The following is a 115,343-nucleotide window of genomic DNA, read 5'->3' on the forward strand; positions in this document are numbered from 1 at the left end:
TGCTGCCCGACCAGGGCGCCGGCCAGCGCCGCGCCAATACCACCGGCGGCACCGGTGACCACGCAGACGGCCGAATCCAGGCCCAGCCATTGAGAGGGGATCTTGTTGTTGTGCATGCTGCTCTCCAGAGTGTCGCTTCATCTGGGCCACAGCCTAGGGCCGGCAGGCACACCGGCAGAATGGACAAAACCTGCAACCAGCCCCACATTCCCGACAATTTTCGCCCTGCCGCCTGAAGCCTGCAGGCAGCTGTGGCACAGTAGCCAGGTACCGAACAGAACAATTACAACAACATGAACAAGATCCCCAACTACGCCCTGTACGGTGAAACCGCACAACCGGTGTGGCACGAAGCCCTGCATGTGGAGCAGATCTCCCAACGGTCTGGCGCACACAACTGGGAAATTGCCGCGCACCGTCATGAAGGCTTGCTGCAGCTGCTGTACCTGCAAAGCGGCGGCGGTGAAGTGCTGTTCGACAGTGACCGGCTCCAGGTGCAGGCCCCCTGCGTGGTGTATGTGCCGGCGCAAGTGGTGCATGGATTCCATTGGGCCGGCCAGGTCGAGGGCCACGTGATCACCGCCGCCCAGCACCCGCTGGAAAGTATCGCCCAGGTGCTGGCACCCAACCTGCTGGTGCAGGTGCGCAAACCACAGGTGATCGCCCTGCCGTCGTGGGCAGCCGACGAAGACCCGTTGCTGCCGCTGTGCATGGCCTTGCGCGAGGAGTACCACAACCGCGCCCGTGAGCATGTGGCCAGCAGCATGGCGCTGTTGCTGACGCTGCTGATCCAGGTGCTGCGCCATGAACCGCACCTGCCCCACGGTGGGCAGCGCCCAGTGTCAAGGCGCAGTCAGCAGCTGACCGCATTGCGTGAATTGGTGGACATGCATTACCGCGCGCACTGGCCACTTGAGGACTACGCCGCCGAGCTGGGCATGACCCTGGCTACGCTTGGGCGGTTGTGCCAGGAGCACCTGGGCATGACGCCCATGAACGTGATCAATGCCCGGCTGGTGCTGGAGGCCAAGCGCATGCTTGGGCATTCGAGCCTGAGTGTGAAAGAGATCGCCCATGAGCTGGGGTTTGCCGATGTGGGGTATTTCAGCCGGTTCTTTCGCAAGCATGCGGGGATGAGCCCTAGCGGGTTTCGCGAGGGCCAGTAACATCTGCCGGCTTTTGCTGTGGCCTGCACTGGCCTCTTCGCAGCACAAGGCTGCTCCTACACGTATCGCGTGCTCATGTAGGAGCAGCCTTGTGCTGCGAAGAGGCCGGCACAGGTCAGCACTAGACCGCCAAGGCCCGCTGCACCTCGCCTACCGTGGCCGCCAGGCATATTCATTACTCGCTCTCCTACATGAGCACGCGATACCTGTAGGAGCAGCCTTGTGCTGCGAAAAGGCCGGCGCAGGTCAGCACTCGACCGCCAAGGCCCGCTGCACATCGTCTACCGTGGTCGCCAGGCTGCTCAGGTGCAAATTCATTACTCGCTCCACCGGCGCCTGATCCAGCGGCCAGTGCAAGGCAATGCTCCCGGCCAGGCGCCCTTCGGCATGTACCGGCAGCGCAATGGCGCGGATCAGGAATGGCAAGCGCACCGGGTACTCCCAGTACCCTTCGGTTCGCTGGCCAAAGCCCTTGTGCGCGTCTTCTTCGATGTTGCGCAGCACCGTGTCATCGCGCAGCCGCTCATGGGCCGCCAGGCGTTGCACTTCATCCACCGCCAGTTCACCCAGGCAGGCCCGCCCCATCGCCGAGTGAAACAGGCTGGCATGGTGCCCGACGATCTGGCAGGTATGCGGGTACCGCTTGCGCAATACCTGAGGGATGGCGCTTTCCATCACCTCCAGCCGCTCGCCGTCGAAACACGACAGGTCCACCACCAGCCCGGTGCGCTCGCTCAGGTCCAGCAGCATTGGTGCAGCACTTTCCACCAGGCGCCGCTTGAAGCGCATCTGCCGGTCACCGAACAGCCGCCGCGCGCACAGGCGATAACGCCGGTCGCTGAGGCCACGGTAGACCCAGCCCTGCTCCTGCAAGGTGGCCAGCATGCGCGAGGCCGTGGCCTTGGGCAGGCCGGTAAGGTAATGCAGTTCTTCCAGGCCCAGCGCCTGGTGCTCGCCCAGCAGGTCGACAATGGCCAGTGCGCGCTCCACCGAACGCACGCCGCCACTGTCTGCCGTAATGCCCATGGGTATGACCTCCCTGTAGCTGGATGGTCAGCATAGCCAGCAAGAACCGCGCCTGCCCAGTGCTTTCATCAGGCCTGCAGGCACGGTGGCGGGCGCCGCTCAACCCACCGGGTCAGCTGTTCATGGGCGTATGCCAGTTGCAACACCGCATGATCGGCCTGGGCCGGGCCTATGATTTGCAGGCCCATGGGCAAACCGTCGCTGTTGAAGCCGACCGGCACGCTGATGCTCGGCAAGCCGGCCAGGGTCGGCCCGATCACCACCTCCATCCAGCGATGGTAGGTGTCCATCGCCCGGCCCCCGACGGCCGTCGGCCACGCCAGTTTTGCATCGAAAGGGAACACCTGGGCAGACGGCAACAGCAGGTAGTCGTAACGTTCAAACAGGTTGGCCAAGGCGCGGTACCATTCGCTGCGGTCCAGCGAGGCCTGGTACAGCGAAGCTGCGCTCAGTTGCAAGGCGCCCTCTACCTCCCACTGTGCTTCGGGCTTGAGCAAGGCGCGCCTGGCTGGGTCGGCATAGGCCGCGCCAAGGTTGCCGTGCACCAGGAAGTGGCGGTGGGTGAGCCAGCATTGCCACAAACGCGCCGGGTCGAATGCCGGTTGGCAAGCCTCGACCCGGCAGCCCAGTTCGGCGAAATCGGCCAACGCTGCTTCACACAGGCCCAACACCCCGTCATCCATCGGCAGGTAGCCGTTGTAGTCACCCAGCCAGCCAACCCGCACACCCCGAAAATCGCGCTGCAGCCCTGCGGCGAAATCGCGGCGGCCCTCGCTCAGCGATAGCGGCGCCCGCGCGTCAACGCCTGCCTGGGTCGACAACAGCCGCGCCACATCCACCACGCTGCGCCCCATCGGCCCTTCGGTAGCCAGCTGCTGCACGAACAGTTCGGGCGCAGGACCATGTGGCACACGGCCCTGCGACGGGCGCAGGCCGAACACATTGTTGAACGCCGCCGGGTTGCGCAGCGAGCCCATCATGTCGCTGCCGTCAGCCACCGGCAGCAGGCGCATGGCCAGCGCCGCTGCCGCCCCGCCACTGCTGCCGCCGGCTACCCGATGCGGGTCGTAGGCATTGGTGGTGGTACCGAACAGGGTGTTATAGGTTTGCGAGCCGAGGCCGAACTCCGGCACGTTGCTTTTGCCAACGATCAGCGCCCCGCTCGCCCGCACCCGCGCCACGCTGATGGCGTCATGCTCGGGTACCTGTTCGGCGAACAACGGCGAGCCCAGGGTGGTGCGCAACCCGGCAGTGGCAGCCAGGTCCTTGATCGCCTGTGGCATGCCGTGCATCCAGCCGCGGGAATGGCCCCGCTTCAGCTCACGGTCACGCTCATCGGCTGCGGCCAGCACCGCCTCGGCCGGGCGCAGCGACACCAGTGCGTTGACCTGCGGGTTGCAGCGTTCGATATGCGCCAGGTAGGCCTGCATCACTTCCCGGCACGATACCTGCCGGGCATGGATGGCCTGGGACAAAGCTTGGGCATCGAGGGCAACGATGGGGTCGATGGCTAACGGCTTCACGGTTTTACTCCAAGGTTGAATGCGGCAGGCTTACCCGCCCGGGGTGCTTCTTTCAGGCAATAGGTACCCAGCAGCGTCAGCAGGCAGGCGAACAGCACGTAGAACGACGGTGCCACCGGGGTAGCGAGCACCTTGGTAAGCCAGGTGACGATCAACGGGGCAAAGCCGCCGAACACCATCACCGCTACGTTATAGGCCACCGAGACGCCGGTGGAGCGCACCTCGACCGGGAACTGCTCGGCCAGGGCGGTCGGGGCCGGGCCAAAGAAACCGCCGATGGCCGTGCACAGCAGTAGTTGCATCACCAGCAGGCGCTCCAGCGAAGGCGCAGCGGCCACCCACACATACAGTGGGTAGACCATCACGAAAAAGGCCAGGGTGAAAGCCATCAGCACCGGGCGCCGCCCCACCCGGTCAGACAACGCCCCTGCCAGAGGAATGACCACGGTCATCAGCCCCACGGCCAGCATCTGCACCAGCAGCACCTGGTCCAGCGTCAGCCCGAGGCTCTTGTGGGCGAAGGTCGGCATGTTCACCAGCACCACGTAGAACGACACCGTCGCGCCACAGGCCAGCCCCATCGACACCAGCAGGCTGCGCCGATGTTCACGCAATACCTGCCACAGGGTGGGCGACTGGCCCTTGGCCTGGCGGCGCGCCTCGACGAACTCCTCGGGCTCTTCCATGTGCTTGCGTATCCACAACCCGACCGGGCCGATCAGCAGGCCCAGCACAAACGGGATGCGCCAGCCCCAGCTGTCCAGTGCCTCAGGCGAGCACAGGTGGGTAACCAGTGCCACCATCGCCGCCCCGGAAAAAACCGCCAGGCACTGCCCTACCAATTGCCACGAGCCATACAGGCCCTTGCGGTGTGCAGGCGCGCTCTCCACCAGAAACGCCGTAGCGCTGGCGTACTCGCCACCGGTGGCAAACCCTTGCAGCATGCGCGCCACCACGATCAGCAGCGGCGCGGCCATGCCGATGGCCAGGTAGTCGGGGGCAAAGGCGATCATGGCGATCGACACGGTCATCAGGCGGATGATCATCTGCATCGCCGCCTTGCGGCCCTTGCGATCGGAGTACATGCCCAGCAACACGCCACCCACCGGGCGCATGAAAAACCCTACCCCAAAAGTGGCCAGGGCCATCAGCAGCGAAGCGTACTCGTCGTCGGACGGGAAAAACTGCCGGGCGATGATGCTGGCCAGAAAGCCGTACACGATAAAGTCGTACCACTCCAGGGCGTTGCCGATAACGGCGGCGACCACCTGCCGGGTACGCGACACGCCGGTGCTCGAAGTCTGCATAGGGAACACTCCACACAAGGATTGGGTGATCGCCCAGGCGCGGTCGCGCCCGGGTTCCAGCGGCAGTCGTCAAAAAGGAAAGGTCAGGCGGGCGCGAGCCAGCGCTCTGCCAGCGCGCCCCAGTAGGCGGCACCGGTCAGCAGGATGTCGTCGTTGAAGTCGTAGGCCGGGTTATGCACCATCGGCCGCGATACACCATTGCCGATGAACAGGTAGGCGCCCGGGCAGCGCTGCAGCATCCAGGCGAAGTCCTCGCTGCCCATCAGCTTGCGGGTGTTGCCATCCACCGCCTCGGCACCCAGCAACTCCACCCCCACCTGCGTGGCGAAGGCGTTTTCTGCGGCATGGTTGACCAGCACCGGGTAGGCCGGGCGGTGCTCGATGCTGGCACGGCAACCAAAGCTTTCGGCCTGGCTGACGATGATCGCGCGCACCCGCTCCAGGGTCTGCGCCCGCACCTCGGCGTTCAATGCGCGCAGGCTAAGCCGTAGCAGCGCCTGTTGCGGAATCACGTTGGCCGCTTCGCCGGCCTGCAACGCGCCGACGGTGACCACCGCAGCCTCCTGCGCATCGATGTTGCGCGCCACCACGGTTTGCAGCGCCATCACCACACTGGCCGCTGCCACCAGCGGGTCTACGGTCAGGTGCGGCATCGAGCCATGGCCGCCCATCCCGTCGAGGGTCACCGTGAGCAGGTCTTGCGAGGCCATCATCGGCCCCTCGCGAAAACCAAGATGCCCGGCCGGCAGCCCGGGCATGTTGTGCATGCCGAACAGCGCATCGCAGGGGAAGCGTTCCAGCAGGCCGTCGGCCAGCATCGCCTCGGCACCGCCCTGGCCCTCCTCGGCCGGCTGGAAGATCAGCGTCAGCGTGCCGTCGAACTGCCGGGTTGCCGCCAGGTAGCGCGCAGCACCCAGCAGCATGGTGGTGTGCCCGTCATGGCCGCAGGCGTGCATGCAACCTTGGTGCTGGCTGCTGTAGGCCGCGCCCGTTGCTTCGTGGATGGGCAGCGCGTCCATGTCGGCGCGCAGGCCCAGGCGGCGTGGGCTACTGCCATTGCGCAGCACGCCGACCACACCGGTCTTGCCGATGCCGGTGTGTACTTCATAGCCCCACGCCTCGAGCAGCCGGGCGACAAGCGCCGAGGTGCGGCTCTCTTCAAAACCCAGTTCCGGGTGGGCGTGGATATCGTGACGGATTGCGTGCAGGTCGCTGGCCACGTCGTTAAGCCAGGCCAGGATGTGCTGATGTCGGGACATGTAACGTCTCCTCGCGCGGGTGGTTTCCCGTTCTTGTTGTTCGCCTTGAGGTCACGACGGGTAAGGCAGGTCGTGCTTGGCTCACAGATAAGCGCGAGGAGAGATGAAGCACAATCGAATCTGGTTTCACACCGTGGAACCGAAAGCATCGAGGCGACCTGGCACCGTTTGCCAGACTGTTCATCCCCTGCCGGCAGGCAGGCGAACCAATAATACTTTTTCTGGCAACGGCTCGAGGATGGCCGACTCCTGGCCGCGTATTCGGTTCCACCCCGTAGCTTCCTTGATGGACTCAATTGCCAACTTACCGAAGGGCAGTCTATTCAACCTGGCTTGAAGATAGGTCGACCTCATGTCGGTCAACAGCTGCCTGATTTTACCCACACCCGCAAAGGACGCAGCCCCTATCCCGGCCCCAGCGACCAGTTCAGCCCCTATTGACTCAAAGGACGCTGAAAGAGCGAGCGCTGCCCCGGGTGCCTTGATCACGGTACCGGCCAACCCACCAATAAATATCATCGCATTGTTGGTTCGGCTCGCGTCATCAAACTCCTTCGGTATTGGCCGCCCTTCAGCCTTGGCAATCGAACGTTTGACTATTGCTTTGGATGCCTTGTTCAGCGACGAGAGCATCCCCACCGTTCCCCTTACGAGTCCGGTGGCCTGCCCGACTGCACGTGTGGGCGAATGGCCATCGCGGTCGACATGGTTGATGGGATCACCCGTGCAATAGGCGTATGCATTGAGGCCTCCCCGACCAAACGGGCTGAATGCATCGGGGCTGAGAAAGCGCATTTGCACGGTGCGATAGCCACGTTTGCCATTACCCAGCAGATAACAGTGCGGCGCTTGCGCAACAGCCTCGCCGGCAAAGGCCAACAGAGGCCTGCCCCGAACCGCGTGGTAACCATAGGGCGTGTATGCCCGCAGCAGGGCATCATTGCCTGTGTGTACTGGGGCTTGTTGGTGAGTTTGCATGGCTTCAATTTCCTGTTAGTGGTGATCGGCCATTCACACTAACCCCATCAACATGCCACAAATAACTCTCAGACATGATGGCCGGAAACATTACCCACGGACGATCGATACTTCCCTATGTATTCGGCTGTTGGATGACGATTTCCATCAAGTTCCGCGCTTTTGCACAAGCCTAATAGATCAATCCAGGCCAACGTATCGAAGGTTAGCAGGATGTAATGGCCACTCTCGGGGCAGACCAGGTACAACTGCTCGTGCGCGTATTAGATGCGACCGACAACATGCACCACAAGAAAAATATTGGCTCTACTTATGTCGCGACAGAGCAACTAGCCCATGAGCTAGTAAAGATCAAACCCTTAGCATCCTAACACCTAAACAGGAGTTTTAAATCATAAACGATACATAACCGCGCATCAAAAATCAGATCCGGACACTAAAATTCTGACACATAACCAATCCAGGCTCCTCAGGTCTACGCCGAGCTTATCATTCACCCTCATATAAACCAGCATATTTCAAGCCATTATAATTTGACTTTAAAGATTTGGAAACAACCGTACCACCATCGGAGTACCAAAAAATTGCATTAGCCTTAGAGATACCAAGCCTCAAGCACTCTGCCTTTAAATCCTCAATATAACGGGCGTCAACCGCAGACTCAATCAAGATTTCATCTAAACTCACCTCCTCCGCTTTTCTTGGTATAATTCCTATGAAGTCCTCGTCATACCATCTCACACCAATATCTCTGCAAAACCCACAAACCTTGTATGCGGGATCATCCAAATCCACAGAATAGTCCAACTCAAAATACTTTAGATAGTCATCCTCCGAAGAGAAATTTGTACCTACCCAAACATGAATTTTTTCATACCGCTCAACATCATAATAATCCATTTAGCATACTCCTGGCTTCATGTATTTGCTGCAATATGAATCGATCGCGCTAAGCGCTCTAGCTTTGCTTTGATTGCTATGCAAATCTTTAATTAAACTATAATGGAACAGCCTTCTAGCTCTACTACCATGGTACGGACCGTCCGGCACAGGATTATTCCACCACATGTACTTGGACTTGTAGGTCGCATCGATGATGGTGAGCGGCAGGCCGTCATCGCTGTTCAGGCTAGCACGGCTGCATAGCGCACATAGCCGCCGTCGCTGCCTTGGGTGCTAAACCGCTGAACATAGCCGTTAATGTGGCGGAAAGAGCCGTTGGATAACTCGATTTCTACCGTGGCCTGGCTGCCAATCAGTGACTTGAGCTTTATATCGCTCTGTTGGCTGAGCAAGGCCAGATCGCATTCATAGAGTTTGGAAAGCTCTTCAGTGCCGGAAAAGTGCTCAAGCAAAAACTCATCGTTGGCTGTTTGTGTCAGGATATTCAGCTTGAACAATCGCCTGTTTTGCGGCGCGAGCATGGAAAGAACGTCAGTTAGCATAATTTACTCCCTGTAACGGTGAACATCAGCGCGCCCGTACGGCGAAAAGCCTGCCCAACCACGAGGCAGCACGCATGCTCTGAATAGTTTCTATATCCATGAATGTGTATTGACGGTTTTCCTTCGCTTCGCGCACTTTCAGGTCTCTGAGTGCACTGATCTTGTCACGATTGTAAAACACCATGAACACGGACATTAGCGCAAAGAAGTAGATCAACCCGGTGGCCGGCACGTCATGGCTTTTCATCAGCGGATAGATCACGCTGCTCAAGCCCGCCGCCAAACCCGCCTGCCACCACTGAACTTTCTGAGGCGGCTCGATGGATTCCACGCGCTGCCCTTTAAAATGGAGAATATCACTTTTACGGCGCCAGTAATAAGCCATTGCATAGGCCAACAACACCAGCACGACGGGCGCGAGCCCTAACATCAAAGAAGTCGCCGCTCCCAACTTCATTTTTTTGTAGGTAACACCCAGTGTCAGCAGCGATGCGAACATTGGTGCAACTGACATATTGAAGAACATGCGCAAATTCGCGAAACTTACAAAGTGCTCACTGCGGTAAGCACAGTTGATGCACCACAGCGTCATAACGATAATGATCAGGATCGCCGGCACCGCCATGAATGGCGGCGCCACTCCGGTCATCATCAGGGCCAATATCACTACCAGCAGCCACACCGACCAGATTTTTTTAAAAAAACGTTCTGTGGTAAACATTTAATCCTTCCCCTTCAAGAAATTACCCAGGGTAGTGCCCATCCCCGAAAAATCGTCACTCATGACAAACTGAACTGCCAAACCCGCACCCAAAGACAAGGCAATCACGACGACAGCCGGCCCTGTCAGCCCGCCGACCAATACACCGACACCAAAGGCCAATGCATTGGTCGGCTGGGTGTAAGCTGACTTCTGGAAGAACTCCGAGATGCATTTTGCCTCCGTCGCATCTAGGTAAGCCTGGGGGCCGAACGCCAATGCGCCGCCTAATTTGGCCCCGTAAGTACTTTGCCTACGCCACGGCTGCTGTACCCGGCCGAGTCAATATGGGCACCGTTGATCTCAGCCTGCTTGGCCACCCGCCGCCCAAGGCCGTCGTACCGGTACTCGCCTCGGCTTTCCAGCTTGCCATCGACCACCGTCTCCGCCCGCACCAGCCGGTTCTCGCAGTCATAGCTAAAGCTCTGCAGCTTGCTGTGCTCCGAGCGCTTCTCGATCAGGTTGCCCCACGGATCGTAGCGGTACTCCTGATCCCTACAAGCTCTCCAAGCCTTATATAGAACGTCCAACAAGGAGTCTCTTTCGGCTGTTTCAATTGGCAGTGCCAACGCATTGATATCAAGCATACACCTCCTAAACAGCGGAAGTACCAAGGTGCACGCGAGTGCCGCCGGTGGCGCTGATGTCGGTCAGCGTGCCGTCGGGCGTGCGGGTGAAGTGCAGGAAGTGGCCGAGGGCGTTTTCGATGCGTTGTAGCGGCACTTCGGTGTTGGTGTCCGGCACTTCTCTAGATTGTCGAGGGTTTGCAGGAGGTAATGAGCCACCTTGGATACAGGCCCGCACAATCACCTATACACGTTTAGCGAACGTGACTTTTAACAATGACAAAAATAATTATATTAACTAAGGCAGCTTCATTCCAGTCGCTCGACAGTATCGGCTAACGGAAAAATAGTTGAAGCTGGCACCCCAACTACTTTCAATAGCTTTTTAATATTTATTCTTCAACAATGTCACATAAAAACAAAAACCGAAGCCAGACTAAAAACGCCTCAAAAAATCAATCGTAAATACCATCTTGCTGAGATTTTTCGATAAATATATCCTGCAGGTCACCCTGAATATCTGCACCATCTAATTGTACAACAAAATCGCCCTCAAGATCATCCGGAAAATGGACACCATCCAACGTCCCAAGCACTACAGAAGCGCTGTCTGCGATAACAATTTTAAAAAAGTTAATGATATCATGTTTTTGAGTATCATCTAGCGATGCTAGAGCATTACGCGCACGAGCATATGAGTCCTTATCTCCGTTGACGGGTTTAGTAAGAGAATTTTTATATTGAGGGAAGTTTTTCTCAAACAATTCGGAATAAATAGCATCAACAAATTTATTATCACCCATAAATCTCTCCCTTTACTTCCGCATTTCTGGATACATAGATTTATTCAGAGCGATTAGCTCCTGTAGCTTTTCATTCGGCACTTCGGGGTAAACACGCCTAAGTTCTCTAATGTCGCGCGCAACCACATCACGAGCGCTAGTAAAAGGGAGTCCTGTCCTGGGATTTATACTACTTCTAGACACAATTCCTACACCTTCTTTAGAAACTGTATGTCCTACTCGGGGTACCAGCATAGCAGGCCCTGTAGCATGATCGTAGCCCTCAACAAGTCTTTCATCAAATTTTTCTGCCCAACATTATGTGAGTCTAGGCCTAGATTCTTCCCTTTAACTGCATTTTTGTTTGCCTGATGGGTACTAACATCCCACTTATCACACGCTAGCCCTAATGAGTCTATCCAGGACTGAGTGTTTTTCGCATACTGATAAAGATTATCACCACCAAACAAACCAACAGGATCTTGTGTTACAAATCTCCCCAATTCCGGATCATAATAACGAAAAGTGTTGTAATGCAGCGCAGTCTCGCGGTCGAAGTACTGCCCCTGGAATCTTAGATTTTGCTCTATTCCATTGACCGTTAGCTGCTCTATCCCCCCCCAAGAACGATACGTCGCCTGCCAAACGATCTGCCCGTCACTGTCCGTCAGCTCCAACGGCGTCCCAATCTGATCCGTATGGAAGTAATAAAGCTTCTGCCCTTCCCCTTCCACCTGATCAACCCGCGCCAACGGCGCATAGCTTCCCGGCTCGTACAGGTACAGAATGTTTTGCCCAGGCGTCTCCTCACGCAGCATCCTCAGCCCCTGCCAGAGGAAGCGCTTCTGTTCGAGTTCGCCGTTGATTTCCGCCGGCTTGGCCACCCGCCGCCCAAGGCTGTCGTACCGATACTCACCTTGGCTTTCGAGCTTGCCGTTAACCAACGTCTCGGCCCGCACCAGCCGGTTCTCGCAGTCATAACTAAAGCTCTGCAGCTTGCTGTGCCCAGAGCGTTTCTCGATCAGGTTGCCCCACGGGTCTTAGCGGTATTCTTGGTCCCGCCACTGTTTGATCCGGTTGTCCTTGACCTTGGCAAACTGCTGCGCGTTGAGATCCAAGCGGTTAGCTGCCGCGTCGTAGCGGAATTCTTCGCTACCGACAAGCGAGCCGGTATCTCGGCTGCGCAATTGGCCATTGGCTTCGTATTCGTACTTGATCTCGCCACGCAGCTTGTCGAGGGTGCGCACCAGTTCACCGGCCGGGTCGTACTGGTAACGCCGATGAATCGGGTTGTAGGCGTGCTCGACCAGCAGCGACGTATTCACACCGGCGTTGTGCACTTGCGAGAGCTTGTCGGCCGGCAAGGTCGACGCAAACTGCCATGCCTTGCGCCCCATGGCGTCATAACCGAAGCAACTGGTGAGCTTGCCCTGCGTGCGGTACACCTCTCGGTGCAGGTCGTCTCGCTCGATGTCGCTGATCACCAGCCCGTCCAGGTTCAACTGGTGCAGGTGGCCGCTGCCGTAGTACAGGTGATTGACCTTGCGCCCATCCGGCAGGGTCAGTGTGGTCAGGTTGCTGAGTGGGTCGTACTCATAGCCCAAGGTGCCAGCGGGTGTGATCTCTTTCGTCAGCCGGCCCAACAGATCATAGGTGTACTCAAGCTTTTCTTCCGTGATCCCAAGCTGCTTGCCGATCCCGGTCGGTTGCCGCTCGATGCTCAGCAACCGGTCACCGTCGTCATAGGTGAATCGCTGTTGTGCGTCGCTATTCAGTTTGTCGATCAGGCGACCAATGGCATCACGCTCGAACAGCGTATGGCGCTCTGGCCGTTCGGCATTTTCGCCATAGCCAATCTCATCCAGTCGGGTGAGATGGCCACCGACGTTGTAGCTGAAGCGCCGGGTCAGGTTATCCACCCGCACTTCTTCGCTCAGCCGGTCCGACACGTCGTAGGCAAAGCTGTACGTGGCGTTGTTTTCGTTGACCAGTGCGGTCAGGCGAATGGCCTTGTCGTACTCGTAGCGAACCCGCTGGCCCTTGGCATCCTGGCGGCTGCTCGGCAGGCCGCGGGCCGTGCGCATCAGGCGGGTGGTTTGGCCCTTTCCGTCGGTGTGGCTGAGTACCTGGCCGTAGACGTTGTAGGTAAAGGTTTCGGTGGTGCCGTCCGGGTGGCTGATGCGCTGCACTTCGCCATCGGGCTTGCGTTCCAGCGTGGTGGTCTGGTTGAGCGCGTCCGTTACCGCGACCAGGTTCACACGGAAACCCAACAGCTAGACCCTATAAACGTAAATCTTTGAGTCTTTATTGCGAAAATATAGCCCTATGACATTTTCACCTTCTCGCTCTACGAATATCTCTGTACCAGGAACACTATTACTGGCATATGTAATCATTGACACTACCCGCCCTGCTTCACACCTATACTCATAACACCAGTACTCACCATCTTCATCCAGGCGACATGATATATTTGGAACCCCCCCTTCAAATATAACCCCAGATGCCCTAATCGCCTCTCCGTCATCGTCAAAACGTACTGAATAAGTCGACTGCCCCTCCAGCTGATATATTTCAGTCTCTATTACTGTAGAGCTCACACCATATATATCCGACCTGTGAAACCCACCTTGCTTCGAGAAATAAAACTTAAAGCAATTTTTTTTATTCTTTGGCTCCGAACTCAAAATGGGAGACGGAGTCACCCCAGACAGTTCCAACCCATAAGGCAATATAGAAAAACTTGGACCTTTGGACCATTTTATTTCTTCACTTGCGATGCACTGCATACCTACGCTTTCAGAAAAATCAGCATCAAGCTTAGATTTTAGAAGTTTAAGCAAATTCTTAAATTTATCGGGAACCACAGTTACCTCCTAACAGCGAAAGTTTTACCACTATTTAATTGTTCCTTCAACTCAGCAAGCCCACTCAGAAACTCTTTCTTCGTTGTTCTACCAACCAATGAATCATACACATGTTGCTTGTAGGCATTCCCAGGTATGCCGGCACCCTTGTGTGGCGTTGCCAGCGTACCGGGAACTCGAGCGGATTCTGTATTAGGCAACCAAATGCCATTTTTCTTGTTATTTATATCGATTCCCAGTTCTTTCATTTGCTTTCTCAAGGCTATCATTCTGACGTCCTTTGAATTGGACATAATGATGTGATGCGCATCATACTGCCCTCCACCTACTGGTTTACTCCCGAGGCTATCTGCAAGTTTTTTCGCATCGGACCGACAGGACAGACCAAGTGGATCCAACCATAGAGTCGGATTTAGAGCATACTCATAGAGATTCATTCCACCGTCGATACTCAACGGATCTTGTGTTACGAAACGGCCAACATTAGGATCATAGAATCTGAAAGTATTGTAGTGCAGACCTGATTCGTCATCAAAGTATTGCCCTTGGAAGCGTAGATTCTGCTCAATCTTACTAACAGGCAGTTGCTCTACCGCCCCCCACGAGCGATACGTTGCCTGCCAAACAATCTCACCCTCGCTATCCGTCAGCTCCAACGGCGTCCCAATCTGATCCGTATGGAAGTAATAGACCTTCTGCTCTTCCCCTTCAGCCTGATCAACCCGCGCCAACGGCGCATAGCTTCCCGGCTCGTACAGGTACAGAGTGTTCTGCCCAGGCGTCTCCTCACGCAGCATCCTCAGCCCCTGCCAGAGGAAGCGCTTCTGTTCGAGTTCGCCGTTGATTTCCGCCTGCTTGGCCACCCGCCGCCCAAGGCTGTCGTACCGGTACTCGCCTCGGCTTTCCAGCTTGCCGTTAACCAACGTCTCCGCCCGCACCAGCCGGTTCTCGCAGTCATAACTAAAGCTCTGCAGCTTGCTGTGCCCCGAGCGCTTCTCGATCAGGTTGCCCCACGGATCGTAGCGGTACTCCTGGTCCCGCCACTGTTTGATCCGGTTGTCCTTGACCTTGTCGAATTGCCGCGCATTGAAGTCCAGACGGTTCGCCGCCGCGTCGTAGCGGAACTCCTCGCTGCCGATCAGCGAGCCGGTATCGCGACTGCGCAACTGGCCGTTGGCTTCATATTCGTACTTGATCTCGCCACGCAGCTTGTCGAGGGTGCGCACCAGTTCACCGGCCGGGTCGTACTGGTAACGGCGGTGGATCGGATTGCACGCATGCTCCACCAGCAGCGACGTATTCACGCCAGTGTTATGCACCTGCGAGAGCTTGTCAGCCGACAAGGTTGACGCAAACTGCCAGGCCTTGCGCCCCATGGCGTCATAACCGAAGCAGCTGGTGAGCTTGCCCTGCGTGCGGTACACCTCGCGGTGCAGGTCGTCTCGCTCCATGTCGCTGATCACCAGCCCGTCCAGGTTCAACTGGTGCAGGTGGCCGCTGCCGTAATACAGGTGATTGACCTTGCGCCCATCCGGCAGGGTCAGCGTGATCAGGTTGCTGAGTGGGTCGTACTCATAGCCAAGCGTTCCGGCGGGGGTGATTTCCTTCGTCAACCGGCCGAGCAGATCGTAGGTGTATTCAAGCTTTTCTTCCGTGATCCCAAGCTGCTTGCCGATCCCGGTCGGTTGCCGCGCGATGCTCAACAGCCGGTCGCCGTCGTCGTACGCGAATGTCTGGCTCGCATCACGGTTGATCTTGGCAACCAAACGGCCAATGGCATCACGCTCGAACAGCGTATGGCGCTCTGGCCGCTCGGCATTTTCGCCATAGCCAATCTCATCCAGTCGCGTGAGATGGCCACCGACGTTGTAGCTGAAACGCCGGGTCAGGTTATCCACCCGCACTTCTTCGCTCAGCCGGTCCGACACGTCGTAGGCAAAGCTGTACGTGGCATTGTTTTCGTTGACCAGTGCGGTCAGGTGAATGGCCTTGTCGTACTCGTAGCGAACCCGCTGGCCCTTGGCATCCTGGCGGCTGCTCGGCAGGCCGCGGGCCGTGCGCATCAGGCGGGTGGTCTGGCCCTTGCCGTCGGTGTGGCTGAGTACCTGGCCGTAGACGTTGTAGGTGAAGGTTTCGGTGGTGCCGTCCGGGTGGCTGATGCGCTGCACTTCGCCATCGGGCTTGCGTTCCAGCGTGGTGGTCTGGTTCAGCGCGTCCGTTACCGCGACCAGGTGCTGGCGTTCGTCATAGCGGTAGTACGTGCTCTTGCCCGAGCAGTCCTGATAACGCTCGACCTGGGCCAGGGTGTTCCACCACAGGTACTTGGACTTGTAGGTCGCATCGAGGAAAGAGTAGGGCAGGTTGTGTTTCCTGTAACAGCAATCGGGGCATGTCGAGTGAATACAGATCTGGCAGGTGGAGAATTGTGAAGATAACTCGCAAAAATTTGCCCCTCTCGCATCGACTGAAACATACGCTTCAGCCGTGAATAGCCAGTTTTTAAAGAACAACTATCAAGTGCATTAGCGGCTGAATACGTAACCAGCACACTTCAAAACATCCGCTACAAAAGCATTACAGGAGTCCGTCGAGCAGCGGAATATCGTAGGCCTTGTCCTTTACAATTTTCTTTGAGGTCATCGCTTCTTTTATTTTAACATCATTCCCAGCCACGCCCCCCAACTTAGCAGCACAATGTATCAATACAGCAGGATAAGAATATTCATCTGGAGACATAACAACATCACTTATAGTCCTATCAGTTGGCACGATAGCAGCTAGCATTTTGGGAACATAAAACTCCTCCAGAACAATCCGAATATGACTACAAACCTCATCCGCCAGAGCAGGAGGGGGTGTTTTTATAGCCCCATCCCCCCCGCCACTAAACCGCTTACTGTGCTCACCTGACGAAATGAAAGAAAAACAGCCATCATTAAATAAATTACTTTTGTAAGGAGGGCTGAATTTTGACGCACACTCAAAAAGCTCCCCCCCAGAAACTATCCCGGCAAGCACATAAGAATCTACGCGCGCGAGGTGGTCCAAGAAAAGTTCAGCCACATTTTTTTTATTATACTTAAATTTTAATTTATTCTTTACGGCCATCACGCCATCAAACCTTGAGGCAACGACCTTTAGCTCTTTAAGCAAAGCAGCTTCAAAATACAACCGATTCTCTGAACCCATAGTTCACCCATATTTAAGGACGTTAAATATCGCATCATGCACGGCTCCTTTACCACCAAGCAATTTGCCGCGCGCACTTTTAGTATCAACTTTCAGCTTAGCCGCAGTACCGTTGGATGGCTTAATAGTCCCACCCCCAAGGTGTTGCGTAGTATTTGCAGGATTGTTCATGTCAAATACACCTGCGGCTTTTTGGTTTTTAGTAAGCGAACCTGCGCCATGCTTTACTTCGAACACATGCAAATTCCCCTGAGCATCTCTAGCAACGAAATCCGCTCTAACCCTACTTCCATTAACCTTCATGGTAACTTCTTCGGCAACGATCTTAAAGCCGTTACGCTCTAAGTCGTGCATCGCCTTTGATCGTCCCTTCTCACCACTTGCGGCGCTTTTGCACAAGCCTAATGGATCAATCCAGGTCAACGCATTTGGTGCATACTCATAAAGATTATACCCGCCTTGAAGGCTTATCGGATCCTGCGTAATAAATCGCCCTGTCTCAGGATCATAATATCTGAATAGACTATAATGCAGCCCTGTTTCGCGATCAAAGTATTGCCCTTGGAAGCGTAGATTCTGCTCAACCTTACTAACAAGCAGTTGCTCTACCGCCCCCCACGAGCGATACGTCGCCTGCCAAACAATCTTGCCCTCGCTGTCCGTCAGCTCCAACGGCGTCCCAATCTGATCCGTATGGAAGTAGTAAACCTTCTGCTCCTCCCCTTCCACCTGATCGACCCGCGCTAACGGCGCATAGCTACCCGGCTCGTACAGGTACAAGATGCTCTGCCCAGGCGTCTCCTCACGCAGCATCCTCAGCCCCTGCCAGAGGAAGCGCTTCTGTTCGACCTCACCGTTGATCTCAGCCCGCTTGGCCACCCGCCGCCCAAGGCTGTCGTACCGGTACTCGCCTCGGCTTTCCAGCTTGCCATTGACCAACGTCTCCGCCCGCACCAGCCGGTTCTCGCAGTCATAGCTAAAGCTCTGCAGCTTGCTGTGCCCCGAGCGCTTCTCGATCAGGTTGCCCCACGGATCGTAGCGGTACTCCTGGTCCCGCCACTGTTTGATCCGGTTGTCCTTGACCTTGTCGAATTGCCGCGCATTGAAGTCCAGACGGTTCGCCGCCGCGTCGTAGCGGAACTCCTCGCTGCCGATCAGCGAGCCGGTATCGCGACTGCGCAACTGGCCGTTGGCTTCATATTCGTACTTGATCTCGCCACGCAGCTTGTCGAGGGTGCGCACCAGTTCACCGGCTGGGTCGTACTGGTAACGCCGGTGGATCGGGTTGTAGGCGTGCTCCACCAGCAACGAGGTATTCACGCCGGTGTTATGCACTTGCGAGAGCTTGTCAGCCGACAAGGTTGACGCAAACTGCCACGCCTTGCGCCCCATGGCGTCATAACCGAAGCAACTGGTGAGCTTGCCCTGCGTGCGGTACACCTCGCGGTGCAGGTCATCGCGCTCCATGTCACTGATCACCAGCCCGTCCAGGTTCAACTGGTGCAGGTGGCCGCTGCCGTAATACAGGTGATTGACCTTGCGCCCATCCGGCAGGGTAAGCGTGGTCAGGTTGCTGAGCGGGTCGTACTCGTAGCCGAGCGTGCCGTCAGGGCTGATTTCTTTGGTCAGCCGACCGAGCAGATCGTAGGCGTACTCAAGCTTTTCTTCCGTGATCCCAAGCTGCTTGCCGATCCCGGTCGGTTGCCGCGCGATGCTCAGCAACCGGTCACCGTCGTCATAGGTGAATCGCTGTTGTGCGTCGCTATTCAGTTTGGCGATCAGGCGACCAATGGCATCACGCTCGAACAGCGTATGACGCTCTGGCCGTTCGGCATTCTCGCCATAGCCAATCTCCTCCAGTCGCGTGAGATGGCCACCGACGTTGTAGCTGAAACGCCGGGTCAGGTTATCCACCCGTACTTCTTCGCTAAGCCGGTCCGACACGTCGTAGGCAAAGCTGTACGTGGCGTTGTTTTCGTTGACCAGTGCGGTCAGGCGAATGGCCTTGTCGTACTCGTAGCGAACCCGCTGGCCCTTGGCATCCTGGCGGCTGCCCGGCAGACCGCGGGCGGTGCGCATCAGGCGGGTGGTCTGGCCCTTGCCGTCGGTGTGGCTGAGCACCTGGCCGTAGACGTTGTAGGTAAAGGTTTCGGTGGTGCCGTCCGGGTGGCTGATGCGCTGCACTTCGCCGTCGGGCTTGCGTTCCAGCGTGGTGGTCTGGTTCAGCGCGTCCGTTACCGCGACCAGGTGCTGGCGTTCGTCATAGCGGTAGTACGTGCTCTTGCCCGAGCAGTCCTGATAACGCTCGACCTGGGCCAGGGTGTTCCACCACAGGTACTTGGACTTGTAGGTCGCATCGATGATGGTGTGCGGCAGGCCGTCATCGCTGTTCAGGTACTCGGTCATCTGGCCGAGGGCATCGATTTCGGCGAGCAGGTTGCCCTTGTCGTCGTAGCGCGCCTGCCAGGTGCTGCCATCCGGGTAGCTGACTTTGGTCACCAGCGAGGTCAGGTGGTGGTACTCGTACTGGATCTTGCGCCCCAGTGGATCGGTTTCTTCCAGCAGGCGGGCGTATTCATCGTACTTGAAGGCGAGCCGGTTACCGTCTGGCAGGCCCAGGCCGACCATGTTGCCGTGCTCGTCCAGCTCGATGGCGTAACGTTCGCCACCGTAGTCGCGGCTGGCGACCACGCGGTGGTCGGCGTTGTACTGCACTTGCAGCTCACGGCCGAGCACGTCGGTGGCCCAGCTGGTGCGGCTGTCGAGGTCGTAGCGGAAGTGGTAATGCTCGCCGTCACTGGTCCAGTGTTCGACCACGCGCGGCTTGTCGCCCAGGGTTTGCCAACGGTAGTGGCAGCCCAGGCCCAGGGCGTTGCTGTGGGTCACCATCAGGCCGTCGGCGTAACTGAAGCTGCGCACGGTGTCGCCGTTGCGGTTGATCACCGCGCTCAGTTGGCCGTGTTCGTCGTAGCGGTACTGGGTGAGCGTTTCCACCGCCTCATTGTTGACCACGCGCTTGATGTCGGTCAGGCGACCCAGCGGGTTGTCGTAGTGCAGGTGCACGCGGGTGCCGCCGGTGGCGCTGATGTCGGTCAGCGTGCCGTCGGGCGTGCGGGTGAAGTGCAGGAAGTGGCCGAGGGCGTTCTCGATGCGTTGCAGCGGCACTTCGGTATTGGTGTCGGGCACTTCGCCGAAGTAGAAGAACAGGTTGTCGAGGGTCTGCAGGATGTAGTGGCCACCCTCGGTGCACACCAGGTACACCTGCTCATGCGGGTTGTAGATCCGTTCGCCCGGTTGCAGGGTCACGAACGGGACTTCGCGGCCTTGGTTGTCGGTGAGGTAGATGAATGCACCCTCGCGGCGCAGGCTCTGCTCCCAGGGCAGCACCCAGCCGCGGCCGAGTACGCTGTCGACCGACAGGTCGCTGGCGTAGAAGCGCGACCACTCGATCGGCATCAAGCCCGGCAGGCTGAAGTCGATTTCATCGGGGATCAGCTTGCGGCCCGTGGTGAGGTCGACCGGGTTGCCGACCAGGCCGCCGATCGCCTTGCGGGCCACGGGTTCGACCACGTAGCGGCTGGCCACTTCACCGGCGACGAAGCCGGCAGTGAACTTCAGCGCGCAAGGCATGATGGCTTTCATGCCGGCTTGGGTACCGGCCTTGATCAGCTGGGCAATACCGCCTGCGGCACCGGCGATGGCCATCAGCACATCCACGGTGGTGCGCAGCCACTCCGGGACTTCATCGTCCACGGGCAGGTAGCGGTGGGTGCCGCCGCCGATGATGACGTTGTCCGAACCACCGGAAATGGTCGCGCCGCAGGTCAGCTTGTCGCCCTTGCGCGCAGCGGCCACGCTGTTGATGAATACATTGGTCGAGCCTTCGGCAATTTGCACCGGCCCCGGGTGTTTGTCGCAGGCGCCAATGCTTTTTTCAACACGCGCAGCCTTGCGGCTGTTGATGAAGACGTTGGGTGAGGCAGTGGTTATCGTCCCTGAAGGGGACGAGAACATACTGCCTATCGCCTCTCCGGCAGCGGTCAGCAAGCTGCCTCCAATACCAGCTGCGAGGCCGGCCAGCAACGCCACGCCGAACCCGCAGGTGAACGTGGCGATGGCCACCGTGGCAACCAGTGCGATACCCAGGGCGGCGCCAATCAGGAAGCCCCCCAACGCGCTGGTGTGCGATATCTCGTCGCCGAACCTGGCCGCTTCGAACATGAGGGGTTACTCCTGTTCGCCGGGCTCGGAACGGCTTACGGGCGTGCGCGGAATGAAGCTCGCCAGCAGGTTGTCCCAGTCCTGGTTCTGTTGGGCACTGAAATCTGCCTGTGCCGTGGTGGAGAAGATCAGCGCACGGCCAGGGCTGATGATGAAGGCCGCCTGGCGCTGGTAAAGCGGGCGGCCTTGGTTCATGTAATAGGCGTCGATCTGAATACCGGCAATGGGTGCGGTAGCAGAAAGCGCGACGGCCTTGTTGCCCAAACGGGTGTAGCCACGCAGCTTGGAGGTCAGCATCTTGACCTGGCGATCGACATAGGCCTGCAGTGCTTCGTCTGGCAGCAAGGTGTCACGCGAGATGGTGATGCTCAACGGCGCGGGAACACTGGCACCCAAGACGAACATGTTGACCGTGCGGTCCTCGAACCCTGCTGGCAGCGCTATGCCGCCTTCCTGCAACTCGTAATCCATGCGATGAAAATTCCTGATAACAAAAAATGGGGGTCAGCTCAGCGCGAAGCCATCGAGCATGCGGTCAAACTCGGCCAGCCACTGGCTCAGGCCCGGCTTGCTGGGGTCGATTACGCATGAGATATCCAGCCATTGCAGTGACTCGCTGCCGGCGATGGGCACCAGCGCGCCGACCAAGCGACCATGGCGGGGCTCGTGGCCGGCATTGAAGTGAAAATCCACCACTTTGGCGGGGTTACCGGCCAGGTGGCAGTCACGTTTGCGAATCACGCGCAGTTGCGGGCTCATTTCGCGCAAGGCCTCGATTGCACGCTCGAAGAGTTGCTCCAGCGGCTGCCTGGCGCGTACATCACGGCGGCGGATGCTGAGGCTGACTGGCTCGCCTTCATGCTCGAGGGTGGTCTGGATATCGCGGAAACGAAAGCCGACTGGAAATTGCAGGTTGAAACCCGCAAAGGTGAAACCGCTGGCCACATCCTGCAGCACTGCCGGCAAGGGTTCCGGTGTGGGCACAGGTTCGGGCACATGAGCAGCTTCTGCCAGCTTGGCCAGGCGCGCTGCCTCCTCTTGCGCTTCGCGCCTGGCGGAGATGCGGTCGTAGATCGAGGGCTTGTACATGTACCTTGCCTCAGTCGTTGATCCGCACTGCGGCGCCAGTGATTTGGGTAGTATCGGTACTGGTGGTCACGATGACCTTGCCTTTGATCTCGATGCCTTCCGGGGTCAGCGTGATGCTGCTGTCGCCCACCTGCAGGATGATGTGCTGCTTGGCGGCCACCTGGATGAACTGGTTGTCGACCTGCAGGGTGTAAGAACCTTCGGTCACTTGCACCACGGTGTCTTTCTTGACCGTTTCGGTGTGCGTACCGCCAACCGTAATCGAGCGGTTGTTCCCTACATCATGGGTCTCATCCAGCTCGATCTCGGTATCCATGTTGCGCTCGGCATGCATGATGATCTGCTCGGCGCCGGCCTTGTCTTCGAAGCGGAAGAAGTTGGCGGTACCGCCGTCGCCCTTCATCGAACGCGTCAGGAACCCACTCTGGGTCTTGTTCGCCGGCAGCGACCATGGCGGGGTGTTGGTGCTGTTGTACAGGCTGCCCATGATCAGCGGCCGGTCCGGGTTGCCGTCAAGGAACACCACAACCACTTCGTCGCCTATGCGTGGGATCTGGATGCTGCCGAAGCCGCCGCTGGCGCCAGACTGGGTGACGCGTACCCAGCAGGAGCTCTGATCATTGAATTCACCGTTACGATCCCAGTGGAACTGTAACTTCACCCGCCCCAGCTCATCGGTGTAGATCTCTTCGCCGTGTGGACCGACCACAATGGCAGTCTGCGGGCCGCTGATACCCGCCCTTGGGGTGCGCAATGCGGGGCGGAACGGGATTTTACGGCGGATGCAGCTAAAGCTGTTGCGGTAGCCCGCTTCGCCATCGTTGGCGTAGTTGTTCTGTCCCCAATGGGTGACGGAAAGCAGCAGAAACTGGCGATCGTCCGGGGCGTCGTTGTCGTGATCGTAATGCTGGCTCAGCTCGAAGTAATGGCCAGGTTCCATGGCGCGGCAATTACTCTCGCCATGGAAGGTCTTGCCGTCGACCTCCATCGCCTCCAGCCGACGACGTGCCTTGCGCATGCCTTCATCGGAATCGGCATAGCCGTAGAGGCCTTCATATTCAAAGACCTCGTACTGGCCAACCTCGCCCTGCTGATTGACCGAGTTCAGCTGCACCAGATGCGGGTTACCGGGTTGCTTGTAGTCGAAGGACTTGAGGGTCAGGCGGGTTGGCTGCATCCGTCGCGCCGAAGACCACGCCGTGATCGAGTCGGCGGTTTCGGTGACCGAAGCACTGTGGTAGCGGATCAGCGGCTGGCGCTCCAGCTGCGGAAGCATGCTGCTGTCATCGCTGATGATCATGCGATGGCCTTCCTGGGAGTGCTCGAAGGTGAAGAACAGCCCTTCCTGCTCGAGCAGGCGCAACACGAAATTCAGGTCCGATTCCTGATACTGCGTGCAGTAGCTGATTGGCTTGAGCGGCTGGCTCAGGCGGAACTCATGCTCGGCCAGGGACAGGTAGTAATCGAAAACTTCCTTGACGATCTGCTCGGTGGTCTTGTCCTGGAAGATGCGCGAGTCGCGGCGACGGCTGAGAATCCAGATCCAAGGCACCAGTTCAGCGGTGTAGTTGGCAATGCCGCCATCAGCACCGGTGTGCACGAAGTCCGACACGTGCGCACTGATGTACCTAGTGGTGCCGTCGGCCAAGGCAATCCCCAACGTGACTTTCTTGCCGATAAGCTTCTTAAGTTCGATGCGAGCGTCTTGCGAAATGAGGTGTGCCTGGAAACTGAACAACTCCGAAATCGCCTCGCGGCCGCTGAAGCTTAGGAGTTGCAGTTCTTGCTCGGGAGGCAGTGGAGAATCGAAGGTGAACAGGCGTTGATGCTGGGTGAGCATCGACTCGAGGGCATCCGTAATCATATCAATGCATCCTGCATCAAGCTGGAAATCTCACAATGAAAACGCGCTTGGCTGAGGCTGTCAAATGATGGCGATAAGCCAGAACACCTCACATCGAGGACAAAAGCCGCGTGCAACTGGTGCATCATGGGCCGGTGTATCAGTCGACACTTTCTTGATTAATTACATCGAAATATGTCCTCCCGTTTGATCTGCTGGAGGTCTGGAGTGTAGGCTCCCTACGCCTAGCCATGAGGCAGTAGATCGCGACTATCAGGGAGAATCGCCATGAGCGTGAGCGAAAGCCAACTCAGCCAACTGGACCGGGAGATGGACCAGAATCACCGGGAAATGGTGATCATGTCGATAGAAGACTTCCACGCACAGGCCCAGTTAGCCCAGCAGGCACATGGCGCCACGCAGCCTCCGCAAGTGTGTACTCGCACGCAGGGTGACCTTCTGACCGGTACCTGGAACGGCGTGAAATCCACCTACAATGGCCTGCCCCACACCTTCGTCAACACTACTTGGGGCGTGCCTACGGCCATGGCGGCCTGGGACGCGAAAAACATCGTCGGTTTCATTCGTGACATGAACGGGATGGGCACGAAAGTACGCTACACCGTGCGCAATGGTAAGCAGTACGTGATTCTCACCGGCTACCCAGGCCTGCGCAAAACGCTCAATGCAACACGCTATGGTGTTCAGAACGCCAAGTTGGTCAGCATGGGCATCGGCAAATACGGCGTGCGCGGCTCCTCCATCAAGGGTTTCAAGCTCTCGTGCTATGTGGCGGTAGCCATCGAAGTCGCAGAGTGGGTGTTTGGCGACGAGCACATCATGAGCGACCTGTTTGGCGGCATTGGGGTGGAGTTGATCAAGGCTGGCATCGCTTCGGCGCTCGGCTACGCCGCAGCGCTGGCTGCTGGCGCACTGTTCACGGCAGCCGCAGCACCGGTCATCGCCGGTGCGCTCGTCGTTTTTGCAGTGGGCCTTGGGCTTAATGCACTGGACAACCACTTCGGCATCAAGAACGCAGTGAAGGCCGGCCTGCGCTATGCCGTGGATCATATCGAGGCAATCCACAAAACCATCACCGAGATCAAGCCAGCCGACCTGCGTCGCTATGCTGAAGAAACGGCTACCAACATCGCAGGCAGAATTGCCGACGAGCTTTACGATGAAGCCAAGTCGTGGATAATCCGCAAAGTGCGCCCCGACGGGATCGACCTGCCAAACTGGCCAAGCGCACCCCGCCTGCCATCGATGCCTTCATTGCCATCGCTGCCCACGTTCAACCTGCCCAAGTTCTGAAAATGACTACACACTCTTCGCAGATATCCCCCGGGCTATCGCCTCTCAAGATCAGGTTGCTGGCTGTTGGCATGATTGCCGCAATGCTGCTGGTGGGCGCCATTTCCGTTTATGCGTACCTCAACTACCTGTTCCCGCTCTACGGCAGGCTACTGCGCGGGGCCCCAGTGGTCGAGACGCCGTATCTCGCATTTGGCCTGCTCATGGCTCCGCCGGCACTGGCCATTCTGCTGGTTGGCAGCGCGATTTGCGCCTGGACGGGTAAAAAGTTCGACCCTCCTCCTGCCTCACGGCTACACCGTTTCCAGACTCAGATGTTCGGGTTGTCACTGAAGACACTGATTTATGTCGTTCCAGCAGTGATGATACTGACAACCGTGGCGTTGCTGGCCAGAGGCTATTCGCCCTGCCCGAAACTGTTGATATCAGGTTCTGCCTGGCAGTTGTTCTGGGTCAACGATGACCGGGTGTGCTTCAAGCCGGATCACTACATCAACGACAACTGGCCGTGCAAGGTTATCGACGGCAAGGACGTTTGCGTCCAGGTCGATGGGCGGTAAGTTGCCTACCTTGGCCAGGCTCAAAGCGAGTACGGCGGAAAAACCGAAAAGGTAGCAGTTGATAAGCCGCAGTGACCTGGAGACGGGGCGACGGGGATGTACAGCGGCGCCCCTCCGGTCTGCGCACACTCAGGCATTAAATGGACAAACACACACTTAGGGATCAACCCCATCGGGAAGCTTTACAAAACCGAGACCTTAGCCACCAAGGTCAGGTAATTAACATGAAACCTACTACACCACTCAAGTATGTAGACAAAGCGCTCGCGCTGACGATCACTGAACCCTATCCGTGCCTGCCGTAGAGAAGGTCATCGAGCTCATCGCTCAGCGGCGACAGCTCGAACAGCCGGCTCGCCAACCTACGAATATGCTGCGACCAGGCCACCTTGGCCACCCACTCCGACGGCATGCCCGATACCCCGTAGAGCGCCCCCGCAATCTGCCCTGCCGTTGCAGCGACACTGTCGGCATCATCGGCAAGGTTGGCGGCCAGGAGGATCGCGTCCTTGAAGTTGTCGGTGTTCCATACGGCCCACAGTGCTGCTTCCAAGGTATCAATGACGTAGCCGGAGTAGCGGATCTGTTCGCGGCGCTTTTGCTTGTACTCGCCCGCATTGATGATCATCGGGCGAGGCCGCAACGAACGCACCGCTGGGGCCAGGGCCTCTTCCTTGTCTGCACCGTTGAGCGCCGGCCAGGCCAAGCAGCGTGGCCTTGGCGCGGTCCAGTGCCTGGTCCTGTGATAACGTCCAGGATCTGTTGTCCAGCCATGCTGGTTTGATCCGCGGCAGCCAGGGAATGCTCAGGCACACATGAAAGACCATCCCGAACTCTACGTAAGGTCCCCTGTTCTTTTCCGACTTACGGCCATCGGTCTGATGCTGTCCATGCTCGCCATGGGAGCACTGGCGGTGTACGCCTTATGGACGGATATTGTACCCCTCTACGGCCGGATCTACCGTAATGCGCCGGTCGTGGAAACCCCGCTCAAAGCTTTCTTCATGATTGCATTCATTCCCCTAGGGCCTTGCCTGATCGTTGGTAGCCTGATCGCCGCATGGACCGGTCGAAAGTTTGACCCACTGAAAACCTCTTGGCTGCATGGGTTCCAGCTACGCTCGCTGCAACTGACGGTTGTGCTGATGGTTATCGTCGCACCGACAACGATTACGCTGACCACAGCAACGCTTTCGGCAAAGGGCTACTGGTCGTGCCCGAAGCTCAGGATCTCGGGCTCCGGTTGGCAGATGTTCTGGGTTAACGATGAACGCGTGTGCTTCAAGCCGGATCATTACATCAACGACAATTGGCCATGTAAGGCAATCAATGGCAGAGACGTTTGCGTACAGGTCGATGGTCGCTGAGTTGGATGCAACCGGCTGCGCCGGTGTTCGCGGGCAATCCCGCACCTACCCGCACCTACTAGCATCGCGCTAGCTATCGCTTTTGCACAAACAGTTACCCCGCTGGATGCGACGAAACTCGTCGCAGGGCCATCATCCTGACGCGCTTCCCCAACCCCGCAACGCGCAGGCGGCCAGCGCACAAAATGAGAACTGATTCACTTTTTGAAAAAAACTTTTGCCAATGATTTTCATCTCTTCCCAGCCCCTTTCGCACCCAGTCTTTAGGGCTTAACCCCCAATTCCTGCGACCAAGACCACTGTCAATATCACAGCGCCATTATTGCGCAGCGTCGTAAAACAGGGAAAAAATCGCCACCCTCGCCGGAACTTCTTCCCCAGCGAGGTGCCCTACTCGGCATTGCTGGCAACACAATATTCATGTGCCAGCACTCAGATTTGCCGCAGCCGATGGCTCAATTTCAGGTCGACGCCACTGGCGTTCAGGACGATCAAGCAGGCACATGGACGCGATGTACCGATGACACAATCATTCGATGTCGAAGCACTGATCAAGCTGCGCAGCCAGACGCGGGCGATCTCCGATGCGCTGAAGGCGCAGGCGGCGGATTACCTTGCCACCGTGGCACCGCTGATCCGTCCGCAAACCCTGTTTGGCGAATACCTGCAAGGCGCCCAGCGCAGCAGCGGGCGCGAAACCCAGGGCCACTTCCAGGCCCTGGTCGAACTCTACGAGCGTATCGGCTCGGCCGCGCCGTTCCAGCTGGTCACCGAGCTGGAAGTACCGCTGAACCTGATCAGCACCACCCCCGAACTGTTCCCGCTGGAATACGACAAGGTCCTCGAACAGAGCGGCCAGACCATCCGTATCACCAGCCCAACCCGCTGGGTAGTGGGCTTCCACGCCTTCGACCTGGCGCGGTTTCGCAATGTCATCAAAGACCACAACCGCAGCAGCGCCGAGCTGTACCGCTTCGTGGTGCACTACCTCGTGCTGTTCTACTGCCTGAGCAAGTCGCCTGGCCTGGGCCGGCTGTTCGAAGGCCTGCGCTACGGGCTGAGCTTCGAACGCCTCAAAGGCTTTGGCGACCTGCCGTTCTGCGTCATCAGCTCACCGGTGCGCTCGGAACTTCCCGACGATTCGGTCATCCGTAGCAGCACGCAAATTGCCGGCAACACCAGCTTCGAAGAACTGGTGGGCCGCGACAACATTCTGGAAATGAACGACGACATCCGTCAGCGCCTGCTGCTGACGATCGAAGGACTGTAACCCGCAGGGCCCCACACCGGGCCGCGCAATGATTCGCAGCGAACTGCTAGCACTGGAGAACACGATGGCGAAGAAGGAAAGCACCCAGCACAAACTCGACCGCGTCCGCGCGCCGCGGGTCCATATCACCTACGACGTGGACATCGGCGATGCCATCGAGAAAAAGGAGCTGCCCTTCGTCGTCGGCGTACTGGGCGACTTTTCCGGCAACCCGCTGGAGCCGCTGCCCAAGCTCAAGGACCGCAAGTTCGTCTTCATCGACCGGGACAACTTCAACGGTGTGCTCAAGGGCATCAAGCCACGCCTGACCTACCGGGTCGACAACACCCTGGCCAAGAACGGCACCCAGCTGGGCGTGGAGCTGAACTTCAACAGCCTTGAAGACTTCGAGCCACAGAACGTGGTCAAGCAGGTCGAGCCGCTGCGCAAGCTGCTTGAAGTGCGCAACAAACTGGCCGACCTGCGCAACAAGATGGGCGGCAACGACAAGCTCGAAGAGCTGCTGATGGACGTGCTGCAGAACACCGAAAAACTCAAGACCCTGGGCAAGGAATTCGGCCGTGAAGCCGAAGTGAAAGACCCATCCAGCAGCGATCGCGCCTGAGCAGGAGCCCGAACATGACCGACAAGCAAACCGCACCGCAACAGGCCGGCGAACTGGTCGAAGTAGAAAACTTCGCGCCACAGCCCTCACTGCTGGACAGCATCATTTCGCAAAGCCGCGTAGCCCGTTCCGACACCGAGCGCAACCGCACCCGCGACCTGATTGGCGAATTGGTGAACCAGGTGCTCGAAGGTGAGATGACGCCGAGCAAGGACCTGATCGCCGTGCTCGACTCGCGTATCGCCGAGATCGATTCGATGCTCTCCGAGCAGATGAACGAGATCATGCACGCCCGCGAGTTCCAGCAGCTGGAAGCCTCCTGGCGCGGCCTGAAATACCAGGTAGACCAGACCGAAACCAGCACCACGCTGAAGATCCACCTGCTCAACGCCTCGAAGAAGGACCTGGTACGCGACCTGAAGGCCGCCAGCGAATTCGACCAGAGCGCGCTGTTCAAGAAGGTCTACGAAGAAGAATACGGCACTTTCGGTGGCGCGCCGTTCGGTATGCTGATCGGTGACTACGAGTTCAACCGCAACCCCGAAGACATGTACCTGCTGGAAGAGATCTCGCACGTGGCAGCGTCGGCGCATGCACCGTTCATCTCCGCCGCCTCCCCCGAGCTGTTTGGCTGGGACTCGTTCACCGAGATGTCCGCCCCGCGTGACCTGGCAAATCTCTTCGACACCGTCGAATACGCCAAGTGGAAGTCGTTCCGCGCCTCGGAAGACTCACGCTACGTCGGCCTCACCCTGCCCCACGTGCTCGGCCGCCTGCCATATGGCCCTGATACCACGCCGGTGGAAGAATTCAACTTCGTCGAAAGCGTCGACGGCCGCGACCACAACAAGTACCTGTGGATGAACGCCGCCTATGCCCTCGGCACCCGCGTCACCGATGCCTTCGCCCGCTACGGCTGGTGCGTGGCCATCCGCGGCGTAGAAGGTGGCGGCCTGGTCGAAGGCTTGCCAACCCATACCTTCAAGACCGACGACGGCGAAATCGCCCTCAAGTGCCCGACCGAGATCGCCATCACCGACCGCCGCGAAAAAGAGCTGTCGGACCTGGGCTTCATTCCCCTGGTGCACTGCAAGGGCACCGACTACGCCGCGTTCTTTGGCACCCAGTCGGCGCAGAAGCAAAAGCAATACAACACCGACATCGCCAACGCCAACGCACGCCTGTCGGCCCAGCTGCAGTACATCTTCGCCACGTCGCGCATCGCCCATTACATGAAGGCAATCATGCGCGACAAAATCGGCAGCTTCGCCTCGCGCATGGACGTGGAGCGTTTCCTCAACCAGTGGCTGGCCAGCTACGTGCTGCTGGACGACACCGCCAGCCAGGAGGCCAAGGCCAAGTTCCCGCTGCGCGAAGCCCGCGCCGAGGTGTTCGAGGTACCAGGCAAGCCAGGCGTGTACAAGGCTGTAACCTACCTGCGCCCGCACTACCAGCTCGACGAACTGACCGCCTCGCTGCGCCTGGTCGCCGAACTGCCTCAAGGGGCGCGCGGCTGACAAGCCGGTGTGTACAGGGATGACACATGAGTAACCAGGCCCGCCTGCTGCCCTCGCTGCTCGACCGACTGCTGGACGACCGTCCGTTCCAGTCGGCCGAGCCGGCCGCGCAGCGCACCTGCTCGCTGGCCGAGTACAAAGCCAGCATCGTCCGTGACCTTGAGGTGCTGGTGAATACCCGCCAGTCCCTGGTCGCCGAAGAGCTCGACGGCTTCAGCCAGCTCGGTGGTTCCATCCTTGAATACGGCATGCCCGACTTCATCAGCCGCAGCGTGCTCGACCCACATGACCGCCGCCTGATCCAGCAACAGCTGGAGCGGGCGATCAGTACCGGAGACCGGCGTTTCCGCCGGGTCCGTGTGCAGCTGTTGGCCCAGCAGAATGGCCACCGCATGTTGACCTTCCGCGTGGACGCCGTATTGCGTCTGCAGGACATCAGCCGCCAGGTCTCTTTCGACGCCGTGCTGCAGGTCAACACCCAGGAATACAAAGTGCAGAACCTCAACTGATGCTCGACGAACTGCTGCCCTACTATGAAAAGGAACTGTCGCACCTGCGCTTCCTCGGCCAGGAGTTTGCCGCGCAGTACCCGAAAATCGCTTCGCGCTTGCTGATCGAGGGCGACAACTGCGAAGACCCGCACACCGAGCGCCTGATCGAGGCGTTCTCGTTCCTTTCTGCGCGGGTGCACAAGAAGCTCGATGACGAGTTTCCGGAAATCGTCGAATCCTTCCTTGAGGTGCTGTACCCGCATTACCTGCGCCCTACCCCCTCGATGTCGATTGCCGAGCTGAGCCTGGGCAGGCACGAGAAAGTCTCCGAAGCGTACCGGGTGGCGCGCCATACCGAGATGCATGCCAACGCCATAGAGGGCGTGGTGTGCAAGTTCCGCACGTGCTACCCGGTAGAGCTGTGGCCGATTGCCGTGCAACAGGCCTCGTTCGTCGAAATGGAACGTTCGGCCTTCAACGGCCACAGTGCCGACCTGGTCGCACACCTGCGTATCCGCCTTGCAGCCACCGGCGATGCTCTGTTCGGGCAGATGCAAATGGACCGCCTGCGGTTTTTCCTCGACGGCGAAGCAACGCTCATGCTGCACCTTTACGAATTGCTGTTCAATAACCTGGCCAAGGCGACCTTGAGCTTCAACGACGAGGGCCGCAGCCGTGAGGTCGCACTGCCCGTCGATGCCCTCAAGGCCGTAGGCTATGCCCGCGACGAAGGCCTGGTTGACTACTCGGAGCGCTCGTTCCTCGGTTACCGGCTGCTGCACGAATATTTCACGTTCCCCGACAAGTTCATGTTCTTCGACCTCAGTGGCTTTGCCCGCATTCTGCAGGGCAAGGCCATCGAGCAGGTCGACATCAATTTCTATTTTTCCGACTACGACCTTGGCGAGCGACTGGCGCGGTTGACCCAGAATATCGGGCGCAACAACTTCAAGCTCAACTGCACGCCCATCATCAACCTGTTCCGCCAGCAAGCCGAGCCGATCAAACTGACCCACACCCAGCACGAGTATCCGGTCACCCCGGACACCCGGCTGCACAACGCAGCAGAAGTGGTATCCATAGACCGTGTGCGTCGGGTTCGTAAACTGGGGGGCACCGACCAGGTTGCCACTTGCCAGCCGTTTTTCGAGCCGCGAGGCGAGCAAGACCCGCACAGCAGCTTCTGGGTTGCCCGGCGGCGCGCCCAGGGTGACGCCACTGCCATGAGCATTCGCGTGGTCGACCGCGACCTGGAGCTGATCAGCGCCAGCAGCGACACCCTCAGCATCGCCCTCACCTGCAGCAACCGCGATGTGCCGCTCATGCTCCCGTTCGGCGGCGAGCGTGGCGATTTCAACATTCCCGCCAACTCGGTAATCAAGGATATCCGTTGCCTGCGCAAGCCCACCGCCACGGTGCGCGTGCCATTGGGCAAAGGCTTGATATGGCGCCTGATCGCGCACCTGTCGCTGAACCATATGTCACTGGTCAGCCAAGGCCGTGAAGTGCTGCTGGAGCTGTTGTCGCTTTACAACTACCGCAACGTCTCGGCCATCCGCAAACAGATCAACGGCATCAAGGCCATCAACAGCGAGCCGGTAGTTGCGCGTATCGGCCATCCGCGGCCGAACTTCGTGCGGGGCGTGGGCATTACCCTCACCCTCGACGAGCACCAATTCACCGGCAGTGGCGTGTTCCTGTTCGGCATGGTGCTGGACCACTTCTTCGGCCAGTACTGCTCGATGAACAGCTTCACGCAACTGACCCTGCGCACCCAACAACGAGAAAAGAGAGTCGTCCAATGGCCAGCACGTACTGGCGATCAGCCCCTGGTCTGATCGATCAGGCCCGAGCCGAGCCGCACCGATTCGAATTCTTTCAATTGGTGCGCCTGCTCCGCCTGCACTACAGCCGCACCGGACGCATGGACCTGGCAACCCGGCCCCACGAAGACCCGCTGCGTTTCCGTACTCAGCTGTCGCTGGCGTTTCCGGCCAGCGAAGTCAGCGACCTGCACTTCGAGCACGCAGGCAAGGTCTCGCCGGCCGGCCTGCCACTGTCGGAAGTGCAGGTTACCTTCATGGGCCTGGTCGGGCCTTCAGGCGTGCTGCCGCGTCCGTACACCGAGTTGCTGCTTGAGCGCCATGTGCAGTTTCGAGACGATGCCGCTCATGCCTTTCTCGACATTTTCTCGCACCGCATGACCACGCTGTTCTACGAGGCCTGGCAAAAATACAAATTCCATATCGAGCACGAGCGCACTGGCAGCTCGGGCTTCGATGGCTACCTGCTCAACCTGGTGGGCCTCGGCCCGCGGGCGCAGAAGCTCAAGTTTGAAGAACAACCGTCAGCATTGCGTCGGGAGCTGTTCAGCTATTTTGCCGGCCTGCTCAGCCAGAAGCCGCGCAATGCGCTGAACCTCGAGCGCATGCTCGGCTTCTATTTCTCGCTGCCGATCCACGTCAAGCAGTTTGCCGGGCGCTGGTTGCACCTGCCGCCTGAGCAGCGCACCCAGCTTGGCCGGCGCAACGCCCAGCTTGGCCACAGCGCCGTTGCTGGCAAGCGGGTGTGGGACTACCAATCGTGCATTCGCATTGAGCTGGGCCCACTGAGCCTGGCCGATTACCAGCGCTTCCAGCCTGGTACCGAGTGCTATCGCAAACTGGTCGAGCTGGTGCGCTTCTATATAGGTGCCGGCCTGGACTTTGAAATCGCCCCGCGCCTCAAGCGCGAGGCGGTACCGTGCGCCCGGCTCGGCCGCAACGGCAATGTCGCGTTGGGCTGGCTCGGCTGGCTCAAACGCCCTGGCCGTGACGCGGAGCCTTCGCGTTGCGCCGTTTTCCATATTCCTTACGATGGGGTCGCCTTGTGAACCTGAAGTCGCTGTTCGCCAAGCTCAACGAAACCAGCCGCACGGCCACCGAAAGCGCAGCGGCCCTTTGCCTGTCAGAGCACCACTACGATGTCGAGGTGGAACACCTGCTGCTGCAGTTGCTCGACACCGGTGACAATGACCTGGCCCCGATCCTGCGCCACTATGAGGTGGTCGCCGAGCGCCTGCAGGCGCAGCTGGTCACCGCCCTGGGCACGTTCAAGAAAGGCAATACCCGCACCCCGGCGCTGTCGCCGCACATTACCCGCATGATCGAGCAGGCCTGGCTGCTGGCGTCGATCGAGTATGGCGTCGGCCAGGTGCGCAGCGGCCACCTGCTGCAAGCCCTGCTCGACGACGCCGAACTGCGCCGGGTGGTCGTTGCCTCGGCGCCGGAGCTGGAAAAAATCAATGCCAACGACTTGCGCCTGAACCTCGCCGCGCTCGTCGAAGGCAGCGCCGAATCCCGCCAGGCAAGCGCCCTGGCCAGCCCGGCGGCAGCGGTGGCCAACAGCAGCAAGGCAGGCGGCAAGACCCCTGCGCTGGACCAGTACACCGTCAACCTCACCCAAAGTGCACGCGAAGGCCGCATCGACCCAGTGCTGGGCCGTGAGTTCGAAGTGCGGCAGATGGTCGACATCCTCACCCGCCGCCGGCAGAACAACCCGATTCTCACCGGTGAAGCCGGCGTGGGCAAAACCGCCGTGGTCGAAGGCCTGGCCCTGCGCATCGCCCAGGGCGACGTGCCAGCTGTGCTCAAGAACGTTGCCGTGCATACCCTCGACCTTGGCCTGCTGCAAGCCGGCGCCGGGGTAAAGGGTGAGTTCGAAAACCGCCTGAAGGCGGTCATCGAAGAGGTCAAACGCAGCATGCACCCGATCATCCTGTTCATCGACGAAGCCCACACCCTGATCGGCTCTGGCGGCCAGGCCGGGCAGAACGACGCTGCCAACCTGCTCAAGCCGGCGTTGGCGCGTGGCGAACTGCGCACCATCGCCGCCACCACCTGGGCCGAATACAAGAAGTACTTCGAGAAGGACGCCGCCCTCGCCCGCCGCTTCCAGGTGGTAAAGGTCGAAGAGCCTGACGAGGACAAGGCCATTCACATGTTGCGCGGGCTGCTGGGCAAGATGCGCGAGCACCACAAGGTGGCGGTGATGGACGAAGCGCTGGTGCAGGCGGTGCGCCTGTCCAGCCGCTACATCACCGGGCGCCAACTGCCTGACAAGGCGGTCAGCGTGCTCGACACCGCCTGTGCGCGCATTGCCCTGGCACAATCGTCGCAGCCTGGCTTGCTGGAAGACTGCCGTCGACAGATCGACAACCTGCAGGCAGAAATTGACGTGCTTGGCCACGAAGCCGGCAAGGGCCACGACCATGCCCGCCGCCTGGGTGAGCTGCAGGCCAGCCTGCAGGCCAAACAGCAGCAGGAACAGCAATTGAACGAGCAGTGGCAGCAAGAGCTGGCGCTGGTCGAACAGCTCAAGGCGCTGGATGCCGCCAACGACGCCGATGCCGGGCAGCTCAATAGCCTGCGCGCCGAACTGGTTCGCGTACAAGGCGACCAGCCACTGGTGCACGCGCTGGTCGACAGCGGCGCCATCGCCCAGGTCATCAGCGGCTGGACCGGCATCCCGCTGGGCAAGATGCTGCGTGACGAAATCGACACCGTACAGCGCCTGCCCGCCCTGCTCGGCGAGCGCGTGCTGGGCCAGGACCATGCCCTGCACGAAATCGGCAAGCGCATCAAGATTTCCCGGGCGCGCATGGAAGACCCGAACAAGCCGATCGGTGTGTTCCTGCTGCTCGGCCCCAGCGGCGTCGGCAAGACCGAAACCGCCCTGGCCCTGGCAGATACCCTGTACGGCGGCGAGCGCAACCTGATCACCATCAACATGTCCGAATACCAGGAGGCCCACACCGTGTCGAGCCTCAAGGGCTCGCCACCCGGCTACGTCGGCTATGGCGAAGGCGGCGTGCTGACCGAGGCGGTGCGCCGCAAACCGTACAGCGTGGTGCTGCTCGACGAGGTTGAAAAAGCCCACCCGGACGTGCTCGAACTGTTCTTCCAGGTATTCGACAAGGGCGTACTGGACGACGGTGAAGGCCGCGAAATCAATTTCCGCAACACGGTGATCATCCTCACCTCGAACACTGGCACCGAGCGCATCATGCAGACCTGCCTGAATGCCACCGAGCTGCCCACGCCGCAGGCCATCGTCGAAGGCCTGCGCGACGAACTCAATCATGTGTTCAAGCCGGCCTTCCTTGGCCGCCTGAGCATCGTGCCGTTCTACCCGGTGCAGGACCAGATCCTGGAGCGCATCGTCGCCCTCAAGCTCGCGCGCATCGCCAAGCGCTTCGCCCGCAACCACCAGGCCGAACTGAGCTACGACGAGGCGCTGGTCAAAGCCATTGCTGCGCGCTGCACCGAGGTCGACAGCGGTGCGCGCAATATCGACAACATTCTGTCCCAGACCTTGATGCCCGAACTCGCCCAGCGCGTGCTCGAACGCATGGCCCAGGACACGCCCATCGAACGCCTGGTGATCGAATTGGGCAGCGATGGCGACTTCGCCTATCGCCTGGCCTGATCAACGACCGGAGGTTTAGCCGTCATGCAACGCAAGCACACAGCCCTCAAACGCCTGACCACCGCCGCCCTGCTGCTGGCGCTGGCCGGGTGTGGGGTTACCGACCGAATCGGCAAACGCATGGAGGACAGCTGGGCTGCCGACATGCTGGCCGACAGCGAAAAGGTCATCCTGACCTCTGATGGCGGCAACCAGCTCAACCCTGATGCCGAGGGCAAGCCACTGTCGGTGGTGATGCGCGTGTACCAGCTGACGGACCTCGAGCGCTTCGCCGCGACCGATGCCGAGACCCTTTGGGATACCCCGCAAAAGGCACTGGGCAACACCTTGGTGGAAGCACGCGAGATCACCCTGCTGCCGGGCATCGGCCAGATCGACCAATGGCCGCTGGCCAAGAATGCTCGCTACGTTGGTGTGGCGGCGTTCTTCCGCGATGAACAAGGCGCGCGCTGGAAAGTCGCTTTCGACGCCAACTCGCTGCGCAAGGACGGCATCTGGTTCTCCTCCGACGGCCTGCGGGTACTGGTGGACAAGACTGAAATCAGCGCCATGCGTGGCGTGGATGTGCTGAACAAACCACCCACCGCCGACCAGCTCGCGGCTGCGCAAAAGGCCAACGACGCTGACCCGACCCTGACGGACAAGGTGCAGGGCGCAGTTATCGAAAAAGCCTCCGACGCCGCAGGCCAGTCGGCCAGCAACGCCATGGATTCAACCTTCAACTCTTTAGTGGATAGCGTCAAATGAGCAAGCAGAGCCGGGTGATGTGGTCGGAAGGCATGTTCCTGCTGCCCCAGCACTTCCAGTACCAGGACGAGTTCCACCAGCACCAGTTGGCTGAGGCGACCCTGCGCAGTACCCCGTTCCATTGGGGGGTACAGGCGCTGCAGGTCGACGAGGACGCCCTGGCCAACGGTACGCTGCAGCTCAAACGCCTGAAGCTGGTGTTCCCAGATGGCAGCCTGTACGACGCTCCGCAGCACGACCCGCTGCCTGCCGCACGCGACCTCAAAGACCTGCTCAAGGCCAATGACCTCAAAGTCTATGCCGCACTCAAGCTGCCTGAGCCCTTTGGCCTCAATTACGTCGAAGATGGCCACGAACACAAGGCTGCGCGGCGTTTTCGCAAACAGTTCGACACCCTGCCAGACCTTAACGAAGGCGAACTGGAGAACGAAATTACCAGCCTGCGCCTGAACGTGGTAATGCTGGTCGACGGTGACAGCCTCGACGGTTACACCCATTGTCCATTGGCCAAGCTGACCCGCAACAGCATGGGCGGCTTCAATATTGACCCGCATTTCGTCCACCCTACCCTGCACCTGGGTAGCCACGAAACCATTGTCGGCCTCGGCAAGCGCCTGCTCGGCGCCCTGCAGGCCAAAAGCAAGGCACTGTCCGGCCGGCGACGTGAGCGCGCCGACCAGATCGCCGAGTTCGGGTCCAGCGACGTCACCCTGTTCTGGTTGTTGAACACGGTCAACCGTGCCCACCCGCAGTTAGCTCATCTGCTGGCTCACCCGCGCCTGCACCCGGAGCGCCTGTACCTGTTCCTCGCCGACCTGGCTGGCGGGCTGCTGACCTTCACCCTGGACACTCAGTTAAGCGATATCCCTGAGTACGACCATCAAGACCCTGCAGCATCATTGGTGAAACTGGACGAGATGATCCGGGTAATGCTCGACAACGTCGTGCCCAACCAATGTATCGTCATCAACCTTACCCAGACCAAACCGTCGCATTGGCAAGGCCAGTTGCACGATCCACGCCTGGCCGAGGCGGACTTCTATATTGCCGTGCACGCCGACATGCCCGGCGCCAGCCTGCTGGAGCTGGTGCCCCGGGCGTTCAAGGTCGGCTCACCGGAAGACATCGAAGTGGTGGTCAACAGCGCCATGCCTGGTGTCACCCTCAATCATGCCGCCCGGCTGCCGAACGCGATTCCGGTACGCCTGGACAACCAGTACTTCGCCATCGAGCCGCACGGCAATGTGTATGAGCGAATGATCAATGCCCAGGCTATCTGCTTCTATGCGCCCAGCGCCTTTACCAACCTCAAGCTCGAACTGATGGCGGTGCTCAAATGACCGAAGCCGTATTGCAACAGGGCGCCGTCGCGGCCGCCAATGACAAACCGACACTCAAGGACCTGGTCCAGGACTTCATCAGCATGGCGCTGATCGTGCGTCGCGGGCGGCAGGTCACCTCGGTGCAGGCTTTCGAGGGCAGCGTCGAGCGCTTTTTCAACAACCTGGAGCGTGATGCCCGCGCCGCCAACTACAGCGTCGAGCAGGTCAAGGACACCCAATACGCACTGTGCGCTTTCCTCGACGAAAGCGTACTGCGCTCAGGCGACAACGAACTGCGCCGGCACTTTGAACTGCAGCCGTTGCAGTTCCGCTATTTCGGCGTGCACCTGGCCGGTGAAGGCTTCTTCGAGAAAGTGGATGCGCTACGTGCCGACGTCAAGCAGAACATCGACGTGCTCGAGGTCTACCACCTGTGCCTGGCCCTGGGCTTCGAGGGCAAGTTCAGCCTCGGCCAGAAAGACCAGCTGCGTTACCTGGCCAATACCTTGGGCCAGGATATCGCCCGTTACCGCAAGGCGCCCAAAGCCCTGTCACCGGACTGGGCCCTGCCCGACCAGGTGTCGCAGATGCTGCGCCATGAAGTGCCGCTGTGGGTGTATCTGGCGCTGATCGCGCTGGTCTGCATCGCCGTGTACCTCACGCTCGACTGGTTGCTGGACAAGGACGTCGCCGCCCTGTCCGAACAAATCCGCCAGCTGTTCAGTGCCTGAGCACACGTCAGGTAGCCGAGTCAGGAAGACATGAAAACATTACTGCGTCTGTTGAAGAGTTTCTGGGTGCTGCTGCCATTGCTGTGGCTGGCCAGCCTGTTGATTTGCTGGCTGGCCGCGCCGCTGGTGCCGTGGCTGCGTCATCACGTGCCGGAAGCGCTGGCAATCATCAGTGCCTGCTTCCTGCTGGTGATTGTGCTGCGCCAATATCAGCGCATCCGTGCCGAGCACAACCTCGAGAACCTGCTGCAAATCGAGGTCGACCGCTCGTGGAATGCCACCGGCGAGTTCCGTGACCAGCAGGTGCTGCGCGAACGCCTGAAGCACGCCATCGCCATGCTGCGCACCGACCGCTCTGCCGGAGGCGGCGGCAAGGCCGCGCTGTCCGATCTGCCCTGGTACCTGGTGGTTGGCATGTCGGCTGCGGGCAAGACTTCGCTGCTGACCCATTCCGGCCTGTCGGCCAGCATTGCCACGGCAAACGACAGTGAAAGCGGTACCCAGCACTGCGACTGGTACTTCAGCCCCGATGCCGTGATGATCGATACCGCCGGGCGCTACCTGCGCGACGACCAGTCGGCCAGCGAGTTCTCGGCCTTTCTGCGGATGCTGCGCAAGCAGCGCGGCAAGGCGGCGATCAATGGCCTGGTCCTGGTGGTCAGCCTGCCCGAGTTACTGGCGGCCAACAGCGATGAGCGCAATGCACTGGCCAACCAGTTGGTGGCACGGGTCGAAGAGTACGCCGAATGCCTGGGCGCCAACCCGCCGATCTACCTGATGCTGAGCAAGACCGACCAGTTGCCGGGGTTCAGCCAGGCATTTGAGGGCCTCGACCTGCACGAACGCCAGCAGCCGCTGGGGATGACCTTTGGCCTGTCGGAAATCCGCAACAATGGCCTGCACGCCGTGCTGCAAACGCGGCTGAAAAACCTGCAAGGCCGTATTCGCCAGCACGTCGACGCACAGATGATCGCCCTCGGTGCCGAAGCCGATAGCACCCTGTTGAACTTCCCGCAGTATTTCGCCGCCCTCAGTGAAGTGCTCGAACCCTTCCTTGACCACTTCACCCAGGGCCATCGCGGTGGTAATCCGCTATTGCTGCGGGGCCTGTACTTCACCAGTGCGCTGCAGACCGGGCAGCAGCTGGGGCAGGTTTATGAAGACGTCATCGCCGATGAGTTCGCCCTGCAGGCGGCCTACGACGAGCGGGTCGAAAGCACCACCAAGGCCGTCGGTAACCGCAGCTACTTCATCACCGACACCTTCCGCCGGGTGATCTTCCCGGACCGCGACCTGACTTTGTACCAGTCGCGCCAGGGCAGCCAGGCCGCGTTCAGCCCTCTGTTACTAGGCCTGGCCGTCGCCACGGGGGTTGCGTTCATCGGCTGGCAGGCTCTGTCGTTCATCAACAACCGGCAATGGCTCGAAGGCCTGCGCGGGCAACTGGCGCAGATCGAACAAGCGCAGGAGCGCGAGCAACTGCTGGCTGCCGGCAAGGGGTTGGAAGTGCTGCGCGAACAGATGTCGATCGTCGAAGCCCATCGCCTGCAAGGTGTCCCGCTGCAATTGGCTGCCGGCCTTTACCATGGCGAAGCGATCCACCAGGTGAGCAGCGCCGCTTACCTGGCACAATTGCGCAGCCAGGCGCTGGAGCCGATCGCCCGCAGCCTGCAAGTGCAGATGCGCGCGTTCAACACCTTTGCCAATGGCATCAACCAGGCCCTGGAGTTCACCCCGGCGCCGCAGCCTAAAAAACGCAGCGCCAAGGCAATCGCCGCTGCCGTGGCCGCCAAGGCCGCAGCAGTCGACACCCGCCTGGGCGCCTACGCCGCCAAGGTCAACCTGGCCACGGCCAGCGATGCTGCCGAGCTGTCTGCCACTACCGGCGGCCTGTCGTTGTCCGAAGAAATGCTTGGCCGGCTGAACGAACAACAGGTGGCCTCGATCATCGAGGCCTACAACACACTCAAGCTGTACCTGCTGCTGACCGAACCCCAGGCTCACCCGGACCCGGCCTTCGTCGCTGCGAGCCTGCCCCAGGCCTGGGCCGGTGCAGCAGCTGAAGGGTCCCCGGCCGACACCAGGGTAATCAAAGAAAACGTGCCGCTGTACGTGCAACTGCTGGAGCAAGGCCAGGCGCCCGCGCTGCCGCGCAACGAGCAGTTGATCAACGAAACCCGGCAGAACCTCAAGGCATTCATGATCTCCAGCTCCCTGGTCGATCGCGAATACCTGCGCCTGCAACTTGAGTCGAGCCGCCAGTTCCCGGCACTGAGCCTCAACGACCTGGTCCCGCAACCGGGCCGCGCGCTGCTGTACAGCTCCGCTGGGGTACCGGCAATCTACACGCGCCAGGGCTGGGACACGTTCGTCAAGCCCGAGCTGATCAAGCTGGTGTCGGGCAACCTGCGCAACGAGTCGGATTGGGTGCTGGACGGCGAAGGCGGTGATGCCGTCGTGCAAAAAGCCAACTTCGTGCGTGAGTTCATGGCCCGCTACAAGCGCGACTACACCCAAGCCTGGTACAAGATGGTCAGCAGCGTGGGCATGCGCCACTTCGCCGACCTGGCCTCGGCCACCGATCAACTGGGCCTGCTCAGCGACGTGCAGAACTCGCCGGTGAAGAACCTGCTGGCTGCGGTCAATGACAATACCCGGTGGGACCTGCCGATCAACCATGCGATCCCGAGCCCAGGTGCCGCCCGCGATGACGGCTTCTGGAGCAAGGTCACCGGCCTGTTCGATGCCAATGACGCCCTGCCCGCCAACGTCGCCCCGGCCCTGCCGGCGGTGGATGACGGCAGCCTGGCCAAGCGTTTCGAGCCGGTGGCGCGGGTGTTCGCCGAGAACAACGCAGAAGGCGCCGACAGCACCATCATGGACCGCTACCTGGCTGCGCTGCGCAAGCTCAAGGTGCGCATGAACAACATCCAGCGCTCGCAGGATGTGGGCAAGGGCAGCAAGCAGTTGATCAGCGAGACCCTGGAAGGCCAGCCGAGCGAAGTCACTACCGTACGCAATTATGTGGAAGGCAGCGTCGATACCAGCCAGGACGGCCTGTCCCGCTCCTTGCAGGGGCTGTTCAGCCTGCCCATCCAGTACGCCTGGGCCACCCTGCGCGACCCGGCCGGCCAGCAAATCGCCAAGGCCTGGGCACAGCAGATCGCCAAACCGTGGGAACAGGTCATGGCGCACCGTTACCCCATTGCCGGTGGCAGCAACAACGAAGCGTCGGTGAAAGACCTGCAGCGCTTCGTCGACCCGCAAAGCGGCCTGCTCCCGGCGTTCAAGCGTAACGAAATCGGCAACCTGGCCGGCGGTGAAGGCCTGGGCGTGGGCGACAGCAAGGGGCCAGCGCTGGTCAACCCCGGCATGCTCAACAGCATCGACAAGGCCAGCTCGGTGGGCCAGGTGATCGCCAGCCTCTCGGACCGTGACAACGGCTTTGAGATCATGCTGGAGCCTTCGGCCAACTTCACCGACATCGTGTTCACGCTCGATGGCCAGGAACAGCACTACCGCAACGGACGCAGCAGTTGGAACCGCTTTGCCTGGCCGGCCACCAGCAACGCCCCCGGCGCACGCCTGGACGTGGTTACCCTGAGCGGCGCACGGCTTACCGTGTTCGACTTCCCGGGCCGATGGGGCCTTCTGCGCATGAACGAAAGCGCCCGCGTCGACGACCTGGACGGCATTCAGCAACGCTTTAGCTGGAACACCGCCAGTGGCCGCGTGAGCCTTGTTGTACGCAACTTCGGTGGGGTCAAGCTGACCGATCTGGGCAACGTCAAGGCCCTGAGCGCCCTCAACGACAGGGGCGCGCAATGATCGGTTGCTTCGGCAAGCTACCGACGAGCGCGGACTTCGTCAGCCTGCACGGCGCGACGGAGGAAGCCTGCGAGTTCGACGCCTGGTTGCAATCATCGCTGGTGGCCATGCGCCACCGCGATGACTGGCAAGCGTTGTTCGACACGCTGCCGATGTGTTTCTTCAACTACCGCGCACGCAACGGCAACTGGCTGCTGGGCGGCCTGCTCAGCTCGCGCGATGCCAGCCAACGGCGCTACCCGTTCTTCATCTTCCAGCTGATCAAGGGCGAGGAAGGCATTGCAGGGGTCAACCCGTTCACCCTTGGCGAACTGTTCACCGCGCAGATCAAGCCTTTGCTGCATCAGGCCGTGCAAGGTGCCGATTGCGCCAGTCTGTTCGAACGGATCAAGGCCTTGCGCCCGCTGCAGGGCCAGGACCTGGACCTGTTCCGCCGGGTCCATGCCAAGTTCCTGCACGACTTCAGCTTTGCTGATGTCGCCCGAGCCCTGCACGGTTCGTGGCCGGGCTTCGACAGCGCCACCGCGCTCGCTCACCTGAAAAACAGCAGGGGCTCGCTGCACGGCGACTTTGCGGGCGGCATTGAATTGCCACTGCCGGCAGAACGCGGCCTTAAAAATCCTGTTGCCGATCTGTGGCTGACCTGGCTGACACGCATGAGCGGTAGCCCTGGCGTGCCGGCGGTAAGCCTGTTGGCCGATGATTTCATGCACCCGCGCCTCTACTGCTTCCCGTCGCGCCATGCCAACTGTGCCTACCGACTGCTCAGTGGCTGCGCTGACAAGGGTGAGCACCTGAAATTGCTGGGCCCACTAACAGGTGCGCCACAGCTGCACGATTACGACCGACCTCTTGAACACGTCATCGACCAGTTCGTCGATGCACTGGATGCGACGCCTGTATGAACAAGATCAAGTACTACTGCCTGCGCTACCAACCCTACCTGCTGGGGGTGGCGTTCTTCCTGGCGATTTTCCTGGTCTGGGCCATTGGCCGTGCCTTCGGCTTCGCCTCGCTGCACAGCTTGCTCGCAGGTATCGGAGTGTTTCTGTTGCTGTCAGCGGGCTATGTACTGCTGCTGTACCGCGGTGTCGGCCAGCACCACAACCTCGAAGGCTTGCTGCGTGACGACGCTGACCACGCCGTACTCAGCGCCACCCCGGCCGACCGCGAAGAAGTCAGCCTGTTGCGCGAGCGCCTCCTGCAGAGCATCGAGCGCCTGCACAGCAACAAGCCCCGCGGCGCCTCGGCCAAAGACGCGCTGTATGCCCTGCCCTGGTACCTGGTGATAGGCCAGCCGGCCGCGGGCAAGAGCACCATGATCCTGCAGTCGGGCCTGAACTTCCCCTATGCCGAGCGCGAAGGCGCAAGGGTGGCGGGCTTGGGCGGCACGCGCAACTGCGACTGGTTTTTCAGTTCCGAAGCGGTGCTGCTGGACACCGCCGGGCGCTACATGAACAGCCCGGAAGAAGCCGGCAAATGGCGCGGCTTCCTGCAGCTGCTGCGCCAGCATCGCCAGCGCCGTCCCCTCAACGGGTTGATCGTCAGCGTCAGCATCGACGACATCCTGCATGGCTCGGCCGAGGACCAGGAGCGCGTGGCCAAGCGCCTGCGCGAACGCATCCAGGAAAGCTGCGCCCTGCTCGAAGTGCGCCTGCCCATCTACCTGGTGTTCACCAAGTGCGACCTGATACCCGGGTTTACAGCGTTCTATCGCCAGCTGGACGACGCCTCACGTGGCGAAGTGATGGGCAAAACCTTCTCGCACAAGGGTTACGAACAGGCCGACTGGGGCCAGCGCTTCGGCAAGGCCATGGACGAGCTGACCGGTTACTGGCGGCAGGTGGCAGGCCAGCAGTTGGTGCAACAGGACATTCAGGTAACTCGGCAGAACAACGCTGCTTATCGGTTCCCGCTGGAGCTCGCCGCCCTCAAGCCGCGCTTGCAGCAGTTCGTCGACAGCCTGTTGCGTGCCAACCCGTACCAGAGTGCCGAAATGCTGCGCGGTTTCTATTTCACCGCCGCGCTGCAAGCCGACGAAGCCCAGTGGGGCAGCCACGGCCAGCATGTGGCCGAGCGCTTCGCACTCGAACACGCCGCAGGTGCTGCCGAAGCTGGCAGCCAGCCGGCGCCGCTATTCATCAATAGCCTGTTCCGCAAGGTCATCATCCCCGACCAACACCTGGTTGCGCTGTACACCAGCAACCACCGCGAACGCCGGCGCAAGGCTGGCTGGGTCGGCGCCGCCGGCCTGGTAGCCATTGTGCTGTGCAGCCTGTGGGGCTGGTCGTACCTGAACAACCGCGCCACCCTGGCCAGCATTGCCGGCGAACTGGCCCAGGCCAAGGCCGACGACCAGGCTGCCAGCGGCCAGTACACCGCCTGGCGTAGCCTGGATCGCTTGCGCTTCTGGGCCGCGCACTACTATCAGCAACACCATGAGCAGGGCGTGCCGCTCGGCATGCGCCTGGGCCTGTACCAGGGCCATGAAGTCGAGCCGCTGCTGCGCAGCCGCTACTTCGCCACGTTGCAGAACGTGATGCTCAAACCCACGGCCGACAACCTCACGCGAACCCTTTACCTGTTGACCACGCTCAAGGTCTACCAGCGCAACACCCGCGAGTTGCAGCCGGTGAGCGGTGTTGACAGCGTCGAGGCCGAGGCGCTGCCGCATGACAACCGCGCCCAGTCGATCGCCGATTTCGGCAAGGCCACCCTGGACACCTATGTGATGCTGTCCCCGGCCCAGCGCGAAAAGGCCGACCCGGCGTTCCTCAAGGCGCACCTGCCGGACTACTGGTACCCGGCTATCGCCCGCCACACCGGCCAGCGCATGACCGCAGCCGGCAACGAAGCAGACAGCAACCAGGACTACCTGTACGCAAGCCGGCAGATCACTTTCTATAGCGACCAGATCCGTGAGCCGGATGCGCCACGCATCCTCGACAACGCCTTCCTGATGTCCAGTTCGCGTAACTACATCGACAGCCTGCGGGCCCAGTCGCTGCGCTCGATCGAGACCATCACACTGGAATCCGACACCCTGTTCGCTTTCGGCCGCGCCGACTTCCAGAGCCTTAGAAACGAAGGCCAGGGCCAGCTTAGTGCGATTGCCAGCAAGCTGCTGAACACCCCCAACATCGGCAAGATCGTCATCTCGGGCCACGCCGACCAGTTGGGCGACAGCCAGGGCAACTTGCAGGTTTCGAAACAACGGGCGCAAACCATACGCACCTATCTGGTCGGCAAGGGCGTGCCTGCCGAACTGGTGGTTGCACAAGGCGAAGGGAGCCGCAAGCCATTGGTCAATTGCGACATGCAGCAACCGCGCGCGCAATTGATCAAGTGTCTTGAGCCCAACCGCCGGGTAGAAATCGAAGTGCGTGGTCTCAACTGAGCCATGCCGCAAGAACCGGTCGCCCGGGCCTCACAGGAGGAGGCCCGGGGGGCGGCAAGCTACCTCTGCCGGCGTGCCCGGCGAGGTCAAAACCAAGGGGCGCATGAGCAACCCTTTACATGTAGTTAATGGAGAGTTTCACAATGGCATTTGACGCGTATATCCAAATCGACGGCATCCCGGGCGAAGTACTGGATGACAAACACAAGGACTGGATCGAAGTGCTGGGCTACGAGTACGGCGCCACCCAGGCTACCTCGGCAACTGCCAGCTCCTCGGGTGGTGCGTCGTCCGAGCGTGTTGCCCTGAGCGACTTCAAGATCCGCAAAGCCGTCGACAAGGCTTCGGCCAAGCTGTTCGAGCACTGCTGCACCGGCAAGCACATCGCCAAGCTGAAGCTGAACGTGAACCGTGCAGGTGGCGATAAAGTCACCTACCTGACCATCGACATGGAAGAAGTCGTGGTCTCGTCGGTGAAGTTCGTTGCCGGTGGCAGCCAAGGGGGTGAAGACAAGGCCGTCAGCGACCTGCCAATTGAAGAAATCAGCTTCAACTTTGCCCGTATCAAGACCACCTACACCCAGCAGAACCGCACCGACGGTCAGGCCGGCGGCAACATCGTCGGTGGCTGGGACCGCACCGCGAACAAAGTGTTTGCCTAAGCAGGTGACAAAACATGGGCCGCTTCGGCGGCCTGAACCAGCAGCGCCGCCAGGTCTTCTGGCGCGCTGTTCATTAGCCATGTCCAGAGTGTTATATGCCTGAAATCCTCAATGACCTTTCGCTGGCCACGCTGGCCGCCCCCATCGAGGGTGGCAGTGGCGAAGACTTGAGCTTCTCTGCCTTGTTCGACCAGATCAAGGAGGCACGCCGGGCCGACCCTGACTACCTGACACAGGGCGACTGGCAAACCGACCTGAAGACTGCCAACTGGGAGCAGGTGATCGACCTGTCGGCGCAAGGGCTGGCGGAGCAAAGCAAAGACTTGATGCTGGCGGCCTGGCTCAGTGAAGGGCTGGCGCAGCGCGAGCACTTCAAAGGTATCACCTTTGGCCTTGAGCTGACCGAACGGGTTCTGGACGCGTTTTGGGAGACGCTGTACCCAACCCTGGAAGACGGCCTGGATGAGCGCGCAGCGCGGCTGTCCTGGCTCAAGACCACACTCAGCGACATTGCCGGTGGTTTGCCTATTACCCAAGGGCAGAATTTTGGCGTGTTGCGTTATGACGAATCACGCCACGTAGAAAACCTCGCCTTGCAAAACCCCAAGGCAATGCAGACAGCGCTTAACGAAGGCAAGATCAACGCCGAGATTTTCCAGCGCTCGGTAGCACTTAGCGACACCGATCACCTGCGCGCCAAGGCCTTGGAGATTGCCACCAGTCTCAATGCATGCAAGCGCCTGCAGGCTACGGTAGACCGCCTGTTCGAGCGCGAGGCACCCAGCTTTGCCAGCCTTGCCGACATGCTCTCGCGTGCAAGCCAGCTGGCGGAGAAACTGCTCAAGGACCGCGGTGTCGAACTGCACCCCACCCTCCTCGAGGAGCAGGAGCCAGAGGCCGTCACGGCCAACCCCCAATCAGCAGGTGAACAAATGGATACACGCCCACCGGCGACTGTGCCAGCCGCCATGCGCACCACGCCGCTGACCCGCGACGAGGCGTTCACCATGCTTGCGGGCATTGCCCAGTACTTCAAGCAGAGCGAACCGCAAAGCCCGGTACCCTACCTGATAGAACGTGCAATAAAGTGGGGCAACATGCCGCTGGAAGGCTGGCTCAGTGATGTGATCAAAGACAACAATGTCGTGGACAACATCCGTGATGTGCTAGGCACCCGCTAGAATGCTGTTACTTTGACGGCCACTCCCCCAACGTTCAAGGATCGCCGCATGCGTCAGCGCCCTACCTCGCCAACGGGTTTTGTTCGAGTCCGTGGCGCCCGCGAGCACAACCTGAAGAACATCGATGTGGATGTGCCCCGCGATGCCTTGGTGGTATTCACTGGCGTGTCCGGCTCGGGCAAGTCTTCACTGGCTTTTTCCACGCTGTATGCCGAAGCCCAGCGTCGCTATTTCGAATCGGTGGCACCCTACGCCCGACGGCTGATCGACCAGGTTGGCGTGCCAGACGTGGATGCCATCGACGGCTTGCCACCGGCGGTGGCGCTGCAGCAGCAACGCGGCACGCCCAGCGCACGTTCCTCGGTGGGTAGCGTGACCACCCTGTCCAGCTCGATCCGCATGCTCTACTCGCGCGCGGGCCACTACCCGGCCGGGCAGGCGATGCTGTATGCCGAAGACTTTTCACCGAACACGCCCCAGGGCGCCTGCCCGGAGTGCCACGGCCTGGGCCGGGTCTACGAGGTGACCGAAGCGACCATGGTCCCCGACCCGTCGCTGACCATCCGCGAGCGCGCGGTGGCGGCGTGGCCGATGGCCTGGCAGGGGCAGAACCAGCGCGACATCCTGGTAACGCTGGGCTATGACGTCGACATTCCCTGGCGCGACCTGCCGCAAGCGCAGCGCGACTGGATCCTGTTCACCGAGGACACGCCCACCGCACCTGTGTATGCCGGCCTGACCCCGGCACAGACCCGCGAAGCGCTAAAGCGCAAACAGGAGCCCAGCTACCAGGGTACGTTCATGGGCGCCCGGCGATACGTGCTGCATACCTTCATGCACTCGCAAAGCGCGCAGATGCGCAAGCGCGTGGCCCAGTACATGCGCCCCAGCCCCTGCCCGCTGTGCCAGGGCAAGCGCCTGAAGCGCGAGGCACTGGGCGTGACGTTCGCCGGCCTGGACATCGCCGAGCTGTCGCACCTGTCGTTGCAGGCGCTGGCCGGGGTATTGCGCAAGGTGGCGGCAGCGGATTACCTGACCCAAAAACAGGATGCGCTGACGGTAGAAAAGCGCCTGGCTGCCCAACGCATCGCCAACGAGTTGCTCGAACGCATCGATACCCTGCTCGCCCTTGGCCTCGGTTACCTGGCCCTGGAGCGCAGCACCCCGACCTTGTCCTTCGGTGAGCTGCAACGCCTGCGCCTGGCCACCCAGCTGAATTCGCAGCTGTTCGGCGTGATCTACGTGCTCGACGAGCCGTCGGCCGGCCTGCACCCTGCCGACAGCGAAGCGCTGTTCGAAGCCCTGCAACGCCTGAAGCAGGCTGGCAACTCGGTGTATGTGGTGGAGCACGACCTGGACACCATGCGCCGCGCCGACTGGCTGGTGGATGTAGGGCCAGATGCCGGCGAGCATGGCGGCACCATTCTCTACAGTGGCCCGCCCGCAGGCCTGGCCGAGGTCGAGCCGTCGCGCACTCGCGCCTACCTGTTCAGTGCCCCGGCCCGGACCACGCGTGAGCCCCGGCAGGCCCGCGACTGGCTGAAGCTTGAAGGCATCACCCGCAACAACCTGCACAACGTCAGCGCCGCCTTCCCCCTTGGCTGCTTTACCGCCGTTACCGGTATTTCCGGCTCGGGCAAGTCCAGCCTGGTCAGCCAGGCCCTGCTGGACCTGGTGGGCGCGCACCTGGGCCATGCCGAGCAACGTAGCGAACCCGAAGAACAAAACCTGGAAGACGAACCTGAACAGGCCAGCAGCGGCCACGTGAGTGCGGGCCTTGGCAGCATCAAGCGCCTGGTGCAGGTCGACCAGAAGCCGATTGGCCGCACGCCGCGCTCCAACCTGGCCACCTACACCGGCCTGTTCGACCATGTGCGCAAGCTGTTCGCCGCCACCGAACAGGCCAAGGCCCAGGGCTTTGACGCCGGGCGCTTTTCCTTCAATGTCGCCAAGGGCCGTTGCGCCAACTGTGAAGGTGAAGGGTTTGTCAGCGTCGAGTTGCTGTTCATGCCCAGCGTCTACGCGCCCTGCCCGACCTGCCATGGCGCCCGCTACAACCCCGAAACCCTGGCGGTGAGCTGGCAAGGCATGAACATCGCGCAAGTGCTGCAACTGACCGTCGACCAGGCCCTGCAGGTATTTGCTGAACAGCCACCGGCGCGCCGGTGCCTGCAAGTGCTGCAGGATATCGGCCTGGGTTACCTGCGCCTGGGCCAACCGGCCACCGAACTGTCCGGTGGCGAAGCGCAGCGGATCAAGTTGGCTACCGAACTGCAACGCCAGGCCCGCGGGGCAACCCTGTATGTGCTGGATGAGCCCACCAACGGCTTGCACCCGCAAGACATCGACCGGCTGCTGGTGCAGTTGAACCGACTGGTCGAGGGCGGGCACAGCGTGGTGGTGGTCGAGCATGACATGCGCGTTGTGGCGCAAAGCGACTGGGTGATCGATATCGGGCCAGGGGCCGGGGATGCCGGGGGCAAGGTGGTGGTCAGTGGCACGCCGCAGGAGGTGGCCGGGTGTGCCGACAGCCGCACAGCGGCGTTTTTGGCCAAGGCCTTGTAGCACCTGCGCATTGCCAGGTTCCACGAACGGCGCTTAGAATGCGATCAATTCTTAATTGCACCCCTTTTGCCGGAACCTTGCGCACGCCATGCCGCCCGCCGACCCTACCCTCAACCTGCAGGTCCAGACACTGTACACCGAGCACCATGGCTGGCTGCAGGGCTGGCTGGGGCGCAAACTGGGCAACGCCTGCGATGCCGCCGACCTGGCGCACGACACATTCGTGCGCCTGCTCAGCCGCCAGGGCAATCACTGCTTTGGCAACGAACCCCGGGCCTTGCTGACCCACATCGCCAAGGGCCTGGTGGTCGATCGCTGGCGCCGTCAGGATGTCGAGCGGGCCTATCTGGAGGCCATCGCCCATTTGCCGCAACCCGAGGTGCCCTCCCCGGAAACGCGCTGGCTGATCCTGGAAACCCTGTACCGCATCGACGCCATGCTGCGCGACATGCCGGCCCGGGTCCGCCAAGTGTTCCTGCTGTCGCAGCTGGACGGGCTGACCTATGCGCAAATCGCCGAGCAGCTGCAGGTTTCACTGATCACGATCAAGCGCGACATGCGCACGGCTTTCCTTGCCTGCCTGAGCATCGAGTGATGGAGCAGCGTATCGACCCGCTTATCCTTGGCGAAGCCGCTGACTGGCTGGTGCAGCTGCAATCGGGCACGGCCACCGAAGACGATCAGCGTGCCGTGCAGGCCTGGTGCCAGCGCAGCGCCCAGCACGCCCAGGCCTGGCAGCGTGCAGAGGCCATCCTGGGTGATTTCCGCCGCCTGCCCACACCCGTTACCGGTGAAACCCTGCGCCGGCTCAGCCGTAACGGTGCAGTCAGCCGCCGCCAGGCCCTGCATCGCCTGGGGCTGGGGCTGCTGGCAGTACCGGCGGCCTGGCTGGCGTGGCGAGAAACACCCTGGCAGCAATGGACCGCCGATGCGCGCACAGCGGTCGGCGAGCAACGCGCGTTGACGCTGGCCGATGGCAGCCAGGTGCTGCTGAACACCGACACAGCCATCGATATCACGTTCGACGCCCGACAGCGCCGCATCGACTTGCTGGCGGGCGAAATCCTGCTTACCAGCGCCAAGGACCCTGCTACCCCGGCTCGGCCACTGCTGGTGCGTACCCTGCATGGCCAGGCGACTGCACTGGGCACCCGTTTCAGCGTGCACCTCGATGGCCCGTTGACCCGGGTAGCCGTGCTCGAAGGCGCGGTCGAGGCCCGCCCGGTGCACGCCACCAGCGGCCTGCTGCTCCGGGCCGGCGAGCGCAGCGCTTTCGATGCCGACCGGGTACTGCCCGCCGCTGCGCTGGAAACCGGTGACCTGGCCTGGGAGCACGGCATGCTGCTTGCCCGTGACATGCGCCTGGCCGATCTGCTGCAAGCGTTGGCCCGCTATCGCCCCGGCGTGCTGCGCTGCCACCCTGCAGTACGCGAGTTGAAGGTGTCCGGCGCCTTCCCGCTGGCCGATACCGATGCCAGCCTGCGGCTGCTGAGCGACACCCTGCCGGTGACAATCCAGGGCCTGACCCGTTACTGGGTAACCGTAGAACCTCTCGGCTAACGCAGTCCCCTGTAGGAGCGGCCTTGCGCCGCGATGGGCCGCAAAGCGGCCCCGGCAGTCTTGCAAGAAGGCAGAGAACCTGGGACCGCTACGCGCTCCATCGCGACGCAAGGTGCTCCTACAGGGGCCGTGAATATTTCGTTGATACCTTTCCCTGCGTCGTCCGGTGATGAGTGCAGAACCTTTATTTTCTGCACCCACAGGACCCTCGCATGACGCCCCGCCAGACGTACCGCTTGCCTTTGAAGGCCCTGAGCCTCGCCATCGCCATGGCCGCCCTGGCCCCCACAGCGATGGCCGCCGACGCCACCCCGCGCACCTACCACCTGGCTGCCGGGCCACTGGCCGACGTGCTGGCGCGCTTTGCCGCCAGGGCCGGGGTACCGCTATCGTTCGACCCGGCGCTGCTCAAGGGCGCACAAAGCCAGGGGCTGGAGGGCAACTACAGCGTGCCGGAAGGCTTCGCCCGCCTGCTGGCCGGCAGTGGCTACAGCCTGATAACCACCGACAGTGGCGGCTACACCCTGGCGCCGACGGTAGACCTGGGCAGTGCTTTGGAGCTGGGCGCGACCACCATCAACAGCGACCTGGCCGCCAGCAGCGACACCTGGCAAGGGGGCCAGGTGGCCCGTAGCGCCCGCCTGGGCGTGCTCGGCGACCAGGCAATCAGCGACGTGCCGTTCAGCGTTACCAGCTATACCGCCAAAACCATCGCCGACCAGCAGGCCCGCACGTTGGGTGACGTGTTGCTCAATGACGCGTCGGTGCGCCAGTCGGCGGGCTTCGGCAACTTTTCGCAGGTGTTCACCATCCGCGGTTTGCCGTTGAATACCGACGACATCAGCTACAACGGCCTGTACGGGGTGCTGCCGCGCCAGATAGTGACCACCGAGGCGCTCGAACGGGTGGAGGTATTCAAGGGTTCTAGCGCCTTCCTCAATGGGGTCGCGCCACAGGGCAGTGGCATTGGGGGTGCCATCAACCTGGTGCCCAAGCGCGCCGAAGACACCCCCACTCGGCATATCACCCTCGACTACGCCACTGGCGACAACGTTGGCGGCCACCTCGACCTGGGCAAGCGTTTTGGTGAAGACAACCGTTTCGGCGCTCGCATCAACCTGGCCCAGCATGACGGCGGCACCGGCGTCGACGACGAGGCCCAGCACTCTACTCTGGTGGCCGTGGCCCTTGATTACCGTGGCGAACGGCTGCGCCTGTCCACCGACCTGGGGTACCAGAAAGAGCGGATCAACCAGGGCCGCGCAGTGATCTACCCCACCGGCAGCAAGGTGCCCCACGCGCCATCTGCACGTGACAACTACTCGCAGCCCTGGAGCTGGTCGCAGCTGGAAGACACCTACGGCATGGTGAACGCCGAGTATGACCTGAACGACAACTGGATGCTGTACGCCGGCGCCGGCGCCAAGCACACCCGCGAAAATGGCGAGTATTCCTCGCTGTACGTCAGCGACGCCAACGGCACCGCGCGTGGTGGTTTCCTTTACTCGCCCCACGACGAAGACAACAAGAGCGCGGTCGCCGGGCTCAACGGCCGCTTTGCAACCGGCCCGGTCAGCCACCGGGTCAATTTTGGCCTGTCGGGCATGTGGGGGGAACAGCGCTCGGCCTACGAGGCGCTGGCCGCCAGCAAGCGCTATGACAGCAACCTGTACAACCCGGTGAAGGTGCCACGCCCGACCGACACCTACTTCGGCAGCGATCTGCACGACCCGCGCATCGTCGGCAAGAACCGCAACAAGAGCGTTGCGTTGTCCGACACCCTGGTTTTTCTTGATGACCGCGTGCTGTTGACCGTGGGCGTGCGCCGGCAATCCATCAGCGTCGACAGTTGGGCGACGGCCACAGGTGTGCGCAACACGCCTTACGATGAGTCGATCACTACCCCGGTGTATGGCCTGGTGATCAAGCCTTGGGAGCACGTGTCGTTCTATGCCAACCGCATCGAGGGCCTGGCCCAGGGCCCGACGGCACCGTCGAGTGTCAGCAATGCCAACGAAGTATTCCCGCCCAAGCGCAGCAAGCAGGTGGAGGCCGGGGTGAAGCTGGACTGGAACAACGTTGGCGCCACCTTGGGCGTGTACCGTATCGAGCAGCCCAACAGCGTCACCTACCGCGCTCCCGGGGCAGCGCTGGATACGTTCAGCATGGACGGCGAGCAGGTCAACAAGGGGGTGGAGCTGAACCTGTTCGGTGAGCCGGTGGACGGCCTGCGCCTGTTGACCGGTGCAGTGTTCATGCACACCGAGCAGAAGAACACCGCCAATGGCAGCAACGACGGCAACCGCGCTGCCGGTGTGCCGCGTTTCCAGTACAACCTGGGGGCCGACTGGGACGTGCCCGGCATTCAGGGCGCCGCCCTCAGCGCCCGGGTGCTGCGCACCGGCGGCCAGTATGTGAACGCGGCCAACAGCCTGAGCATTCCGGCCTGGACCCGGGTGGACCTGGGCGGGCGCTACCGTTTCAAGGTCGATGACAAGCAGGTGACGTTGCGGGCCAATGTGGAGAACGTGGCGAACAAGGCGTACTGGGCATCGGCGTCGACCTCGAACAACTATCTGACCCAAGGTACACCGCGGGTTTTGCGCTTATCGGCCAGCGTGGATTTCTGAGCCTGGAGGCCGGAGCAGGCTGTAACACTTTTCTTTGCAGTTGCCGCTCAAGTACAGTCTGCCCCATGGACAAATACGCCCCCCGCCAGTGGCTCCCCCACGAAAAACCCAGCCTGCCGGGCTCGCCCTCCACGCCCCTGCATTCGCCAGCCAAACGCCTGGCCTACGGGGTGGTCGGCCTGCTGGTAGCCATCACCGGTGGCCTGGGCAACGCGCTGGTCACCGCCAACCTGGTGTTCCTGCAGGGCGCCCTGGGCGCGACTACCGCAGAAATGGCCTGGCTGCCCGCCGCCTACGTCATGACCAACGTGTCCATCAACCTGCTGCTGGTGAAGTTCCGCCAGCAGTTCGGCCTGCGCGCGTTCACCGAAGTGTTCCTGGTGCTGTATGCCTTGGTCACCTTCGCCCACCTGCTGGTCAACGATCTCAACTCGGCCATCGCCGTGCGCGCAGCCCACGGCATGGTTGGCGCAGCGCTCAGCTCGCTGGGGCTGTACTACATGATCCAGGCGTTTCCCGCGCAATGGCGGCTGAAGGCGATGGTGCTGGGCCTGGGCGCCTCGCAACTGGCGCTGCCGCTGGCGCGGATCTTTTCCGAAGACCTGCTGCAGATCGCCGAATGGCGTGGCCTGTACCTGTTCGAACTGGGGCTGGCACTGGCAGCGCTGGGGTGCGTACTGATGCTCAAGCTGCCGCCAGGTGACCGCTTCAAGACGTTCGAGCCCTTGGATTTCCTGACCTTCACCCTGATGGCCAGCGGCACCGCCCTGCTCTGCGCCGCGCTGTCGCTGGGGCGCATCGAATGGTGGCTGGAGGCGCCGTGGATCGGCGTGGCACTGGCGGCATCGATCGCCCTGATCTTCGCTGGCCTGGCCATCGAGCACAACCGGCGCAACCCGTTGCTGATGACCCACTGGCTGGGCAGCGGTGCAATCATTCGCCTGGCACTGTGTGTGGTGCTGATCCGCATGGTCACCTCCGAACAGTCCACCGGTGCGGTCGGTTTCCTGCAGGTGCTGAACATGGGCAGCGAGCAGATGCGCACGCTGTACTGGATCATGCTGCTGGGTGCGGTGGCGGGCCTGGCCAGCAGTGCCCTGACCATCAACCCCAACCACCTGGTGATCCCGCTGCTGGTCTCGCTACTGGCCATGGCCACAGGTGCGTTCATGGACAGCAGCTCAAGCAACCTCACACGCCCGGCACAGATGTACTTCAGCCAGTTCCTGCTGGCGTTCGGGAGTACCTTTTTTCTCGGCCCGTCGATGGCCCTGGGCATCAGCCATGTACGCGCCAACCCGCGCAACCTGGTGAGTTTTTCGGTGTTGTTCGGTATCTGTAACAACCTTGGCGGCCTGATTGGCGCGGCACTGCTGGGCACTTTCCAGACCTGGCGCGAAAAGTTCCACTCCAGCCACCTGATGGACCGCCTCAGCTACCTCGAACCGTTGGTGACTGCCCGAGTCCAAAGCGGCGGCGCCGGTTACGCTGGCATCATCGCCGACCCGGCCCTGCGCAACGAGGCCGGCATGCGTGTGCTGGCCAATGCCGCCACCCGTGAAGCGAATGTCATGGCCTACAACGATGTATTCGTGCTGATTGGAAGCATCGCTATCCTGACCATGATCTGGATCTGCATCCGTAGCACCTGGCTCTGGTACGCAGGACGCCAGACCACCTCCACCGACTCCACCCCCGGCGCGCCCACCCGATGACCGACGACACCCGCACCACGACCACCAACGCCATCGCCGAAACCCCGGAAGGCACCACACCGCCCAGCGAGCCGACCAGCCCGGGGCGCTCGCGGCGGGTGCGTATCCTGTCAACGATCAGCTTCGCCTGCGTGGCCCTGGCCGGCATCCTGCTGGTGCTGTATGCCTGGCGCCTGCCCCCATTCGGCAGCGCTATCGAAAGTACCGAAAATGCCTTGATACGCGGCCAGGTGACCATCATCGGCCCGCAACTCAGTGGCTACATCGTCGACGTGCCGGTGCACGACTTCCAGTTCGTCAGGGCCGGCGACCTGCTGGTGCAACTGGACGATCGCATCTACAAGCAGCGCCTGGCCCAGTCCATCGCCCAGCTGCAGCAACAGCAGGCGGCCCTGGCCAACAACCTGCAGCAGCGTAAAAGCGCCGAAGCCACCATTGCCCAGCGTCAGGCAGCCATTGGCGATGCCATGGCCCAGGCAGCCAAGGCCAAAGCCGACCTTGGCCGCAACCAGGCGCTGGTCAATGACGGCTCTGTGTCACGCCGTGAACTTGACCTGGCCCGTGCCAGTGAAGCCGCTGCCGTCGCCAGCCTGGCCCAAGCCAGAGCGGCGCTGGAAATCGCCCGCCAGGACCGGGAAACGGTGGTGGTCAACCGGGCCGCGCTGCAGGCCTCGGTGGAGAACGCCAAGGCGGCTGTGGAGCTGGCGCGCATCGACCTCGACAACACCCGGGTCACCGCCCCGCGCGACGGCCAGCTTGGGCAGATCGGTACACGCCTGGGGGCTTACGTGAATTCCGGCGCGCAATTGATGGCGCTGGTGCCCGACACCTTGTGGGTGATCGCCAACATGAAGGAAACCCAGATGGCCAATGTACGCATCGGCCAACCGGTGAGCTTCACCGTGGATGCGCTCAACCACCTGAAGCTTCAGGGGCATGTACAGCAGATCTCGCCAGCAACCGGCTCGGAGTTCGCCTTGTTGCAAGCGGACAATGCCACCGGCAACTTCGTCAAGATTGCCCAGCGGATTCCGGTGCGCATTACCGTGGATGCCGACCAGCCAGATGCCAGACACCTGCGGCCGGGGATGTCAGTAGTGGTCAGTATCGATACCCGTAACCAGGATTGATGTGCTTGCTGCCGACCTACATCCACCAGGCCAGCACCACCGGCAGCCAGGCGAACGAAAGCACCGTGGAACACATCACCAGGTTCGCCACCTGCTCTGGTTCACGGTTGGCTCGCACCGCCATCAGGTAGTTGAACACGGCCACCGGCATCGCCGACTGCACCACCAGCACCGCTCGCTCAAGGTTGTCCATGCCCACCGCCGCCCCCACTGCCCAGCCCATCGCAGCCCCCAGGCCAATGCGCAAACCGCCCAGCAACAGGCCGCTGCCCACGTGGCGCAGGCGAATGCTGGCCAGCGATACCCCTAGGGTCAGCAGCATCAGCGGGATGGTCATGCCGCCCAGCAGGTCTGCGGTGTTGGCCAGCCAGCGCGGCAGTTCGAAATCGAGAAAGATGATGGGCATGGCACCCGCCAGGCTGATGACGATCGGGTTGCGCAGCAGCGCCTTGAGCGAAGCCGCCGTGCCGGAAATGGCCATGCCGATGGTGAACTGCACGATCGACAGGGTCAGGAAAAACGCCACGGCCAGTGCCAGGCCGTGCTCACCGAAGGCGTACAGGCTGATCGGCAGGCCCATGTTGCCGGTGTTGGGGAACATGAACGCCGGCAGCAGTACTCGCCAATGCATGCCCGAAGCGCGACACACCAGCAAAGCGGCCAGGGCCATGCCCAAGGTGCACAGCAGGCAAGCCAAAGCCATGCTGGTGAAGGCATCCGGGTTCAGCTCGGTGCGGCTGAGGGTGGACAGCACCAGCGACGGGGTGCCAACAGTCATCACAACCCGGGCGATGAAGTCGGTGGGGTAGTCCAGGCCCTTGCGGGCCCAGGCATAGCCGATGCCGGCGACGATGAAAACCGGGGCCAGGACTGCGAACAGCGACGCGAACATGATGGGCCTTCCTTGGTGTGGGTTCAGTATTATGCAGCAGTCCGTGAGAGGGCCGGGGCCGCACAGGGGCCCCAAGATGTCTGCCCAAGACACTTTCATGTCGCCCTTGGACTGCGGCGTCTCGTCGCATACCCGTGCCCCTTGGGCAAAAGCTTCCAAGCCCGTAGAATCCCGCTTCCTTTTCGCCCGTCGCCTTGAACGGTGGCAACCCGCAGCAATGACAGAGTCCGTGCCTGAACACATGAACGCACATGTGAAATAGGCTCAACCTTCCCCGCCCGGCCCATTCCCAAAGGGGCCAGCGGTTGAGTCTTGCCCAGGTCGCATCCGTGTCGCCACTCGCCCCCTTGTCGGGTCGAGCCGGTGTGCGCGTCCGAGAAGGCGCTCATTCCGCTCATCCAACTAGAGGTTCGTATGTCTCCGCGTTTGCTGGCCATGGCGCTGGCGCCCCTGCTCGGGCTGTTCATCATTGCCCTGGGCAACGGCTTCATGTCTTCGCTGACCACCCTGCGCCTGGGCGCTGCCGGTGAATCGGCCACCACCATCGGTGTCGTCTCGTCGACCTACTTCATCGGCCTGACCCTGGGCGCCATCTTCAACGACCGGCTGATCTTGCGCATCGGCCATATCCGCGCCTATACAAGCTTTGCTTCGCTGATCGCCGCGACCATTCTGCTGCAGGGGCTGTTCTACGATGTCACCTGGTGGTCGGTGCTGCGCCTGATCAACGGCTGGGCAGCAGTCGGCGTATTCCTGGTGATCGAAAGCTGGCTGCTGCTGGCCGGTGACGCGAAAATCCGCGGCCGCCTGCTGGCGCTGTACATGATTGCCTTCTACGGCGCCGGGGTGATTGCCCAGGCAGGCCTGGGCGAAATCACCCAGCTTGGCGACACCGCACCCTTCATGCTGGCTGGCGTGCTGGCTGCCCTGTCGGTGCTGCCTATCGTGATCCTGCCGCGGGTATCGCCCCTGCTGGACCAGGTCGAACCCCTCAAACCCCGCCAATTGCTGGGTGTGGCGCCGTCTGGCCTGGTTGGCTGCTTCGGTTCGGGCGTGGCGATTGCCGGCATCTATGCCCTGCTGCCGTTGTACCTGCAGCGCATCGGCCTGGCGGTGGGCGAGGTCGGCAACATGATGGCCTGGGTGATCCTCGGCGCCATGCTGCTGCAATACCCGGTGGGCCGCTGGTCCGACCGCAAGGACCGTCAGGACGTCTTGATCGCCCTGGCCGCGCTGTGCGTGGTGCTTTCGCTGATCACGGTATTCCTGCCGTCGGACTCTTTCCTGCTACCGGCCATGCTGTTCCTGCTGGGTGGTGGCGTGTTCACGCTGTACCCGGTGGCAGTCAGCCACGCGGCCGACCGGGCGCCTTCCGATGCGCTGGTACCGATGATTCAAGGCTTGCTGCTGATCAACTCGCTGGGTTCGGCCATGGCGCCGGTGGCGATTTCGCCGATGATGACCGAGTTTGGCGAGGCCGGGTTGTTCTGGGCCTTTGCCGTGGTCAACCTGGCCATGGTGTGCTTCTTCATGTGGCGCCGTGGCAAGCGCCCGGCCGCAGAGCACCCGGCGCCGTTCACCGCCTCGACCACCTTCTCGCCAACCGGCGCCGAGCTGCGGGTCACCGAAGACCTGATGCATGCGGCGCAGGAGCATCCACCGCTGGAGCCGGCGGAAACCCCGGCGCCAGCACAGCGCTCAGAATCTCATTGATTCCAGGGCCGCTCTCACAGGCAATCGCATTTCCTTGTGGGAGCGGCCTTGCGTCGCGATTGGGCTGCAAAGCAGCCCCGAAAATGACCACCCGTCGCCCAGAAGGCACCCCGCCACCCGTCGCCAGCCAAACGAATGACAGATCATCCGCAAAGGAGCATTCCCATGATCCGCATTCGCCCGCTTTCGCTGTGCCTGGCGCTGGCCTTGACCAGCCTCACCGGCATCAGCTTCGCCGCCACCGACACCAACACCGACAGCCGTCCGCAAACCGACCAGTCTGGCGGCAAGACCGCCGGTGACGACAGCAGCGTCAACAGCCCTGGCAGTGGCCAGGACAACGACAGCAGCGACACCGGCAGCAACAGCGATGCCGCCGACGGGGCCAGTGGGGGTTCCAACAGCACGGGCGAGGCGACCGGCTCTGGGGCCGGGCACACCGGCGGCACCGCCGAGGACCAGGACAGCCACTAAGGCTCGCCACGGCTACACTGCGCCCCAAAGCCCTGCCAAGGATTCGTCATGAACGTCAAACCGTGGCTGCTCGCCGCCCTGCTGCCTTGCACGGCGTTGGCCAACAGCAGTAACCAAGGTGCGCTGTCGATCAGTTCCTCGTCGTTCACCGATGGTGGCGTGATTGCCCTGCAGCAGGTCGGCCCAGACCCGGCCTGCGGCGCCGGTGAAGAGCGCACCCCGCAACTGAGCTGGGAAAACCTGCCCGCAGGTACCCGGTCGCTCGCGCTGATCATGTTCGATCCGGACGGTGGCAAGGGTATTGGCGTGGTGCACTGGGTCGCCTACAACATCGACCCGGAACACGATGGGCTCAAGGAAGGCATGGCGGGGCTCAGTGGGCAATACGTGACTGTGGGGCGCAACTCGCGGGGCACCCTCAGCTACCGGGGCCCCTGCCCACCCGCTGGTGACAACCCGCACCATTACGCACTGACCCTGATCGCCACCGACCTGCCGTTGGGCACCTTGCCCGAAGGCCTGGACCGCAATGGCCTGCTGCAGTTGCTACAAGGCCACGCATTGGGGGCGCAGAGCCTGGTCGGTCGTTATGGTCATTGAACCAATCAGTACAAAAACAAATGATCGGCCCCATAGCATTTATCCATTGAATGGCCCGGTAAAACTGAAGTAAGCTCGGGCTCATTCACTGGAGAGCAACATGCCAAAACACACCCGCAACCACGCCAACCACACCGGTCGCAACCTGCGCCCTGTGCTGGCCGTTGCCGGCTGCGTGGCACCTGCCAGCTATTACTTTGGGTATTGGTTTAGCCACTAGGCGCCGATACCCACACGGCGCCCACCTTCGAGGGGCCGCCGAACATGAGAATACTCAAACCCCCGGTCGGCTCCCCGACCGGGGGTTTTGCTTTTCAGGCCTTTGAACAACACCGATTCACATTGAGGACAGATTCATGAACTACGCCACTTATTACTACGCAAACACCTCTGCCTGGCGATTTAGCCAATCCCGTTCGGGCCAGCCTGCCGCCTCCGATCGGTCCTCTACCGGTGGCAATGCAGCAGCCAATACGAATTCAACGATCTGTCGAACACCTCGATAGGGCCGACGACGCGGGCCTGAACCCGCCGTCCGCCCAGGGAAAAACGCCATGCAAGCTTCCAACCTCGCCCTGCCCCTGACCCAGCCGCAAGCAGCCAACACCACCGTCAGCAAGCGCCTGCCCAGCCCGCACCTGCTCAAGCAACAGATGCCACTGTCCAGTGAACTGGCCCAGCAAGTCCAGGCCCACCGCCAGGCCATCCGCAACATCCTCGAAGGCCGCGACGAGCGCCTGCTGGTCATCGTCGGCCCATGCTCGATCCACGACCCACGCTCGGCCCTGGAATACGCCGATCGCCTGGCCGCGCTCAGCCGCGAAGTGGATGACAAGCTGCTGCTGGTGATGCGCGCCTACGTCGAAAAACCGCGTACTACCGTGGGCTGGAAAGGCCTGGCCTACGACCCGCACCTTGATGGCAGCGACGACATGCACTCGGGTATCGCCTTGTCCCGCGGGCTGATGCTGAGCATGATCGAGCGGGGCCTGCCGGTTGCCACCGAGCTGCTGCAACCGATGGCCGCCGGCTACTTCGACGACCTGCTGGCCTGGGCCGCGATTGGCGCACGCACCACCGAATCGCAGATTCACCGCGAAATGGTCAGTGGCCTGGAGCTGCCGGTCGGTTTCAAGAACGGCACCGACGGCGGCATCACCATCGCCAGCGACGCCATGCGCAGCGCTGCCCACCCGCACCGCCACTTCGGCATGGATGCGCAGGGCCACCCGGCAATCATCGAAACCTTGGGCAACCCGGACACGCACCTGGTACTGCGCGGCGGCCACAAAGGCCCCAACTACGATGCCAACAGCATCGCCATGGCCCGCCAGGCACTGGCCAAGGTGGGGTTGCAGGCGCGGATCATGGTCGATTGCAGCCACGCCAACAGCGGCAAAGACCCGGCACGCCAGCCAGCGGTGTTCAACGAAGTGCTGGAACAACGCCTGGCCGGTGACCGCTCGATCGTTGGCGTGATGATAGAGGGGCACCTGTTCGACGGCTGCCAAGCGCTGGGCAAGGGGGCACTGAAATACGGCGTGTCGATCACCGACGGCTGCCTGGGCTGGGCCTCGACTGACACCCTGTTGCGTGAGGCGGCACAAAAACTGTAAGCCCAAGGTTGCGAGCCTGGCGAGACATACCCCAAGCAAGTGCGCTAGGCTTGCCTTTTTACCCCAAGGAGCAGTACCCATGGCCCGTGCAACCGCCCGCCACATCCTGGTCAGCAGCGAAGACAAGTGCAACGAACTGAAAGCCCAGATCGAAGCAGGCGCCGACTTCGCCGAAATCGCCAAAGCCAACTCCACCTGCCCGTCCAGCCGTCAGGGCGGTGACTTGGGCTCGTTCGGCCCAGGCCAGATGGTCAAGGAATTCGACACCGTGGTGTTCAGCGCCCCGGTCAACACTGTGCAAGGCCCGGTGAAGACCCAGTTCGGCTACCACCTGCTGGAAGTGACCAGCCGCCAGGACTAAGTCCTCGCAGCCGATGAAACTCCCTGTGGGAGCGGGCGTGCCCGCGAATGCGTCGGAGCAGTCAACGAGGTTGTCTGGTCTGGCCTATTCGCGGGCATGCCCGCTCCCACAGGGATTGTGTGGCCTGTTCCTGCTTAGTCTTGTCTTCAATACACAGGCGGCCCCAACCCACGCCCTCACCGTCTACGACGAAGCCCCCCGCTACACCCCCGACTTCCAGCATTTCGACTACGTAAACCCCGACGCCCCCAAAGGCGGCATCCTGCGCCGCTCGGCCATCGAGATCGGCCAGTTCGACCATATCCTGCCGTATATCGACAAGGGCATCGGTGTCAGCGAGGTCGACGGCCTGCTATACGCGCCACTGGCGGTCCGCTCGTTCGATGAACCCTACACCGTCTATGGCCTGATCGCCCGAAACATGGAGCGTGGCCCGGACGATGCCTGGCTGCGTTTCGAGATAGATCCGCGTGCCACCTTCGCCGATGGCAAACCCGTTCGCGCCGAGGACGTACGGTTTACCTTCGAGCTGTTGATGAGCAAGGGCAGCCTTAAATACCGCACCCAGTTCGCCGACGTGACCGGCGTCACCGTGGAAGGCCCGCAGCACGTGCGCTTCGACTTCAAGGCCGACCACGGCCGCACCCTGGCGCTGGACCTCGCCAGCCTGCCGGTGCTGCCCGAACATGACTGGCAGCAGCGCGACTTCGCCAATGGTGCCGGCTTCGACAAGCCGGTCGGCAGCGGGCCGTACCGCATCGGGCGCATCGACAACGGCCGCAGCATCACCTTCGAGCGCAACCCGACCTGGTGGGCGCGCAACCTGCCGGCCAGCCGTGGCCGCTACAATTTCGACCAGCTGCGCATCGAGTACTTCGGCGACACCGAAGTGGCGCGGCAGGTGCTCAAAGGCGGTGGCTACGACTATAACCGCGAGTTCTCCGCCACCGCCTACACCCTGGGCTACAACGGCGCGCAACTGGACGACGGCCGCCTGCAACGCGCCCACCTGGGCCCGGCCAAACCGCAGGTTGCCCAGGGTTTCGTGTTCAACCTCGACCAGCCGCAGTTCAAGGACCGCCGCGTGCGCCAGGCGCTGGGCATGCTGTGGGACTACGAGTGGAGCAACCGGCAGATGATGCGCAACCTGTACATCCGCCAGCAGAGCGTGTTCTCCAACACCCCGCTGGCAGCCCGCAAGCTGCCGGATGCCGGCGAACTCAAGCTGCTCGATCCGCTGCGTGGCAAAGTACCGGACGAAGTCTTCACCACCGTGTTTACCGCACCGGTCACCGATGGCTCGGGGGTTATCCGCAAGCAGCAGTTGCAGGCCCTGGCGCTGCTCGAACAAGCCGGCTGGCACCCCGAAGGTGACCGCCTGGTGAACAACCAGGGCACGCCGCTGGCATTCACCTTCCTCAACGGCCAGTCCGGCCTGGAGCGCCTGCTGCTGCCGTGGAAACGCAACCTGGCACAGATCGGCGTCACCTTGAACATTCGCAATGTCGATTCAGCCCAGTACGTCAACCGCCTGATGGCACGCGACTACGACATGATCGTCACCGGCTACCCGGTCACCCTGTCGCCCGGTGCCGAGCTGTACAACTATTTTGGCTCGGCAGCGGCCCACGACCCCGGCTCGAACAACCTGATGGTGTTGCAGGACCCGGCCGTGGACCAGCTGATCGACGGCCTGGTGCGCGCCGACACCCAGGCCGACATGCTGCAGCACGCCCATGCCCTGGACCGGGTGCTGCAATGGAACTATTACTGGATCCCCAACTATTACCCGCCGGGCAGCTCCACCGTCTGGTGGAACCGTTTCGGCCTGCCCAAAGTCCAGGCCGCCTTTGACGAAGGCCTGGACACCTGGTGGGAGGTTAGCCCCACCCCGTTGACCAACGCGCAAATGGCCGAACGCCGGAAGACCTCGCCATGACCACCTATATCCTGCGCCGCCTGTTGTTGATCATCCCGACGCTGCTTGCGATCCTGCTGGTGAATTTCGCCATCGTCCAGGCCGCCCCGGGTGGCCCGGTGGAACAGGCCGTGGCGCGGCTGCAAGGCCTGGGTGGCGGCGCACCCGGCGCCCGGGCGGAAGTGGTGCACAGCGAGTCGCGGGCAGCCCGCGGCCTGGACCCGAAACTGATCGAAGAGATCAAGCGCCAGTACGGCTTTGACAAGTCCGCCCCCGAACGCCTGTGGTTGATGCTCGGCCAGTATGCCCGCCTGGACTTTGGCAGCAGTTTCTTCCGTGGTGCCAAAGTCACCGACCTGATCCTCGACAAGTTACCGGTCACCCTGTCGCTGGGCTTCTGGGCCACCCTGATCACCTACCTGGTATCGATCCCGCTGGGTATCCGCAAGGCGGTGCGCCACGGCAGCCGTTTCGATGCCTGGAGCAGCGCACTGATCGTGATCGGCTACGCCCTGCCCTCGTTCCTGTTCGCCTTGCTGCTGATCGTGCTGTTCGCCGGCGGCACCTCGCTCAACTGGTTCCCGGTACGTGGCCTGGTCTCGGAAAACTTCGACGAACTCAGCCTGGTGGGCAAGGTGGCCGACTACTTCTGGCACCTGGTGCTGCCGGTCGGGGCCTTGGTGATTGGCGGTTTCGCAACCCTTACGTTGCTGACCAAAAACGCCTTCCTCGACGAGATTTCCCGCCAGTACGTGGTCACCGCCCGCGCCAAAGGCTTGAGTGAGCGCCGGGTGCTGTACGGCCATGTGCTGCGCAATGCCATGCTGCTGGTGGTGGCCGGGTTACCGCAGGCACTGATCACGGTGTTTTTCGCCGGTTCGTTGCTGATCGAGGTGATCTTCTCCCTCGATGGCCTGGGCCGCCTGAGCTACGAGGCCGCCGTGTCGCGAGATTACCCGGTGGTGTTCGGCACCCTGTTCATCTTCACCCTGGCAGGCCTGTTGATCCGCCTGATCGGTGACCTGTCGTACACCCTGCTCGACCCGCGTATCGACTTCGACACGAGGGCGCACTGATGCTTTCGCCCGTCTCGCGCCGCCGCCTGCAACGCTTTCGCCGCAACCGCCTCGGCTGGGTCTCGCTGTGGCTGTTCGCCGGCCTTCTGCTGTTGTGCTTGTGCGCTGAGCTGGTGGCCAACGACAAGCCGCTGCTGTTGGGCTACAAGGGCGACCTGTACGTACCGGCGCTCAAGCGCTACACCGAACAGGAATTCGGCGGCCAGCTGCCATTCCAGCCCGACTATCGCAGTGCCTATGTACAGCAATTGATCGCAGGCCAGGGCGGCTGGATGCTGTTCGCGCCCATCCCGTTCAGCGCCGACACCCCCAACTACGACTTGCTGGTACCCACCCCCAGCCCGCCCAGCGCGAGCAACTGGCTAGGCACCGACGACCAGGGCCGCGATGTGCTGGCTCGGGTGCTGTATGGCACGCGGGTATCGCTGCTGTTTGCCTTTGCACTGACCGTGGTCAGCGTGTTTATCGGCGTAGTGGCCGGCGCGTTGCAGGGCTACCACGGCGGCTGGGTGGACCTGCTCGGGCAACGCCTGCTGGAGGTGTGGTCGGGGTTGCCGGTGCTGTACCTGCTGATCATTCTCAGCGGTTTTGTCGAGCCGGATTTCTGGTGGCTGCTGGGCATCATGGCGCTATTCTCCTGGCTTGCCCTGGTCGATGTCGTGCGCGCCGAGTTCCTGCGTGGGCGCAACCTGGAGTACGTGAAAGCCGCTCGCGCGCTGGGGTTGCCGGACAGCCAGGTGATGCTGCGGCATATCTTGCCCAATGCCATGAACGCCACGCTGACCTATGTACCGTTCATGCTGACCGGGGCAATCACCACCCTGACTGCACTGGATTTTCTCGGTTTCGGCATGCCGGCCGGGAGTGCCTCGCTGGGTGAGCTGGTGACCCAGGGCAAGCAACATCTGGAAGCGCCGTGGCTGGGCTTTACGGCGTTTTTTGCGCTGGCGGTGATCTTGTCATTGCTGGTGTTTATCGGGGATGGCTTGCGCGAAGCGTTTGATCCCCGAGGATGAATTTTCACGCTCGGCTTTTACATGACAAGGAGCTTTGCATGACCCTCACAGGCAAGACTGCACTCGTCACCGGTTCCACCAGCGGCATCGGCCTGGGTATCGCCCAGGTGCTGGCCCGCGCTGGCGCCAATATCGTGCTCAACGGCTTTGGCGACCCGGCACCGGCCATTGCCGACATCGCCCGCCATGGCGTGAAGGTGGTTCACCACCCGGCCGACCTGTCGGACGTGGCCCAGATTGAAGCGCTGTTCGCCCTGGCCGAGCGCGAATTCGGTGGCGTCGACATCCTGGTCAACAACGCCGGCATCCAGCATGTAGCGCCGGTGGAGCAGTTCCCGCTGGAAAGCTGGGACAAGATCATTGCCCTGAACCTGTCAGCCGTGTTCCATGGCACGCGCCTGGCCCTGCCGGGCATGCGCACGCGCAACTGGGGGCGCATCATCAACATTGCCTCGGTGCATGGCCTGGTCGGCTCGACCGGCAAGGCGGCCTACGTGGCAGCCAAGCATGGTGTGATCGGCCTGACCAAGGTGGTAGGGCTGGAAACCGCGACCAGCAATGTCACCTGCAACGCCATCTGCCCCGGCTGGGTGCTGACCCCGCTGGTGCAAAAGCAGATCGACGATCGTGCTGCCAACGGTGGCGATCTGCTGCAAGCACAGCATGATCTGCTGGCCGAAAAGCAACCGTCGCTGGCGTTTGTCACCCCCGAGCACCTGGGTGAACTGGTACTATTCCTGTGCAGCGAGGCCGCAAGCCAGGTTCGCGGCGCCGCCTGGAACGTCGATGGTGGCTGGTTGGCCCAGTGACGGGCAGCCTGGGCCTGGCGGCGGGTTCGCATTCGTTTATCTGCAAGGAGGCCCTATGCGCCCTACCCCGATGACCGCAATTCTGGCCCTCACCCTGGCTGCCGCCACGCCTGTGATGGCGGCCAGCCTGAAGGACGTCGCGCCTTACCCCGCAGCGGAAAAAGGCTTTACCCGGCAGGTTATCCACCTGCCGGCACAGGCCGATGAATCGGCCTACAAACTGGAAATCCTCGCCGGCAAGACGTTGCAGGTCGACTGCAATCGCCAGCGCCTGGGCGGCAGCCTGGAAGAACGCACCCTGGAAGGCTGGGGTTACAACTACTACCGCCTGGACAAAGTCAGCGGCCCGGCCAGCACCCTGATGGCCTGCCCGGATGGCAAGAAGACCAAGGCCTTCGTGCCGGTAATCGGTGACGGCTTCATGCTGCGCTACAACAGCAAGCTGCCGGTGGTGGTGTATGTGCCCAAGGATGTCGAGGTGCGCTACCGCATCTGGTCGGCGTCGCAGGACGTGCAAAAGGCCAAAGCAGAGTAATACCGCGGTCCCTGCAGGAGCGGCCTTGTGCCGCTCCTACAAGGCGAATCTATCAGGCATAATGCGCCCCTTTTTTCGCGCCCGAAGCACAGGTACCTCATGAAAGCCCAAGCCCGCCACATCCTGGTCAAGACCGCTGACGAAGCCGAAAAGCTCAAACAGCGCATCGCCAACGGCGAGGCTTTCGACGTGCTCGCCAAAAAGTTTTCTATCTGCCCTTCGGGCAAGCGCGGCGGCGACCTGGGCGAAGTCCGCCCGGGCCAGATGGTCGGCGCTATCGACCAGGTAATTTTCAAGAAACCTTTGCGTGTGGTGCACGGGCCGATCAAGAGCAAGTTCGGCTACCACCTGGTGCAAACGTTCTACCGCGATTGATGGCAGCGGGCCACCTGACATTTTTGCCAGTTGTCCCGTCACCTTCCATTGCATACAACTCCGGCAGGGCCGAAGCCGTCCTGCTGGCGTCGCTTCAGGTAGTGGACCCTTGAATGGACCCGGAGACCTGCCTATGCGATGCCCCCGCCTGCTGCTGCCCATCCCCCTGCTGGCACTGCCATTACTGGCTCATTCCCAATCCCTGACGGTTACCCCCGGTGAGACCCTTGGCGCCCTCGTGCAAACCGATGCCGCTGATGAGTTCACCCTCAGCGGCGGAACGGTCCAGTCATTGCAACAAGGCAATGGCCAAGACACCTTCACCATGTCTGGCGGCACACTAGGGTCATTGAACCAAGGTGGTGACATGGACACGTTCACCATGACCGGCGGCACCATCACGGGCGCTTTTGAAGATGGTGACACGGCGTGGTTCAAAGGCGGCAGCATTGGCCGAATCGATCTCAAGCTCGCTGACAACTTCCTCGAGATTTCCCAAGGGCTCGGTGTCGAAACCGTTGTTGTTGGCAACGTGGTCAGCGGGCTTGGCAACGACACGATCATCATGACGGGCGGCACCATCGGCGGTGATATCAGTACCAGTAGCGGCGTTGACAAGATAACCATCAGCGGCGGCACGCTCAAAGGCGAAATACGCACTGGCAACGGCAAGGATGAATTTACCTGGACGGGTGGCCAGATCCGTAAACGGGTCATCATGGAGAATGACGATGACACCGCCATCGTCCGCGCCCTCGACCTGGGCAACTCTGCCGTTAGCCTGGACGGCGGTACCGGCACGGACACACTGACATTCGAGCAGAGTCAGGTCGGCCAAGGTGCGTCGTACATAAACTGGGAGTCCATCAACCTCCAGCAAGGCAGCCGGCTCACCCTCAACGACACCCTTACACTGGGAGACTTGGGCAGCGATCAGCCACGCGTGATCCCGGCCACTGGGACCGGGACCCTGCAAATCGATGCAAGCAGCACGCTGAACAGCCGTCAGGGCAGCATCGTCAGCATCCAGAGTGACAGCAAGGTATCGGTAGTCAACGCCGGCACCATCGACCTGAGTCGTGGCAACGACGCTCAAGGCCGCCTGACCGTTCAGGGCGATTACACCGGTAACAACGGCACACTGCGCCTGAATAGCGTGCTGGCAGGCGATGGCGCTGCCTCCGACCGCCTGGTGGTCAGCCGTGGCGCCATTAGCGGCTCCACGCAATTGCTCGTCAACAACCTCAATGGCGCGGGTGCAGCAACTGCACAGAACGGCATCCAGGTTGTCGAAGCCCGTGACGGCGCCACCAGCACGGCCACTGCATTCGTGCAGACGCAAACGCTATCGGTGGGTGCCTATGACTACCGGTTGTTCAAAGGTGGTGTAACCGCTGGCAGCGAAAACAGCTGGTACCTGCGCTCGACGCTGGTCGCGCTACCCGCTCCAGCACCTGTACCCGAGCCCGAACAACCCACACAACCTTCACAGCCGGGCGAGCCACCTGTGATAGCACCGGCCCAGATACCACCTGTTGCCGCACCGGCACCTGGCCAGGTTGACCTGCCCGCCCCCGTGCAAGGCGAAAGCCTGCCGCTGTATCGCCCGGAGGTGCCGGTTTACGCTGCCGCTCCAAGAGGCGCTGCGATTATCGCCCGCCAGGCCCTGGGCACCTTCCATCAACGCCAGGGCGACCAACAGTTGCTCAAAGGCGAAGGCGCCCTGCCTGCCAGTTGGGGGCAGGCCTACGGCGGCACCCTGCGCCAGCAATGGAGCGGTACGGTCAGCCCGAGCCTGGATGGCGACCTGTACGGTTTCAAGGTGGGCCAGGACCTGTATGCCAAGGTCGGCGACAACGGTTACCGTCAGCATGTCGGTATCTACGTCAGCCACAGCCGCCTGGACGCCGACGTCAAAGGTTTCGCCCTGGCCGAGCAAGATCGCAGCGTGGGTGACCTGAAACTCGATGGCGACAGCGTCGGCACTTACTGGACGCTGGTCGGGCCACAAGGCGCGTATCTGGATGCAGTGTTGCAGTACACCCGTCTAGATGGACGTGCCCGCTCGCACCGCGGCGACAAGCTGGACATCGATGGCCACGCCTGGACGGCGTCGCTGGAATCCGGCTACCCCATCGCCCTGTCCGAACGCTGGACGCTGGAGCCGCAAGCCCAGCTGATTGCACAAAAAGTCTCGCTCGACAGCGCAAACGATAGTGTCTCGCACATCAGCCATGACGCTCAGGTCGAGCTTACCGGGCGCTTGGGTGTGCGCCTGGAAGGTGCGTTCACGGGAAGCAGCGGGCGCCTGCTGCAGCCCTATGCGCAGGTTAACCTGTGGCACGACGACGGTGGCCGCGACACCTTGACCTTCGATGGCGTCGACAAGGTCAAGACCGACTACCGCTATACCTCAGTGCAACTGGAAAGCGGCGTGGTGGCGCAGGTCAGCGAAGCGCTGAGCCTGCATGGCGGCGTGCAGTACACCGCCAACCTGGACAGCCGCCAGCAGGAAGCCAGCGGCGTCAACCTGGGGGTGCGCTGGCAGTTCTAGCGGCGCGCCGCCAGCAAGCCGAGGCCGGCGCAGCCCAGCAGGGAGGCGCTGACCCGGTTGAACACGCGGCGCGGGCCAGGCTGGCTGAACCAGCGCTGCATGTAGGCGCCCAGGCCTGCATAGAGGGCAATGGCCGCCCATTCCAACAGCAGGAACAACACCCCTAGCCAAAGAAACTGCTCGCTCACCGGGGTGGCGCTGCCGACCGTAACGAACTGCGGCAGGAATGCGGTGAAGATCAGGATGGCCTTGGGGTTGCCTAACGCAGGGAAATATATATTTCAAATCACTACATTGCCCATCTCGGAAGGCCGGCCGTAAACCGAATCCATTGCGCTTAATGGCTTAACCGTTATAGTGTATATACATACAGTGTAGCGAGTAGTGACCATGACGGCCGACATCATTACCTTCCCGGTACCGAACAAAGCTGAAGAGATCCCCAAAGAGATTGAAGAATTTTTCGCCGACCTTCCGTTAGGTTTCCGTTCAGAACATTGCGGGCCTTCACGCCTAGCCCTTGGGTGGAGTGTAGAAGCACTGGCATTTCGGTCCGGCGTTTCACCAGACTCGATCCGCAGAGTTGAGCTTGGAGAAGAGCTGCGGCGCGTCACAATGCAGGCATTAGCTTTTGCGCTTGAAGCGGAAGGGCTCATTTTCTTCCCTGGGCACCCTCCCCTGCGTTCCGACGACTGCCGAGGCGCGACACCTGATCCCAAAACCAGAGGCGACTACCATTTGATCGAATAATGGAGCGATCAGTGGCTAAGCGGGCCAACCGGATTTGAACTTAGGTCTTCGGCCCGCCTTTTTCAGCGCTCAACTTTGCACGATACCAGCGCCGCAGCTGCACTGAGATTAATAAGCGGGATAGGGATTTGAACCCGCCCGTGATACGCGGCAGGCCGCTTTAGGCCCGAAAACGCTGTGCGCGATGGAGTACAAGGAGGCTGGGTGCGCCCTGATGCGGCCCCGATTCTGCCCTAAATTTGCCCTAAACCAGCCTACCTTCTCCTACCCATTCGCTTATTTTATACTGGCTGAATGTACAGTGCATGGACAAAACCGTTATGACCTCTCATGCCCCTGATCAAAAGCCGCTTCGCCTCAACCTCGACGAAGATCAAATCGAAATAGTCGCGTCGCTCGTAGATCACCTACCGCTCAGCTTTGCTGGCAGTCATTGCAGGCCCGCTCGCGAGTTGCTGGGCTGGAATATCGAAGAGCTCAGTGCAAGATCCGGGGTATCCTCACAGGCCATCCAGCAGCTTGAATACGAGGCAAATCTCAATACAGTCAGCATGCAGGCGCTAGCATTTACGTTTGAGTCTGAGGGCCTATTGTTCTTCCCTGGCCATCCTCCACTCAGGGGAGAGAACTGTCGCGGGTCTACGAAAGATCCGCGAACCCGCCAAGACTACTATCTACTACAGTAGCCCTACCCCAGTTCTCGTACCTTGTGGCTAACTGGCTGGCGGCACGTTACTACTACCGGCATCTCATCAGAATCTATACTCTCCCTCCCCCTCATCAATTAGGATTACAATTAGCTCTGGTCGTCCGACCTGACAATAGAGCATCGTCTCTAATAGGGGCTTACCTTCAGTTACCAGCCTGGAGAGCTCCTCTGGCGGGAGCCCGCTGCATTGGGACGCCGACGTCAATAGTTTTCCATACCACTCCTCATCCAATCTATTTATATCCATATTGGCTTGCCGATGGAGGGTCATGTACTGCTCCTCCGAAATAATGCTGTTCTCATCTCGGAACATTTTCAAAACATCAGTCGTAAATGACATACGAAAGAGCCCAGTCATAAAAGTCCGCCATGATATCGCATTGGACTTCAGGCCCTTAAGAACTGGAAGGAACGAGTGTATTCGATAGAGGAGCCTTGCCATAAATACTGACGAGTCCCGGGCATCCACTGGCAGAAATGTGCCTACAACACTCCTAGCTCCGGATCGGAGTAAACCATTAGCTACACTTGCATGGGATCCACCAATGGCTGACGTTGAGCATGCGCTTAGTAGCGCTATAGGTGGAACCCTCGCTTTCCCCGCCAATGTCCAAGTATCTAATTTTTCTTTTCCTATCTTCAGCCAACCGGCCTTATTGTTACCGTCATGACCACCGTGACAATCAAAAATCACCAGAGCTTTGTCGAAGCCATTCAACGCATCAATAACTTGCTGAACAGTTCTGACGTCCACAAATGTGACTTTTATTTTATCTTGAACCTTGAAAAGTTCAATTCCCACCTGCAAGAAATGCCGGATTGGATCATTCGGCTCAAACGACCGTATAACCAATACTTCATGCAAGAATCCTTCGGGGATATAAAGCGGCCCACCAGTCATTGATGACTGGAGAAAAAGATTACCTGGAGTCATAGGAATTTTTGACACCTCATGACTAATCATGAGCGGCAAGTTACTCAGGTACACCCACTCGAGCGGTATATCACTACAAATCTTTAGACTATCAACCTCGCCAGACAAGAAATCCCCAAAAGCTCCGCTCCAGTGCTCTTTGAGATCATTATTCAGCTCCCTGAAACGCTTCTGCAAAAGCAAATCCGACCGCTCATCTCTTGACTGATAGATACGTTCAATTTCTTTAAATTTTGCAAAGTTAAGGTTGACCGAATTCGGTAGACGAATCACAGGTAGGCTTTCAGCTGCAGCTAAATTTGCGACTGTGAAATTAGTTATCAGAAGCTCCAGCTGCCGCTGGGTCAAAACTATTGACACGGCGGGATCGTTATAAGGACTATCATGTTCAGAAATATTTCCATAGGAGTTCTCAATCGAAATATTTGAGAACCAAATATTTCTAATTAGACCCTTCTTAATAAAGTCCCTATGCCAAGCCAACTTAACCTTTCGAAGCACCTGATTCCAGAAGTGCTGATTAATGTTATACATCGGACCATAAATAGCCGGAACATACACAACAGCTTCTTGCCGTAATTTTCGCTCAGGATTCGTGACATCGACAACGTACTTTGCAGTTTCGACTATTGCCTCTAGATATGATTCGGGATTAGATGCTTCCAGCGACGCTATTCTTTCAGGCGCGAACCCAAGACTCGCCATCACCACCTCATTAGCGATTGTTACGCCCGAAGCTCGAAACGGCATTGGTGAAACATTGTCATAAGGCAAACGTAGTTTTGGGACTTTTTTGCTAAGAGCGTCACCTCCGACACGGGAAGCAAGCATACAAACTGAATTGTACAAAGCCGCATCGAGCTTATTACACGGCGGCACATCTGGAAGGGTGTTAATATTAACCACTCCCTCCATGCAGCAATCCGAAATAATCATGAGACTTACATCATCAGAAAATGCAATCTCCTTCAGCTTAGGCAGCACCTCACCCAAACACATAACCACATTAATTCCGGACTCAACAATCTCACCTAGCGTCTCTAAAACTTGCTCACCTATCGTAGCAACATGCAAACCTGCGTGACAGGATCTTTGTTGCAGAAAAGTTTTATGATCAAGGAAAAGCTCTGAGGTATCATGCGGCAAATATGCAGCAAGCATTAACAACTTCAGGAATCGACTTTCACCGATTGTAGAGCTGAACCCTTGGAGCAAGGTAGTACTATCACTATGCGGTACTACCAACCAGTAGTTGATCGATGCCACTTTCCCCTCCACCCCTCAATTGACAATTGATCGTCCTTTGCGGTTAAACACAGCCGCAAGAATGGCTTTCAATATCATGGCCAAGTGCCCTCAGCAAGCTTTTAAAGGAAGCAGAGAGCTAGGTTCCGTTTCTACCAACTGACCTTCTGTAGGGGTGAGGAAAGCGGCCAGCTTAGGCAGGATGCTGGCAAGAGGGCCTCAAAGCAATAATTGACCCAACTCAGTTGGTTGCCAGTTCATGATCACCAACTCGCCAGTTACCTCCGCCTTACCCTGGCGCTGATTCGTGTTGCTGTAACGGATATCCAGCGACTCAAAGTGGAAGCCGTCGAAGGCTCGCCGGATGTCCGGATGGTCGTTAATACTGACCATCACCTTGCCCTTGCAACGACGCATGAAGTCGGCCATGCGCTTGTACTCATCGAAGGGAAATTCCACGCCGTAGCCAGCGGTCTGCCAGTAAGGCGGGTCCATGTAAAAGAATGTATGCGCCCGATCGTAGCGCTCGGCACAGTCTAGCCAGGACAGGTTTTCGACATAGGTACCGGAAAGGCGCTGCCACGCGGCTGACAGGTTCTCCTCGATGCGCAACAGGTTGATGGCCGGCCCGGTGGTCGCGGTACCGAACGTCTGCCCAGTTACTTTGCCACCGAACGCATGTTGCTGCAGGTAGAAGAACCGAGCCGCACGCTGGATATCAGTCAGGGTTTCAGGGCGCGTCATCTTCTGCCACTCGAAGATCTGTCGAGAGCTCAGCGCCCATTTGAACTGGCGCACGAACTCTTCCAGGTGGTTCTGCACAACACGGTAGAGAGTGACCAGGTCACCGTTGAGATCGTTCAGCACCTCCACCGGGGCGGGCTGGGGACGCATGAAGAACAACGCGGCACCGCCGGCGAAGACTTCGACGTAGCACTCATGAGGGGGAAAGAGAGGGATCAAGCGGTCGGCCAGGCGGCGTTTGCCACCCATCCAGGGAATGATTGGAGAGGTCATAGGTATGCAAGTCTTTACTGTATGGATAAACAGGTGTTAGGCTCGCCGCGCTTTGTGCACAAGGCAGAGGCTGCGGCTGGACTTGCAGGAAGGGTCTGCAGGTTCGGCGGGCCGGGCTGGATGTTGACGCATCTGCCCGGCTCGCCTCTTTTCACTTGGCGACTTCGCGCACGTAGGCCTGACAGGCATGCAGTGCAATTAGCCCCCGGTCGCCGTCGTCCGTGATGGCGATAATTCGTTGAGCATGCGCTGGGTCAAGTTGGGCGCGTACGGCGCCATGTACCAAGCCTCTGGTGCCGGCGGTTTCTCGCACCCCACCGTCACAACCCGGGGTGGCAAAGGCTCCGGCGTCGACAAGGACTGACAACCGCAGATCAGCGGTAGCAAGCCGGTCACGCAGGCGAGCGTGAGTTTCTTGAGCATCGTTCATCTCCTGCCAATGTGTTTTGCCCTGCTCCTGCAGGCGATCTTCCAGGGCTTGTCGCTGAGCCTTCTGCTCTGCCAACTGCTCCAGTGCTGCAGCTGCAGCCTCTTCACGCTCGCGGCCATAGGCTCGATCCTTGTCGGCCAGCTGCCGAATGTAATCAGCTTCCTGATCAGCAAGCTGCCGACCGTACTCGCTGGCCTGCCACGTCCAGGCGCCACGGCCGCCCACATAGAGCCCGAGCGCAACGGCCAACAAGGCGATACGCCAACTCAGCGACATTACTGCAGCACCTGAAGCGCCCGTTTGTAGAGCGTTTGGCGATCTTTCAAGCCATTCAGGCCACCATTGATGCGACGGGTGATCGACTCGAAAACCGAGTCATCGGCCTGCGCCACCTTGTCTGCAAGGCTATTGAGGCCCGCACGCTGCCAGAACCAGCCGGCCGACAGCGATGCATAGACCGGCTGCTCAAGCAGGTCCGGGGTATTGAGCAAGCGACTGTCACCGAACAGTGCCTCACTGCAGGCCTCGTAGTTATCACGGCCGGTGATCTGAATCAGCCCACGGCCACGGTACCGCTGGCCATCACCATCCGCCTGCGGCGTGTTGCCGAGGCGCTCCGCCAAGCGGCCGGTGTCGTACTTTGCCAAGTAGGCATCGTTACCGAGCTCACGCACATACAGCAGTTGGCCAGACTCATGGCCGACCTGGGCGAGGAACGCCGCCATACGCTTTGGCGTGATGATCGAGTACTTGCCCATTGTCGCGTTGAGGCCAGGAACAAAAACGCCGGCTTTGCGGCCGGCGTTGGGGAGGATCTGTTGCAGTTGTTGAACTGATATAGCCATTGGTGTCTCCAGTGATGGCCGAAAGCGGCCGAGGGAATTAGAGCTGCTCGACCTTGAGCGGCTTTTCGACTTTCGTTTTCCTGCCCGAGGCCTTGGCCTTGCCCTTCTTGCCGCCGTTGCACTCCACGGTTGTGGTCCACCCGCTGGCCGTGAACACCTGCTCAACGCTTTCCACCAGGTACTCGCCATCGAGACCGAGCTTGAAGCCCTGGGCATTAATCGAGCACTCGGCGAACAGGTCGTGCCGTCCGGCCATTTCCAAACGCACACCCGCAGTGCTGCGGTTGAACGCGGCCAGCCGCGCATGGGCGGCCTGCTTGGCAGCAGTCTCGTTGGGGTAGATGTGGCGGTCGGTGTGAACCGGGGGCAGACCGTCTGGCGACTCGTCGTTGTCCAGCTGGACTACTGTTAAGGCACCGGTCTTCGGGTCCTGATGCTGTGTTTTCACTGCCTTCTGCGTGCTGCGGTCCGATAGCCGAAACTGATACCGAGAAACATCCGTCTTGTTGATGGTGACCACCTGCAGGGACTTGCCCGAGGTGCTCTTGCCACCCTGCCTGGGCATCACCAGCAACTTGCCCTCGGCAACCTTGGCAGTGCTGTCGTACTGCCGAGCCAGGCGCGTGACAAAGTTGAAATCAGACTCGTTGCGCTGATCGATGCGCTCGACCTTGGTCGTGACCGGGCAGACCACCTCCCAGCCGTTACGCCTGGCGATTTCAGTGACGATCTCCGACAGCGGCACATTCTCCCAACTGCCGCTGCGGATGGTCTTGCCACTGCCGCGCATGTCGCTCGCCTTGCCTCGAATGGTCAGCTCATCGGGCGGTCCTGAGACTTGCACCTCGTCGACGGTGTAGGCGCCCATGCGTTTGAGCGGCTGGCCCTCGTAACCCAGCAAGACCTCCACCAGCCCTCCCCGCGCTGGCAGCGCCACCGCCTGGTCGCGGTCGTCAATACGTAGCTCAAACTCGTCCGACTCCATGCCAGGCTTGTCCGAGATCCGCAGTAGCAACAGGCGGTCGTTGATCAGCGCAGTGATGTCCTTGCGGTCGGCAATGACTCGATACGTTGGTTTCATGCGTGCTCCAGATACAAGAAACCCCGCGCGGGGCGGGGTTCGTTATGCGTGACTTGACGGGTGTCAGTCGAACAGCTGCAGCAGCTCGACCGCCGGCGCCGACAGGTCAGGCAACTGGATCAGCAGGCCGGCGCGGTACGGCTGCGCCTCCCTGGCCAGATCCGAGTTAGCGTCCAGCACCGCCTCGACAGTGCCGTTGAGGTGCCCGTAGTAGTGCTGACAGATTACGTCCAGGAGATCCCCGTCAGACGTTCTGCAGGTCGTTGCCATAGCTCACAAACTCCAGGTTAAAGCCCTGTTTACGGGGGATGCCGCCTGCCAGCAGGTGACTCTGTTCCTCTTCCACACTCACCAGGCACCAGTCGCCCAGCACCTCGCCATAGCCGGTGACCAGTTTCAACGCCTGCAGGTTGCGGCCAATGCTACGCAGCACCTTCAGTTGATTAATGCCGCCCTTGTGGTGCGGGAAGATCGCGCCCTTGAGCGTGATCTTTTCCTCACCCAAGCCAACCGCCTGCTGCGCCACACTTCGGCGCAGGCGCTCTTGCCCAGCCCAGCGATACGACGCCTGTCGGCGCAGCTCGTCGAAGGGGGCAGTGCCCAGGTTGAAGTAATACGGCTGCAGCTTGGCGTCATGCGGCTGGATGATCAGCAAGTGCGGGAATGGGGCAACCGCCTCAGGAAGGGGTGTAGCCGAGCCCATCAGGCCGCCCGTGGGCAGGATGTTGGCCAGTGACGGGCTAACCAGCCCCGCCACCCGCCCGGCCTCGGCGGTTACCTTGGACGCCATCGTCTTAAACGTGCTCAGTCGTTCCTGCACCTGAGCGGCGCCGGTGACGACCCGGCTATACATCGACGCCACCTGCCCCACTTGGGACTGCGCTACGTTGATACTTCGCACGATCCGGCCAAGCTTTGCACCAGCCTCAGCCCCCACGAACGGAATGTTTTCCAGCTCCGACGCGGCACCAGTGATGCTCCCGACCGCACTGTTGAGCGGGGACAGCATGCCGTCCACACCTTTGCGCCCAGCTTCTCCAGCTGAAACCAGCCCAGACAGGGACGACTCCAGCTGCGCCATGTAGGCCATAGGCCCTCCTTACAAATGCGGTTGATCGAACAATTGGGTCGAGGCCGTGCGCGCAGACACCTCACGCTGCCAGCCATCGAACAGCCGCCTCACACCTGATTCCAGCTCGCGCAGTAGCTCAGCCGGGTCCTTCACATCGCCGGTGACGTTGATCGGGATATTCGGCGCGAAGGTGAACGACTGATCAACCTTCGGAGCCGGGGGCGGCGCTGAGACTTTGGCTGGCTGAACAAGGTCGGGCATGCGGGGCGGGGCAGGCGCCGATTTGGCCACCATGTCGCGTACCAGATCACCCAACCCCGCCGGCAAGGTATCGGGCCGTGGAATCGCTTGAGGTGAAACACCAGCAGCTGCAGGCTTGCGCTCGCGGTTGTTGATGCTCACTGGAGCCGGCGTCGACTTAGCTGGGGCCTCGCGCAGCGCCTCACCCAGTCTTGTCGGAGGGTTTTCTGACGCAGGTTGCGGCTGAGCTGGTGGTGGCACCAGCCCTGCACCAGGGAAGCGCACCTTGTTTGCCGTCAGAGCCGGCAACAGATACGGATCCTTGGACCCCGGCTCAAGCGGATCATATGACACTGACGGGGTGACCGGCGCCGGAGGGGCTAAGGCTTTCACCGTGTCACCCAGCTTGAGCGGCTCCTGCAGCCCTGGCACTGGTTCAGACTCGATCACCGGCTCAGGTTGTACCGGCGGCCGCACCAAGGGCGCACCTGGGAATTGCACCTTGTTGGCCGTCAGTGCCGGCAACAGATATGGGTCCTTGGCCTCGGGATTGACCGGGTCATACGATACAGCCGGCTGGACCGGTGGCGGGGCGGCCAACGCTCGCACTGTGTCGCCCAACCGCGGCGGCTCCTGCAGCAGGGGACCTGGCTCAGGCTCGGGCACGGACTCAGGTTGAACCGTCGGCCGCACCAGGGGCGCACCCGGGAAACGTACTTTGTTGGCCGTCAGCGCCGGCAACAGGTATGGATCCTTGGCCTCAGGGCCGAGCGGGTCGTACGACACTGCCGGAGCGGCTGCGGCTCTCACCGTGCCACCCAGCTTCGGCGGCACCTTTGGTGCCGGTTCCGGCTCAGGCACTGGCTCGGGTTGAACCTGCGGCCGCACCAGGGGCGCACCAGGGAAGCGTACCTTGCTCGTCGTCAGAGCCGGCAACAGGTACGGGTCCTTCGCCCCCGGATCGAGCGGGTCATATGACACTGCTGGAGCGGCAGGTGGCGGAGGCGCCATGGCTTTTCCCGTGTCACCCAGCCTCGGCGGCTCCTGCAGCATTGATGCTCGCTGAGGCTCGGGCACCGGTTCAGGCTGAACCGGCGGCCGCACCAAGGGCGCACCCGGGAAACGGACCTTGTTGTCTGTCAACGCGGGCAACAGGTACGGATCTTTTACACCGGGGCTGAGGGGATCGTATGCCACCACAGGCGCGATAGGCGTTGGGGCCGGTACGTTGCGCACGGCCTCACCCAATGCCGGTACCGGCGCTGCAGGCAATGGTGGCGGCTGCTCTGCCCTGCCTTCCGGCTTGTCTTCCTCCGCAGAGAGCACCGTGGCCTGCAAAGCCTGCCCCGGCATCTGCGGGCTTTCCGGCGTTGGCTTGTCCCCCGCATCAGCTTGCTCATCATCAAACCAGCGTTTACCCAGCCAACTGCCCAGCGATTCGCCACCCATGCCGCCAAGCACGGCGCCGACAGCACCACCCACTGCAGTACCAATAACTGGCACTACCGAACCGATGGCCGCCCCTGCAGCGGCGCCCGCGAGAGTCCCTGCGAGACTGCCGGCAGCGCCCCCATAACCTTCCGCTTTCTCTTCCTGAGAGCTGGCATTGATCGCGACATCAATCGCGGCAGCGCCTGCATCAACCACATTCCCGCCAGGCAATCGCTTGGCAAGACGGGTAACGCCGCGCACCGAGCGAGCGACCCTGCCCAACTCCTCAACACCGGTCACCGCTTTCGGTAGAGCTGCCGGTACAGACGCAGGGATAGCGGGCCGTACCGATGGAAGCTTTGTCTGCCCCACCACCTGCTTCGGCCGGGCTGGGGCGCCTTGCCTGCTCTCACGTCGACGGGCACGACGTCGGCTTCTGCGACTCCCCCGAGCAGGGTCGGCAGGGGCGCTATTGGCAACGCTGCTGCCGATCCCGTTGAACGCATCGGCGTTAACCACAAATACGCGCTGGGTGTCATTTCCGCCGGCCTGCGGATCATTTGCGGATGTCACTTCCGGCTGCGTCGCCGGGAACAACTTGTCCAGCAAGCCGAGACCGGTATCGACCACCCTACTGCCCGTCTTCGGTAGCTCAATGGGCGCCCGGTCATCACGCCCTGGGCGACCGGCCAAGCGATCAAGGCTTCGCCCGCGAGCGATGTTGAATACGCCCCGCCCAATTTTCAGCGCACTGGACGCGGTCATGAACGCTACAACCGCCGCCGTGATGCCGGCGATGCCCAATACGACCGGCTGGAAGTTGTCCGCAAGGGAGGTCATCCCATGCGCGACCGAGGTCAGCCCCTTGGCCACCAGGTCGGTCGCGGGGCGGATGGCATCGCCAATGCTGCGCATCGAGTCGTTAACCGCCTGCCCCAGCTCGGCCCAATGCTGCGCAGAGGTCTCTCGGCGCTCAGCAAGGTTCTTATCGAGGATGCCCGAGGCTTTCTGAGAGTCGGCTTTGAGCTCCTCATACAAGCCCCGGTTTTGCCCGTAGGCTGTGAGCGCGGCCTTGACCTGCATGTCAGCGAAGATATCGCCAGTGCGCAGGGCCTTTTCCAGGGCATCCAGCGCTGCCTTGGCTTTTTCCGGGTCGACTTCCTTGTCGATGCTGGCCTTGGCGGCCTCGATCTTCTTTGCCTTTGCCGGGTCAGTGGCCTCGACGTACCTCATGGCCAGGGCCATGGACGCCTCGATGACGTTCATGCCCTTCTGCAGACCGGTATTCAGTGAGGACTGGTAATCGATCCCCGCATCCTTGTAGGCCTTCACCACCTCGCCAGAACCGATCTTCTCCATCCAGTTCTTGAAGTTGTTCGCCGCCTCGTCCGAACTGCCGGCGGTCTTCATCTGGACTTGCAGCATCGAGCCCAACGAGGTCACAGCATCCAGCCCGGTGATGCCGTTCTTCTCCATGCCGGCCAGCAGTTGCGGGAACCACTTGGCCATGTCGCTGGCCTCGAAGCTGCCCGCCTGGCCTTGGAAGGCGATTGCCTCCAGCGCCTGCTGCATGACTTTCGGATCGCTGATCTTGGCGTTTTGCTGCAGCGCCTGAATCATCGACGCCGTGTCTACGCCTGAGGCGCCCTGGCCAATCGCGAACTTAGCCGCGACCGGCGCATACGACAGCGCCTTGTCGAGGTCCATACCAGCGCCGACCAGCTGGTTGACCAGGTCGGCCACGTCATTGCGCGACATACCAGTATCTTTGGCCGTATCGATTACCGTCCGGGTGAGCTGCCGCTCTTCCGGCTTGTTGACGATATCGGCCTTGATCGCAATGTCGCGGATGATCGCTTGATAGTTCGCACTGATCATCGTCGGCACAGCGGCCGCGCCCGTGGCCACCACCGCCTTGCCGATGTTCGACTTGAGCGATTCCTTGCCCGCCTGCAGCTGCTGGTGACCCTTCAGTTGCAGATCGGCGGCTCTCGCCTCGCGCCCCAGCCGCTGATACTCGCGACTGAGGCGCCCAACCTCAATGCCTTGCTTGCGCAAAGCATCCAGGTTGCTGTCCAGCTTGCGCAGCAGTTTGTCGGCGCCGGCAGCGCCGCTGTCATGTGCACGCTTCCACTCTTCGCGCAGCTTGACGGTTTCGCCAATGGTGCTTTTCAGCACCTTGGCCCTGTTGCCTTTGGCTTCCAGCTTCTGGATGCCGCTCTCGACCGTCTTGAATGCAGCGCCTACCGACGAGGCGACAGCACCCCCGATCACCAGCGATAACGCTAGTTTGCCTGCCATCGGTGCCCCCTATGCAAGCTCAATCCGTCAGCCACCACACCATGTCCGCATAGGACATGGTCTGGATCTCTGCGGCTGAAAAATTCAGCTCAGCCGCAAGTCGCTTGGCCGCTTGCTTTTGCGTGGCCGGATTAAAGCTCGTCGTCTCGCACCAGAAAGTTGTACCCGGTCGCGAGGCGGTTGTAGTCCTTGTAGGTGAGCCCCTCCAGGTCTTTGACATGCACCTCAGCCAGGGAGGCGAAAAGGTTCAGCTCGCGCTGCTCGTCGTCACCGTCCGAGGTTTTGGTCGAGTTGCGGATATCGCGCACAGTCGGCGCGCGCAAGGTGATTTGGTCCTGCTGGACGCCGTTGAGCTCGGCCGGGCTGGTCAGCGTCACAGTGACGCGGTCAGCTTCCAGCATGATGAATTTTGGCAGTGGTTTGGTCATGGAGTGATTACCTTGAAAGGAGATGAGAACGGGCTGACGGGATTACAGGCCGAGGTCGCGGCGCTGGCTGGCCAGCTGGTCGACGCCGTTGATGACGCGCTTCATGCCGGCCGGATCGATCTCATAAATGGTCTCGCCGCCGACCTCCAGCTTGTAGTAGGTCACGGCAATGGAATGCTTGAGCTCAGCCTTGTCGCCGGGCTTCCAGTCGCCCATATCGACCTCTTTCAAGGTCCCACGCTGGGTGACGATTACCGCTTTGGTTTCGCCTTTCTGGCCCTTGAACGAACCCCGGAAAGTGCCGTTGAAGGCGTTGCCGTCCGCGAGGCCGTAGAACTTCAGCGATTCCTTGCGCACGCCGGTGGTGGTGAAGTTGGACTCCATCTTCTCCATACCCACGTCCATCTCAATCGGCATGTCGTAACCGCCGGGCCGGTGCTCCTCGGTCTTGAGCGTAAGCTTGGGGAGGGTCAGGCTGGGCACATCGCCCTGGAAGCTGACGCCATCCACAAACAGGTTCAGGTTGGCCAAAATTTCGGGAATCATTGCCATGGATTGCGCTCCTTATGCGACTTGGTCGAGGACTTCGGTCAGCCACTGGTTGGTGACTTCAATCCGGAAATTCGGGTTTTCAGCCGGAGGAACGTCGGTGAAGCGAATGTTCCAATACACCTTGCCCTGCTCCAGCTGGCTGGCCGTGTTGAGCACCGGGTCGGCGTAGACCTCAAAGTTGATAATTGCGCCCTGGGCTTTCAGGTCGCGCATGAAGGCCTGCAGGCCCTCGGTGACGTCGCGGATATAGGTCGAGGTGATACCCCGGTCCACCGCCCACTTGTGGCCATACAGGATCGCGTCCATGACCATGTCCATGGTCCGCACACGGGTGACGAACGCCCATTTCGAATCGCTCGACAGCGTACGGTTGCCCCACAGGCGGAAACCGTCGTCACGGATGATCGTCGCGATATTGGCGTTGTTCAGCAGGTTGGCCCGGCACGTCTCGTCGCCGTCCAGGTACTCGATGGCCCGGGTGGTGCCGGTGATGCCGACGAACTCCTTGTTCGATGGCGAGGACCAGAAACCGTATTCGCTGTCGGTGTAGGCAAACACGCCTGCAGCCCAAGCCGAGGCCGGCGCGTCAATAGTCCCGTTGCTGGTGGTATCCCACATCTGCACACCAGGGTCGACCATGTACAGGCGCTTGGAGCCGAACAGCTTGGCGTAGGTGGTGGCCGCCTCGTCGGTGGTGTTGGGGCCATCGATGATCGCCACGGCCCGCAGCTTGGCCGCAATCGAATCCATTGCGGTGGCCACTGCCTGCGTGGCGCTGTGCTTCGGCGCAATGATCAGGCGCGGCTGGGCGTTGAAACGGCTCTTACCGTCCAGCAGCGCCTGCAGGCCGGTACGTTTGCCGCTGGCCTGTACACCGCCGATGATCGCGGAGGTCTGTGCGGCCGCATCGGCGCCCTTGGCCACGCCCGTGGCGACGATCACCGCCTTGGAGCGTGCATAGATGGCTTGGCAGGCCTTCGTGATGGCAGCGCCGGCACCGAACGCGGCGACGGCTTCGCGCTCGTTGGTGATCAGCACCACGTCGCCAATCTTGGCCGTGGCGCCGGCGCCCTCGGTGAAGGTGTCGACAAGACCGATGATCGAGGAAGACGGCAACGAGACGTTGCGCGCGCCGCTGTCGACGTTCGTTACAGTAACGCCGTGAAAGAAGCTTGCAGCCATTGGAAATGCTCCAAAAGAAAAGGCCGCACGCGGCGGCCCAACAGAAACGAAAACGCCCCAAAATCGGGGCGCTCAAGGGAATCCGGGGAGAGGCTCAGACGCCGCCGGGCACGCTCGCGCGGATGGCGTTGATGGCCGAATCGGCCATTACCTCGGCCTCGGCATGACTGCCAGCCTTGAGCACCGTCTGCTTGCCTTTCAGCCGCGCCGCGCGGATCTGGCACAGCGCGGTGCGCCAGATCGCAGCCTCGCTCAGAATGCTTTCAGCGGCCTGCTGCGGGGTGACGCCCTCGGCGTCGACCGTAGCCTGTACGGTCAGCGGAACCTCACCCTCGAAGCCGGCGGCCTGAAAGGCTGTGGCCTCGCTCTCGGCCATTTCGTACTCGACCACCCGCAGCGCATCACCGACCACGCTGGCCCGCGCCTGGTCGGCAGTCAGGTCGATCTGCTGGACAGCCACCTGCAGGGCTGCAGGCAGCGGCAGGGCTTCGAAGTTGAAGCCGTTGAATACGGTGTCACCGTAGGTGATCGTCAGGTTTTGCTTTTGCATATGGGATCCTTACAGGGTGGCCAGGTTGGAGACGACGTTGCCGAGGGTGTTCGACGCAGTGCCGCCAGCCACGCCCATGACATAGCGGCCGGCAAAGCCGGACGGGGTACTGGTCGAAATCACCTCCAGCACCACACCGTTTGCCGATCCGGGCATCAGGAACCCCACGAAGTCAGCCGGCGCCTGCACATCGCAGGAATCCAGCTTCAGGGCCAGCATGGTGACAATCGAGGCGCTGTAGGTCTTGATCACCGAGTTGGCCGATCCCGAAGGGGTCGGCACGATGCCGGCTGGGCTCGGCAACACCAGCGTCACATCGCGCAGACCCAAAGAGCCCCAGCTTGGCAAGCCGATGCCGGACAGGTAAGCCGAGGTGCCATCGGTCTGATAGGTCAGCGTCAGCTTGCGCTTGACCCCGGTGGTGTCGGTCATGATGTTGACCACACGCTGCGCCGCGACAATCGCCGTCGAATGCAGGTAGTCCGCCTGCAGGCGGATCAGACAAGAACCGCCCGCCGGGGTGTTGGCAACGGCCTTGTCGATGGTTTTCAGCGGCGCAGCGGCCGTGCCGGCGGCGGTATCGTCGCCAGTCTGCTGGTTGACGTACCAGGTACGTTCCAGGTTCGGCACGGCAGCGATGGCGGTAGCCACTGCCTGATCAATGCCGGCCTTTCGGGTTTTGAAGTAATCGAGTAGCGCATTGGTTTGCGTTACCAGGTTGGCAACATCGCTTTCGAGACTCATGGGTCTTAGGCTCCGTAGAGGTGTTGGACGAATTGGGATTGCAGGTAGATAACCGCCGAGGCGTTGGCAATTGCCGCGCTCAACAGGCCGTCATGGTCAGTGTCTTGGCGCAGCTCGGCGGCCTTCATCCGGGCCAGCAAATTGGCTACCTGCTCGCCGGTGATTCGCTGCTGATCGGTTTGGCTGTCAAGCTGGTCTTGCTGTTTCAGGTCGCGGGATTGGGCGGCCACCTGGGCGGCGGCCAAGGCGGCCAAGGGCGCAGCCAAACTCAGATTGAGCCCGGCGCCGGTGCTATTGATGGTGACACTATTGGCCGGCAGGGCCGCTAACGACAGGTCATAGGCCAGCAGCAGGTCGATACCCGCCGCCTTGTAGGTGAGCACCTCGGTAGTGCTCGACCACACCGCAAACAGGGTTCCATCACTCAAGAGGAACCCGATTTCGCGCACATAGAACGCTGAATCGCCATCAGCGACAGCGGTTAGGTGCAACAGGGTGCTGGACAGCTTTTCGCCACCGGCAATGGGGTACTTGGCCAACTGGCGGCCCAGCACGATCTGGTCAGCGCTGGGGGTATATGCCCGGTCCCCAAGCACCACATGCGTAATCTCTGCCGCCAGGCCGGTACGGGTAGCGTTGAACACTGCCGCCAGGCCGGCCTTGGTAATTACAGGCTGTAAAGCGGTACTCATAGAACTGCCTCCATCGTGCCGCGCACGACTACCAGGGTGCGGGCCGCACTGGCGAACCCGACCCCCGATTCAGAGTTAATTGGGGCGCATTGCACTTCCGCGCTACGGCGAAAAATGCCCAGCGCGGAAGTGGCATTGGCCAGCAACAGGGTTTGGGCCGAGGCATCGACGGGAACGCCTTTGGCCTCCAGGGTTCGCCGCTGCAGCGCAAGGGGCTGCGCGGCGTTACCCATAACGAGGCCGCCATCGAAGCGCGCGCCCAGCCGAAACTCGTAGTGGCTGCGCTCGTTCTTCGCCGCGTCGACCAGAGCACGCAGGCGCGCGCCCAGCTCGGGCGAGATAATTGAGCCCTCACCCGCCCGGTTTTCGTTGGCCCAGGCCGTGACCTGGAACGTGTACGGCGCGGCGTTCGGGATCTGGTGCCACTCCTTGAACTCCGCGTTGACCCGCACCGCCCTCAGCACCCGCCGGATTGCGCCGACAGTGCCCTTGGTCTTGTGAACCGGGATCGCCTCCCGGTTCAACTGGCGCCGCTGGTCGTCGGTGTAAGCGGCCTCCCAGCCCTCGACCTTGAGCGCCCACCCCAGCCAAGGCAGGAAGTTGGGCGGGCAGCGCGCCGAGTCGGCCACGCCCCGAATGATTTCCGGGTCCACGCCCAACTCCCCGGCGCGCTCCAGGGAGCGCTCCAGCAGCGTGGCGTTATGCGGCAGCAGGCTCATGTGACCACCTTGGTGGTCAGTGCAATGGACGCGGCACGCGGGTAATGCCGCTTGTCACACACCACCCCTTCCACCGGCTTGACCAGGTCGACGCGGCTGATGCCCGTTACGTGTAACGCCGCGTAGATGGCCGAAACGGGCAGTTGCCCCTCAAGCCGGCGAGCGTCGGCAATGGCGGCATCCAGGCTTTTCCGCGCCGCCGCAAGGACAACGCCAGGATCAGGACCGGCCTCCACCCACAGCACCGCCTCCACCTTGAAATCGGTCGGGATACCTCCCTGTACGCGCGGCCGGTCCGTCACCGGCCGAACATCCTCAGCCGAGAGCGCCTTGAGCACAGTGGCCACCAGCTGCGCCTCGGGCACGGTGCTGGTCGGCCCTGCCAGCACCGCCAGCGATACGTCGCCGGGCAGCGGGCTGGGCAAGCCAGCGTCGTAGTCACAAACCACGACAATGGCCCCGGCCGGCAGCTGCGACTTAACCGCGGCTGGCACCGCCACCCCGGAAAACCGGGGCGAATCGACCGAAACGTGCACCAGCTCGGCCGACGCACTCAGCGCGTGATACTCATACGCGCCGCTACTGCCGGCGACGGACAGCGCCTCCAGCGACAGCCGCGTGCGGTAGCGCAACGCCTCGTCGCTTTCCATCAGCGCTGTAACCGGCGGCACCGCGTCGGGGTTGGCCGCGCGGATGGTCAGCCGCTGCACGCCGTAGTCGGCGGCGCGGTTGTCCAGGTCGGCGCCCTTGGCGTAGGCCAGCAAGCTGGCCTTGGCCGCCGCGTTGACGCGGGCACGCACCATAAGCTCACGGTAGGCCATGACTTCCATCAGCTTGACCACCGGATCAGACTCCAGAACAGCGGTCCACTGGTCGCCCATATGGGCGCGGAAGATGCCTAGCACCTCCTGATACAGCGTCTCGAAATCCAGGGTTTCCACCACATCGGGCGGGGGCAGCAAAGACAGGTCAATCATGCACTCACCTCCACGACGGCCGAGTTGCCCAGGTACTTGCCTGTCAGTTGCAGGCCTATCTGGCCGTCGAGAACCGACACGACCTTGACCCGCTCCAGCTGCAGGCGCGGCTCCCAGCGGCCCAGCGCGCGGGCCACCTCGGCCTGTACCGCGCTTTTCCAGCCCTCGTTAACCGGCAGGTCAACAAAGCGGCGCAGATTACTGCCGTACTCAGGCCGCATGCGACGGCTCTTCAAGGGGGTGGTCAAAATGTCCTCAATCGACTGCTTCAGGTGATCGAGGCCGGTGGATTGCTGACCGGTCCTGCGGTCCAGGCCGATCATGGTTAGCCGTCCAGCTGCTGCAGGTCGGCATGCCTGCGCAGGAATGCCACTGCCTCGGCGTCGTCGGTCTGAACGGTCACGCGACCGGCCTGCACCTTGAGCTCGCGCAAATCGTCACCGGCTTGCAGGAACAACGAACGCGAGGTGTAGGCGCGGTCAGCGAAGGTCACGCCGGCCGGCGCAGCCTCCACAGTGGTGATGTCGGCGCCACCGGCACCAGGTACAACGGCGGATCCGTCCGCACTCGCAGTTGCGTCAGTCTCGTCGCTTTTCTTGACTGCCATTAGTGATGCTCCAGGAACGACAAAGCCCGCGAAAGCGGGCCTCTGAGGGGTAATTTTTAGTATCAGCGTTGACCGGATAAGGTCTGCTCAACCGCCGATTTGATCGCGTTAGCAAGCGCATCAGGGTCCAAATGGCCCGTGACGTTGATGGTTATGGCAGGCAATCGGGGCGGGCGCGGCGTAGGGATATAGCGCCCTGGTCTCAGCGCCATAGCCAGGCCTTGGGCGATTTCTTCCGGGTCGTTCTCGCCAGCCAGCAAGCGACGCCAGTAGCTCAGCATGCGGAAGTGATCCGCGAATCCGGTGATGCCGTAATCAACCATTTTTTCCACCCTGTAACGGTCAGTCCCGTTGATGGGGGCTTGTAGGTTTTGCTCAGTCATATAGACCTCAGTGCTTATGGTTCGCCGTATTGCCGGCGGTATCGATCACTTTCCCAAGCCCAAGAATGTCGCCCGTTACGCGTAACGGCCCGACTATCTCCACGGCGCCCTGCAGGGTAATGGTGGCCGCCTTGGCCGTGATGGCAGCCGACTCGGCGTTAATCGCGGCGTCGGTGATCACTGCCTTGCTGCTTCCGACCTCAATGGTGACCGTGCCGCTAGGCAGCTTGATGGTGTAGCTATTGGCCGCCCAGTCGTAGACCAGGGAACCGCCATCATCGAAACGCCAAACCTCGACATGGTCGCGGTTGTCCGGGGGCGGACCGGCGTTGCCGTACAGTCCAGGAACAAACGTGCCCTGCGCAGGCTCGCCGCTCGGGCTCACCAGCACGCCCTGCTCGCCCATACTCGGCGCACGCCAGTGGCGGGCCTTACCCGCGGCCACCGAGTGCCAGCGCACCCAGGCGCTGGTCCAGTCGCCGCCGTCGGTAACCCGCACCCTGGCGGCGGCCAGATCCACCCCCACCACGTAACAGGGAATCACCAGGCCGGCCAGCATGCGGTCGGCCTGCGCGGCCGCGTAACTCATGCCAGGGCCTCGGGCGATTGATACAGGCCTTCATTTTCTGGACCACTTTCCGGGTCGAAGGCGAACTTCAATGGGCCGGGCTCTCGCGGCCATGGCCACTCTTCCTCGCCCAGGTAGATCACCTGAGTCCATTCGACGACCCAGACCGCAAAGCTGTCCAGTTCTGGCCGGCTCCAGTCCCGCTCTGCCCGCACGAACTGAGCAAACTCAACTGCCAAGCCCCAAGACTGCATGCGTAACAGCACCGCCAGTTGGGCAGCTACAAAGGCCACCACATGCAAGCAATTCGGCTCATCCGCCCCGACGATCACGCGCGCCTCAAAACGAGCATCGACGGCGGTTTCACCTGTACCAGGGTCCTTGTCCGCACTCTCGAGGCCTGCCAGCTCCAGCACTACCGCCGGTACCGGCACAACCTCAATCCCGTCCGGCATCGTGCCGACATAGGCGAGGCCGGGAATGGCATCGCTGATGTGTTGCTCGATTGCGCAATAGATCTTGGCGAGGGGTATTGGGTCATCAACCATTGCCTGTTCTCCGCAAATACTTATGCAGCTCAAAGTTCAGCTCTTGCTCAAGGACCACTTTCAATCGTTCGTGAGCCCGGTTGGTCCAGGCTTCGAAATGCGGTCGAACGTCATCCAGCGAGATCTTCGCCTTAGCCAGTGGAAAGCGGCTGTCGTTCTCTGAAACCCAGCCAGAGCGACGACCACTGCCCCCCGAGACGTCGCTATCCGGGTAGTCGGCGGCATCGAAATGCTTGCTGGCAGTGCGAATCCAGATGTCGGGCTTGCCCCCGTACACTTGTCGGTAGAACGCCCCCTGATAGCGACGCCCCGCCACCGATACACCTGTGCGGGTTTGCCGGGGACGGCCGGCGCGACTGGCTTCAATGGGACGAATACCGAACCACAACTTGCCTTGCCCACTGCTCCCCATTGGGAATGCCTTGAGCCGCTGCCTCACAGCTGCGATGGCGATTCGTTCTTGCCGCCCGACCTCTCGGGCAATCTGCCCGCGAAGCCAGCGCAACGTCTTGTTGATAGCTCGACGCTGGGCCGCAGCCATGGCCTTGGGCACAAGCTTGGCAAAGTCCTCGAAGCCTTTAACGTCTTGTGGGCTCATCTGCAGGGTGAGCAACCCTGAACCGGCTGATACTTTGTGATAGCTGCCGACACTCATGGCGATTTCCTCAGGACGAGCGTCACCAGGCCGTCGCCCCCTGGCTCTATGCGGGCGATGATGTAGTTGCCACCACCGTCCTCGGTCGGCAGATCGATCATGACGGTCTGCCGCGCCTCAACACCCGCGTTGTCGCCAACGCGGATAACCAGGTGCGGCTCACGCAGGCCAGTATTGATCTGGCCGATCTTGGGTTGGAGCCAGGGCGCCGAGAACATCCCCAGAACATCACGGCCATTGATCTGCGCTGGATCGCCCAAGACGTCGAACACCACCTCATCCACATCGTCGATCAGGTCCCGGAAGGCCATGATCAGATCGTCAGACGGATAACAGCGCGGGGACGGGTGCAGATGTGCAACGGGTTGGACTGCGCCTCGCCGTCGACCCCTTTGCCGAATGGCATCTCCTCGATCTTGCTGTAGTACGGCAGGCCTTCGGTGTTGACGGTCTCGATGTAGTCCGCCGGGGCGTAGATCGACAGGAACAGATCCGAGACCCCCTCAGGCACCAAGCGGGCCTCGTCGTCGGCAACATACGCGTTGCCACCGACCTTGCCACGGTAACGCTCCCAGCTGATACCGCCAAAGTCGAATGACTCACGGCCATCACCACGCAGGGATGCGGCCTGCTGGCTGCCCTTGTAAGTGTCGACCACCGACTTGTGGGCGATCAGCTTCTTCCAGAACGTCTTGCCGCAGAAGGCACGCGCTCCGGTAGTGGTGACGTTGCCGAGGGCATCCTCCTGCATGTCCAGTGCGTCCACGCACTGCCCCTGAACATTCGACTCCTGATCATTGAGGCCCATCGCCAGCTTCTGCTGCGACACGCCAAATACCTTGTAGATGTCCAGCAGCACCGTAGCGCCGTCAGCATCGAGCACTTTGCCGTTGAGCGCGCCCATTCGATGGTATTCGTGGGTAGCATCCAGCTGACTCCGCGCCTTACTCAGGCGTTTGTTCACTACAGCCTGGACAGCCTGCAACTCTGTCAGGGCGCCGAACGCGCGAATGCCCTGAATTTCGTCGGCCTTGATAGCGAAGCGCTGCGGCAAATGGATGGTGTTGAACGGAATCAGCTGACGCTTGCTGCCGCCAACCACCAACCCGGAGGTGCCGCGCTCACCTGCAGGCACCAGAGCGAGCGTATCACCGTCCTTTTCGAGCTGGACGGTGAGGGTCGGGACACCCTCTTCGCGGAACAGACCGAGGGCTGCCAAGCGGCCCGGCACATACTCCTGCTCGTTGATGGCCGCAGTCAGGGCCGCAACGCTGAAAGCATCGTCTTGGAAAATGGCAATCTCAGCCATGGGGTACTCCAGAAAGTAAGAACCCCGCTCAAGGCGGGGCTGGGAAGAAGAATTAGTCAGGTCAGCGCAGGATGATGAAATGTGACGCCAGCGCTTTTTCGGCATCGACATCGACGCCCGTCAGCAGCGCTTCGGTGACCTCGGCCAGCCGCACCACCGCGCGCCCACGCCGCGAGACATCGGACTCGCCGAGCGGGGCAAAGAGGATGCAGACGGCGTTTTCAGTCCCATCTTCAGCCGCAGGATCGTATGGCGCGAACTCGCCGGTTGCCGTTACCAGCCCCAGCAGCTGGCCAGCAACCAGGGCCGGGCCAGCGGTGATGTTGATGGCTTCACGGGAGATCTTGCCCGCCCCCTCGGAAAGCAGAAACTCACCGGCATGGACCGGCTCCAGTTGGGTGTTGCTCATGGTCGTGTTCCTTTATTGGCGGCCTGCCGGCGGGCAGCCCAGATACTGGATGGATTGGGGAGTTGTGCCTTGATCTTCTCCTGCTCATCGTCGGCCGGCGGCAAGGCGTTGTTGATCTCGAAGCCCTTACCGGAGCTGACAATCTTCTCGAACAGCCGCGCCCGCACCGCGTCAGCGTCCAGGCCGGCAGCGACATACTCTTTCGTCAGCTCGGGCAACCGCGCCGCGACACAGAGATCGTGTACGCCCTTGGCCTGCTTCAGCGCAGCCTGCACCGTGGTCGTGTCGGTCAGCTTGGTCGAAGCGATCAGCGTTTCAGCCAAGTTGGCGATACCGGCCTTGGCGCAGTCCTGGGTGATCATCAGCGCCAGCGCCGTCGAGTCGGCGACGTCAGTCTTGGTCGACACAGGCGGCTTTGTCGGATCATCTGCTGCAGGCTTGCTGGACAACTGGTCGAGCAACGCCTGCGGGGTTTTCTGGTACCGGGCCATGGCCGCGCCATTGCCCAAACAAGCCCGCACCTGCACGCCACTGCTGATCTCATCGACCAGCCCGAGCGCGAGCGCCTCCTCGGCGGTGAGCCAGCTTTCAGCGTTGACCAGGCGCCGCAGCTCGGCCTCATCAATTTCAGGCGACTTGGCCTTGTAAGCCGCGATGATCACCTCGAACGCCTGGTCGAGCACATCGGCTACACGGCGCAGCTCTTCAGCATCACCTTCGATCCAGGTATAGGGGTTGTGAATCATGAGGATCGCGGTTGAGGCCGCCACGACCCGGTGAGCGCCGCACACCGCGACGCTACCCGCACTGGCCGCCAAGGCATCAATCCGGCCGGTGCAGCGCTCGCCCAAGCGCCTGAGCGCGTTGTGAATGGCCACGCCCTCAAACAGGTCCCCGCCGCTGGTGTTGAAGGCCACGTGCACCGGCGATACACCGTCATCAATCGCCTTCAGATCGCGGAGGAACTGATTGGCGGTGATGCCCCAGCCGCCGATCTCGCCATAGATGTAGATCTCGATCGGGTTTGGCTCAGCGTCAGCAACGCCCTCGGCCTTGGTGGCGGCGCTGATGCGGTACCAGTGCTGTTCGTTTTCGGGCTGCTGCGTGGGCGCCTTGTTGAAGATGCGGAGGGGTTTCAAGGGTTTCATGCTTTCTCCTTCTCGTCGGGATCGTCATCGAACGCCGACAAAGTGCTGTACTTGATACCCAGGCCCTGCGCCCGGGCGAGATCGGCGGCGTTCTCTTCGTCCACCACCTCGGCATCGGTACCGTTGCGCAAGCAAGTCTCGCTGCGTGTGGTGAAACCGGCAGCGATTTCCATTTGCCGGGACTGGACGTCTTGAACGGGGTGGATGTAGGCCCAGCCTTGCGGCACCCAGCGGGTGCGCCGGTATTCGCGGCGCCGCTCCGAGTAGTCCGGCAGGTCGAGCGCCCCGGCCAGCACGGCCATGTCCAACCAGGCTTGCCGCACAGGACGGCACAACTGATGGACGTAGACCTGGAATTGGAGCTGCTCCAGCCGGCGCCGGAACTCGTTCAGCACCACGCGGATCGCCCGGTCGTTCACGCCTTGCATGTCGCCGGTCATCAGCTCGTAGGGCAAGCCGGTACCGGCGGCAGCAGCCATCAGTTGCTGCCGCATGAAGTCGCGGTAGTTGTTGCCGGCGTCGGGCGGATCGGAGAATTCGATCTCCTCGCCTGCCCCCAGCTCCTGCACCGTGCCGGGCTCCAGCCCCACCATGGGAGTGAACCCGTCCCGGTCGAGGTCGACCGGCGCCCCGGTGAGAGGATCAAGCTGTGGCCGACCGTCCGGGGCTGGCTTTCGCACGAAGCCTGCGAACAGGTTGGCCACTTCCTGCCGGAACAACACTGCATCGTCGAAGTTGTCCAAGCTGCGTAGGCGCTTCAGGACGGGCGCCAGGCGCGGCACACCGCGCAGCTGCCCCGGCTCCAGTGGCTCGAATATGTGCAGCATCTGCTCGGCAGGGACACGCACCAGCTGGTTGTAGCCGACATTCAGCGAGGACTTGTCGCTGGGGTGAACGCGATAGCACCAGTACGCCACCCGCCGCCCCATGCCGTTGAATTCGATCCCTGCGCGGATGACATTGCCGAAGCGGGTTACCTCGAACTTGTCGTGCGGGACGAACTCCGGTGCCAGGCACTGCAACTGCAGCGGTACGGCGTAGCCATCTTCCAACCGGCGCGGACGCAAACGGACGAAGCATTCACCCGACTGTTCCACCGTCCGGGCCACCAAAGCCTGCAAGCCGTAGAAGTCGGTGAGCTGATCGGCATCAGCCTCATCCACCCAGTCCTCCCACAGGACCTGCATCGCCTTGCGCACCTCTTTGTCGGCGAGCTGCGGATGCGGCGTAATGCCGGTGCCGATCAGGTTGCTGACACGCTTGTCGATGACGTTGGCGGCGTATGGGTCATTGCGCACCGCACTGCGCGAGCGGGAACGCAGGTTGCGCAAGGCCGGCATGATCAGGCTGTTCACGCCGGTGTCCGGCGCATCCCAACCCGATGAGCGCCGTCCCTCGGCGGCGCCTTCGTAGCTGGCTTTAATCCTTTCGGGTACCAAAATGCCGGAACGGCCGAGGGACATATACCGCCCGCTCACAGTCCCTTGCGCCCATGGTAGAGGCGAGTCACGCGCGAGCGCGGCCCGGCGGCCTTCACCAGTTCGGACTGGATCAGGTCGCGCGCCTTGATCAACTCGTCGACCGTTCGATACTCGACGGTACGGTCCGAATACCGAACGATCTTTTCACCACGCGCGATCGCACGCTCGACGGTGGCGAGGTCTGCTTTTGTGTAAGCCATGTCAGCGTCTCTTCAGGTAACCGCTGCTGGAGCTGCGGCGTTGCATGGATGGTGGGGCAGCCCGAGGGGCCGGCTGGGGTGGCGGCGAATCGCTGCGCCTGACCGGCGCCGGCGGAGGTGCAGACCTCGGCGGCGTATCGTCTTCGTCCTGGTCGTCATCGTCCCGTTCGGCGGCCTGGGGCCGGGCTGGCTGCGGTTCGCCCTGCTCGAAGAGGCTGGCCTGCGCGAGCGCCTGCCGTAGCTTGTCCCAGTCGTTCTCGACGTAGCGGTGCAGGCCGAGGAAATAGGCCATGGCCAGGTTGTACACCATGAGGTCGAGCGCCTCGTTCCGCTCTGCTTTGCTCTTGATCCATTCGAACCGCTCATGACCCTTCACGTATCGGACGACCTTGCGCTCGGCGACACACTGCTGGAAGAACTCATCGGGCAGGTCCTTGGCGAAATGCAGCGCGCCAGGGCCTTTTTCGAAGTTGTAGCGGTTGTAGATCCAGTCTTTGGCCGTGTCGGTACCAACAATCCACAGTTCGGCACCATTGCGTTCGGTCTGGCCCTTCCAGGTGACGTCAACCTGCGACGGACGCTGGGCGATCACAGCCTTACCCGGCTTGCTCGCACCCTTGAGCGCAAACACGTTGCGCCATCGACGCACACGGGTGAACTGGTAGACCTCATGCGTATGGTGACCGCCGGAGTCAATGCCTGTAGCCAGGATCGCAAGGCTTACCCCACAAGGGTGCCGGTACCGATGCTTCAAGCGGTCATCCAGCAAAGCCCAGGTGCGCTCGTCGGCCGGGTCGCCAGGGATCACCTGGTGATCGACCACCCAGCGCTCCATGCCGACGCCCCAGGCCATAACCATGATCTCCAGGCGGTTGGCCTGGACGTCAACGGAGGCCGTCAGCGCCAGCGCTCCCACAGGCAGGGTGCCCAGCACATAGTCCTCTTGCAGAGCGCGGGCCTGCAGCACCTCGGCTTTGGTCTGCTCAATTGCGCTATCCCAGACCTCAGCCAACCGGGTGTTGTAGAAAACCTGCATGGGGTGCAGATTGCCGCGATTCTGAGCAAGCTTGGCTTCTTCATATTCCCGAGCCAGCGTGGCCCAGGATTGCCAACCTAAAGGGGCATACAACGCGCTTAGGTGGAAGCTCACCGTCTCGCCATCACCTTGCGCATGAGCGCGCCACTCACCCTTGATCAGCATATCTGCCTTGTGGTGCTCCTCAATGAGCACATCGCACTCTGGTCCCGCGCACTGGTAGTGCGTGGTGCTGAAATCAACCGAGTACAACAGTCGCTCCCAGACCAACACCTGCATGTGACCGCAATGCGGGCAAGGCACGTAGTAGTGCCGTTGATCTCCCATCATGTAGAGGTCATCAATACGTGACATGCCCTTGATGAGCGGAGAGCTAGAAAAGTAAAACTTGGCGTTACGCCCGAATGTACTACCCCTAGCTTCGGCCAGCTTGATCGGGTCACCTTCCTGGTTGACGTCCACCTCCCATCGATCAACCTCATCGCCGTACACATACCGAGCCGAAAGCTCAGAAAGGTTGGCAGCCGAGCCGGCCGTAGTGGCAAACAGTGCGCCACCATCGAATTCCTTGGTGTCCAAGGTATTACGGGAATCCCTGGACCGGACCGACGCCACCCGCGCTTTCAGTTCAGGGACTGAATCGATGGTCTTGCCGATCCGTGAAGACACCCGCTTCGCCAAGCCCCCGGTGGGTAGTAGCGTCAAGATGTTGGCCGGAGCCATGTGGATCAGCGCTCCGATCCAGTTCAGGGCGATCTGCGTTTTCATCAGCTGCGAGGCGATTTTGGTAACCACCCGCTTGCACGGGTGAGCAGGTGAAAGGCAGCGCATAGGTTCGCGGGCATAAGGCGTTCGCGCGGTACGATACTTGCCAGGCTCTGCGGCACCAGTACCACGCGGGATTCGCATGTACTCATCTGCCCACTCGTCGACCCAAAGATCAGGGTCTGGCGTAAGCCCTCGGTAAAACGCTTCGCGGTACACCTGTGCACCGTCTGCGTATCCGGTGGGCATAGGCTCAGCTCTTGTTAGTGGATGGTTTCAGGCCAATGGCCTGTTCAAGGTCGGCGCTGTTCATGTTGGCCGCTTCGGTGAAGACTCGACGAAAAGTGTCCATGAGGTGCCTCTCGACTTCCCACAAGTCGCTCATCCCGACTACCTCGCCAGCTAGCTGTGGGGCCAAGCCGAAAAACTGCTCACGAAGCAGCCTCCCCGCAGCGAACGCGGCGTCTTCGACTGCTGCCCGTTCAACAAGATTGCCTCGAACCTTGTAGAACTCGGTCTCTGCCAGACCCGCAAGGTAGAACTCGCGATGAGCCTTCGACCGCTGGAAGTTAGGGCCGCCAGACGGCGACAGTTCCGGTTGCTGCACCGCAGGTGTGTCGCCGCCAGGTTGGAGGTGACTACGCACATCCCGTTCGACTCGGTTTTCTTCATGCCGGGCCGCGACGGCGGCCTTGCTCGGATCAGCCGATTCGGCCAGCAGCGCCTCGGTGGCTTCGACGTCGACCTTGCCGTCCGAGCAAAGCACTAGGCGCTCTTGCTTGCCGAGTTTTGAAACGTAGGATTTCGACCATCCGTGGCGGGCGGCGAACTCCGATTTGGTGAGAAAAGTCATGTCGGAAAGTCCAGTTCACCCAATGAACTCAGGGGGTTAACCAGTTCACCGCAGTTCACTAAGCTGGTGAACTGTCCGCTAGCGAAGAGCCGCGGGTTTCCTGCCCCGTACCCCAGCCGTATCGCCAGGGTCCCCGGCCCCACCGGGGCTGCCGGTCGGGTCACTGACCTGATTCGCCGCTGCGGGGCGGCACATCACAGACACCTAGGCGCTTGGCAGCCCAGCGTTCGTACAGTCCAATGGCTACATCGGCACCCGCCATGGCGGTCAAGCACCCTATCCCGCCTGCCGTCCAGATCGACACGCCCGCCGAGTAGAACAGCATGATGGTCGACAGGCCACACACGACGCATGCCCCAGAACGCAGAGCAATACGGCGCACTAGCGACCAGCCACTGACGCCGGCCTTGTCGGCACGCCACATCTCGCCAGACACCCCGCCGACCAGCGACAGCACGACCACCATCCAGATTGGCGCCTCGGCCAACGCTTGTTGCTCGCTGTTCATCGAATCCCCCAAATGCAAAAACCCCGGCGCCAGGGCCAGGGTTTTCAGTGTTTGGCGGGCTGCTTTGTGCGCCCGCACGTCTCGAAGATGGGTACTTTTTACAGGTCGATTCCGATGGCAGCAAGCAAGTTTTAATGCCACCCGGCAATAAGGGGGTAACATCTTGGGAATGTCTGGCGAATGTCGGGGGAATACACCACCCCGGCTTAGCTTCACTTCGGCGCTGCCCCATAGGTCCCAAAGGGGGCGGTGATGGTGGGACTTGTTAAGCCCTTGAAAATCAAGGGCTGTCCCACTGTCTAACTGTTTTAACCCTTCCCCGTGTAAAGAGAGAGATTAAAAGCACGCTGCGCGCAATACGCGCGTAACGCGCTGTATGTGCCCTATGTGCGCGCCTTCGTGTGAGCGGTGGGACGGTGGGACAGCCCGCGAATAGCGCGGGCTTGAGCGTGGACCACCTGCAAAAAACGTGGTAGTCCAGTGGCTGGACGGTGGGACCATGCTAGGCGAATCAAGCCGCTCGCCCCATGAGCAAGCCTGCGATGCAGACGTGCGCTTCATGCAAGCGTTTGTAGTACGTGTCCCGGCTACACCCACAGTGCCGGTACTTTTGGTACAGCTCGCTGTCAGCGTTGCAGTAATGCTCATAGACCACCAGGTAGAGCTCCGGCGCCAGATGCTTGTTCACGATGATCTCGATGTCCGCAGACTCGTCCAGCAGCACCTTGCTGCCTCGGGTACCACGGACAAGATCACCCTTACACTCAATCAACAGGCCGAGCATGCTACCAACACCGCCTGCCGAATGACAGGGGTCAGGTGCATGGAGCTCTTGCGCCCACAGCTTCAGCATCTCATCGATATGCTTGATCAAAAGCAGTCCTCCTTCGGCGCAGGCGGTTGTTGCTCCAGGGCGCTGGTGCGGCCCCAGCCCTCGGGCTTCTGGTACGCCCAGGGCCGCTTGCCACTCTTCGGAAGCGCGGCGAGCCGTCGACGCCGCCAACCCAAGCGGTGCATGATCGACCCCACACGCATTTGCTCAGGCTTGCCCCAATGGCCGGGGTCCAGGTTGAGCGCCTGACCCAACACCTCGCTCCCGGTGACCGTCTCCCCGGCCTGCGATTCCTCCAGCCATTTGAGGATCGGTCCTTCCCATTCATCCACCACGAAGCGCTCTTCCTGCTCGGTAGTGAACAGTTCTTCCTCTTCGCGGGTGACCCACCAGATGTCACCAGCCTGGTAGCAGAACATGGCCTCGGCCCACAGCTGGTCACGGACCCGGCGCAACGCCTCCAGGTCGACCTTGACGCAGGCGACCGGCCAATAACGCCGGTTACCGGTGGCGTCCTTGAGGTATTCATCTTGGTTGGTGGTGCCCGCGAAAACACACTGACGTGGCACGTCGCTCGTTCTTCGCCCATAGCTTTCGCGGTAGGTGTCAATGGAGGCCGAGAAGAATTGCTTGGCCTTGGTGCTCTCAGCCTTGTTGAAGCTGTCCAGTTCACCCAGCTCGACGATCCATTTACCCCGGATCGCCTGGAACGCATCCTTGTCGCCCAAGGTAAACGGCGTGTCCATGAACCATTCGCCACCAAGGATGCCCAGCGCCGTGGACTTACCCGCGCCCTGCGCCCCCTCGAGGATCATCACCGCATCCGCCTTGCAACCGGGCTTCATCACTCGGGCCACCGCCGAGATCATCCAGCGCTTACCGACCTTGGCGCTGTACTCATTGCGGGGCACCCCGAAGATCTCATGCAGCCAGCGCTCAAGGCGTGGCACGCGATCCCATTCCAGCTTGGCCAGGTAGGTGCAGACCGGATGGAAGGCGTTGTCGTGCGCCACAACACTGACAGCCTCGACCACATGCGAGGCCTTGACGCGGAGGCCCTGCTGGGCCAGCCACTTCATTACACGCATGTCGTCGATGTCGCTCCACTCCCCCGGCACGCCACCATAGGGCGCCGCCCGCAGGCGCATGATCTTCGAGCTGAAGGCGTTGTAGCCGATCACCCCGCTCCACCGTTCATCGTTGGCCAAGATCAGCTCGACGTTCTGCATGTGCGCGATCAGGGCACCGCTCTCGGTCCTGGCCAGCATGTCCTTCCAGCCACCGGTAGCCGGCGGCTTGATCACCGCCGTGACTTGCCGGCGAACGGCCTCAAGACCTTCAGCACAATGCAAGTCGTTGAAGTCGGTCCATTTGACCTCACGCTCAACTGAGAAAATCGGGCCGACCACCTGGCCACCTACCACCACAGCAGCGTTGTTGGCCTTTTCCTCACCAGGATTCCAAGGCTCGCCCGTCGGCCGCTTCGTTTTCCAATCGTCATCGCGGCAAATGATGATGGATCGGCCGGGGAAACGCTCGCGCATGTGCTTGGCCACAGCCATCAGGTTGCCCGCATCGAATGCAATGGCCACCGCCTGGGAGGTCGCCATATGCAGGCTAGCGCCTGTGGCGTACCCCTCACACACCAGCACCGGCTCCCCTGGCTCGGGATGGCCACCGATCATGTGGAAAGCACCATCCTTGGCCATGCCGTGCGGCCAGTAGGACTTGTCGCGCCCAGTATCCTCTTGGACCGCAGGGAAAATCACCTGCAAGCCGACTATGGCGTCCTGAGCATTCTGCATCGGGACGAGCACCGCGCCAGACTTGGGTGCGTAACGAACGCCAAAACCGACCACCTGCTTTCGATCAAGATAAGCACTACGCCCCTTCTCGGGCATACGCTTGAACAGAGCTTCCGCCCGCTTGGCTGCACGACGCGCAGCGTTGGCCGCGATCTCTGCAGCACGTCGTTTGGCATCGGCCTGCCGGGCGCGCATCACCTCACGCTCCTCCGGGTTTAGACCTCGGCCATCAGTCTTCACCTTCTGCGTTTCGCCCAGGCGCCAATCGCCAAAGCTGCCGAAGATCAGAGTTTGTCCCTTCTCGGCCAAATGCTCATGCAGGACATACCAGCCGTTCTTCTCCTTGCCCTTGTCGTCCATTGTGCGGCAGCGGGTCAGCTTGCCGAAGATCAAGGGCTGATCAGGCTGCAGGCCATAGTCAAGCAACTGGTCTAGTACCTTATCCAGCATAGCGAGCCCCCTTCTTCTCGAAGTGCCCCTGGCACTCGATGCAGCGCTGGCAGCCTTTAGCTGCTAAACGGCGCGGCTCCGGAATGGGGCCACCACATCCAAGGCACTCTTCGAGCGAGTCACTCGCAGGCAAAGGCGCCCGAGCAGACAGAACCAGATCCAGGTGCCACTGGGCGCGATCATTCGCCAGGTCAGCAATATCAGCCACGGCGAGCCCCCCGGGTAGTCTGGTTGACGTATTCGGCCCGGCGATACATGCCCAATAAGCCCTGAATTCCTCGGAACACCTGATGCTGGATCTCGGCCAGTTCCTGATCGTCGACCTTTCCGTCACCGATGCTGCGAGCCCAGGTTTCGGACAGATCGGCAACCTGCCGGAAAAAAGCGGCAAGGCCCATCGTCAGAGTTTCAGGGATGTCATGGGTGTATACGTCAGACAGCTCTTGCCAGATGGTGTCGCCGACAAGGGCGTGAATCGAGTCAAGGATCCGCGGGTCCCTGGTCAGTTCCAAAATCTCACTGAATTCTTGAACATTGACGATATGGGTGGGGTGGGTGGGAGACAGTTTGTGCTGGAGCGTGGTGGCGTTACGGCCGGTGGTGGCGGCAATGGCGGCAGCACCGCCTGTGTAGTCCCGCACAGCGTGGTACAGCGCGAGTTCGAGGGGCAGCACTTCGCGCTTGGCGCGCTCAGTGCAACTCATTGCAATTCGGCTCATGGCGTTGGTCCTTTTCGGTAGCCAGTGCCTGCGGCATACAGTGGTGGTGCATGCGTCGCATAGCGGTTGAGAGAGTAAATAGCCGGGTAGCGGAGGCTGTTACGGCCTCAGGCCGGGGCGTCTATCCATCGACTGCCCCAGGCGAAACAGCCACCTCCCGTTGTGAAGGAGGTGCCCCCCGGCTCCCTGCCTGGGGGTGCGATCAAGGCAAACGGACCTGTGTGGTGTGCCCGCCTACCTATCACGCGGCCCGGCAGTATCGTGGTGCTACTGCAGGCCTTTGGAGGCGATAACTCGCCTCCGTTGTGGCACATGGCATTACCCCGTGAAGGCTGCCAGTGCCAGCGACGAGGGGTGGTGTTACACTCGCCGCGTGTCTTGAGAGAGTCACTACCGGTACTGTCCAAGGACTCTTCCGGTAACGCCGCCCCCTCTGTGGTGGAGAAAGCGGCTCCTGGCATCCGTGCCAGGCATAACGAGCTCAAGGAGAGTTGTTTCGTGGTGTGCGCCACATCCTTGAACGCGGCCCGGTAGCACTGTGGTGGTACTACGGGGGGAAACGAGGCGACCTTTGGGTCGCCTTTTTTCTATATAGGCCGCTGCCTTTGAGGAGCCGCCGTTTCAAGCAACCAGGACGCCCTAAATGGATTGCCTTTTTGCCCAGCAGCAAGCGCTAAGCGCTCTGCATATTTGGTCTCGCCGGTGTAATCCGTTCGAGGCAATGAGCCAGCTAAGCGCCATTTGTTCAAAGCCTGATAGCTTCTACCGCATACCTTGGCAGCAGCACCGATACCTCCAACAGCCTCAAAAGCGAATGCAATCGCATTTGGAAAATCTTCGGGCTGCAGCATGTCAACCTCCATTATCAACCCGGAGTTGATATTATAGATCAACTGACTATTTCGCAAGCTCTGTGCAACCATCAACCCATGGTTGACAAAAACGAGCTACGCGCTGCTTTCAGCGCACGACTACACGAAGCCCTTGACGATGCCGGCGTCAGAAGCCGAGGTCGAGGAGTGGACATTCACAAACAATTGAAACTGGTCGGGGTTGATAAAACGACTCAAGCCATCAGTAAATGGCTGAATGGAGAGGCAATAGCTGAAGCCGACAGCATGACCGCGCTCTGCGCTTGGTTAAATGTACGCCGCGAATGGCTAGAGTACGGAGTGCTTCCCAAAGCTCAGGCCCCTAGCAACAAGGCTCACCAACTCCAGGTCGGCGATCAATCCAATGTGAGTGGGATACTTGAGCGATTCGGGAAGGTACCCCTAATTTCCTGGGTTCAAGCTGGGGCATGGTGCGAAGCCATCTCAAATTTTGAGCCTTACCAAGCAGATAGCTGGTTGTCCTGCCCGGTTCCGATTAGCAATAGCGGCTATGCCCTAAAGGTACTTGGGGACTCAATGACGAACCCAGGGCCAGGACGAAGCTACCCAACCGGGTGCATCATTTTCGTCGATCCGGAGGTTGAGGCACATACAGGCGATCGCGTTATAGCAAGGGTGCCAAGGACCAATGAAGTGACGTTCAAGGTGCTTGTGGCAGACGCAGGGCGCCAGTACCTCAGGCCAATCAATCCTCAGTATCCAATCATAGACATCACGGAAGAAACCCACATCTGTGGGAAAGTAGTGGGATCTTTCATACCCGAATGAGCTATCCACGATCTGCAAGTCGCCCATAAAATCAATTTACGGTTGACATAAAACAACCACAGGTTGATATTTGCCTCACTCTTCCACCACAGAGTGAGGCAATACCATGCACACTACGGCATCACTGCACGTCCACCCATCAGCCGCGACCATCGATCTGACCTTCAAGGTCCGGCGACTGGCCAAGCAACACGGCTGCGCATTCGTTACAACGAAACGCCCCGCGTCCTCCCCTGCTTCTAGCTGCCCCCCCCCTAACGACGGAGGCCACGCAGCATGAGCTTCACACTTAGCCACAACGCCTTCTCCTGTCTCAGGGCGCAAACCAACTTGTCCGGGCAATTCACCCACATCCTTCGCGACGAGTCGAACGGCGCTCGCGCCAAGGCAATGCTGCAGACCGAGGTCTATTTAGATCAAGTTAACGTGGTAATCCGAATGGGCTCGACATTGAACAGCCTGACCCTGCCGGCGAACAGCCTCGCCACTGCCCGGAAACTCGCTGGCCACCTCGAGGCTATTGCCAACGGCAAGCTGGATACCGCCGACATGCCACCCATCGAGCAAGTGCTCGCTGACGCGGCTTAGGAGGCGAACGTGGAACGCACACTTGCACAAACCGCGAAGCATTTCGGTATTAGCCGCAACGAGCTGATTCGCCTAATGCGTGAAAACGAGCTGTTGAACGAACGCAATCTACCCCGTTACCCCACTCGCGACCGCCAATACCTGCGGACAAAAGAGGGTAGCTGGTTTCATCCAGAGGCCGGGATGCAGTACAGCGAGTCGACCCGGGTGAAGCAGACCGGGATCCCCTGGCTAGCGGAACGGCTCAATCTGCAAATTCCGACACCACCAGAAGATAAGCGACATGCGGCCTAGGGAATATGCGAATCAGATCATGCAGCTCAAGACCCGCGCAGAGCGCAACGCTGCGCTTCAGCAGGTACCAAAAGAGCTGCAGGACCTGGTCCGCAAACACTGCGAAATCACCTGGAACCATCCGTCACGCCACAAGCTCAGGGAGAGCCCTACGCCTGATGAGCAATACAAACCAAATCGCGCTGCGCCTGCCGCACGCACCTGATGCAACCACTGTGGAGCTGCTGTACCGGACCTTTGGTGATGTGCTCATCCCACTCGACAAAGTGCGTGTGCAGTACTTCCGCAACCTCAACGAAGACACCTTTGCCGAGCAACTGAAGGTAGGACGGATCTGCTTGCCCATCACCACTCTGGACAACAGTCAGAAAGCCCTGAAGTTCGCCCACATCCGCCATGTCGCCGCTCTGATCGATAGCAGGGCTTACCTGGCGGACGAAAAGCAAGCTCGACAACCCGAGCAAGAAAAGCAGTAACACCCCAGCGAGGGCCGCCACCACCGGCCCGCACACCACAAGGAGTTAGACCCATGACCACCCAACAGGTCATCGCCCTCATCGTTATCAGTGCGTTCATAGTCGGACTGTATGCCTACGCCTACTTCCTTGGCCGAAAAGCAGGTCGCGCCCACCACCAACGCGGCTTGCTTTTTGATCTCCTGCCGAGCGATGCCAGTCGCACCACCATCATGGTGATACAACCACAGGATTCGACCCCGGAGGGAAGCGGGCACGCGAGAGCACAGGAATCAATCGAAGCCTCTCCCGCTTCACTCCGCGAAGTCCGTGTTGTCGACGCGCAAAAAATAGAAAGTCTCTGCTGTGAAGCAGCAGGCATTATTCCCCCTTTCAGAAGCCCCACCGAGGGACTGATACCCCACGACAAGCTGCGCGAGGCAGCGCCCGCTGATGCAACGCTAATCGCTCGAAATCGCCCGCACGCGCAGCCTGCCATGGGGTATACGCACCCTTCCGCCACCAGCTGCATTGGGGCCGCGATGGACGCGATACTGGCCGAGCCGAACGGTACGTACGCCACCTCCGGGCAGATGGCACAGGCAATTGAAGCCGCACTGAAGCAAACCGGGTTCATGATGCCTGCTGATCAGTCCTACCAGAGCATGCCGGTGACAAGATCGGACTATGACCTGCTGATGAATGCGGCCGAGACATTGCGCTTGGCCGAGAAGACGTGGAAAGCCCTCCCAGGCACAGAACCAGGCCGGAAACGAGCCATGCAGCAACAGCAGGATATCTTGGCATTCGCAACTCGCGTGCACGCCCAACTGCGCAAAACTTCGGCCAGCGTCGACAGTGTGGAGGCAGCATGAGCCGCATTCAACGCATCATTTTCAACGAGACGTCGCTGGAGCATGCACTTTCCGCCGTTTGCGGACTTCACGACATGAGCACCGATCTGATCGCTGGAGATGTATTCCGGCACATGTCGGAACTGGCGACCTATCAACGGACCCCAGTGACAGTTTGGTGCGGCCAAGGCGGTTTATACCAATCCAAGATGGAGGCTGTTGGAAACGGCGAGCAACGGATCGAATCTGCCATTCTGATCGACGAACCGGATCTCGCGGGACTTGCCGTCGACAGCGTCGAGGTTGCTCGGCTGGCGGAGGAAAACCTGCAGCACCGAAACCTTCAGATCGAGACCGATGATCTAATCAAGTCACTCCGCAGCCAGCTGGCTGAGCGTGATGGGCTGCTACGTGATTGCTTCACTGCCATGCTGAAAGGTGGTTACGCGAAGCCTTTACGCGAGCGCATCAAAACCGCGCTATCCGGCGAGGCACACCATGATTGAGCGCATCCGCCCACCCATGGCCTCACACAGCCTCGACCTACCCGCCATCTGCGATGTCTGCGGTAAAGGCAGATCGACGCGACGACACACGAAGTGCAGCCAGATCCGCCAACAGCGGGAATGCGACAAGTGGGCAGCCTACATGACCAACGTGGCCGCTAAACGAGCATTGGGTAAACGGGCCATCGCCCGCCGGGGAGATATTGAATGAAGACAGTAGTACCTAACCCAAAACTGGCGGGTGCAAAACTATCAGCGACAGTCAGCACTGGTTTCACCGCCAAGAGCGAGTCAGGCGCCCCCGCCCAGTTGGCGATCATTGATGAGTACGGCAACATCCTTGCAGCCGGACAAGACGTGGCATGGGCAGCCTGGCGCGTATGTGTGGAGGTACAGGAAAACTTCTGGGAGGGACAAGGGCACCTGGTGGTCCACACTAGCCCACCTGGCCTCCCACTGGACAACAAAAAGTCAGCTTAAAGATTCAACCTGGGCGGTCGATACCGGCCGCCCACTTTCCAGACTTCCTCTCGACCCTAAGCCATCGGCGCTGCCCTGCCTTGGAAATCAGCAGGACATCGATGTACCAAGCCCTGCGCCCCTCTGGCAATACACCACGCATGTAAACCACGATGCGCTCGAAAGTATCGATCATCAATTGCCGAACCTTATCCCGCGCCTCGACCTCCTGCGCCTCAACTCCGGCGGTTAGATCCGACCATAGCCTTGCATCTGCTGGCCTTTGCCTGGAGGCGATGCCAGCTAGCTCTCGTTCAGCCTGGAGCAGCTTTGCTTTAGCCTTAGTCAGCTGCTCTTCGAGATCACGGGCTTTCCGCAGGAACGTAATCGGCAAAACGCCATCGCCCTCCCCCAATGCCAACGCTTCAGTAAGCCGGCCGAGCTGGGCTTCGAGATCAGCCACCTGCTTTCGCAAGGCCATAACCCCTTGCTGTAGGTCGCCACTCGGTCCTGCTGGCTGCTGTAAACGCAGCAGGTTCATCTGATCTGAGCAAAACGACATAACAGCCCGTTCGACAGGTGCAACGCTACAACTTCCGCCCACATCGCACCCACCTTTGTTCATGTAGGACATACACATGATACGCCTATGCCCATCCGTCAAAGTCCCATCAGGTCGAACCTTATGCATCACATTCTGCGCGGTCATTGCCGTGCCGCAGTAGCCACAGTAGGTAATACCGATACCAGTCACTATCCCAGGAATGGCTCCCTTCCCTCGCCGACGACTTCGCTGACCTCGCAATAGCTGTAATTCCTCAAACTCAACATCCGAGAGTAACCGAGGATAATAGTCCTCCAGCAGGTAATCTTCACCGTCGACACAGATATGCTTCGCACCTTTCAAAGCCACTAACTTGATCAGGCGATAAATCTGCTGTGGAGAGATCCCGAGATAAGAAGTATCGAAGCCCCGCTCCTGCATCATACTGAAAGCTCGATCAGCGCCATATCCTTCGCGATACTTCTCGATGGCAAATCGCACAACTTCGGTACGATCAGGAATCAACTCCCAGTCACCGTCGACGAGGCGGACCCAGCGAGGGTCGCTGCCATTGCGGATCAAACCCCGGTAGTGGCCAGCGATCCAGCCTTCACACAAGCGCTTGATTGAGGCCTTCACGCGCTTACTTTTGGTATCGCTCTCTTCATGAGCCCGAATCATGACCAGAAGGCTATAGACCAGATCCATTGGCTGCGCCTTCAACCTTTCCCTGTTGTACTCACGGCCGTCACTCGCGGTGACCACGGTAATGCCCGCATTGATGATCTGTGCCAACTGGGCTTGCGCTTGTATCGGTTCTGCCCGGCTGAGACGATCCAGGCCCTCAACAACCAACACAGAGCCGACCGGGATACGCCCCTCATCAACGGCTTGCAGGAAGACGCCCAAGGCGCCCTGTTTTATGTGCCGTTGGTGAAAGGCTGAAAGGCCCTCATCCCTCAAGGAAAGCGACTCGTCTAATGTGAGTCCTCTTGCCGCAGCCCATGACTTCGCATACTCAGCCTGCCTGTCCGCACTGTTCCCTGCCGCTTGGCGCGGGTCAGAGAACCGCAGATAGCTGTAGACCAATCCCTGAGACGCTTGCATACCCTTGATTCCACTCTAACCGTGAAAAACAGAAGTATATATTAACGCTCAAGAGGCGCGCCAATGGACACATGATCATCCCGTGATGACGGTGCCAGCCGGCATTCAGCACGCTGGGGATTGAAAAAAGAAACGACTTCATCAATGATGTCCACACCAACACTCACAAAAAAACGAAGATTCATGAATATCTCCACGCTGCTCATATTTATACCGGCTTGCTTTGCACTAAACATGGCTCCCGGCCCAAATAACCTGCTCTCAGTTAATAATGCTACACATTATGGCTTCTGGGCTTCATGTCTTGCAGGCGCCGGAAGGCTAATCGCTTTTGCTGCAATGATAGCTCTCGCGGCAGCAGGCTTAACGGTTGTACTTGAAACGTCCGAGGTGGTGTTCCTTGGCATCAAGCTTCTTGGCGCCGTTTATCTGTTCTACTTAGCTTTTAAACTTTGGACAGCAAAGGTCCAAAATCAGGAGTCGAACAGTGCAAAACCAAGAAATCTCGTGAACCTAGCGAAACAAGAATTTCTCATTGCAGCAGGAAACCCAAAAGCAATATTAATATTCACAGCATTTCTACCGCAATTCATAGACCCAGCGTATGATGTCACGCCGCAGTTTGCAATGCTGGGTTCTTTATTCCTGGTACTCGAGTTGATCGCACTTGCAGGCTATGCCTTAATCGGGCTGCACTTGCGACGCTGGTTCAATAATCCCAAAGGAAAACGTATCTTTAACCGCATCTGCGCGGTGCTGTTGTCGGGCGCAGCCTCGATATTGCTTGCCACGCGGCGCGCCTAATACTTCTCAACAACCAAGGACGGCCTGCCTATACTTTCCATCGCCCGGGGTTGCGGTAGCTAATCTGTTTCCCAGCAGCCTTTTAACTTCCAACCTGAGCATTTGACAAGGGGCTTGAGCGCTGTGTGCACTAGGCGGATCTCCATGAAAGAGGCGGAGATTCCCCTGCGCTTCCTTGGATGCCCTTGAGGTAGCTACTGCTGTGGCCAATAGCTGCCTGTGGTCTCAGGCCGGTGTTATCAGCACCTTCGTAGAATAGATCACCTTCTGGCAACACCTTCATGTAAAAAGCCCCTTAGCAGGGGCTTCATTCACACTTGGAATTTTCGACACTGGACTTTTTCCTGCGAGTCCGTGTACAGCATGAGCTTAATACACATAATAAAGCGAGGGTCTTTCACCGAGTAGCCACCGGTATGCTCATTCTTTGAGATAAGAGGGCTTGATCCGGTAGCGAGATCAGACAATATAGACCCTATACCCATGTTAGTGTTAGGTACGGTACGGGGGAAATTTTCCCTGACAAGCTTGTCGATGTCATTCGAGTCGAACTCGTGCCTTTTAACCTTACCGATGCAGAAAATAACCTGATTGCGTCTTGCGACGGTGGTCTCTCGGCTGTTCAGGTTTTTTTCTACGACGGAGTAAGCGTGTCGTAATCCGGCCGTCAGCCACGCAAGATCAGCTGTCTGCAGCGTCGTCGGAATATACGTCCAGCCATTATCCTGAATCGCGTAAGCGAGGTGCTCACAAAATTCATGAACGCGCTGTGCAATCCCTAAAGTGACGTCCGATACATGGTCCGATATTTCAATTAGAGAGGCCCCGGAGAGGGGGATTTGCAGATGAGCGAACCCTTTGCTCACGATTTCACGCACCTGACCTGAATCAAGGCCGCTCACTTTTTGAATCTCCTGTAACCGGTTGGCTACGGATTCAGCGTTTTTAACATCACGGAAGTATTGAAGGACGCCATTTGGAACACCCACAACAAGAAAATTAATATTACACTCGGCGTACCGCGAGTCATCAAGGAGGATGATAATGTTCGCGAGTTCATCCATCAGATCGCTGGAAGCAAATATCGACTCCAAATTATCCAGAACAATAATTTTCTTTTGATCGTTCACGGAAGCGTACAGCTTGAAGGCCATTAGCAACGGCTCTTCCTGGGCAATATCGAAGCGGTCATTCTGCTTCACCGAACCTTTCAGAAAGGCCGCAGAAAGCTCTCCTACCTTCTCAACGTTGTACCCGAGATTTACTGCGGTGCCTGGGGCGACGAGACAGTTGCAAATCTCATTAGTCAGTGACTTAATGCGTGCAGCATTTGCGCAATTGACAGTCACATACGTGATCCCATCGTCTTCGAGAACTTTTTTATAGAGCCATGATTTTCCGTTGCCGCTTTCACCAAAAATTAGTGTGTGGGAGTTTCGCTTGAACGCCCTCGAAAGCTCCAGCTCGAGCCGGGGGCGGTGCACGTACATATTCACGTTCACTTCGCTGCGCCGAGGTGTAAATACCTCGGTAATCTCTTTCCTAAGCGACATAGAAGTCCATCAATGGTGTGTCGGGGCAGTTCGGCTTATACCAAGCCTCTCGTCTTTGCATGGTACTCGATTATTGGCACTGATGGCCAAACGATAGCTGTGGCTTATACGCCAAACGATGGCTCATACGCGGCATGCGTCAGCAAGCTGCGAGCATGAGCGATGGATGGGCCACGACGTCGTTTCGGTCCTCAATCTAGAGAACGGGTGCGTCTGCCAGAACCTCAGCTAAAACATCCTAGGCTCCAGGACGAAGGCCATGATTTTTCGTCCGGACCGTCATAGGTCATCTCGGTTGAAATGCCGCTTTGGTCGATAGGTAACTGTCACAAATTTTTATATTGAAGTACCGTAGCCCAGCTTAATTCCTAGCAGCCTTATGAGCCCCCCATAAACTCGTTGAGGCTTTGATCAGTCATCGGTACCAGGTTCCGAGCGAGGTAGCAGAACATCAGCACCATGGATTGGTGTGCCCGGGTCGATACCGGCTTCCAACTCAAGTAAGCGCTGATGCCCAGGATGACTCTCAACTGCGAGCGCTACCAGCCGACGGCAGTTCACCATATCGCCCGCCATCCGGTACCGCTCTGCTAAATCCAGAGAAACTGCTGCTTCATAGAATCGTGGGAAACGTATTCCACTAGGAGAGCCACGTCTTTTGAGATAGGTCTTGATGGTTTGATCGTGCACCTCCAATGTCCACCCAGGAACCTTACCTGCGACCGTGTGCACGAGGAGAGCCTCCGGTGAGGGCTGCGATAGGTCTTGATGGATAAGCTTTTCCATTCCCTCAGATACAGGCGCCCTCTGCTCTACAGGGACCACCATATTAAAGAGTGTATAGAGTGCCAGGTACGGTAAGCGCGGGTCTCTCTTAGCGCCCAATACAACATGAGCTACTGCATTCAGGACCGGGCGCAGGTCTGTAAGCACCGCTCCCTCCTCACCCAACTGGCAAGGAACCAATTGCTCTAGAAACCCCTCAAGCTTGCTTCGCCCAGCACTCAGTAGTTCTCCTTCCGCATTACCCACCCAATACTGCGGGGCCATGCGCAGTTGAATGACGTTGGTCCGCTCCAAGCTGTAGCTAGGGTATGGCTCTCGATCTAATGATGGCTGACTAGCCACGAACTTAATGATCACGTTGCGCATCAATCGGGATAACCCTTGGAGGGTTAGGTAAGCCTTGCGCTCGTGAAGCACTGTTTCACCATAGCCATGACCAAGCACAACTACGCTAGGGAGTCGCATTAGCTGATGTACATATTTGGAGCGGGCCTGATAGGCCATGGTCAAGGCCTCGGCAACGTCGGTGCTGGAGAGCGCCTGGCCTGGGACTAACGTTACGTCGCGAAAATATTCGGGCGGTGTATAAGCAATCGCGAACTCGCGAAAGCGGCGTGCCAAGGCCGTATGCTCCACTTTCATCAGCGCGTCCCGAACCCTTTGTCCTACCGCTTCGTCCGCACCTGTCAAAGCCTCATCAACTGCTTGTCGCTTGCGCTGGTCGTAGGAAGCCCAATCGCTTTCATGACCATCAAAATCCTGCGCTAGCGACTCTACTGATGCCACCAGCAGTGTATACGCCAACTCCAGGTCATCCGCGATCCGATGCATACCGTTTATGTATGTCCGGATCGCTCTCATCACACCGAGATAGGTCTGACGCGGCAATCCGATTAGCTGGCCAACAAACTCTTGGAGGAAAGCCACTTCCTCAGGCTTACACCAACGCTCTGGCTCGAAGAAGCGACTGACAAATTGATGCGGAGATGCTTGAGTTGCTAAACCCTTTTTCCCGCTGGTCAGGCGCCGAGCGAGATCGATATCTGGTGAACATACGCAATTCAGCGCAAATGACGCCACAACCGCAAAATCGCTGAGGTAGGGCTCAGCGCCACAGGACACGAGTACTCCCGGCCCCTCCTCCTCTGCCTCTATCCTTTCCTGCATCTCATAGACGACTACAGTCGGCTGAATCGAGCTTATTGAAGATGGAACCAGCTTTCCCGCTGCCGTTTCTACTGCAATCTCACGCCCTAAACTGGCGTTGGTATAGAGCATGCCGCGCAACAAATTTTCCCGCCCTACGGGGAGACTGAAGAGCTTTCCAGTGGCAATCTGAAGCATACGACCTCCAATATCGTACTCAGTGGCTCAGCGCCCATAGGCGGTTCCTGTCTCAGAAACTACTCAGTATCAATCGCTTAATCTTGCATCTCATTGTACAGCCCCAGTACAGGGTGCTACTCAATGCCCCTTCTGGCCAATAGCTGTCCTTGGTGAAGGGCTGCTATGGGTTGATAGGTACCTGTCACCAATGTTT

The 115,343-nt window shown here is 60.5% G+C and carries 104 protein-coding genes and 5 pseudogenes (1 of these 109 only partly in view); 45 read left to right on the forward strand and 64 right to left on the reverse strand.

Annotated features, from left to right (window positions below):
• Positions 1-116, reverse strand: partial view of an SDR family NAD(P)-dependent oxidoreductase gene (locus SB765_RS02145; protein ID WP_197862847.1) — the 5' portion only. It extends 712 nt beyond the left edge of the window; 116 of the gene's 828 nt are visible here — the first part of the coding sequence; its start codon is at positions 114-116; the stop codon falls past the left edge of the window.
• A 177-nt stretch (positions 117-293) separates the two neighbouring features.
• On the opposite strand from SB765_RS02145, the gene SB765_RS02150 reads away from it, so the two are divergent.
• On the forward strand, positions 294-1,166 hold the full coding sequence (locus SB765_RS02150; protein ID WP_410911745.1) for a helix-turn-helix domain-containing protein: 873 nt from the start codon (positions 294-296) through the stop codon (positions 1,164-1,166).
• Between the two features lie 246 nt (positions 1,167-1,412).
• Here the strand turns inward: SB765_RS02150 and SB765_RS02155 are convergent, their stop codons facing one another.
• The 20 genes and pseudogenes from SB765_RS02155 to tssI form a co-directional block, all read right to left on the reverse strand.
• Positions 1,413-2,192: an IclR family transcriptional regulator gene (locus SB765_RS02155; protein WP_410911747.1), complete on the reverse strand. Its 780-nt coding sequence runs from the start codon at positions 2,190-2,192 to the stop codon at positions 1,413-1,415.
• A gap of 68 nt (positions 2,193-2,260) precedes the next feature.
• A complete protein-coding gene (locus SB765_RS02160) occupies positions 2,261-3,715 on the reverse strand; it encodes an amidase (protein WP_410911749.1) in 1,455 nt (484 codons plus the stop codon).
• Positions 3,712-5,022, reverse strand: a complete 1,311-nt coding sequence (locus tag SB765_RS02165; RefSeq protein ID WP_410930834.1) for a citrate-proton symporter — start codon at positions 5,020-5,022, stop codon at positions 3,712-3,714. The genes SB765_RS02160 and SB765_RS02165 overlap by 4 nt, the downstream gene beginning before the upstream one ends.
• Before the next feature lie 83 nt (positions 5,023-5,105).
• A complete protein-coding gene (locus SB765_RS02170) occupies positions 5,106-6,281 on the reverse strand; it encodes a M20 aminoacylase family protein (RefSeq protein WP_410911751.1) in 1,176 nt (391 codons plus the stop codon).
• A gap of 180 nt (positions 6,282-6,461) precedes the next feature.
• Positions 6,462-7,259 carry an RHS repeat-associated core domain-containing protein gene (locus SB765_RS02175; RefSeq protein WP_410911753.1) on the reverse strand — a complete coding sequence of 266 codons (798 nt, stop codon included), beginning with the start codon at positions 7,257-7,259 and terminating at the stop codon, positions 6,462-6,464.
• A gap of 489 nt (positions 7,260-7,748) precedes the next feature.
• On the reverse strand, positions 7,749-8,159 hold the full coding sequence (locus tag SB765_RS02180; RefSeq protein WP_341798799.1) for an immunity 22 family protein: 411 nt from the start codon (positions 8,157-8,159) through the stop codon (positions 7,749-7,751).
• A 224-nt stretch (positions 8,160-8,383) separates the two neighbouring features.
• Positions 8,384-8,704, reverse strand: a complete 321-nt coding sequence (locus SB765_RS02185) for a contractile injection system protein, VgrG/Pvc8 family (RefSeq protein WP_341798798.1) — start codon at positions 8,702-8,704, stop codon at positions 8,384-8,386.
• Between the two features lie 25 nt (positions 8,705-8,729).
• Complete coding sequence (locus tag SB765_RS02190) at positions 8,730-9,425, reverse strand: hypothetical protein (RefSeq protein ID WP_410911755.1); 696 nt, start codon at positions 9,423-9,425, stop codon at positions 8,730-8,732.
• Positions 9,426-9,683, reverse strand: coding sequence for a hypothetical protein (locus SB765_RS02195; RefSeq protein WP_341798796.1), 258 nt, complete (start codon positions 9,681-9,683; stop codon positions 9,426-9,428). It lies immediately after the preceding gene.
• Positions 9,684-9,757: 74 nt separating this feature from the next.
• Positions 9,758-9,961 (reverse strand): annotated as a pseudogene (locus SB765_RS02200) (RHS repeat protein); the annotation flags it as partial.
• 97 nt (positions 9,962-10,058) lie between these two features.
• Positions 10,059-10,208, reverse strand: coding sequence for a hypothetical protein (locus tag SB765_RS02205; RefSeq protein ID WP_341798795.1), 150 nt, complete (start codon positions 10,206-10,208; stop codon positions 10,059-10,061).
• 277 nt (positions 10,209-10,485) lie between these two features.
• Complete coding sequence (locus SB765_RS02210; RefSeq protein WP_410911757.1) at positions 10,486-10,833, reverse strand: hypothetical protein; 348 nt, start codon at positions 10,831-10,833, stop codon at positions 10,486-10,488.
• 12 nt (positions 10,834-10,845) lie between these two features.
• A pseudogene (locus SB765_RS02215) lies at positions 10,846-12,896 on the reverse strand (RHS repeat-associated core domain-containing protein).
• Positions 12,897-13,085: 189 nt separating this feature from the next.
• Positions 13,086-13,679 carry a hypothetical protein gene (locus tag SB765_RS02220; protein ID WP_410910405.1) on the reverse strand — a complete coding sequence of 198 codons (594 nt, stop codon included), beginning with the start codon at positions 13,677-13,679 and terminating at the stop codon, positions 13,086-13,088.
• Between the two features lie 2 nt (positions 13,680-13,681).
• Positions 13,682-16,039 (reverse strand): annotated as a pseudogene (locus SB765_RS02225) (RHS repeat-associated core domain-containing protein); the annotation flags it as partial.
• A 214-nt stretch (positions 16,040-16,253) separates the two neighbouring features.
• Positions 16,254-16,868 (reverse strand): hypothetical protein, encoded by a 615-nt coding sequence (locus SB765_RS02230; RefSeq protein WP_174375498.1) that lies wholly within the window; start codon positions 16,866-16,868, stop codon positions 16,254-16,256.
• 3 nt (positions 16,869-16,871) lie between these two features.
• Positions 16,872-21,089: an RHS repeat-associated core domain-containing protein gene (locus SB765_RS02235; RefSeq protein WP_410910404.1), complete on the reverse strand. Its 4,218-nt coding sequence runs from the start codon at positions 21,087-21,089 to the stop codon at positions 16,872-16,874.
• A 6-nt stretch (positions 21,090-21,095) separates the two neighbouring features.
• Positions 21,096-21,560 (reverse strand): DUF1795 domain-containing protein, encoded by a 465-nt coding sequence (locus SB765_RS02240; RefSeq protein ID WP_341798790.1) that lies wholly within the window; start codon positions 21,558-21,560, stop codon positions 21,096-21,098.
• A 33-nt stretch (positions 21,561-21,593) separates the two neighbouring features.
• Positions 21,594-22,178 (reverse strand): DcrB-related protein, encoded by a 585-nt coding sequence (locus SB765_RS02245; RefSeq protein ID WP_341798789.1) that lies wholly within the window; start codon positions 22,176-22,178, stop codon positions 21,594-21,596.
• A 10-nt stretch (positions 22,179-22,188) separates the two neighbouring features.
• Entirely contained in the window at positions 22,189-24,042 is a 1,854-nt protein-coding gene (tssI, locus tag SB765_RS02250; RefSeq protein ID WP_028613922.1) for a type VI secretion system tip protein TssI/VgrG, read from the reverse strand.
• Positions 24,043-24,309: 267 nt separating this feature from the next.
• On the opposite strand from tssI, the gene SB765_RS02255 reads away from it, so the two are divergent.
• Both SB765_RS02255 and SB765_RS02260 read left to right on the forward strand, forming a co-directional pair.
• Entirely contained in the window at positions 24,310-25,335 is a 1,026-nt protein-coding gene (locus SB765_RS02255; RefSeq protein WP_028613921.1) for a hypothetical protein, read from the forward strand.
• 50 nt (positions 25,336-25,385) lie between these two features.
• Positions 25,386-25,895 carry a hypothetical protein gene (locus tag SB765_RS02260; protein WP_410910420.1) on the forward strand — a complete coding sequence of 170 codons (510 nt, stop codon included), beginning with the start codon at positions 25,386-25,388 and terminating at the stop codon, positions 25,893-25,895.
• Positions 25,896-26,181: 286 nt separating this feature from the next.
• Here SB765_RS02260 and SB765_RS02265 read toward each other — a convergent pair.
• Positions 26,182-26,589, reverse strand: a pseudogene (locus tag SB765_RS02265) (ADP-ribosylglycohydrolase family protein); the annotation flags it as partial.
• 121 nt (positions 26,590-26,710) lie between these two features.
• On the opposite strand from SB765_RS02265, the gene SB765_RS02270 reads away from it, so the two are divergent.
• The 22 genes from SB765_RS02270 to SB765_RS02375 all read left to right on the forward strand — a co-directional run bounded on the left by SB765_RS02270 (position 26,711) and on the right by SB765_RS02375 (position 58,078).
• The gene (locus SB765_RS02270) at positions 26,711-27,262 is read left to right on the forward strand and encodes a hypothetical protein (protein ID WP_410910403.1); all 552 of its coding nucleotides are present in this window, start codon (positions 26,711-26,713) and stop codon (positions 27,260-27,262) included.
• A 520-nt stretch (positions 27,263-27,782) separates the two neighbouring features.
• Complete coding sequence (locus SB765_RS02275) at positions 27,783-28,532, forward strand: hypothetical protein (RefSeq protein ID WP_341798784.1); 750 nt, start codon at positions 27,783-27,785, stop codon at positions 28,530-28,532.
• A 64-nt stretch (positions 28,533-28,596) separates the two neighbouring features.
• A complete protein-coding gene (gene tssB, locus SB765_RS02280; protein ID WP_012272397.1) occupies positions 28,597-29,136 on the forward strand; it encodes a type VI secretion system contractile sheath small subunit in 540 nt (179 codons plus the stop codon).
• A 14-nt stretch (positions 29,137-29,150) separates the two neighbouring features.
• Positions 29,151-30,653, forward strand: coding sequence for a type VI secretion system contractile sheath large subunit (gene tssC, locus SB765_RS02285; RefSeq protein ID WP_341798783.1), 1,503 nt, complete (start codon positions 29,151-29,153; stop codon positions 30,651-30,653).
• A 26-nt stretch (positions 30,654-30,679) separates the two neighbouring features.
• On the forward strand, positions 30,680-31,162 hold the full coding sequence (gene tssE / locus SB765_RS02290) for a type VI secretion system baseplate subunit TssE (RefSeq protein ID WP_028613918.1): 483 nt from the start codon (positions 30,680-30,682) through the stop codon (positions 31,160-31,162).
• A complete protein-coding gene (gene tssF / locus SB765_RS02295; protein WP_341798782.1) occupies positions 31,162-32,982 on the forward strand; it encodes a type VI secretion system baseplate subunit TssF in 1,821 nt (606 codons plus the stop codon). Before tssE ends, tssF begins: the two co-directional genes overlap by 1 nt.
• On the forward strand, positions 32,946-34,016 hold the full coding sequence (tssG, locus tag SB765_RS02300) for a type VI secretion system baseplate subunit TssG (RefSeq protein ID WP_258651563.1): 1,071 nt from the start codon (positions 32,946-32,948) through the stop codon (positions 34,014-34,016). The genes tssF and tssG overlap by 37 nt, the downstream gene beginning before the upstream one ends.
• Positions 34,013-36,610, forward strand: coding sequence for a type VI secretion system ATPase TssH (gene tssH, locus SB765_RS02305; RefSeq protein WP_410910402.1), 2,598 nt, complete (start codon positions 34,013-34,015; stop codon positions 36,608-36,610). The genes tssG and tssH overlap by 4 nt, the downstream gene beginning before the upstream one ends.
• A gap of 24 nt (positions 36,611-36,634) precedes the next feature.
• Entirely contained in the window at positions 36,635-37,357 is a 723-nt protein-coding gene (gene tssJ, locus SB765_RS02310) for a type VI secretion system lipoprotein TssJ (protein ID WP_138737720.1), read from the forward strand.
• Positions 37,354-38,697, forward strand: a complete 1,344-nt coding sequence (gene tssK / locus SB765_RS02315) for a type VI secretion system baseplate subunit TssK (protein ID WP_341798779.1) — start codon at positions 37,354-37,356, stop codon at positions 38,695-38,697. Before tssJ ends, tssK begins: the two co-directional genes overlap by 4 nt.
• Complete coding sequence (gene icmH, locus SB765_RS02320) at positions 38,694-39,410, forward strand: type IVB secretion system protein IcmH/DotU (RefSeq protein ID WP_341798778.1); 717 nt, start codon at positions 38,694-38,696, stop codon at positions 39,408-39,410. Before tssK ends, icmH begins: the two co-directional genes overlap by 4 nt.
• A 30-nt stretch (positions 39,411-39,440) precedes the next feature.
• Positions 39,441-43,238 (forward strand): type VI secretion protein IcmF/TssM N-terminal domain-containing protein, encoded by a 3,798-nt coding sequence (locus SB765_RS02325; protein WP_410910401.1) that lies wholly within the window; start codon positions 39,441-39,443, stop codon positions 43,236-43,238.
• Positions 43,235-44,143 (forward strand): type VI secretion system-associated protein TagF, encoded by a 909-nt coding sequence (tagF, locus tag SB765_RS02330; RefSeq protein ID WP_410910400.1) that lies wholly within the window; start codon positions 43,235-43,237, stop codon positions 44,141-44,143. Before SB765_RS02325 ends, tagF begins: the two co-directional genes overlap by 4 nt.
• Positions 44,140-46,635 carry a type VI secretion system membrane subunit TssM gene (gene tssM / locus SB765_RS02335; protein ID WP_410910399.1) on the forward strand — a complete coding sequence of 832 codons (2,496 nt, stop codon included), beginning with the start codon at positions 44,140-44,142 and terminating at the stop codon, positions 46,633-46,635. Before tagF ends, tssM begins: the two co-directional genes overlap by 4 nt.
• A gap of 143 nt (positions 46,636-46,778) precedes the next feature.
• Positions 46,779-47,297 (forward strand): Hcp family type VI secretion system effector, encoded by a 519-nt coding sequence (locus SB765_RS02340; protein WP_341798774.1) that lies wholly within the window; start codon positions 46,779-46,781, stop codon positions 47,295-47,297.
• 95 nt (positions 47,298-47,392) lie between these two features.
• Complete coding sequence (gene tssA, locus SB765_RS02345; RefSeq protein ID WP_016499517.1) at positions 47,393-48,478, forward strand: type VI secretion system protein TssA; 1,086 nt, start codon at positions 47,393-47,395, stop codon at positions 48,476-48,478.
• Between the two features lie 48 nt (positions 48,479-48,526).
• The gene (locus SB765_RS02350) at positions 48,527-51,043 is read left to right on the forward strand and encodes an excinuclease ABC subunit A (protein ID WP_410910398.1); all 2,517 of its coding nucleotides are present in this window, start codon (positions 48,527-48,529) and stop codon (positions 51,041-51,043) included.
• An 88-nt stretch (positions 51,044-51,131) separates the two neighbouring features.
• Complete coding sequence (locus tag SB765_RS02355; protein WP_028613906.1) at positions 51,132-51,638, forward strand: sigma-70 family RNA polymerase sigma factor; 507 nt, start codon at positions 51,132-51,134, stop codon at positions 51,636-51,638.
• On the forward strand, positions 51,638-52,603 hold the full coding sequence (locus SB765_RS02360; RefSeq protein WP_410910397.1) for a FecR domain-containing protein: 966 nt from the start codon (positions 51,638-51,640) through the stop codon (positions 52,601-52,603). The genes SB765_RS02355 and SB765_RS02360 overlap by 1 nt, the downstream gene beginning before the upstream one ends.
• A 212-nt stretch (positions 52,604-52,815) precedes the next feature.
• A complete protein-coding gene (locus SB765_RS02365; protein WP_410930835.1) occupies positions 52,816-55,233 on the forward strand; it encodes a TonB-dependent siderophore receptor in 2,418 nt (805 codons plus the stop codon).
• A 65-nt stretch (positions 55,234-55,298) separates the two neighbouring features.
• On the forward strand, positions 55,299-56,948 hold the full coding sequence (locus SB765_RS02370; RefSeq protein WP_410930836.1) for an MFS transporter: 1,650 nt from the start codon (positions 55,299-55,301) through the stop codon (positions 56,946-56,948).
• Entirely contained in the window at positions 56,945-58,078 is a 1,134-nt protein-coding gene (locus tag SB765_RS02375; RefSeq protein WP_341798769.1) for an HlyD family secretion protein, read from the forward strand. Before SB765_RS02370 ends, SB765_RS02375 begins: the two co-directional genes overlap by 4 nt.
• 16 nt (positions 58,079-58,094) lie before the next feature.
• On the opposite strand, the gene SB765_RS02380 is transcribed toward SB765_RS02375, so the two are convergent.
• Positions 58,095-58,970 carry an AEC family transporter gene (locus SB765_RS02380; RefSeq protein WP_410930837.1) on the reverse strand — a complete coding sequence of 292 codons (876 nt, stop codon included), beginning with the start codon at positions 58,968-58,970 and terminating at the stop codon, positions 58,095-58,097.
• Between the two features lie 414 nt (positions 58,971-59,384).
• Here SB765_RS02380 and SB765_RS02385 point away from each other — a divergent pair, with 414 nt between their 5' ends.
• From SB765_RS02385 to SB765_RS02440, 12 genes are all read left to right on the forward strand, one after another.
• A complete protein-coding gene (locus SB765_RS02385) occupies positions 59,385-60,683 on the forward strand; it encodes an MFS transporter (protein WP_341798767.1) in 1,299 nt (432 codons plus the stop codon).
• Between the two features lie 165 nt (positions 60,684-60,848).
• The gene (locus SB765_RS02390; RefSeq protein WP_059395338.1) at positions 60,849-61,157 is read left to right on the forward strand and encodes a hypothetical protein; all 309 of its coding nucleotides are present in this window, start codon (positions 60,849-60,851) and stop codon (positions 61,155-61,157) included.
• Positions 61,158-61,205: 48 nt separating this feature from the next.
• The gene (locus SB765_RS02395; RefSeq protein WP_016499507.1) at positions 61,206-61,757 is read left to right on the forward strand and encodes a YbhB/YbcL family Raf kinase inhibitor-like protein; all 552 of its coding nucleotides are present in this window, start codon (positions 61,206-61,208) and stop codon (positions 61,755-61,757) included.
• Positions 61,758-62,311: 554 nt separating this feature from the next.
• The gene (locus SB765_RS02400; protein ID WP_341798765.1) at positions 62,312-63,373 is read left to right on the forward strand and encodes a 3-deoxy-7-phosphoheptulonate synthase; all 1,062 of its coding nucleotides are present in this window, start codon (positions 62,312-62,314) and stop codon (positions 63,371-63,373) included.
• A 79-nt stretch (positions 63,374-63,452) separates the two neighbouring features.
• Positions 63,453-63,734: a peptidylprolyl isomerase gene (locus SB765_RS02405; RefSeq protein WP_003248318.1), complete on the forward strand. Its 282-nt coding sequence runs from the start codon at positions 63,453-63,455 to the stop codon at positions 63,732-63,734.
• A 13-nt stretch (positions 63,735-63,747) separates the two neighbouring features.
• On the forward strand, positions 63,748-65,673 hold the full coding sequence (locus SB765_RS02410; RefSeq protein ID WP_410930838.1) for an extracellular solute-binding protein: 1,926 nt from the start codon (positions 63,748-63,750) through the stop codon (positions 65,671-65,673).
• Positions 65,670-66,728 (forward strand): microcin C ABC transporter permease YejB, encoded by a 1,059-nt coding sequence (locus SB765_RS02415; RefSeq protein ID WP_341798763.1) that lies wholly within the window; start codon positions 65,670-65,672, stop codon positions 66,726-66,728. Before SB765_RS02410 ends, SB765_RS02415 begins: the two co-directional genes overlap by 4 nt.
• Complete coding sequence (locus tag SB765_RS02420; protein ID WP_410930839.1) at positions 66,728-67,744, forward strand: ABC transporter permease; 1,017 nt, start codon at positions 66,728-66,730, stop codon at positions 67,742-67,744. The genes SB765_RS02415 and SB765_RS02420 overlap by 1 nt, the downstream gene beginning before the upstream one ends.
• Before the next feature lie 38 nt (positions 67,745-67,782).
• Positions 67,783-68,553: a 3-hydroxybutyrate dehydrogenase gene (gene hbdH, locus SB765_RS02425; protein WP_410930840.1), complete on the forward strand. Its 771-nt coding sequence runs from the start codon at positions 67,783-67,785 to the stop codon at positions 68,551-68,553.
• 55 nt (positions 68,554-68,608) lie between these two features.
• Positions 68,609-69,088 (forward strand): serine protease inhibitor ecotin, encoded by a 480-nt coding sequence (eco, locus tag SB765_RS02430; RefSeq protein ID WP_341798760.1) that lies wholly within the window; start codon positions 68,609-68,611, stop codon positions 69,086-69,088.
• Between the two features lie 99 nt (positions 69,089-69,187).
• A complete protein-coding gene (locus SB765_RS02435) occupies positions 69,188-69,463 on the forward strand; it encodes a peptidylprolyl isomerase (RefSeq protein ID WP_016499499.1) in 276 nt (91 codons plus the stop codon).
• Between the two features lie 133 nt (positions 69,464-69,596).
• Complete coding sequence (locus SB765_RS02440) at positions 69,597-72,017, forward strand: autotransporter outer membrane beta-barrel domain-containing protein (RefSeq protein ID WP_410930841.1); 2,421 nt, start codon at positions 69,597-69,599, stop codon at positions 72,015-72,017.
• Here the strand turns inward: SB765_RS02440 and SB765_RS02445 are convergent.
• Positions 72,014-72,292 (reverse strand): annotated as a pseudogene (locus SB765_RS02445) (LysE family transporter); the annotation flags it as partial. The gene SB765_RS02440 and the pseudogene SB765_RS02445 sit on opposite strands and share 4 nt — an antisense overlap.
• A 115-nt stretch (positions 72,293-72,407) precedes the next feature.
• Here SB765_RS02445 and SB765_RS02450 point away from each other — a divergent pair.
• Positions 72,408-72,767 carry a helix-turn-helix domain-containing protein gene (locus SB765_RS02450; RefSeq protein WP_410930842.1) on the forward strand — a complete coding sequence of 120 codons (360 nt, stop codon included), beginning with the start codon at positions 72,408-72,410 and terminating at the stop codon, positions 72,765-72,767.
• A gap of 752 nt (positions 72,768-73,519) precedes the next feature.
• On the opposite strand, the gene SB765_RS02455 is transcribed toward SB765_RS02450, so the two are convergent.
• From SB765_RS02455 to SB765_RS02630, 36 genes are all read right to left on the reverse strand, one after another.
• The gene (locus SB765_RS02455) at positions 73,520-75,676 is read right to left on the reverse strand and encodes a CHAT domain-containing protein (RefSeq protein WP_410930843.1); all 2,157 of its coding nucleotides are present in this window, start codon (positions 75,674-75,676) and stop codon (positions 73,520-73,522) included.
• Between the two features lie 198 nt (positions 75,677-75,874).
• A complete protein-coding gene (locus SB765_RS02460) occupies positions 75,875-76,672 on the reverse strand; it encodes a DNA adenine methylase (RefSeq protein WP_410930844.1) in 798 nt (265 codons plus the stop codon).
• 151 nt (positions 76,673-76,823) lie between these two features.
• The gene (locus SB765_RS02465) at positions 76,824-77,378 is read right to left on the reverse strand and encodes a lysis protein (RefSeq protein ID WP_410930845.1); all 555 of its coding nucleotides are present in this window, start codon (positions 77,376-77,378) and stop codon (positions 76,824-76,826) included.
• Positions 77,378-77,947, reverse strand: coding sequence for a glycoside hydrolase family 19 protein (locus SB765_RS02470; RefSeq protein WP_410930846.1), 570 nt, complete (start codon positions 77,945-77,947; stop codon positions 77,378-77,380). Before SB765_RS02470 ends, SB765_RS02465 begins: the two co-directional genes overlap by 1 nt.
• A 37-nt stretch (positions 77,948-77,984) precedes the next feature.
• On the reverse strand, positions 77,985-79,028 hold the full coding sequence (locus SB765_RS02475; RefSeq protein WP_410930847.1) for a phage late control D family protein: 1,044 nt from the start codon (positions 79,026-79,028) through the stop codon (positions 77,985-77,987).
• Positions 79,029-79,091: 63 nt separating this feature from the next.
• Positions 79,092-79,298 carry a tail protein X gene (locus tag SB765_RS02480; RefSeq protein WP_410930848.1) on the reverse strand — a complete coding sequence of 69 codons (207 nt, stop codon included), beginning with the start codon at positions 79,296-79,298 and terminating at the stop codon, positions 79,092-79,094.
• The gene (locus tag SB765_RS02485) at positions 79,273-80,118 is read right to left on the reverse strand and encodes a phage tail protein (RefSeq protein WP_410930849.1); all 846 of its coding nucleotides are present in this window, start codon (positions 80,116-80,118) and stop codon (positions 79,273-79,275) included. Before SB765_RS02485 ends, SB765_RS02480 begins: the two co-directional genes overlap by 26 nt.
• A 9-nt stretch (positions 80,119-80,127) precedes the next feature.
• Complete coding sequence (locus SB765_RS02490; protein ID WP_410930850.1) at positions 80,128-84,072, reverse strand: phage tail tape measure protein; 3,945 nt, start codon at positions 84,070-84,072, stop codon at positions 80,128-80,130.
• A gap of 131 nt (positions 84,073-84,203) precedes the next feature.
• Positions 84,204-84,500, reverse strand: a complete 297-nt coding sequence (locus SB765_RS02495; RefSeq protein WP_241799699.1) for a phage tail assembly protein — start codon at positions 84,498-84,500, stop codon at positions 84,204-84,206.
• A gap of 42 nt (positions 84,501-84,542) precedes the next feature.
• On the reverse strand, positions 84,543-85,052 hold the full coding sequence (locus tag SB765_RS02500; protein WP_241799698.1) for a phage major tail tube protein: 510 nt from the start codon (positions 85,050-85,052) through the stop codon (positions 84,543-84,545).
• Between the two features lie 12 nt (positions 85,053-85,064).
• Positions 85,065-86,234 (reverse strand): phage tail sheath subtilisin-like domain-containing protein, encoded by a 1,170-nt coding sequence (locus tag SB765_RS02505; protein WP_410930851.1) that lies wholly within the window; start codon positions 86,232-86,234, stop codon positions 85,065-85,067.
• A gap of 94 nt (positions 86,235-86,328) precedes the next feature.
• Positions 86,329-86,784, reverse strand: coding sequence for a hypothetical protein (locus SB765_RS02510; protein ID WP_410930852.1), 456 nt, complete (start codon positions 86,782-86,784; stop codon positions 86,329-86,331).
• Between the two features lie 9 nt (positions 86,785-86,793).
• Positions 86,794-87,528 (reverse strand): hypothetical protein, encoded by a 735-nt coding sequence (locus SB765_RS02515; RefSeq protein WP_241799695.1) that lies wholly within the window; start codon positions 87,526-87,528, stop codon positions 86,794-86,796.
• A gap of 5 nt (positions 87,529-87,533) precedes the next feature.
• A complete protein-coding gene (locus SB765_RS02520; protein WP_410930853.1) occupies positions 87,534-88,220 on the reverse strand; it encodes a phage tail protein in 687 nt (228 codons plus the stop codon).
• On the reverse strand, positions 88,217-88,939 hold the full coding sequence (locus SB765_RS02525) for a phage tail protein I (protein WP_241799693.1): 723 nt from the start codon (positions 88,937-88,939) through the stop codon (positions 88,217-88,219). Before SB765_RS02525 ends, SB765_RS02520 begins: the two co-directional genes overlap by 4 nt.
• Complete coding sequence (locus tag SB765_RS02530) at positions 88,936-89,916, reverse strand: baseplate J/gp47 family protein (protein ID WP_410930854.1); 981 nt, start codon at positions 89,914-89,916, stop codon at positions 88,936-88,938. The genes SB765_RS02525 and SB765_RS02530 overlap by 4 nt, the downstream gene beginning before the upstream one ends.
• Positions 89,913-90,239 carry a GPW/gp25 family protein gene (locus SB765_RS02535; protein WP_410930855.1) on the reverse strand — a complete coding sequence of 109 codons (327 nt, stop codon included), beginning with the start codon at positions 90,237-90,239 and terminating at the stop codon, positions 89,913-89,915. The genes SB765_RS02530 and SB765_RS02535 overlap by 4 nt, the downstream gene beginning before the upstream one ends.
• A gap of 2 nt (positions 90,240-90,241) precedes the next feature.
• Positions 90,242-90,523 carry a hypothetical protein gene (locus SB765_RS02540; RefSeq protein ID WP_410930856.1) on the reverse strand — a complete coding sequence of 94 codons (282 nt, stop codon included), beginning with the start codon at positions 90,521-90,523 and terminating at the stop codon, positions 90,242-90,244.
• 62 nt (positions 90,524-90,585) lie between these two features.
• Positions 90,586-90,906 (reverse strand): hypothetical protein, encoded by a 321-nt coding sequence (locus tag SB765_RS02545; protein WP_410930857.1) that lies wholly within the window; start codon positions 90,904-90,906, stop codon positions 90,586-90,588.
• Positions 90,907-90,913: 7 nt separating this feature from the next.
• Positions 90,914-91,495 (reverse strand): phage baseplate assembly protein V, encoded by a 582-nt coding sequence (locus SB765_RS02550; RefSeq protein WP_410930858.1) that lies wholly within the window; start codon positions 91,493-91,495, stop codon positions 90,914-90,916.
• A complete protein-coding gene (locus tag SB765_RS02555) occupies positions 91,492-92,022 on the reverse strand; it encodes a hypothetical protein (protein ID WP_410930859.1) in 531 nt (176 codons plus the stop codon). The genes SB765_RS02550 and SB765_RS02555 overlap by 4 nt, the downstream gene beginning before the upstream one ends.
• Positions 92,015-92,677, reverse strand: coding sequence for a hypothetical protein (locus SB765_RS02560; protein ID WP_410930860.1), 663 nt, complete (start codon positions 92,675-92,677; stop codon positions 92,015-92,017). Before SB765_RS02560 ends, SB765_RS02555 begins: the two co-directional genes overlap by 8 nt.
• Entirely contained in the window at positions 92,674-92,988 is a 315-nt protein-coding gene (locus SB765_RS02565; RefSeq protein ID WP_410930861.1) for a hypothetical protein, read from the reverse strand. Before SB765_RS02565 ends, SB765_RS02560 begins: the two co-directional genes overlap by 4 nt.
• A 2-nt stretch (positions 92,989-92,990) precedes the next feature.
• Positions 92,991-93,986, reverse strand: a complete 996-nt coding sequence (locus tag SB765_RS02570; protein WP_012270885.1) for a major capsid protein — start codon at positions 93,984-93,986, stop codon at positions 92,991-92,993.
• Between the two features lie 61 nt (positions 93,987-94,047).
• Entirely contained in the window at positions 94,048-94,395 is a 348-nt protein-coding gene (locus SB765_RS02575; protein WP_182362465.1) for a head decoration protein, read from the reverse strand.
• Positions 94,392-95,543: a head maturation protease, ClpP-related gene (locus SB765_RS02580; protein WP_410930862.1), complete on the reverse strand. Its 1,152-nt coding sequence runs from the start codon at positions 95,541-95,543 to the stop codon at positions 94,392-94,394. Before SB765_RS02580 ends, SB765_RS02575 begins: the two co-directional genes overlap by 4 nt.
• On the reverse strand, positions 95,540-97,006 hold the full coding sequence (locus SB765_RS02585; RefSeq protein WP_410930863.1) for a phage portal protein: 1,467 nt from the start codon (positions 97,004-97,006) through the stop codon (positions 95,540-95,542). Before SB765_RS02585 ends, SB765_RS02580 begins: the two co-directional genes overlap by 4 nt.
• Positions 97,007-97,017: 11 nt before the next feature.
• Positions 97,018-97,224, reverse strand: a complete 207-nt coding sequence (locus SB765_RS02590) for a phage head-tail joining protein (RefSeq protein WP_410930864.1) — start codon at positions 97,222-97,224, stop codon at positions 97,018-97,020.
• A gap of 1 nt (position 97,225) precedes the next feature.
• A complete protein-coding gene (locus SB765_RS02595) occupies positions 97,226-99,274 on the reverse strand; it encodes a phage terminase large subunit family protein (RefSeq protein ID WP_410930865.1) in 2,049 nt (682 codons plus the stop codon).
• A gap of 4 nt (positions 99,275-99,278) precedes the next feature.
• Positions 99,279-99,878 (reverse strand): hypothetical protein, encoded by a 600-nt coding sequence (locus SB765_RS02600; protein ID WP_060710093.1) that lies wholly within the window; start codon positions 99,876-99,878, stop codon positions 99,279-99,281.
• A 160-nt stretch (positions 99,879-100,038) separates the two neighbouring features.
• Positions 100,039-100,386, reverse strand: a complete 348-nt coding sequence (locus SB765_RS02605; protein ID WP_173880554.1) for a phage holin family protein — start codon at positions 100,384-100,386, stop codon at positions 100,039-100,041.
• A gap of 511 nt (positions 100,387-100,897) precedes the next feature.
• The gene (locus SB765_RS02610) at positions 100,898-101,260 is read right to left on the reverse strand and encodes a hypothetical protein (RefSeq protein WP_173880557.1); all 363 of its coding nucleotides are present in this window, start codon (positions 101,258-101,260) and stop codon (positions 100,898-100,900) included.
• Complete coding sequence (locus tag SB765_RS02615) at positions 101,257-103,473, reverse strand: VapE domain-containing protein (RefSeq protein WP_410930866.1); 2,217 nt, start codon at positions 103,471-103,473, stop codon at positions 101,257-101,259. Before SB765_RS02615 ends, SB765_RS02610 begins: the two co-directional genes overlap by 4 nt.
• Complete coding sequence (locus SB765_RS02620; protein WP_410930867.1) at positions 103,463-103,681, reverse strand: TraR/DksA C4-type zinc finger protein; 219 nt, start codon at positions 103,679-103,681, stop codon at positions 103,463-103,465. The genes SB765_RS02615 and SB765_RS02620 overlap by 11 nt, the downstream gene beginning before the upstream one ends.
• Positions 103,674-104,192 (reverse strand): phage regulatory CII family protein, encoded by a 519-nt coding sequence (locus SB765_RS02625; RefSeq protein ID WP_144180326.1) that lies wholly within the window; start codon positions 104,190-104,192, stop codon positions 103,674-103,676. Before SB765_RS02625 ends, SB765_RS02620 begins: the two co-directional genes overlap by 8 nt.
• Positions 104,193-104,779: 587 nt before the next feature.
• Positions 104,780-105,043, reverse strand: a complete 264-nt coding sequence (locus tag SB765_RS02630; protein ID WP_410930868.1) for a hypothetical protein — start codon at positions 105,041-105,043, stop codon at positions 104,780-104,782.
• 78 nt (positions 105,044-105,121) lie between these two features.
• Here SB765_RS02630 and SB765_RS02635 point away from each other — a divergent pair, with 78 nt between their 5' ends.
• The 6 genes from SB765_RS02635 to SB765_RS02660 all read left to right on the forward strand — a co-directional run bounded on the left by SB765_RS02635 (position 105,122) and on the right by SB765_RS02660 (position 108,550).
• Positions 105,122-105,853, forward strand: coding sequence for a LexA family protein (locus SB765_RS02635; protein WP_144180389.1), 732 nt, complete (start codon positions 105,122-105,124; stop codon positions 105,851-105,853).
• A 276-nt stretch (positions 105,854-106,129) separates the two neighbouring features.
• Positions 106,130-106,441, forward strand: coding sequence for a hypothetical protein (locus SB765_RS02640; protein ID WP_410930869.1), 312 nt, complete (start codon positions 106,130-106,132; stop codon positions 106,439-106,441).
• Positions 106,442-106,450: 9 nt separating this feature from the next.
• On the forward strand, positions 106,451-106,735 hold the full coding sequence (locus SB765_RS02645; RefSeq protein ID WP_173880568.1) for a phage antirepressor KilAC domain-containing protein: 285 nt from the start codon (positions 106,451-106,453) through the stop codon (positions 106,733-106,735).
• 158 nt (positions 106,736-106,893) lie between these two features.
• Positions 106,894-107,211, forward strand: coding sequence for a pyocin activator PrtN family protein (locus SB765_RS02650; protein WP_173880571.1), 318 nt, complete (start codon positions 106,894-106,896; stop codon positions 107,209-107,211).
• 53 nt (positions 107,212-107,264) lie between these two features.
• The gene (locus SB765_RS02655; protein WP_410930870.1) at positions 107,265-108,065 is read left to right on the forward strand and encodes a hypothetical protein; all 801 of its coding nucleotides are present in this window, start codon (positions 107,265-107,267) and stop codon (positions 108,063-108,065) included.
• Positions 108,062-108,550 (forward strand): hypothetical protein, encoded by a 489-nt coding sequence (locus SB765_RS02660; RefSeq protein WP_410930871.1) that lies wholly within the window; start codon positions 108,062-108,064, stop codon positions 108,548-108,550. The genes SB765_RS02655 and SB765_RS02660 overlap by 4 nt, the downstream gene beginning before the upstream one ends.
• Before the next feature lie 484 nt (positions 108,551-109,034).
• On the opposite strand, the gene SB765_RS02665 is transcribed toward SB765_RS02660, so the two are convergent.
• Both SB765_RS02665 and SB765_RS02670 read right to left on the reverse strand, forming a co-directional pair.
• Positions 109,035-110,660, reverse strand: coding sequence for a recombinase family protein (locus tag SB765_RS02665; RefSeq protein WP_410930872.1), 1,626 nt, complete (start codon positions 110,658-110,660; stop codon positions 109,035-109,037).
• Between the two features lie 41 nt (positions 110,661-110,701).
• A complete protein-coding gene (locus SB765_RS02670; protein ID WP_410930873.1) occupies positions 110,702-110,845 on the reverse strand; it encodes a hypothetical protein in 144 nt (47 codons plus the stop codon).
• Between SB765_RS02670 and SB765_RS02675 the strand changes: the two genes are divergently transcribed.
• Positions 110,844-111,464 carry a LysE family translocator gene (locus SB765_RS02675; RefSeq protein WP_410930874.1) on the forward strand — a complete coding sequence of 207 codons (621 nt, stop codon included), beginning with the start codon at positions 110,844-110,846 and terminating at the stop codon, positions 111,462-111,464. The genes SB765_RS02670 and SB765_RS02675 overlap by 2 nt on opposite strands.
• A 311-nt stretch (positions 111,465-111,775) precedes the next feature.
• On the opposite strand, the gene SB765_RS02680 is transcribed toward SB765_RS02675, so the two are convergent.
• A complete protein-coding gene (locus tag SB765_RS02680; protein ID WP_410931054.1) occupies positions 111,776-112,954 on the reverse strand; it encodes an AAA family ATPase in 1,179 nt (392 codons plus the stop codon).
• 474 nt (positions 112,955-113,428) lie between these two features.
• Positions 113,429-115,147 carry a hypothetical protein gene (locus tag SB765_RS02685; protein WP_410930875.1) on the reverse strand — a complete coding sequence of 573 codons (1,719 nt, stop codon included), beginning with the start codon at positions 115,145-115,147 and terminating at the stop codon, positions 113,429-113,431.
• Between the last annotated feature and the right edge of the window lie 196 nt (positions 115,148-115,343).

The sequence above is a fragment of the Pseudomonas sp. SIMBA_067 genome, from assembly GCF_046534675.1.
Classification (GTDB): Bacteria; Pseudomonadota; Gammaproteobacteria; order Pseudomonadales; family Pseudomonadaceae; genus Aquipseudomonas; species Aquipseudomonas putida.

What these genes read in the sequence shown, in the direction of transcription:
- SB765_RS02150 (WP_410911745.1), top strand. Translation starts at nt 294, where the DNA reads ATGAACAAGATCCCCAACTACGCCCTGTACGGTGAAACCGCACAACCG.
- SB765_RS02155 (WP_410911747.1), bottom strand. Translation starts at nt 2,192, where the DNA reads ATGGGCATTACGGCAGACAGTGGCGGCGTGCGTTCGGTGGAGCGCGCA.
- SB765_RS02165 (WP_410930834.1), bottom strand. Translation starts at nt 5,022, where the DNA reads ATGCAGACTTCGAGCACCGGCGTGTCGCGTACCCGGCAGGTGGTCGCC.
- SB765_RS02170 (WP_410911751.1), bottom strand. Translation starts at nt 6,281, where the DNA reads ATGTCCCGACATCAGCACATCCTGGCCTGGCTTAACGACGTGGCCAGC.
- SB765_RS02175 (WP_410911753.1), bottom strand. Translation starts at nt 7,259, where the DNA reads ATGCAAACTCACCAACAAGCCCCAGTACACACAGGCAATGATGCCCTG.
- SB765_RS02180 (WP_341798799.1), bottom strand. Translation starts at nt 8,159, where the DNA reads ATGGATTATTATGATGTTGAGCGGTATGAAAAAATTCATGTTTGGGTA.
- SB765_RS02185 (WP_341798798.1), bottom strand. Translation starts at nt 8,704, where the DNA reads ATGCTAACTGACGTTCTTTCCATGCTCGCGCCGCAAAACAGGCGATTG.
- SB765_RS02190 (WP_410911755.1), bottom strand. Translation starts at nt 9,425, where the DNA reads ATGTTTACCACAGAACGTTTTTTTAAAAAAATCTGGTCGGTGTGGCTG.
- SB765_RS02210 (WP_410911757.1), bottom strand. Translation starts at nt 10,833, where the DNA reads ATGGGTGATAATAAATTTGTTGATGCTATTTATTCCGAATTGTTTGAG.
- SB765_RS02230 (WP_174375498.1), bottom strand. Translation starts at nt 16,868, where the DNA reads ATGGGTTCAGAGAATCGGTTGTATTTTGAAGCTGCTTTGCTTAAAGAG.
- SB765_RS02235 (WP_410910404.1), bottom strand. Translation starts at nt 21,089, where the DNA reads ATGTTCGAAGCGGCCAGGTTCGGCGACGAGATATCGCACACCAGCGCG.
- SB765_RS02240 (WP_341798790.1), bottom strand. Translation starts at nt 21,560, where the DNA reads ATGGATTACGAGTTGCAGGAAGGCGGCATAGCGCTGCCAGCAGGGTTC.
- SB765_RS02245 (WP_341798789.1), bottom strand. Translation starts at nt 22,178, where the DNA reads ATGTACAAGCCCTCGATCTACGACCGCATCTCCGCCAGGCGCGAAGCG.
- tssI (WP_028613922.1), bottom strand. Translation starts at nt 24,042, where the DNA reads ATGATTACGGATGCCCTCGAGTCGATGCTCACCCAGCATCAACGCCTG.
- SB765_RS02255 (WP_028613921.1), top strand. Translation starts at nt 24,310, where the DNA reads ATGAGCGTGAGCGAAAGCCAACTCAGCCAACTGGACCGGGAGATGGAC.
- SB765_RS02270 (WP_410910403.1), top strand. Translation starts at nt 26,711, where the DNA reads ATGAAAGACCATCCCGAACTCTACGTAAGGTCCCCTGTTCTTTTCCGA.
- SB765_RS02275 (WP_341798784.1), top strand. Translation starts at nt 27,783, where the DNA reads ATGACACAATCATTCGATGTCGAAGCACTGATCAAGCTGCGCAGCCAG.
- tssB (WP_012272397.1), top strand. Translation starts at nt 28,597, where the DNA reads ATGGCGAAGAAGGAAAGCACCCAGCACAAACTCGACCGCGTCCGCGCG.
- tssC (WP_341798783.1), top strand. Translation starts at nt 29,151, where the DNA reads ATGACCGACAAGCAAACCGCACCGCAACAGGCCGGCGAACTGGTCGAA.
- tssE (WP_028613918.1), top strand. Translation starts at nt 30,680, where the DNA reads ATGAGTAACCAGGCCCGCCTGCTGCCCTCGCTGCTCGACCGACTGCTG.
- tssF (WP_341798782.1), top strand. Translation starts at nt 31,162, where the DNA reads ATGCTCGACGAACTGCTGCCCTACTATGAAAAGGAACTGTCGCACCTG.
- tssG (WP_258651563.1), top strand. Translation starts at nt 32,946, where the DNA reads ATGGCCAGCACGTACTGGCGATCAGCCCCTGGTCTGATCGATCAGGCC.
- tssJ (WP_138737720.1), top strand. Translation starts at nt 36,635, where the DNA reads ATGCAACGCAAGCACACAGCCCTCAAACGCCTGACCACCGCCGCCCTG.
- tssK (WP_341798779.1), top strand. Translation starts at nt 37,354, where the DNA reads ATGAGCAAGCAGAGCCGGGTGATGTGGTCGGAAGGCATGTTCCTGCTG.
- icmH (WP_341798778.1), top strand. Translation starts at nt 38,694, where the DNA reads ATGACCGAAGCCGTATTGCAACAGGGCGCCGTCGCGGCCGCCAATGAC.
- SB765_RS02325 (WP_410910401.1), top strand. Translation starts at nt 39,441, where the DNA reads ATGAAAACATTACTGCGTCTGTTGAAGAGTTTCTGGGTGCTGCTGCCA.
- tagF (WP_410910400.1), top strand. Translation starts at nt 43,235, where the DNA reads ATGATCGGTTGCTTCGGCAAGCTACCGACGAGCGCGGACTTCGTCAGC.
- tssM (WP_410910399.1), top strand. Translation starts at nt 44,140, where the DNA reads ATGAACAAGATCAAGTACTACTGCCTGCGCTACCAACCCTACCTGCTG.
- SB765_RS02340 (WP_341798774.1), top strand. Translation starts at nt 46,779, where the DNA reads ATGGCATTTGACGCGTATATCCAAATCGACGGCATCCCGGGCGAAGTA.
- tssA (WP_016499517.1), top strand. Translation starts at nt 47,393, where the DNA reads ATGCCTGAAATCCTCAATGACCTTTCGCTGGCCACGCTGGCCGCCCCC.
- SB765_RS02350 (WP_410910398.1), top strand. Translation starts at nt 48,527, where the DNA reads ATGCGTCAGCGCCCTACCTCGCCAACGGGTTTTGTTCGAGTCCGTGGC.
- SB765_RS02355 (WP_028613906.1), top strand. Translation starts at nt 51,132, where the DNA reads ATGCCGCCCGCCGACCCTACCCTCAACCTGCAGGTCCAGACACTGTAC.
- SB765_RS02360 (WP_410910397.1), top strand. Translation starts at nt 51,638, where the DNA reads ATGGAGCAGCGTATCGACCCGCTTATCCTTGGCGAAGCCGCTGACTGG.
- SB765_RS02365 (WP_410930835.1), top strand. Translation starts at nt 52,816, where the DNA reads ATGACGCCCCGCCAGACGTACCGCTTGCCTTTGAAGGCCCTGAGCCTC.
- SB765_RS02370 (WP_410930836.1), top strand. Translation starts at nt 55,299, where the DNA reads ATGGACAAATACGCCCCCCGCCAGTGGCTCCCCCACGAAAAACCCAGC.
- SB765_RS02375 (WP_341798769.1), top strand. Translation starts at nt 56,945, where the DNA reads ATGACCGACGACACCCGCACCACGACCACCAACGCCATCGCCGAAACC.
- SB765_RS02380 (WP_410930837.1), bottom strand. Translation starts at nt 58,970, where the DNA reads ATGTTCGCGTCGCTGTTCGCAGTCCTGGCCCCGGTTTTCATCGTCGCC.
- SB765_RS02385 (WP_341798767.1), top strand. Translation starts at nt 59,385, where the DNA reads ATGTCTCCGCGTTTGCTGGCCATGGCGCTGGCGCCCCTGCTCGGGCTG.
- SB765_RS02390 (WP_059395338.1), top strand. Translation starts at nt 60,849, where the DNA reads ATGATCCGCATTCGCCCGCTTTCGCTGTGCCTGGCGCTGGCCTTGACC.
- SB765_RS02395 (WP_016499507.1), top strand. Translation starts at nt 61,206, where the DNA reads ATGAACGTCAAACCGTGGCTGCTCGCCGCCCTGCTGCCTTGCACGGCG.
- SB765_RS02400 (WP_341798765.1), top strand. Translation starts at nt 62,312, where the DNA reads ATGCAAGCTTCCAACCTCGCCCTGCCCCTGACCCAGCCGCAAGCAGCC.
- SB765_RS02405 (WP_003248318.1), top strand. Translation starts at nt 63,453, where the DNA reads ATGGCCCGTGCAACCGCCCGCCACATCCTGGTCAGCAGCGAAGACAAG.
- SB765_RS02410 (WP_410930838.1), top strand. Translation starts at nt 63,748, where the DNA reads ATGAAACTCCCTGTGGGAGCGGGCGTGCCCGCGAATGCGTCGGAGCAG.
- SB765_RS02415 (WP_341798763.1), top strand. Translation starts at nt 65,670, where the DNA reads ATGACCACCTATATCCTGCGCCGCCTGTTGTTGATCATCCCGACGCTG.
- SB765_RS02420 (WP_410930839.1), top strand. Translation starts at nt 66,728, where the DNA reads ATGCTTTCGCCCGTCTCGCGCCGCCGCCTGCAACGCTTTCGCCGCAAC.
- hbdH (WP_410930840.1), top strand. Translation starts at nt 67,783, where the DNA reads ATGACCCTCACAGGCAAGACTGCACTCGTCACCGGTTCCACCAGCGGC.
- eco (WP_341798760.1), top strand. Translation starts at nt 68,609, where the DNA reads ATGCGCCCTACCCCGATGACCGCAATTCTGGCCCTCACCCTGGCTGCC.
- SB765_RS02435 (WP_016499499.1), top strand. Translation starts at nt 69,188, where the DNA reads ATGAAAGCCCAAGCCCGCCACATCCTGGTCAAGACCGCTGACGAAGCC.
- SB765_RS02440 (WP_410930841.1), top strand. Translation starts at nt 69,597, where the DNA reads ATGCGATGCCCCCGCCTGCTGCTGCCCATCCCCCTGCTGGCACTGCCA.
- SB765_RS02450 (WP_410930842.1), top strand. Translation starts at nt 72,408, where the DNA reads ATGACGGCCGACATCATTACCTTCCCGGTACCGAACAAAGCTGAAGAG.
- SB765_RS02460 (WP_410930844.1), bottom strand. Translation starts at nt 76,672, where the DNA reads ATGACCTCTCCAATCATTCCCTGGATGGGTGGCAAACGCCGCCTGGCC.
- SB765_RS02465 (WP_410930845.1), bottom strand. Translation starts at nt 77,378, where the DNA reads ATGTCGCTGAGTTGGCGTATCGCCTTGTTGGCCGTTGCGCTCGGGCTC.
- SB765_RS02470 (WP_410930846.1), bottom strand. Translation starts at nt 77,947, where the DNA reads ATGGCTATATCAGTTCAACAACTGCAACAGATCCTCCCCAACGCCGGC.
- SB765_RS02475 (WP_410930847.1), bottom strand. Translation starts at nt 79,028, where the DNA reads ATGAAACCAACGTATCGAGTCATTGCCGACCGCAAGGACATCACTGCG.
- SB765_RS02480 (WP_410930848.1), bottom strand. Translation starts at nt 79,298, where the DNA reads ATGGCAACGACCTGCAGAACGTCTGACGGGGATCTCCTGGACGTAATC.
- SB765_RS02485 (WP_410930849.1), bottom strand. Translation starts at nt 80,118, where the DNA reads ATGGCCTACATGGCGCAGCTGGAGTCGTCCCTGTCTGGGCTGGTTTCA.
- SB765_RS02490 (WP_410930850.1), bottom strand. Translation starts at nt 84,072, where the DNA reads ATGGCAGGCAAACTAGCGTTATCGCTGGTGATCGGGGGTGCTGTCGCC.
- SB765_RS02495 (WP_241799699.1), bottom strand. Translation starts at nt 84,500, where the DNA reads ATGACCAAACCACTGCCAAAATTCATCATGCTGGAAGCTGACCGCGTC.
- SB765_RS02500 (WP_241799698.1), bottom strand. Translation starts at nt 85,052, where the DNA reads ATGGCAATGATTCCCGAAATTTTGGCCAACCTGAACCTGTTTGTGGAT.
- SB765_RS02505 (WP_410930851.1), bottom strand. Translation starts at nt 86,234, where the DNA reads ATGGCTGCAAGCTTCTTTCACGGCGTTACTGTAACGAACGTCGACAGC.
- SB765_RS02510 (WP_410930852.1), bottom strand. Translation starts at nt 86,784, where the DNA reads ATGCAAAAGCAAAACCTGACGATCACCTACGGTGACACCGTATTCAAC.
- SB765_RS02515 (WP_241799695.1), bottom strand. Translation starts at nt 87,528, where the DNA reads ATGAGTCTCGAAAGCGATGTTGCCAACCTGGTAACGCAAACCAATGCG.
- SB765_RS02520 (WP_410930853.1), bottom strand. Translation starts at nt 88,220, where the DNA reads ATGAGTACCGCTTTACAGCCTGTAATTACCAAGGCCGGCCTGGCGGCA.
- SB765_RS02525 (WP_241799693.1), bottom strand. Translation starts at nt 88,939, where the DNA reads ATGAGCCTGCTGCCGCATAACGCCACGCTGCTGGAGCGCTCCCTGGAG.
- SB765_RS02530 (WP_410930854.1), bottom strand. Translation starts at nt 89,916, where the DNA reads ATGATTGACCTGTCTTTGCTGCCCCCGCCCGATGTGGTGGAAACCCTG.
- SB765_RS02535 (WP_410930855.1), bottom strand. Translation starts at nt 90,239, where the DNA reads ATGATCGGCCTGGACCGCAGGACCGGTCAGCAATCCACCGGCCTCGAT.
- SB765_RS02540 (WP_410930856.1), bottom strand. Translation starts at nt 90,523, where the DNA reads ATGGCAGTCAAGAAAAGCGACGAGACTGACGCAACTGCGAGTGCGGAC.
- SB765_RS02545 (WP_410930857.1), bottom strand. Translation starts at nt 90,906, where the DNA reads ATGACTGAGCAAAACCTACAAGCCCCCATCAACGGGACTGACCGTTAC.
- SB765_RS02550 (WP_410930858.1), bottom strand. Translation starts at nt 91,495, where the DNA reads ATGAGTTACGCGGCCGCGCAGGCCGACCGCATGCTGGCCGGCCTGGTG.
- SB765_RS02555 (WP_410930859.1), bottom strand. Translation starts at nt 92,022, where the DNA reads ATGGTTGATGACCCAATACCCCTCGCCAAGATCTATTGCGCAATCGAG.
- SB765_RS02560 (WP_410930860.1), bottom strand. Translation starts at nt 92,677, where the DNA reads ATGAGTGTCGGCAGCTATCACAAAGTATCAGCCGGTTCAGGGTTGCTC.
- SB765_RS02565 (WP_410930861.1), bottom strand. Translation starts at nt 92,988, where the DNA reads ATGGCCTTCCGGGACCTGATCGACGATGTGGATGAGGTGGTGTTCGAC.
- SB765_RS02570 (WP_012270885.1), bottom strand. Translation starts at nt 93,986, where the DNA reads ATGGCTGAGATTGCCATTTTCCAAGACGATGCTTTCAGCGTTGCGGCC.
- SB765_RS02575 (WP_182362465.1), bottom strand. Translation starts at nt 94,395, where the DNA reads ATGAGCAACACCCAACTGGAGCCGGTCCATGCCGGTGAGTTTCTGCTT.
- SB765_RS02580 (WP_410930862.1), bottom strand. Translation starts at nt 95,543, where the DNA reads ATGAAACCCTTGAAACCCCTCCGCATCTTCAACAAGGCGCCCACGCAG.
- SB765_RS02585 (WP_410930863.1), bottom strand. Translation starts at nt 97,006, where the DNA reads ATGTCCCTCGGCCGTTCCGGCATTTTGGTACCCGAAAGGATTAAAGCC.
- SB765_RS02590 (WP_410930864.1), bottom strand. Translation starts at nt 97,224, where the DNA reads ATGGCTTACACAAAAGCAGACCTCGCCACCGTCGAGCGTGCGATCGCG.
- SB765_RS02595 (WP_410930865.1), bottom strand. Translation starts at nt 99,274, where the DNA reads ATGCCCACCGGATACGCAGACGGTGCACAGGTGTACCGCGAAGCGTTT.
- SB765_RS02600 (WP_060710093.1), bottom strand. Translation starts at nt 99,878, where the DNA reads ATGACTTTTCTCACCAAATCGGAGTTCGCCGCCCGCCACGGATGGTCG.
- SB765_RS02605 (WP_173880554.1), bottom strand. Translation starts at nt 100,386, where the DNA reads ATGAACAGCGAGCAACAAGCGTTGGCCGAGGCGCCAATCTGGATGGTG.
- SB765_RS02615 (WP_410930866.1), bottom strand. Translation starts at nt 103,473, where the DNA reads ATGCTGGATAAGGTACTAGACCAGTTGCTTGACTATGGCCTGCAGCCT.
- SB765_RS02625 (WP_144180326.1), bottom strand. Translation starts at nt 104,192, where the DNA reads ATGAGCCGAATTGCAATGAGTTGCACTGAGCGCGCCAAGCGCGAAGTG.
- SB765_RS02630 (WP_410930868.1), bottom strand. Translation starts at nt 105,043, where the DNA reads ATGCTGCAGCCCGAAGATTTTCCAAATGCGATTGCATTCGCTTTTGAG.
- SB765_RS02635 (WP_144180389.1), top strand. Translation starts at nt 105,122, where the DNA reads ATGGTTGACAAAAACGAGCTACGCGCTGCTTTCAGCGCACGACTACAC.
- SB765_RS02640 (WP_410930869.1), top strand. Translation starts at nt 106,130, where the DNA reads ATGAGCTTCACACTTAGCCACAACGCCTTCTCCTGTCTCAGGGCGCAA.
- SB765_RS02650 (WP_173880571.1), top strand. Translation starts at nt 106,894, where the DNA reads ATGAGCAATACAAACCAAATCGCGCTGCGCCTGCCGCACGCACCTGAT.
- SB765_RS02655 (WP_410930870.1), top strand. Translation starts at nt 107,265, where the DNA reads ATGACCACCCAACAGGTCATCGCCCTCATCGTTATCAGTGCGTTCATA.
- SB765_RS02660 (WP_410930871.1), top strand. Translation starts at nt 108,062, where the DNA reads ATGAGCCGCATTCAACGCATCATTTTCAACGAGACGTCGCTGGAGCAT.
- SB765_RS02665 (WP_410930872.1), bottom strand. Translation starts at nt 110,660, where the DNA reads ATGCAAGCGTCTCAGGGATTGGTCTACAGCTATCTGCGGTTCTCTGAC.
- SB765_RS02675 (WP_410930874.1), top strand. Translation starts at nt 110,844, where the DNA reads ATGAATATCTCCACGCTGCTCATATTTATACCGGCTTGCTTTGCACTA.
- SB765_RS02670 (WP_410930873.1), bottom strand. Translation starts at nt 110,845, where the DNA reads ATGAATCTTCGTTTTTTTGTGAGTGTTGGTGTGGACATCATTGATGAA.
- SB765_RS02680 (WP_410931054.1), bottom strand. Translation starts at nt 112,954, where the DNA reads ATGTACGTGCACCGCCCCCGGCTCGAGCTGGAGCTTTCGAGGGCGTTC.
- SB765_RS02685 (WP_410930875.1), bottom strand. Translation starts at nt 115,147, where the DNA reads ATGCTTCAGATTGCCACTGGAAAGCTCTTCAGTCTCCCCGTAGGGCGG.